The following is an 88905-nucleotide window of genomic DNA, read 5'->3' as shown; positions in this document are numbered from 1 at the left end:
GGTACGGGGTTGTTGTTTGAGAACTACATAGTGGACGCGAGCATCTTTTATAAGAAGCAATTTCCAAGAATATGAACCTGGATCTGTCGCTGTTGCCTTTTGGGGTGATGGTGGTGGTTTCTGTGGTTCTCTCGAAAATTACTCCTTGATCTTTTGTGGTCAAGTTTTTAAGAGCACACGGTGGATGCCTTGGCATTAGGAGCCGAAGAAGGACGTAGGAATCTGCGATAAGCCTGGGGGAGTCGATAACCGGACTGTGATCCCAGGGTGTCCGAATGGGGAAACCCCGCCAGGGGCGCGAGCTGCCTGGTGACCCGCATCTGAACACATAGGGTGCGTGGAGGGAACGCGGGGAAGTGAAACATCTCAGTACCCGCAGGAAGAGAAAACAATAGTGATTCCGTCAGTAGTGGCGAGCGAACGCGGATCAGGCTAAACCGTTCCATGTGTGATAGCCGGCGGGCGTTGCATGGTCGGGGTTGTGGGACTTCCCACTCCAGCTCTGCCGGGCTGGGAAGGTGAGAGTGCAGGCATAGGTGAACGGTCTTGAAAGGCCGGCCGTAGAGGGTGTGAGCCCCGTAACCGAAATGTTGTGCACCGCCTGGTGAAGTATCCCAAGTAGCACGGGGCCCGAGAAATCCCGTGCGAATCTGTCAGGACCACCTGATAAGCCTAAATACTCCCTAATGACCGATAGCGGACCAGTACCGTGAGGGAAAGGTGAAAAGTACCCCGGGAGGGGAGTGAAACAGTACCTGAAACCGTGTGCTTACAATCCGTCGGAGCCTCCGCGAGCGATCGTGTTGGGGTGACGGCGTGCCTTTTGAAGAATGAGCCTGCGAGTTAGTGTTACGTCGCGAGGTTAACCCGTGTGGGGAAGCCGTAGCGAAAGCGAGTCTGAATAGGGCGTTGCAGTGGCGTGATCTAGACCCGAAGCGAAGTGATCTACCCATGGCCAGGTTGAAGCGACGGTAAGACGTCGTGGAGGACCGAACCCACTTCAGTTGAAAATGGAGGGGATGAGCTGTGGGTAGGGGTGAAAGGCCAATCAAACTTCGTGATAGCTGGTTCTCCCCGAAATGCATTTAGGTGCAGCGTTGCGTGTTTCTTACCGGAGGTAGAGCTACTGGATGGCTAATGGGCCCTACAAGGTTACTGACGTCAGCCAAACTCCGAATGCCGGTAAGTGAGAGCGCAGCAGTGAGACTGTGGGGGATAAGCTTCATAGTCGAGAGGGAAACAGCCCAGACCACCAACTAAGGCCCCTAAGCGTGTGCTAAGTGGGAAAGGATGTGGAGTTGCGAAGACAACCAGGAGGTTGGCTTAGAAGCAGCCATCCTTAAAAGAGTGCGTAATAGCTCACTGGTCAAGTGATTCCGCGCCGACAATGTAGCGGGGCTCAAGTACACCGCCGAAGTTGTGGATTTCAGACATTAGCCAAGCCCTTGTGGTTCAGGCGTCTGGAGTGGTAGGGGAGCGTCGTGTGGGCAGTGAAGTCGCGGTGGAAACCAGCGGTGGAGCCTACACGAGTGAGAATGCAGGCATGAGTAGCGAAAGACGGGTGAGAAACCCGTCCGCCGGATGATCAAGGGTTCCAGGGTCAAGCTAATCTGCCCTGGGTAAGTCGGGACCTAAGGCGAGGCCGACAGGCGTAGTCGATGGACAACGGGTTGATATTCCCGTACCGGCGAAAAACCGCCCATGCTGAACAGGGGATACTAACCGCCCGAAACCTGCCTGACCGCCCTTGTGGTGGAAGGGTTTTGGTGGAGCGCGGGACCTGATCCTGGGAGGCAAGCGTATTAACAGGTGTGACGCAGGAAGGTAGCCGAGCCGGGCGATGGTTGTCCCGGTCTAAGGATGTAGGGCGAACGGTAGGCAAATCCGCCGTTCATGATGCCTGAGATCTGACGGGACCCCCGYAGGGGGGGATTCGGTGATCCTATGCTGCCGAGAAAAGCATCGACGCGAGGTTTTAGCCGCCCGTACCCCAAACCGACACAGGTGATCAGGTAGAGAATACTAAGGCGATCGAGAGAATTATGGTTAAGGAACTCGGCAAAATGCCCCCGTAACTTCGGGAGAAGGGGGGCCCCAACCTTGAACACCACTTGCTGGTGGGAGGGGATCGGGGCCGCAGAGACCAGGGGGAAGCGACTGTTTACTAAAAACACAGGTCCGTGCGAAGTCGCAAGACGATGTATACGGACTGACTCCTGCCCGGTGCTGGAAGGTTAAGAGGACCGGTTAGCCGCAAGGCGAAGCTGAGAATTTAAGCCCCAGTAAACGGCGGTGGTAACTATAACCATCCTAAGGTAGCGAAATTCCTTGTCGGGTAAGTTCCGACCTGCACGAATGGAGTAACGACTTCCCCGCTGTCTCAACCATAAACTCGGCGAAATTGCAGTACGAGTAAAGATGCTCGTTACGCGCAGCAGGACGGAAAGACCCCGAGACCTTTACTATAGTTTGGTATTGGTGTTCGGAGTGGCTTGTGTAGGATAGGTGGGAGACGTTGAAGCCCGGACGCCAGTTCGGGTGGAGTCATCGTTGAAATACCACTCTGGTCACTTTGGACATCTAACTTCGGCCCGTAATCCGGGTCAGGGACAGTGCCTGATGGGTAGTTTAACTGGGGCGGTTGCCTCCTAAAAAGTAACGGAGGCGCCCAAAGGTTCCCTCAGCCTGGTTGGCAATCAGGTGTCGAGTGTAAGTGCACAAGGGAGCTTGACTGTGAGAGAGACATCTCGAGCAGGGACGAAAGTCGGGACTAGTGATCCGGCGGTACATTGTGGAATGGCCGTCGCTCAACGGATAAAAGGTACCTCGGGGATAACAGGCTGATCTTGCCCAAGAGTCCATATCGACGGCATGGTTTGGCACCTCGATGTCGGCTCGTCGCATCCTGGGGCTGGAGTAGGTCCCAAGGGTTGGGCTGTTCGCCCATTAAAGCGGTACGCGAGCTGGGTTTAGAACGTCGTGAGACAGTTCGGTCCCTATCCGCTGCGCGCGCAGGAAATTTGAGAAGGGCTGTCCTTAGTACGAGAGGACCGGGACGGACGAACCTCTGGTGTGTCAGTTGTACTGCCAAGTGCACCGCTGATTAGCTACGTTCGGATGGGATAACCGCTGAAAGCATCTAAGCGGGAAGCTCGCTTCGAGATGAGATTTCCATACACCTTGCGTGTGAGAGGCCCCCAGCCAGACCACTGGGTTGATAGGCCGGATGTGGAAGCGAGGACTAACGACTCGTGAAGCTGACCGGTACTAATAGGCCGATAACTTACACCACACACCCTTCCCGTGAACGGATTCAAAAGACGTTCACACCAKGGGAAGGGTACAAAGAAACAAGACTGCTTGCGTCCACTATGTGGTTCCCAACCAACAAACCCGTTGCTTGAGGAACAAAACCACAACAAAATAACAACACCACAGATGTTGTAACCACAGATTTCCCCACCCCCGCCCCGCGGGTGCGTGGCGGAGCAAGGGTTACGGCGGTCATAGCGTGGGGGAAACGCCCGGTCCCATCCCGAACCCGGAAGCTAAGACCCACAGCGCCGATGGTACTGCACCCGGGAGGGTGTGGGAGAGTAGGTCACCGCCGGAACACCATTAACGGTCGAGGACCCCCACCAMCMGGKGGGGGTCCTCCCGCATTTAACCGGCCTCTCCGAACCGAGCCGGGCCGGGGTCCCCGACCCGGAGCGGAACCCGGACCGGACAAGACCAGGGCCAGCGTGCCCAGCCGAACCCGGGTCACGGCCTGCCAGAACACAGGTCCCAGGGCCCGCCACGAGCGCCCCACGTCCCCCGGGCAGCCGGCAGGGCATCCAAGACGGGTGCCGGCGTCGCCCCCGCTAAGGCCCCCCTCACGGCCCGCCAGGACCATGGGACCGGTGCCCAGCGGGCAGCGCCCGGGCTGGCTTCCTGGCGGCGGAAAGTCCGCCGGCGGGGACGGCGGCGGATCTGGGTGAAACGGCGCCGACGAGGGGGCTTCCGCTCTCGGCGCAATTTGACGGCGATCGGCGCCCGATTCCAGTGATTTTCCCCAAAAAAGGCCGAAAACACGCGGAATTTGCCACCTCTGAGGCGCCAAGCTGGTAAGTTTTCGAACAGTGGTTTGTACGCATGCCGTGTGCAGGCTCCAAAAATCGTGACCGTCCAGGAGGACATAAATGGCTAAGAACCGTAGTGAACTTGTTGCAGAGGTAGCAGGCAAGGCCGGCACCAGCCAGGCAGCAGTCAACTCCGTGCTCGACGCACTGTTCGAGGTCTTCGAGACCTCTGTCGCCGCGGGCGAGAAGATCACCATCCCGGGCTGGCTCGCCGTAGAGCGCACCGACCGTGCAGCTCGCACCGGCCGCAACCCGCAGACCGGCGAGACCATCCAGATTGCCGCTGGCCACAGCGTCAAGCTGACCGCCGGCTCCAAGCTGAAGGCTGCAGTCGCCAAGAAGAAGTAGTCTTCTTCGCAGGCTTGAAAGGAGCGGCAACCCTCGGGTTGCCGCTCCTTTTGCGTCATCGGCCAGTCCCCGGCCAGCCGCCGGCCGGTCCCTAACCGGTCCCTGACCGGTCTTAGGCCGGCCGGGCTGCCTTCCCGACCAATCCGCAGCCCTTTGAAGGCCGCGCCGGCTGGACGGATCCCCGGAGGCCCAGCCGCCGGGGCCGATTCGCTGAGCAAGGCGGCGTAGCGGACAATGGAGGTGTGCCTTCCGCAGTAAATCCCACGCCCACAACCGCAGCGCCCGTTCCCCCCGGGGACGCACGCGGCCCTGGCTCCGGTCCCCCCGGGATTGCCCGGCCTTGGCTGATCGCAGGCCTTGGCGCGTTGTTTATTGGCCTGGTAGCGGCACTGATCTTCTCCGGCGCAGCAGCCGCCCGCGAGGTCTCAGATCCAGGTGCGCTGGTGCGCTGGGGGCTTCCGGTGAGCAAAGCGATCCACAACGTCGCTGTCGCCACCGTGATCGGCGGCCTTATCTTCGCCGTCGGCATCCTGCCGCGAAACAGGAACAGCTCCCGGTCCAAGGAGCAGGACGCCCCGGAACATCCGGCCTTCACCCGGGCGCTGGCCGTGGCAGCGGCCGCCGGCGCCGTCTGGACGCTGTCCGCGATCACCGTGCTGGTCCTGGGCTACGCGGACATCGCGGGGCAGGGCATCTCCGGGGACCCGGAATTCACCCGCTCCCTCGTGTACTTCATGACGGACATCGAAACCGGACGCGCGTGGCTGGCTGTCGTCATCATCGCCGCCGTCGTTACCACCGCCCTGTTCGGAGTGCGCTCCCGCGGCGGCCTGGCACTGACGCTGGTCCTTTCGCTGATCGGGCTGGTTCCCGCTGCCCTGATCGGACACTCCTCCAGCTCCAGCGACCACGAGGGCGCCATCAACTCGCTCGGCCTGCACCTGGTCGGCGTATCGGCCTGGGTGGGCGGCATCATCATGCTCGCAGTCCTCTCCGGCGTCCTGGAAGGCACAGGCGCCGGCGGCCGCACCTCCGGGGCAGCCTCGGGGACAGCAGACATCACCGAGCCGACCCTGCGCCGGTTCTCATCCCTGGCCGGCTTTGCCTTCGCCCTGGTCTTCGCCTCCGGCGTGATCAACGCCAGCATCCGCCTCACCACTTGGGCAGACCTCTTCGGCTCGGCCTACGGGCAACTGATCCTGGCCAAGACGGCAGCGGTCCTGGTGCTGGGCGGCATCGGGCTCATGCACCGCCGCTGGGTCATCCCGCAGCTCGGCAACCGCGCCATGGGCAGGTCCGCGCGCCGGGTGTTGTGGCAGTTGGTGATTGTGGAGTTGATCATCATGGGGGCGACGTCCGGGATCGCCGTCGCGCTGGGGCGTTCCGCCCCGCCGCAGCCCACCACTTTCGCACCCGACGCTTCGCCGGCCTTCATCCTCTCGGGCTACGAGCTGCCGCCGGAACTGACCCCGGAAAGATGGCTCACGGAGTGGCGGCTCGACTGGCTCTGGATCGCCGTCGCCGTGTTTGGCCTGGTGTCCTACCTCCTCGGCGTGCGAAAAGTGATGAAGCGGGGCGACTCGTGGCCCTGGTTCCGGACGGTCAACTGGGTGCTCGGACTCGTGGTCCTCACCTACGTGACCTCGGGGCCGCCGTCGGTCTATGGCAGGGTGCTGTTTTCGGCGCACATGATGGACCACATGGCCCTGACCATGGTGGCCCCCATCTTCCTGGTCCTCGGCGCCCCCGTGACGCTGGCACTGCGGGCGCTCACCCCCCGGCGCGACAGCTCCCGCGGACCGCGCGAGTGGCTGATGATCTTCATCCACTCCAAGTTCTCGCAACTGGTGACACACCCGCTGTTCGCGGCCGCCAACTTCGCTGGCTCGATCGTGCTTTTCTACTACTCGGACGCGTTCGGCTACGCGATGCGGGACCACGTGGGCCACGAACTCATGAACCTGCACTTCGCCCTCACCGGCTACATCTTCGTGCTCACCATGATCGGTACCGATCCGTTGCCGCGCCGCGCACCGTACCCCATGCGGCTGCTGCTCCTGTTGGCCACTATGGGCTTCCACGCGTTCTTCGGCGTCGCCATCATGGGCGGCACCGGGCTGCTGGCCGCCGACTACTTCGGCAACCTCGGGCGGACCTGGGGCCCCCCGGCCCTGCTGGACCAACAGATGGGCGGTGCCGTGGCGTGGGGGATCGGCGAAGTGCCGACCCTGCTGGTAGCGATCGGTGTCGCCGTGATGTGGTCCCGCTCCGACGCGCGCGAGTCCAAACGCACCGACCGGGCGGCGGACAGGAATAACGACGCCGATCTCACCGCTTACAACGATATGTTTGCCAAGCTGGCCGAGCGCGACGCCAGGCTTGCCGAACGCAATTCAAAGCTGGAAGGACGCTCATGACCGAAACCGTACGCACCCACCTCCGGGTCCGGGCCTCCGAACTGGTGGGCCGCAAGTGGCTGAACACCGGTGGCAAGTCCCTGGACCTTGAATCCCTGCGCGGCAAGATCGTGCTGCTGGACTTCTGGACGTTCTGCTGCATCAACTGCCTGCACGTCCTGGACGAACTCCGCCCGCTCGAGCAGCAGTACTCGGATGTCCTCGTGACGGTCGGCGTGCATTCGCCCAAGTTCGAGCACGAGGCCGATCCCGTGGCGCTGGCGGCCGCCGTCGAACGCTACGAGATCCGCCACCCTGTCCTCGACGACCCCGAGCTGGACACCTGGAAGGCCTATACGGCCCGGGCCTGGCCGACCCTGGTGGTCATCGATCCCGAGGGCTACATCGTCGCGCACCTCTCCGGCGAGGGCCACGCGGACGGCCTCGCCGTCCTGATCCCCGAGCTGATCGCCGAACACGAGGCCCGGGGCACCCTGCACCGGGGCGACGGCCCCTACGTGGCGCCGGAACCGACGTCGGGAACGCTGCGCTTCCCGGGCAAGGCCCTGTTCCTGCCCGCCGGTCGCGGGGTCGGAGGCGCCGGCGACGGCTCGTGGCTGGTGACCGACACCGGCCATCACCGGCTCGTGGAACTCTCTACCGACTTTCAGACCGTGCTGGCCACTTACGGCTCGGGCGAAAAGGGCCACGCCGACGGCAACGCCGCCACCGCCCGGTTCAACGAACCGCAGGGCCTGGTGCTGCTGCCCGAGGATGTCGCCGCGGCCGCCGGTTACGACGTCGTCATTGCCGACTCCGTGAATCACCGGCTCCGCGGGCTGTCCCTCGCGGACGGCACCGTCCGGACGCTGGCCGGCAACGGCGTACAGCGGCTGCTGGAAACCGGCCCGGCCCGCGTGGACGAGGAAGGCGCCGCCTACGGAACCCGGCTCGAGGCGGACCCGCTCGCGGTGTCCCTGAGCTCGCCGTGGGACGTCGTCTGGTCCGCCAAGCTCAACGCCGTGGTGGTCGCGATGGCGGGAGTGCACCAGATCTTCAGCTTCGACCCGACTTCCGGCGCCGTAAAGATCATCGCCGGCAACGGCCTCGAAGGGCTCCTGGACGGCCCGGCCGCTGAAGCCTGGTTCGCCCAGTCCTCCGGCCTTGCCGAAGACGCGGACGGCAACATCTGGGTGGCTGACTCCGAGACCTCCGCCCTGCGCAAACTCGTGATTGATGACGCGGGCACCATCACCGTCGAATCGGCGGTGGGCAAGGGCCTGTTCGACTTCGGCTTCCGCGATGGACCCGCCGCGGAGGCGCGGCTGCAGCACCCGCTCGGCGTCACGGTGCTCCCTGACGGTTCGGTGGCCATCGCGGACACGTACAACGGCGCAGTCCGCCGCTACGACCCCGGAACGGGCACGGTCTCCACACTGGCCCGCGGACTGTCCGAGCCCTCGGACGTGATTGTGGACCACACCCAGGTCGCCGGATCCGAGCCGTTGCTGGTGGTGGTCGAGGCCAACAAGCACCAGCTCGTGTACGTGCCCATCCCGAAGGAAGCCCAGCAGGTGGACGAGGGTGCGGCGCAGACCCACCGTCCCAAGAGCCCTGTGGCGCCTGGGCCGCTCGAACTGGCGGTCCGCTTCACGGCGCCCACCGGTCAGAAGCTGGACGACCGCTGGGGCGATCCCACCCAGTTGAAGATCTCGTCCACACCCCCCGAACTGCTGGTCTCCGGCGGGGGGACGTCCGTGGGGCTCCTGCGCACCCTGGAGCTTTCCTCCGACGTCCCCGAGGGCGTCCTGCACATCACCGCCCGCGCGGCGGCCTGTGACGGGTCCGAAGACGCCGACGGCGAGATCCCGGACCATGCGGCCTGCCACCTCTACCAGCAGGACTGGGGAATCCCCGTGCTCCTGCAGGCCGACGGAGACACCGAGCTGGTCCTGGACCTGCGCGGAATGGACTGAGCCGCTGCGCCAAGGCTGACCTAAGGCTGCTGTCCGTGACCCTGAATCACGGACAGCAGCCTTTTGGCTTTCTTCGGGCCCGCCGCCGCGGAGTCCCGGAGGGTACTAGTAGTCCAGCTGCGGCGTGAGTTTGACGGTGTCGCCGTCGATGTCCAGACGGGTCGTGAAGCTGAAATCGTGGACGGAGTCGATGTCGGACACGGCGCCCGAGAACAGATCCTGTTGGCGGGCCTTGATCCGGGCCTTGCCGTCGAGGGGAGCCACCACCCAGCGGCCGCCGAACGGCTCGATGCTGACGCTCGGGTAGTCCGTGATGCTCCAGTCGATGGTTCCGTCCATCACGCGGTTGTTGGTGGCGTGGTAGAACGGGCAGTTGGGCTGCAGCTTCTGCTGCTTGTCGGCCTCGTCCGCGCAGGAGTCCAGGAACTCCTTGACCTTGCCGCTCACGGCCTCCTTCAGGGCGCCCGTGGCCTCGGTCAGCAGGTTCAGCGATGCCGGAGGCGCGTCCGCGGCCGACACGGTGGCGCGGGTGGCCGGGGCGGAGAAGTACTGGCCGTTCAGGGTCGCCTCATACTCGCCCGGGTAGAAGACAGCGAAGGAGTTGCGGCCGTTGGGCATGTTCACCGGCACCCCGTTGAGGGTGGCCTCGCTGGAGTTGACCACGGTGACGTCCAGGACGGGCAGCTCAGAGGGGACGAAAGACCATTTGTGGAAGAACAGCCACTCGGTGCCGGAGCGCTCCAACAGGAACTCGGTCCGCAGTTTGTTGCCGTCAACGGTGTACTCCATGGGCACCATGACCTGATTGGCACCGCGCTCTTCCGCGGCGCCAAGCTTGACGTCGGAGATGCGTGCCGCCGCGGTTTGCAGGGCCGTGCCGTCGAGCATCGCCGGGTTGCTTTGTGGCACGGAGGCGCGCAACAGGCCCAGCGCCTTTTCGCCATCGCCCTTTTGCAGGGCACTCAAATATTCACGGACTGGCTGCTGGGGCCCGGCAATGGAGTCGTTCACCAGATTGATCGACACGATGGCGCCGGCGACGGCAAGCATCAGTCCCAGCAGCCACACTGCTGCGATTTTGACCAACGCCTGACTCATCTGCACCATTCTTACGTTACCTGTACCCCACAGGAATCCCGGTGTCACAGTCCGCACCTGTGACGCGGAGCATGGCTGAAGGCCGCCCGACCCGCGGGCCGGGAACGTGCGGTTGGGTGCCGCCGCGGTGATCCCTAGCGGCGGCGGCGTTTGGAGGAAGTGCCGAAGACGCCGCGGAGCAGTTCCCTGCCAAGCTGGGTCCCCAGCGAGCGGGCCATGCTCTGGAGGCCACCGCCCAGGGCCCCGGCGAGTTCGCCGCCGATGCCCCCGCCGCCGCCGGCCGGCGGCTGCGCCGGCCGGGGGGCACGCCGCTCGGCCACGTTGTCATCGTCGGGCATCCGGGGCGCCGGCGCGGGGCGGCTGCTGGGGCGGCCAAGGATTTCCTCCTCGATCCGCCGGGCTTCGGCGTCGATGGCGCGGGGGTCCAAACCGCCGCCCTGGGCGGATTCCTGGCTGCCGCCGTCCCGGGCGCCGCCGTGGTGCGCGGTCCCGGCCGCCGGCCCGGTGGGGGCAGCGCCCGTGCGGTCACCGCCTTCGGCGGCGATCTTCTCGTACGCCGAGATGTTGTCGACGGCGGTGCCGTACTTGGGCAGCAGGGCGGAGGCGGCGACGGTGCTGGAGATCAGCTCGTCTGTGCTGGGACCCATCACGGACTCCGGGGCACGGAGCCGGGTCAGCGCCACCGGGGTCGGCGCGCCCTTCTCATTCAGGACTGTGATGACGGCCTCGCCGATGCCGGCGGTAGTGAGGGTCTCCTCGAGGTCATAGTCGCTGGTCGGGAAGGTGGAGACGGTGGCCCTGAGGGCCTTGGCGTCCTCCGGGGTATAGGCGCGGAGGGCGTGCTGCACGCGGTTTGCCAGCTGGCCGAGGACGTCGGCGGGGACGTCCTTGGGGGTCTGCGTCACGAAGAAGATTCCGACACCTTTGGACCTGATGAGCCGGACGGTGGTGGTGATCGCGTCAAGGAAGGCTTTCGAGGCGCCGTTGAACAGCAAGTGGGCCTCGTCGAGGAAGAACACGAGCTTGGGCTTGTCGAGGTCCCCGGACTCGGGCAGGTCCTCGAAGAGGTCGGCCAACAGCCACATGAGGAACGTCGAGAAGAGCATGGGCTTGGTCTGCAGCGTCGGAAGCTCCAGGCAGCTCACCACACCGCGGCCGTCCGGCGCGGTACGCAGCAGTTCGGCGGTGTCGAACTCGGGTTCGCCGAAGAACTTCTCCATACCCTGCGCCTCGAGCGTGATCAGTTCGCGCAGGATCACGCCGGCGGTTGCCTTGGAGAGGCCGCCGAGTTCCTCAAGTTCGTCCTTGCCCTCGGCCGAGGTCAGGAATTGGATCACGGCCCGGAGGTCCTTGAGGTCGATCAGCTCCAGGTCTTTCTTGTCCGCGAAATGGAAGACCAGCTGCAGGCTGGATTCCTGGGTTTCGTTCAGGTCCATGATGCGGGAGAGCAGGATGGGGCCGAAGGAGGTGATGGTGGCGCGGACCGGTATGCCCTTGCCGTCACCGCCTAGGGCCAGGAACTCCACCGGAAAAGTCTTGCCGGACCAGGCCTGGCCGATGCTCTCCGTGCGGGCCAGGAGTTTTTCGGTGCCCGTGCCGGCGGTGGCCAGGCCCGAGAGGTCGCCCTTGATGTCGGCCAGGAACACGGGCACACCGGCGGTGGAAAGCTGTTCGGCCATCATGTGCAGCGTGACGGTCTTGCCCGTGCCTGTCGCCCCGGCCACGAGGCCGTGCCGGTTCATCATCGCGAGCGGCAGCCGGACGGAGGCTTCCTTGTGGAGTTCGCCGTCGACGATCGCCGCGCCGAGCTCGATCGTCGGGCCGTCCAGGGTGTAGCCCTGGACGATCGTGGCGACTTTGTCTGCAGTGGATTTGATGGCCATGCGGTTAGCTTAGCCGGGTCCGGGGTTCCCGGACCCGGCTAAGGGTGGCTTATTCGGCGAGGGCCTTGAGGACCTCCTTGGCCACGTCCTCGCTGGACTGCGGGTTCTGCCCGGTGATGAGGTTTCCGTCCCGCACAACATGAGACGTCCAAGCCGCGCCGTTCTCCACTACCGCGCCCTTCTCCTTCAGGACGTCCTCCACGAACCACGGTGTATTGGGTCCCGTGCCGCCACCCAGCTCCTCCTCATTGGTGAAGACGGTGAGGCGGCGTCCGGCGAAGGTGAACGCGCCGTCGTCGTCAGTGGCGCTCAACAGTCCGGCCGGGCCGTGGCAGAAGGGGGCAATGATCTTGCCGGCCGTGTTGACGGCCGTCAGCAGACGGCCAAGATCGGCGTCCTGGTACAGGTCGGCCATCGGCCCGTGGCCGCCCGGCATCACGACGGCGTCGTAGGCGGAGGCGTCGACGTCGGCCAGCACCAGCGGGTTGGACAGTTCGGTGTCGAGGGAATCGATGTAGCGGCGGAAGCTATCCGCATGGTCCTGCCCACCGGCGGACTCGGCCGCGAGGCTCACCTCATCCACCGTCGGCTTCTTGCCGCCCGGAGTGGCGATGTGCACGGTGTGGCCCGCGTCGAGAAGGGTCCGGTGGGAGACAACGAGCTCCTCGGCCCAGTAGCCGGTGGGGTGGTCGCTGCCGTCGCGCATTGTCAGGGAATCTGCTGCCGAGACAACCATCAGAATACTTTTAGCCATGGTGTTGCTCCTGTTCTGCCGGCAAGGGCCGGCGGACGGTGGATAAGGTGAAATATGGTAGGCGGCGCGGTTCAGCGGGTCGCTTCGAGTTCCGCATAGGTGGCGTCGTCGAGGACGACGGCGGCGGCGGCCAGGTTCTCTTCAAGGTGCTTGACGGAGCCGGTGCCGGGGATCGGCATCATGACGGGGGACCGGCGCAGAAGCCAGGCCAGCGCCACCTGGGAAGTCGTGGCGCCCAGCCGCTTCGCCGCCTCGTCGAGCGGTCCGCCCGGCCGGGCCAGCTCGCCAGCGGACATCGGCGCCCACGGAATGAAGCCGATGCCGTTCTCCTCGGCGTACTCGAGGACGTCCTCGGAGCTGCGGTCGGTGAGGTTGTAGCGGTTCTGCACCGTAGAGACCGTGAAGTACCTCCCGGCTTCCTCCAGTTCCTCCACGCTGACCTGGGAGAGGCCGAGGGCCTTGACCTTGCCTTCCTTTTGCAGATCGCGCAGCACGGCGAACTGCTCCTCGCGGTCCACCTTGGGGTCGATCCGGTGCAGCTGCAGGAGGTCGAGGGAGTCGACCTTGAGCTTGCGCAGGCTCAGTTCCGTCTGCTGGCGCAGGTATTCGGGCCGGCCGACCGGAACCCAGGCGTTGGGTCCAGTGCGGGTGAACCCCACCTTCGTGGCGATCCTGACGCCGTCCCGGTAGGGGTGCAAGGCCTCGGCAATGATTTCCTCGCTGATGTTGGGGCCGTACGAGTCGGCAGTGTCAATGAAGTCGACGCCAAGCTCCACGGCGCGGCGTACCACGGCGACCGCGGCGGCGCGGTCTGCCGGCTCGCCCCAGACGCCGTCGCCGACGATCCGCATGGCGCCAAAGCCCAGCCGGCGGACGGTTGCCAGGTCCTTCAGGGCGATCGTGGCGGATGTTTCCGGGTGCTGTGCTTTGTCATGGCTCATAGGGAAGAGAACATCCTCAGCCTGCTGACTATTCCAAGGTTTCCTAACGGGGCGTCCCCGCCCGGCGATGCGGGGGCGTCTGCAGGGGTGCGTTCCGGGCAGTCCGGCGGCAAAGCCTGCGCCGTGACGGAATTACGCCACCGATTAGCGTTTCTGCGATTTTGCCTTAGACTGTGGCATGCCCAACTCGCTCCCGCGCATCGTGCTGGCCTTTGTCGTGACCCTCGGCCTTGTCCTGCTGGGCGGAAGCCCCGCTTCGGCTGCTACGGCCAGTACCTCGGGAACCGGAATCGATGTTTCCTGGCCGCAATGCGGGAAGGCCCTCCCAAAGCAGCCGGCCTTCGCGATCGTCGGCGTCAACCATGGCCTGGCCAACAACACGAACCCGTGCCTGGCAAGCCAGCTGGCCTGGGCCAAGACCGCAAAGTCCCCGGCAGCGACGGCGCAGCCGGGGGTGGCGCTGTACGTCAACACGGCCAACCCCGCCCGGCAGGGGTCCTGGTGGCCCACGTTGAACACCTACAACGGGGTGAAGGTCACAAACCCCTACGGCAACTGCGCCTTGGGGTCGCTCAAAGCCTGCTCCTTTATGTATGGGTGGGCCAAGGCGTCCGACGACGCCAAGCGCCGCGGGGTCAGCAACCCGCAGTCCTACCTCTGGTGGCTGGATGTGGAAACGGAAAACACCTGGCAGGAAGACAAAGCCGCCAACGTCGCCGTCCTGGAAGGCATGGCCGCCTACTTCAAGAAGATCGGCGCCCGCGTGGGCCTCTACTCCACCCCCTACCAGTGGGGGGAGATCGCCGGCAGCGTGAAGTTCACCAGCCCGCTGGCAGGACTGCCGAGCTGGCTCGCCGGAGCGGGATCGGCGGCCGGGGCCAAGGCGAACTGCGCCCGCCCCGGACTCACCCCGAACAGCCGCGTCTCGATGACGCAGTACATCTCCGGGGGCCTTGACTACAACTACTCGTGCCCCTGAGCCGCCTGCAGAAATATCCCGGGGGCCGCCGTCGTTGACCCCAGTGTGCCCGCGCCGGAAACCCGGTGCCACCCAGGACCGCAGTCCAAACTCCGGCCCGCACACTGCTCCGCTACGAAAGGCCGGCTTTTCCGTGACTGTTCCGCTTTCCATTCTTGATCTCGCTACCATCGGCCCGGGCCAGACGGCGGCGGAAAGCTTCGCCGGCAGCGTGGCCATGGCGCAGCTCGCCGAGGACCGGGGTTACCGGCGGATCTGGTACGCCGAGCACCACAACATGTCCGCGATCGCCTCGTCCGCCACGAGTGTGTTGATCGCCCACGTCGCGGCCCACACCTCCAGCATCCGGCTCGGCGCCGGCGGCGTGATGCTGCCCAACCACTCGCCGTTGACCATCGCGGAACAGTTCGGCACGCTTGAGACCCTGCACCCGGGCCGGATCGACCTCGGCCTGGGCCGGGCGCCGGGCAGCGACCAGAACACCATGCGCGCCCTGCGCCGCGATCCGATGTCGGCAGACAACTTCCCGCAAGACGTCCTGGAGCTCCAGGGCTACCTGAGCGGCCCCACCCGCATCCAGGGCGTCGAGGCCACCCCGGGCAAGGGCACCAACGTGCCGCTGTACATCCTGGGTTCCTCCCTGTTCGGCGCCAGGCTGGCCGCCCAGCTGGGCCTGCCCTATGCGTTCGCCTCGCACTTCGCGCCCAACGCACTGCAGGATGCGGTGGCGGTCTACCGCCGCGAATTCCGGCCCTCCGCGCAGCTCGAAGCGCCGCACGTGATCGCCGGAGTCAATGTCATTGCCGCCGATTCCGCCGCTGAGGCGCAGGCGATGTTCCAGGCCACCAAGCGGGCCAGGGTCTCCTTGTTCTTCGGCAATGGCCGTGTGTTCAGCGACGACGAGGCGGACATGATCCTGGACTCGCCCCAGGGCCAGCAGATGGCGCAGATGATGAAGTACTCCGCGGTGGGCACCCCCGAGGCCGTCCTTGCGTACCTCGAGGAGTTCACGGTGCACGCCGACGCCGACGAACTGATCGTGGCGCACCAGAGCACCGGGACCGAACCCCGGCTCCGTTCCGTGGAACTTCTGGCCGACGCCGCCCGCCTCGTGCGGGCATAACGATCTGGAGGCCTTCTGGGCTAGAGTTCCCGGCGGGCGCCCTCGGACGCGGTGACGGTGAAGATGTGCGGGGCGGCGTATCCGGCCCGGGCGAAGTCGCGGGTAACTCCCGCGGCCACCGTAGCGGCGCCGTCGTTGCGGACCAGAGCAATGGCTGCGCCACCGAAACCGCCGCCGGTCATGCGCGCGCCGATGGCGCCCAATCCCTGCGCGCTGGCCACGGCGAGGTCGAGCTCAGGCGTGGAAATCTCGAAGTCGTCGCGCATGGACTCGTGCGATTCGTTGAGGAAAGGCCCGATCGCGGCGGGGCCGGAGGTCCGCAGTGCCGTCACGGTGTCGAGCACCCGCTGGTTTTCCGTGATGATGTGGCGGACCCGGCGGTAGGTCTGGCCGTCGAGCTGTGCCGCGGCGCGGGGAAGATCGGCCGGGCCCAGCGCCCGCAGGCTGCCGACGCCCAGGCGGCGGGCACCGTCCTCACAGGAACGGCGGCGGCTGGCGTAGCCGCCGTCGGCATGGGAATGGCTGGTGCGGGTGTCGACCACGAGCAGCCCCACCCCGGCACCGGCGAAGCCGAGGGCAACCGCCTCGGTCGACAGGTTCTGGCAGTCGAGCAGGATGCCATGATCGGGCTCACCCAGGAGCGAGGCCGACTGGTCCATGATGCCGGTGGGCGCGCCGACCACCCGGTTCTCGGCCAGCTGGCCGATCCGTGCCAGTTCGGGCCTGCCCAGCCCCAAGCCCCAGAGATCGTTCAGGGCCAGGGCCACCGCGCATTCGACTGCGGCGGAGGAGGACAGCCCGGCGCCGGCCGGGACATCGGAGGTCAGCGCCAGGTCCAGGCCGGACATCCGGGACGGGACGCCGGAACCGGACGGGACGCCGGAACCGGCTGCGGAACCGGACGGGACGCCGGAACCGGCGCCGCCGGATGCCGCCCGGGACATCGCCCACGCCACGCCGAGGGGGTACGCGGCCCAGCCGGTGAGGCTATCCGGGTCCAGGCGGTCGAGGCTTACCTCTATGACGCCGGGGAAAGAGCTGCTGGTGACCCGGAGCAGACGGTCTGCGCGGACGCGGGCCGCCACCGTGGTGCGCTTGTCGATCGCGATCGGAAACGCGAAGCCTTCGTTGTAATCCGTGTGCTCACCGATCAGGTTGACCCGCCCGGGCGCCGACCACAAGCCGTCCGGCGCGCCCCCAAACGCACTGGAAAAGTACCCACTTTCCCGTTCAAGGACCTCGTTCATGGCTGGGCTGCCTCCTGTTCTGTTGCCGGGAGTTCTGTGCGGAATGGCTCGATCCCTGCTGTACGCGGTGGCGGCGAAGCTTCCTCCATGGCGTCGCGGAGCCGGGCGGCGGCCGTTTCCGGCGGGATGTCCGCGATGAATGCCCCCATCGCGGCTTCCGACCCTGCCAGGTACTTGAGCTTGTCCTCCTCCCGGCGGGGCGAGGTCAGTTGCAGCATGAGCCGGATGTCGTCCCGGTGGGCGTGGACGGGAGCCTGGTGCCACGCCGAAATGTACGGCGTGGGGCTGTCGTAGAGGGCATCGACGCCACGCAGGAGCTGGCGGTACAGCAGGGAGAACTCATCGCGTTCCTCGTCGGTCGTGGCGGCGAGATCCGGGACATGCCGGTGCGGGAGGATATGCACTTCCAGCGGCCAGCGCGCGGCAAACGGGACAAACGCCGTCCAGTGCTCGCCCTGGAGCAGCACCCGCTCGGATTTCTGCTCGAAGCTGAGGATGTCCTCGAACAGCGAGCCGCCGTAACTTTCGATCGTGCGGACCAACTGGGCCGTGCGCGGCGTGATGTACGGGTAGGCGTAGATCTGTCCGTGCGGGTGGTGCAGCGTCACGCCGATCGCTTCGCCGCGGTTCTCGAACGGAAAGACCTGTTCGACGCCGGGCAGCGCGGACAGCGCGGCCGTCCGGTCCGCCCAGGCTTCCACCACTGTGCGCATCCGGGACAGGGGCAGGCCCGCCAGGGAGCCGGTGTGTTCCGGGGAGAAGCACACCACTTCGCACCGGCCCACGGACTGCCGGCTGCGCCCCAGCCCCACCCGGGCGAGGTCATCCAGGCCTTCCGGCGCGGCGGCCCCCGCCAGGTCGGGTCCGAAGGAGGGGGACTTGTTTTCGAAGACGGCGACGTCGTAGAGGCTCGGAATCTCCGAGGGATTATCCTTCGACGCCGGGGCCAGCGGGTCCAGGTGCGAGGGCGGCAGGACCACCCGGTTCTGCCGGGCGGCCGCGATCGAGATCCACTCCCCGGTCAGGACGTCCTGGCGCATGGTGGCCGTGGGCGGCCGGACCGCCGGCGCGCGGAGATCCTTGCCCCGGTACGGGGGCAGGACGGTATCGGCATCATCGAAGTAGATGATGTCCCGGCCGTCGGAGAGCTTGTGGGACCGTTTCGTAATCTGGCCCATGCTAGGGGTTCCTCACGGGGTGTGCGCTGTTTGCGGCTGGATCGGCGGCCGGAGCGCCGGCGGTGGTACGACGGACTGCCAGGAGCAGCCCGTGTTCCGGGTTCAGGACCGGCATTGGGAGCCCGGATTCGGCCAGGAAGCGTCCCGACGCCTCGACGCCGCCTGCAAGCCACGCCGGTGGCGCCGCCTGCAGGAACGCCCGCCGGTCCTCGGCCGCCGGGTAGACCGCTTCCACCCGGTACGCGGTGTCCGGGAGCAACCCGGGCAGGCAAACCTTCCCCGGGACTTCGGCGAACGACGTCGCCACCGAGACCAGGGCGTAGAGTGCCTCGCCGCCGTCGTGGGACACGACGCCGTGCAGCCGGAGGGCCGGATCGGGCTCGTCGGCCCGCACCATGCGCCCGCTGTGCAGGAGGGGCCGGTACTGCTTGAACAGTGCGATGGCTCGGGCAAGCTCGGTACGTTCGGCATCGTCGAGGCGCCGGACATCCCATTCGAGGCCGAAGTGGCCGAACATCGCGGTGATCGCCCGGAACGAGAGATCGTGCGTTCGCGCCGTGGTGTGGCTCGTGGTGGGGCCAATGTGCGATCCGACGAGCTCCGGCGGCACCACCACGCCGGTCCAGCGCTGGATGGTCTGCCGTTCCAGGGCATCGTTGCAGTCCGAGGCCCAGATCCGGTCGGTGCGCTCCAGGATGCCGAGATCCACGCGGGCGCCGCCGGAGGAGCAACTTTCAATCTCGACGCCGGGGTGGGCCTTGCGGAGCTCGTCCAGGAGCCGGTAGACGGCCTGAGTCTGGGCGTGCACGGACGGGCGGCCGGCGTGGCCCATCTCGGCCAGGTCCCGGTTCTGGTCCCATTTGAGGTAACTGATCCGGTATTCGCTCAACAGGGCATCGAGCCTGTCGAAGATGTATTGCCAGGCCGCCGGATTGACCAGGTCAAGGACCTGCTGATGCCGCCATTGCATGGGCAGCCGGCCAGTCAGCCGGCCGGCCGGGTTGCCCCCGGCGGGCGGGTTGCCCCCGGCGGACTGGTTCCCCCCGGCGCTCTGGGGTGACGGGCCGGCGATCCAGTCCGGATGGGCGCGGGCCAGGTCCGAGTCCAGGTTGACCATTTCGGGTTCGACCCAGAGCCCGAATTCCATGCCGTGGCCGGTAACTGCGTCGATCAGCGGCGTCAGGCCCGCCGGCCACAGGTCCTCGTCGACGTACCAGTCGCCAAGGCCGGCGTGATCGTCGCGGCGGCCGCGGAACCAGCCGTCGTCGAGGACGAAGCGTTCCACGCCGAGCCCGGCGGCCGCTTCGGCGAGTTCGAGCAGGGGCTCGAGGCGGTGGTCGAAGTAGACAGCTTCCCAGACGTTGAGCACCACGGGACGGGCCTTGCCGGACCGCACGCCGGGGTGGTGAGGGCGCCCGCGGAACCAGCTGTAGAAGGCATCGCTGATGCCGTCCAGGCCCGCGGCGGAGTAGGCAGCGTACAGCCACGGGGTCTCGTAGCTGGCGTTCGCGGCCACGCTGATCTCGCCAGCGCCGAGCAGTTCCGAGGCGCCCAGGACGGTCCGGCCGTCCGCGGTGGCGTCAACGAAGCTCTCGTGGTTGCCGCTCCAGCCCAGATGCACGGCCCAGACCTGCCCGTGGCGGTTCCCGAATCCGGGGGTGCCAGCCGCGAGCAGGAGCGAGGCGTCGTGGCCGGTCCGGCCGTGCCGGCCCGAGCGGACCCATGTGCCTTGGCGCAGCGGCAGGCGCTGGGGGTGGGACTCCCGGCACCAGCGGCCGGTCAGGTCCAGGATTTCTGTGGCGGCGCGGCCCACGGGCAGCACGGCGGCGAGTTCGTCGATGCTGTACAGGCCGGCGCCGTCGTTGTCGAGCCGGTGCCGGAGCTGGAGCAGGCCGCCGTCGTTGATCCTGATCTCCGTACGGACGCTGACACCGGCCTCGGAGTCGGCCTGGGTGATGACGGCCGAGCAGTCCGCCCCGCGGGACCGCCCGCCGCTGGACAGCTCAGCACCGGACCGTTCAACACTGACAACACGCAGACGGGCCGAGAACGCCTGACCGTTCCGGTGGCCGCGGAGGCCGGGGCGCCCGCGCCAGCCGGAGGACGCCTGCGGGATCAGTCCCAGCGTGACCGGGACGTCGAGGGCCGAGTGCGGCACGGCGTGGCCCAGCAGCGAAAGATCCGGCAGGGCCGGGCCGAGGTCGGCGCCGAAGTGCAGCATGGCGGCCTCGCCCGTGCTGAAGTCGATCAGCAGGGACGTTCCGGAGCGGCGCAGGTACAACGGCTCCAGATTCTGCGGCAACAGGTCCGGGACGCCCACAGGGGAGCGGGTCTCGGCGGCAAGGGTGAGGTCCGGGTTGTTCACGGCAGCTCCAGGCGTAGTGGTTTGGGTGGACGGGGGCCGGGCGGTCAGCCTGTGGCAGCTGTGGGGCTGGCTGCGCTGATGCTCCGGGCGTCGCCGGTATGGGCCAGGCGGAGCCGGCCGACGCGCTCGCCGAGGATGCGCCGGGCCTCGCTGCCCAGAAGGTCATCGCTGATGAGTTCGTCAGCGTCCTCCAGGCCGGCGATCGTGCTGATGCCGAGGGTGCCCCACTTGGTGTGGTCCGCCAGCACCACCACCCGCCGGGCCGCGGTGACGAAGGCCCGGTCAGTTTCGGCCTCGAGCACATTGGGGGTGGTGAAGCCGGCGTCGGCGTCGACACCGTGGACGCCGAGGAACAATACGTCCAGATGCAGCTGTTTGAGCGAGGAAGTGGCCAGCGGCCCGACGAGGGCGTCCGAGGGTGTGCGCTCGCCGCCGGTCAGGATCACGGTGGACGGGGAGGCGCTCTGGTGGAAGACGTCCGCGATCCGCACCGAGTTGGTGACCACCGTGATCCGCGGGCCGGCGGACAGCAGCTGGGCCAGCGCCCATGTGGTGGTGCCGGCGCTGAGCCCGACCGCCATGCCCTCGCGCACCTGTGCGGCCGCCTCCTGCGCTATCGCCATCTTCTCGTCCTTGAACTGGGTCACCTTCAGCTCGAAGCCTGGCTCGTGGGTGCCGGCGCCGCCGGGCAACTTGGCCCCGCCGTGGATCTTCTCCACGGCGCCCGCCGCGTCGAGGGCCTCGATGTCCCGCCGCACGGTCATCAGCGAGACGCCGAGCATTGTGGCGAGGTCCGCGACACGGACGATCCGCTCACGCTGGACCTCCGCGAGGATGGCGGAATGGCGGGCTGCGGCTAGCATGTGGAGTCCTTACAGGTTTGAGTGGTTTGGCAGGCTTGAGTGGCTGGCGGAGGTGCCGACCAATCGGGCGGCAGCCGAACGGACGACGGCGACACCGCCGGCCGCGAGGCCGAGTCCGCCGTCGAGTTCGGCGCCGGTGAGCAGGTCCACGCCTTCCAGCGGCAGCCGGACGTCGTGGGCCCCGTGGTTGATGCAGAACGTCCAGTCGGTCCCGTCCTTGCTGCGCCGGACCACTTCGACGTCGGCCGGCAGATCCGGGACGAGCGGCTGCACCCTGGCATCGGCGCAGACGACGGCGAGCAGTTCGCCCAGGCCCTCCGGCGCGAGTGACGTGGCGACATAGTAGGAGCGACCGCTTCCGGCACGGTTACGGGTCACGGCGGGAGAACCGGCAGCCGGTCCCACTTCCACGGCCGCGAGGACCTCGGCGGAGGTGGCATGCCCCAATTCGTTCCAGCAGGTACCCGCCCCGAAGCTGCTGAGCCGGATGCTTTCGCCGCCGCGCAGCGGGAAAAACTCTTCCATCTTCACGCCCAGCAGTCCGCTGAACGCGCCGGGGTAGCTGCCAAGCCTGATGTGGTCATTTTCGTCCACGATACCGGAGAAATAGGTCACCACGAGGTGGCCGCCGGAGCGCACGTACGCGTCCAGATTCGCGGCCCCGGCATCGCTCACGAGGTACTGCATCGGCGCGACGACGAGCCGGTAGCCGGAAAGGTCATCGGTACTCTGGCGGAAGTCGGTGGGGATGCCGGCGCGGTAGAAGGCATCGTGCCAGCGCCGGGTTTCGGCGATGTTGGAGGCGTCCACGCTCGGGTGCGAGTCCAGTTCCGAGGCCCAGCGGGCGTCAGTGTCGTGGAGGATCGCGACGTCCACCCGGCCGGACGCGCCTGTGACCGCCGAGCCGCTGACTTCGGCCAGGCTGCGCAGCGCCTGGCCCAGCTGGACCACTTCGCGCCAAACCTTGGTGTCCGTGCCGGCGTGCGGCAGCAGCCCGGAATGGAACTTTTCGGCGCCGGCCCGCGAGGCCCGCCACTGGAAGAAGAGCGCGCCGTCGGCGCCGCGGGCAACATGCTGCAGGGAGTTGCGCAGCATCTCGCCGGGCGCTTTGGCGATGTTGCGCGGCTGCCAGTTCACGGCAGAGGTCGAATGCTCCATGAGCAGCCACGGCTTGCCCTTGGCCCAGCCGCGGGTGAGGTCGGCGGTTGCCGCCAGTTCCTGGAAGTTCCGCGGATCCTCGGCAACCAGGTAGTGGTCGTTGGAGACCACATCCATCTCCTCGGACCAGCGCCAGTAGTCCACGGGCTGGTGCAGGCCCATGTTGAAACCCATGAAGTTGGTGGTCACGGGATGTCCCGAGTGCGTGCGGATGATGGCGGCCTCGGCCTTGTAGCATTCGAGCAGCTCATCGGAGGAGTAGCGGGCGAAGTCCAGCTGCTGGGTCGGGTTCACCCAGGTCCCGGAGGTGCGCGGCGGCAGGATCTGCTCCCAGGCCGAGTAGCGCTGGGACCAGAAGGCGGTGCCCCACGCGGCATTGAGGGCCTCCAGGCTGCCGTACCGGCGTTCGAGCCAGCGCCGGAAACCCGCGGCGGCACCGTCCGAGAAATCAGGCTGGTTGTGGCAGCCGTACTCGTTGTGGACATGCCACATCACGACGGCGGGGTGGTCCTTGTACCGGGTGGCGATCTGCTCGGTCAGGGCCGCGGCGGCCCGGCGGTATTCGGCACTCGACGCCGCGAAGGCCTGCCGGGAACCGTAGCTGTGCCGCACGCCGTCGGCCGTCACAGGCAGGGACTCGGGATACTTGTGGCTGAACCAGGGCGGCGGCGACGCCGTGGCGTTCGCCAGGTCCACCCGGATGCCGTTGGCGTGCAGCAGGTCCAGGACCCGGTCCAGCCAGCCGAACTCGTAGACGCCCTCGGACGGCTCAAGCAGGGACCAGCTGAAGATGCCCACGCTGACCAGGTTGACGCCGGCCTCGCGCATCAGCCGGACGTCCTCGTCCCAGGTCTTCTCGGGCCACTGCTCCGGGTTGTAGTCTCCGCCGAATGCCAGCATCGGGGAGCCTTCGGAGCCGAGGCGGGCGGTGATGTAGTCCATGGCGTTGTTGTGGTTGGAGCTGTTGTCCACGTTTATCCTTTGCTGGAGCCGAGGGTCAGGCCCGCCACGAAGTGGCGCTGCAGGAGCAGGTAGATGATCAGGGCCGGAACGGCCGTGATCATGGCGCCGGCGGCGATCAGGTTGTAGTTGGAGAGGAACTGGCCCTGGAGGTTGTTGATCGCTGTGGTGACCGGAAGCCGGTCGCCGCTTTGGATGAAGAGCAGGGGCCAGAAGAAGTCGTTGTAAATGAAGATCACCTCGAGCGTGCCCATGGCGGCCAGGGCCGGGCGGCACAGCGGCAGGATGATGTCCCAGTACTGGCGCCAGACGCCGGCACCGTCAACCAGGGCCGCCTCGGTCAGCTCGGGGGACAGGGCCTTCATGTAGTTCGAGAGGACGAACGTCACGAAGCCGATCTGGAAGGCGGTGTCCACGGCGATCACGCTGATGTAGGTGTTGAGCAGGTTCCCGGAATCGCTGACGGCGTAGGGAAGCTCGAAGTGCTTGAACATTTCAAAGAGCGGCGCCGCGAGCACCTGCGGCGGCAGCAGGTTTCCGGCGGTGAACATGATCAGCAGGGTGATGTTGAACTTCCAGCTCACCCGGCTCACGGCGAACGCCATCATGGAGGCGAAGAAGAGGATCAGGAACACCGAGGGGACCGTGATGAGCACGGAGTTCCAGAACAGCTGGGAAAAGCCGCCCTGTGTCCAGGCCTGGGCGAAGTTGTCGAAGTTGAAGGCGCCGCCGGTGCTGAAGTAGCCGTATTTGTCAGTGTCAGCTTTGGGCCGCAGGGCAGTGAAAATGGCCCAGGCCAGGGGTACGAGCCAGATCGCGGCCATGACGATAAGGAAGACGTGGGTGCCGTAGTGCTTCTTGCCCTGCTTGTTGTTGGCCGGGCGGCCGGGGCGGGGGCCGGTCCCGCTTGGGCCGGAGCTGCGCTGCCGGGCGTCTGCCGGGCTGCCGGCCGCGGCGGCATCGGTTGGATGGGCGATGCTCATGCCTCTTTGTCCTTTCCGAATGCGCGGGAGAGATAAAACGTGATGGGGATCAGCGAAATGACGAGCAGGATGACGGCCAGCGCCGAGCCGATGCCGATCACCTGCCCTTCGCCCACCAGGTTCTGGATGACCAGGGCGCTGATCAGTTCCAGCCCGTTGGTGCCGCGGTTGATCACGTAGACGATGTCGAACGCCCGGAGGGATTCGATGACGGTGATGACGATGATGATGACGTTCACCGGGCGCATGGCCGGGAAGACCACCTGGAAGAAGGTCTGGACCGCGTTGGCGCCGTCGATCTGGGCCGCCTCGCGCAGGGTCGGATCCACGCCCTTGAGCCCGGCCAGGTACAGGATCATGACGTAGCCGGCGTGCCGCCAGGTGGCGGCGAAGAGGGCTGCCCAGATGTTGACGCTGGAATCCCCGAACCAGTCGACGGCCTGGGGCGTGCCGGCGGTGCCAAGCAGGAAGTTGAGGAGGCCGCTGTCCCGGTTGTAGAACAACTGCCAGATGATCCCGATCAGGGCCAGGGAGAGCATTACCGGGGCGAAGAAGATGCTCTGGTAGATCCGCGTGCCGCGGATGTTCTGGTCAAGGAGCACGGCCAGGAGCAGCCCCAGCGGGGTGGCGACGAGTGCCAGGAACGCCAGCCACAGCACGTTGTGCTGCATGGCCGGCCAAAACGGCGGGTAATCCTGGGCGATGAACTGGTAGTTCTCGACGCCGGCGGGCTTGATGTCGGTCAGCTCCAGCCCGTTCCAGCGGGTGAAGGACAGTCCGACCGACATGAGGGTGGGGATCCAGACCAGTACGAGCTGGATCAGCGTGGGGATGCCCACCATCAAGCCGAGCACCACTTTGTCGCGGCCGGACAGCCGCCGAACCCGCCGCGCGGGGGCTGCGGCTGCTTTGCGCCCCCGCGCCGACGGGTTGGTAGAGACACTCAGCTGACCGCGCCGTCACCCGCGCGGCCAGCACGGCGCTACTGGGCGGCGTACAGGGACTTGGCCTGGGCTTCCAGGTTCTTCACATCGAYGTTGCCGTCCTTGATGAACGACTGAAGCGCCGGGATCATCACGTTGTTGGCCATGGCGGGCAGGGCATCGCGGTCGAAGAACTGGCTGATGTTCTTGGCGCCGCTGATGGCCTCGGCCAGCTTCTTGTTCAGCGGAGTGAACTTGGAGGTATCGGCGCCCTTGGCGGTGGCGATGTTGGACGAGTCGACCGAGGCGTACACATCCTGTCCCTCCGGGGTGCCGACGTAGGCCAGGAAGTCCCGGGCGGCCTGGTTCTGGCCGCCCTTCTTGGAGAGCAGCAGGCCGTCGATGGGTGCCTCGATGGCGTCCTGGCCTTCCATCGCGACCTCGGGGAACGGGAAGAAGTCGATGTCGTCGGCGATTGCCTTGTCCGTGTATTGCTGGGTGAGGAAGGAGCCGAGCAGGTACATGCCGGATTTCTTGTCCGCGAGGGACTTCGCCGAGTCCTGCCAGGTCATGCCCAGGGCGTTCGGGTTCTGGAACGGGAGCAGGGCCCTCCAGGTGTCGAAGACGTCGCTGACCTTCTTCTGGTCCCAGCTTTCCCGGTGCGCGGTGAGGTCCATGTGGAACTGGTAGCCGTTCAGGCGCATGTTCAGGTAGTCGAACGTGCCCATGGCGGGCCAGCCGTCCTTATCCGCGAATTCAATCGGGATCAGGCCGTCGGCCTTCATCTTGGTGGCGAGGGCCTTCAGCTCATCGAACGTCGTGGGGACGGTGTACCCCTTTTCCGTCCAGAGGCTCTTGCGGTAGAAGAAGCCCCAGGGGTAGTTGTAGTTCGGGATCAGGTACATCTTGCCGTCGGCGCCGGTCGAGGCCTTTTTCAGGGCATCGGAGTAGTTTCCGCCGACCTTTTCCCAGACGTCATCGATCGGGGCGAGCAGCCCCTTGCCGGCGTAGTACTGCATGCGGTACCCGGCGAACCAGGTGAACGAATCGTCGGGGCTGCCCTGGAGGTAGGTGTTGATCTTGTTCTGGAAGTCGTTGTGCGCCACCACGTTGGTGGTGACCGCGATGCCGGACTTCTTCTGGAAAGCGTCGGTCACCGCCTTGTAGGCAGCCTTGGGGACCTCGTCGGAGGACCCGGAACCGAACGTGGCCGTCTTGGCGCCGCCGCTGGCAGGTGCGCTGCCGCCCGTGCAGGCCGAGAGCAGGGGAATGCCGGCCATCGCGACTGCTCCGGCGCCGAAGGTCTTCAGCAGCGTCCTCCGGTCCCACCCGCCTCGGCTGGAGGCCCGGAGCAGTGCGTCTTCATGCATGGTCATAATTTCTCCTTTGAAATAACGCGGGTGGAGTGAAGCAGCTCACATCATTAGCTATCATAATCGCACAATAAGGAACGTCAAGTAGCAAAAAGGAACATTTTGACGCGCATGGCCGGACTCGTCCGTTGACTTAGGGCGGGGCCGCTCTTAGCGTTAAGCCCCTCAGGGTGCCGATGTGGTCCGCCGGCTGGCGGTGGCGCCCGGAACCGCGGATACATGGCGAAAACCCAGGTGCACCCATGAAGATCAAGTCCACAGCCGCCGCCACGCTGCTCGTCCTGCTGTTCCTGGGAGGATTGCTCGGCGGCCCGTCCGCGCCGGCGTCGTCCGAGGGCGTCACGTATTACGTGAGCGCCGACGGCAGTGACGCCAACGACGGGACGTCGCCGCAATCAGCCTGGGCGACTCTCGACAAGGTCAATGCCACTGCGCTTCGGCCCGGGGATTCGGTCAGCTTTCGCCGCGGAGACATCTTCTCCGGGGGCCTTGTGGTCGGCCAGAGCGGCACCAGCCGGCTCAAGGTCACGCTGAATGCCTATGAAAGCGGCGATCCGCCCGTCGTTACGGGCGGACTGGCAGGAACGTGCGTCAGGCTCGACGGCGACTACATCGCCGTTGACGGCCTGCGGGCGGAGTCGTGTGGCTATGCGGGCTTCAGCATCTACGGCGACCACGCCTCCGTGCGGAACTCCGCCGCCAGGAACAATGCCGCGGGCATCAAAGTGAGCGAGGGCTCCGACTTCGGCACCTATGCCAACAACACGCTTGCCGACAACAACATCATGAACGTCAATACGCCGGGGGAGCTGTGCGGCACCGCCACGTCCCTGAAGTGCGATGACGACTCGGGTGCCTTTGGCTTCCTGATCAACGGCAGCGACAACGAGTTCGCCGGCAACACCGTCACCGGCTCCACCGCGGTGTCCTACGACTTTGGCCACGACGGCAGCGCGTTCGAAATCTTCAACGGCAACCGGAACAGGATCCACCACAACGTGGCCGTGGATAACAACGTCTTCTCCGAACTGGGGCGCGGGAAGGGCGGAACTGCCGACGGCAACACGTACAGCTACAACCTGGTCCGGTCCACCTGCGGCCCCAACTGCTCCCAGGCCATGGGGCTGATCGCGCGCGGCAGGACGTCCTCCTTCGGCCCGACCAACGGCACCACGTTCGAATACAACACCGTGTGGCTGGACGGCGCGGACTCCCAGGCCCTGGTCTGCCACTCGTCGTGCCCGGCCTCCACCGTCGTCAGGGGAAACATCCTGGTGGCCGCCCGCAACGCGCTGTGGATGGACGGCGCCGGCTGGACCGAGCAGGAAAACGTCCTCAACGGCCCCACGAACATCATTCCCAATGCCACCTCCACCACCGAGCCGGCCGGCTTTGTCAACGCACCCGCCGATCTCCACCTCTCCGGCGCGAGCCCGGCCATTGACCGGGCCGGGGTCAGCCCCTTCCCCCTGGATTTGGACGGGCGGCCGGCCAACCAGAAGGGCGACTGCCAGGGTGGCGGCGCGGCCGATGCGGGGACCTACGAATACAGGCCAGCCGGCTGCTGATACGCAACGGCATGGCGGCGCAGCAAGGAACCAGCACTGGTGCCATCGCGGGTCCCAGGGTATTCGGGGCGGCCCGGCGGATGTTACATAGTTGCAACTGCCGGGACACCCATGCGAAATCGTCCCGGGAGGATACTTGAAGTGCGTCCTCCCGGGGACGATTCGCATGCAGGCATTGGGGACTACTCGAAGGACCGCGCCGATGCCCACACCGTTCAACCAGGCCCTGGCCGACTCTGCGCTTCTCACCAAATCCCTCCCGCTGGGCCTGCTCCGCGCTTTCGTGCAGACCAACGCGGCCGACGACGGGCTCACGCCGCAACTGCTGGCTGAGCTCAAGATCCTGGCCCGCACTCCCGGGCTGCTCGTGGCCTGCAACTACGGCGGCACGCTGTGCGCAGCAGAAGGCATTTCCACCGAGACCCTGCCGCTGGGCAGCGCGGCGATCGCGCTGAGGGCGCTGGCAGCCCTCCCGAACACCCACGCGGCCGTCATCTCCGGGCGGTCGCTGCGGGATCTGGCCGCCGTCTCACGGCTCCCCGCGGAAGTGCACCTGGTCGGCTCGCACGGCGCGGAGTTCGACATGGGCTACGCCCACGGGCTGTCCCTCGCCACCGAATCGGTACTGCAGCAGGCCAGCCAGGCACTCGCCGAATCCGTCGGCGCCTACCGGGGCATCAGCATTGAGCGCAAGCCGGTCGCCGTGTCGGTGCATACCCGCCCTGCCGCCCCCGACGTCGTCGCACTGGCCACCACGAAGGCGGAGGAGATCGCCCGGGCGCACGCGTTGCACTTTGTTGTGGACGGCTCGGTGCTGGATCTCTCCGTGGTGGAACCGTCCAAGGCCTCCGCGCTGGAGCACCTGCGCTCCATACTCGGCGTGAGCGCCGCCCTTTACGCCGGCGACGCCTTCAGCGATGAGCTGGCCATGGCGACGCTGCGCGGGCCGGACATGGCGCTGCGCGTGGGGGAGGGGCCCACCGTGGCGGCCCATATCCTCCGGGACCCGGAGTCGTTCGCCCGCGTCCTGGCGATCCTGTTCGAACTGCGCCGGGCGTGGCTGTTCGGCGAGGACGCCGTGGGGCTGGAGCGGCACTCCATGATCGGCAACGGCTCGTCCACCGCCCTGATCACCCCGGACGCGAAGATCTGCTGGATGAGCCACCCGCTGCCGGACAGCGGGTCGCTGTTCGCCCATCTGCTCGGCGGAGATGCGGCGGGGCACTTCTCCGTGGAACCGGCGAAGTCCTCGCAGGTTCTGGGTCAGCGCTACGTGGACAGCACCATGATCGTCGAAACCCGCTGGGCCGACGTCACGGTGACGGACTACCTGGAGCCGGCCCCGGACGGCATCACCAGCCTGGTCCGGGTGCTGTCCGGCACCGGCACCGCGAGAATCGTCTTCGCTCCGCGGCCGGACTACGCGAATGCGCCGTTCAGCATGGAGGCGCGCGGAACGGAACTGCACGTCGTGGGAACCGCGGACCCCATCATACTTCGGGCGCCCGGAGTGACCTTTTCCATCACCTCGGACGGCCGGCACGGCACCGCCACCGGCGACGTCGACTTGCGGGACGGGCCGGTCGTCCTCAACCTGCGCTGCGGCGACACGGAACCGCAGTCAGCGGTGCCCGGGGACGAGACTGATGATGAGACCCGGCGTCGCGCCGCCGTCGCCCATCACTCCCGGCGCTGGGTGCACGAACTGCAACTGCCCGGCGTGAAGCCGTCGCTGGTCCGCCGGTCCGCGCTGGTGCTCCGGGCGCTGGTCCATGAACCCACCGGCGCTGTGCTGGCCGCGCCCACCACCTCACTGCCGGAGGGAATCGGCGGCACCCGCAACTGGGACTACCGGTACTGCTGGCTGCGGGACGGGTCCATGACCGTCAACGCGCTCGTGGACCTGGGCTCCACGGCCGAGGCCGAGGGATTCCTGGCGTGGCTGGGCCGGATCCTGGCCCACGCCCCGGGTCCGGAGTGGCTCCATCCGCTCTACTCCGTGACCGGGGCGCCGCTGTCCACCGAGGCCATCATCGAGAGCCTGCCCGGCTACGCGGGATCCCGCCCGGTGCGGATCGGGAACGCCGCCGACCACCAGGTGCAGCTGGACGTGTTCGGCCCGATCGCCGAGCTGATCAACGCCCTCAGCGCCCGCCAGGGCATGCTCTCCGACGGGCACTGGGACCTGCTGGTCCAGATGGCCGCAGCCGTCCTGGCCCGCTGGCACGAGGCCGACCATGGCATCTGGGAGGCCAGGCGGGCGCCGCGGCACCATGTCTACACGAAGGTGATGTGCTGGGTGGCGCTCGACCGGGCGCTGCGCACAGCCGTCCGGCATGGCCGGGAACCGCTGCCGGCCTGGGAGCCCACGGCGGCGAAGATCCGGGAGGAAGTCCTGCGCGAGGGCTGGGACGAGTCGGCGTCCTCCTACACCGTGGCGTACGACAGTCCGGACCTGGACGCAGCCGTGCTGCACATCGGTCTCTCCGGCCTGCTGGACGTCAACGACCTCCGGTTCCTGGCCACCGTCACGGCGGTGGAGCGGGAACTGCGGGTGGGGCCCACGGTTTTCCGCTACAGGTACGACGACGGCCTGCCGGGCCTGGAGGGCGGCTTCCACATCTGCACCACCTGGCTGATCGAGGCCTATGTCGCCGTCGGCCGGATCGAGGAGGCCTGGGACCTCTTTGACCAGCTGGTGAACCTGTTCGGTCCCACGGGGCTGCTGCCCGAGGAATACGACCCCGGCACGGAAACCCACCAGAAGAACTGACCCCCCGGCCCGCGGGCCGGCCCCCCGCCGCTACTCGCAGCCGACGCCGTCCCCGTCCCGGTCCAGTATGCGGCTGTACCCCGGCTGGCCGACGCGGATGGGCGCCGCGCCGGCCGCACGGACCGCGGCGCAGTTAGCGTAGGCCACCCCGGCCGCAGGTGCTGGCGCAGGAGCGCGCGCGGGAGCGGGCGCGGCTTGGGCTGGAGCGGCGGCCGGCTGGGTGGCGGGGGCCAGTGCGTCCGGGCAGTTCGTTAGGACCCGGGCCATGGCGTCGTGCTCGGCCTGGGTGACCCAGAGCCCATAGCTGGATTTCACCGAAATCTGGCGGGCGACGTAGTTGCAGCGGTAGGACTTGTTCGGCGGCAGCCAGGTGGCGGCGTCGCCGTCGCTCTTGCTCTGGTTGGCCGGGCCGCCCACCGCCAGCAGGTTTAGGGGATCGTTGGCGAAGGCCAGCCGCCGTGCCGGGCTCAGCTGCTGCGCGCCCTTCTGCCAGGCGTCACTGAGGGCCACGACGTGGTCGATCTGGACGGCGGTGCTGGTGGCATTGCCGCGCAGGAAGTGGATGGCGGCGGCCGTGTAGGGGTCGGCCAGGACGCCGGAGAGCACCACGCAGTCCCGCGTCCCGGGCCGGAGCGCGACTGAAGTGAGGTCGCGGCGGAGCACGTCATTGCGGGTATCGCAGCCGTTGTGATCAACGTCGGACCAGGCCGGGCCGAACTGGTCGCGGGAATAGCCCGTCTTGGTGGCGCGGCCCTTGACGGGCAGCGTGGCCAGCACCGAGAGGGCCTTGCCCGCCGAGGCCGGCTGCCGGGTCGCGGCGGCCGCAACATCGGCGCCGGCAACTTCGACACTGGGAACTTCGACGCCGGGAACTTCGACGCCGGGGGTGGCGTCCGGATCCAGCGGAGCGCTGTCCGTGCCGGCTGACGCAGTGGAGGGGGAGGCCGTGACGACGAGGACGCCGGTTCCGGCGGCCGGGGGAACAGCACCCGGGCCGGAGCACGCTGACGTCGCCACCAGCAGCAGGCCCGCCACCCCGCGCACGATCCAGTCGACCGCACCGATCCTCGGGCTGCGGGCATCCATTGCTTGGGCGCTGCTGGACTGGATGTCGCTGGACTGGATGCTGCCTGACCGCGTGCTGAGCAATTTTCCCCCACCTCATGCTGGCGCCCCGGGTATCCGCGGGCGCCTAAGACCGGCCCCAGCCTACCGGTTGCTCCGACGGAGTCAGCGGACCCCGGGGCGGGAGGCCGAGAAGATGGCCGGCGCTCCGCCGTCGCCGGTCGCGAGGTCGGCCAGGATCCTGCCCACGACCGGTGTGAACTTGAAGCCGTGCCCGGAGAAGCCGGCGCCGATGACAACCGGCCCGATCCGGTCCAGGACAAAGTTTTCATCCACGGTGGTCGTGTAAGTGCAGCTGATGTCGGAGAGGGAGTCGGCGTCGACCCCGGGCAGCCAGTCCCGGGCGTAGCGCTGCAGGGCCGCCCGCTGCTCCGGCTCCGGCGCGAAGCTCCGCCGGTCCGGGTCCGCCACCGGGCCCACCCCGTGCCATCCGGCCTTGATCCCCTCGCCCGGTGTTTGCATGCCGTAGACCGGCGAACGCCAGTACGCGTACGCGTCGCCGTGGCCGGGCATGTGGTTGAACCCCGGCCACTGGGCACCCTCATCGGTGATGGCGAAGTGTGCTGGTTGTTCCTGGGTGACCGTCAGCCGGGGCAGGGGCGCCACTCCGGCGAGCAGTTTCGTGGTCCAGCCGCCAGCGGTGACCACTGCCTGCCTCGCGGCGAGGACCTCGGTGCGGCCGCCGGCGTCGAGGGTGAGCCGGACGCCGTCGTCGAGGACTTTCAACTCGAGGACCTTCACATGATGGCGGATCTCGGCGCCGAGTCCGGCGGCGAGCCGCTGCAGCGCCGGCAGTGCGGCATCGGGGTTCAACTGGCCGCCATCCGCCATGTGCAGCACGCGCGTATCGAAACGGATGCCCCGCCAGCGCTCGGCGGCTTCCCCGGCGGAGAGGAACTCCGCCCGGAGCCCGGCCGCAAGCAGCGCGTTCCGGACCTCGGGCAACCGCGGATCGGGGCCGTGGTTTACGACGCCGGTGCGCGCCAGCAGGCGCTCGCCGGCGTCCGTTTCGAGCTCGCTCCACAGCCTGGCCGCCTCTGCCAGCATGGCGACGTAGTCCGGATCCGCGTAGCCGGGGTTGAAGTTCCGGGTTGTGCCGTGGGAGGCGCCGTTGCGGTGGCCGGGACCGAACTGCTCGAGCAGGGTCACCTCCCGGCCGCGCCGGGCCAGCGCCCACGCGGCGGCCGAGCCCATCGCGCCGCCGCCGATGACCACAGTGTCCAGGGTTGTTTTCAAGGGTCCTCCTCCGGGTTTGGTGCCGGTCCGCCGATACCGTTCAGCCGAGCCCGGCTGCCCGGCGAGGTCAGGCCAGCAGCAGGGCCACGCCGATCATGGCGGGCACAGCTACCACCGTAGTGATCAGCACGGTGTCCCGGGCTACCGTTACGCCGGTGCGGTAACGGCTGGCCGCGACAAACACGTTCTGGGCGGTGGGCAGGGCGGCCGTGACGACGGCGGCAAAGAGCGCCTGTTCCTGCATGCCGAGGACAAAATGGGCAAACAGGTAGGCCACCAGCGGGTGGACAACGAGCTTGAAGAAGCTCGCCAGCAGGGCGTCCAGCCGGCGTCCGGCGGCCGCCTGCAGCGGCTTGGAACCGTTCAGGCTCATGCCGAAGGCGATCAGCATAGCCGGGATCGCGGCCCCGCCGATCAAATGGATGGGCTCCAGGATCAGTGGTGGCACCGTCCAGCCGGTGGCGGCCACCAGGAGCCCGAGTCCTGTACCCACGATCATCGGGTTGCGCAGGATCATGAGCACGAAACTCAGGGGCGTGGTGCGGTGCGAGCTGGTGGTGGCGTCCAACGCCATGAGGAACAAGGGGGTGAAGAAAGCCAGCTGGAAGATCAGCAGGGGTGCCACATAGCTGGCATCGCCGAGCACGAAGACGGCGATGGGAATGCCGAGGTTGGCCGAGTTGGCCAGCGACGAGCTCATGGAGGAGATGAGGGCTTCCGGCAGGGACCGCTTGAGCGCGAAGCGCACGATGCCAAAGAACAGGACCGCTGTGGTCACCGCCCCGACTGCCGTCACGAGCAGCGGCGCGGCAAAGACGTCGTGGAGTTTCGCCTTGCTGAGGGTCTCGAACAGCAGGGCGGGGCTGGCCACAAAAAACGTCAGGGCGCTCAGCACGGGGCGGGCGTTCTCGCCCAGGATATTGCGCCGGCCCACGAACATGCCGACGAGGATGATGGCCCAGACGACAAAGAAACCCGCCAGTACCCCTAGCATGCGGTTCTCCGCAGCGGGGCTGGTGGGCGGCGGGTGAGGGTCACCCGTCCAGAGTAATCAGCTTTATTCCGCGCGCCGTCCTATTACGCCCGACGGCGCGCTGCCGCTAGTTGAGCGCGGCGTTGTTCAGCGAGTGCGGCGGACGCATGAGGCCGGGCGTCATGCCCTCCGCGGGGTCGTTGCCGATCTGGACAATCTTGTTGTCCTGGTCAACGTGGACCACCTTGGGGTTGTACGCCTTGGCCTCTTCCGTGGTCATCTGGGCGTAGGTGATGAGGATGACGATGTCGTTCTCGTGCATCAGGTGGGCGGCGGCGCCGTTGATGCCGATCACGCCGGAACCGCGTTCGCCGGCAATCGTGTAGGTCTCGAGCCGGGCGCCGTTCGTGACGTCGACAATCGCCACGAGCTCCCCGGGCAGGATGTCGGCCGCCTCCAGCAGATCCAGGTCCACGGTGACGGATCCGACATAGTGAAGGTCCGCGTGCGTGACCGTCGCGCGGTGGATCTTGGATTTGAATATTGTGCGATTCATAACGACATCAGTCTAACGCGGGGCCACCGCCCGCGCTGTGGCGCACTGCACACGCATCGGTCCGCCACGCGCTGTTCCACACATGCCGGAAGTCACGCGGGCCGGTCCACGGGGGCCGGACCGAGGACGCCCGCGGCCGCCGCCGGCACGATGGATGCCGCCGTCACCGCCAGGATTTCCCGGGCCGCCAGCAGCGCGGGCCGCCTGGCGCTTGAGCGCCGCACCGAGGTGAACACCGTACGGTGCGGATCCCCGGGCAGGTCCAGGAGTTGCGCGCTGGTGCCGCGGCCGGTCCACACGAGGTCGGGCATCAGGGCCACCGCATTTCCGGATTCGATCAGCCGGATCTGGGCCTGCAGGTCGGCGGTTTCAAAGCGGACGTCGGGCTCAAACCCGGCGCTCCGGCAGGCCTGCTCAGCCCAGTGCCGGGAGGCCGCTCCGCGGGGTTCCATCACCCAGGCCAGCCCTGCGGTATCGGCCAGCGTCCTAATGGGGTCGCGGTCGGGCGAGGGCGGCGGAACGGCGAGCCGGATGGCGTCGCGGGTCAGGGCCACGCGGTCCAGTTCGGCGTAGTGCGGGGCGGCGTGGCCCGGGTACTGCTCGGCGATCACGAGGTCGAAGTCGCGGGCCCACGTCTCGTGAAGGGCCGTCTCCGGTTCCCGCTGGGTCATTTCGACCCGGACTTCCGGGTAGCTGTCGGTCATTCTGGTCAGGGTGTCCGGCATGAGCGCCAGCGCGGCAGACTGGAACACCGCAATCCGCACGGTGCCCGTGACCGTGGTCAGCGACGCGGCCAGGTCCGCCTCCGCCTGCTCGAGGGTCTCCAGGAGCTGGGAGGTGTGGGCCACCAGGACTTCGGCCTGCGGGGTCAGCTGCACCCGGCGCCCGGTCTTGCGGAGGAGCTCCACCCCGGCCTCCTTCTCAAGGAGGGCCAGTTGCTGCGAAACTGACGACGGGCTGTACTGAAGCGCTTCGGCCACTTCGGCCAAAGTGCCCCGGATCTTCAGTTCGCGCAACAGTCGCAAACGCCGGACGTCGAGCATCGCTATTCCTTTGTGAATCCTGACGGTTATTCATTAAGAGAATTCACTTTATCTAATGCAACCGGGCTTGCATACTGTTCTCACTCGATATGCCCCATCACAGGGTGGAGTGATGGGCACCGCACCTAAGCAGGAGGCCCTCATGGCTACACGGGATTTGTCACAGTCGATCATGCGGCGCAAGCCCATCGACGACATCGAGGAAGAAAACAAACACAGCGGTCTGCACAGGAGCCTGGGGCTCTGGCAGTTGACGGCCATCGGCGTCGGCGGCATTATCGGCGTCGGCATCTTCTCCCTGGCGGGCCTTGTGGCCCACGGCAGCGAGTCCGAGCCCGGAGTCGGGCCGGCCGTGCTCATCTCCTTCCTGATCGCCGGCCTGGCGTCCGCCGCCGCGGCGCTGTCCTACGCGGAGTTCGCAGGAATGATCCCGCGTGCAGGCTCGGCCTACACCTACGGCTACGTCGCCCTCGGCGAGATCATCGGCTGGTTCATCGGGTGGGACCTGCTGCTGGAGTACATCGCCATCGTCGCCGTGGTGGCCATCGGCATCTCGGGCTACTTCGACGCGTTCCTCTCCGGTATCGGCATCCATATGCCCGCCTGGATGACCGCGACGCCGGATGAAGGCACCGGCGGCATCATCAACCTTCCCGCGATCCTCGTCTGCCTGCTCGTGACCTGGATTCTCTCCCGCGGCACCAAGACCTTCGGCCGCTTCGAACTGATCGCCGTCGGCATCAAGGTGCTGCTGATCCTGTTCATCATCGGCCTGGGCATTTTCTACGTGAACACCAACAACTACAACCCGTTCTTCCCCAGCGGTTTCGGTCCCGTGGTGGCCGGCTCCGCTACAGTGTTCTTCGCGGTATTCGGTTACGACGCCATGAGTACCGCGGCGGAGGAAGCCACCGACGGCAAGAAGCACATGCCCAAGGCGATCATCCTCTCGCTGGTCATCGCCATGCTGCTCTACGCCGCCGCCACCCTGGTGCTCACCGGTATGCAGAACTTCACGGAGATCGACCCCAAGGCCGGCTTCGCCTCCGCCTTCAACAGCGTTGGCCTTCCGGTGATCGCGACGATCATCTCCGTGTTTGCCGTCCTGTCCATCCTTACCGTGATGCTGACCTTCCTCCTCGGCGTCACCCGCGTCTGGTTCTCGATGAGCCGCGACGGCCTGCTGCCCGGCTGGTTCTCAAAGACGGACCGGAACGGCACGCCCCAGCGCGTGACCTGGATCGCCGGTGTCGGGGCCGCAATCCTGGCCGGCGTCCTCCCGATCAAGGCCGTCGCGGACCTGACCAACATCGGCATCCTGGCCGCGTTCGTCGTCGTCTGTGTGTCGGTGATCGTGTTCCGCTACAAGAAGCCGGACGCCCCGCGGACATTCCGGCTGCCGCTGATGCCCGTGGTTCCGGCGTTCGGCGTGTTTGCCTCGCTCTTCCTGATGTTCCAGCTGCACTGGGAGACCTGGCTGCGGTTCGTCGTCTGGCTCATCGTCGGCCTGATCATCTACTTCACGTACGGCCGCAGGCACTCGCTGATGAACCCGGACAGCCCGCGGCACGAGGAGATCGTGGAGATGCACCGCCCACTGACCTAACTACCCCGCCCACCCAACGCTCCCTCACTTCCCGCAGAAGATATTCGGACGCTCCCTCAGGTCCGGTGCAATATCGGCGAACCCTCTCTCACCTCTTGGGAGAGGGTTCGCCGTTTCAGCGCGGTAAGTGCGGGAGCGTCGCTTGAATAAGTGCCAGAAGTGCGGGAGGGTCGCTTGAAAAAGTGCCAGAAGTGCGGGAAGGTCCGGAGTGGTTCCCGAACGTTCGGACGGGGACCGGAAGCATCGGTTTTTCTAACCGGTATTGCTCAGAAAACTTCGCTTTATCTTATGAAAGTCCGGTCGCATACTGTTTCGTAAGAGGTCCACCTTTTGAGAAAGAACGTGTTTCAGCCATGACCAACATCTCCACGGAGCCCGGCGCCACCACCGGAAACGCCGCAGGCAACGACGCCACGCACGCCGCCGTTTCGGAAGGCTCCACGGTCCTTGAGGCCGCAGCCCTCGCCGAGGACACCATCGCGCTGGTGCGCCACTGGCTCACCGAGGCCGCAAAGGTGCCCGTCGACGCCTCGGCCGAGCAGCTCGCAGGGGTCCTGAAGGACCCCAACGGCCTGGACTTCACGGTCGGGTTCGTCGACGGCGTCGTCCGTCCCGAAGACCTGCAGGTCGCCGCCCGCAACCTCGCCGCCCTGGCGCCCAAGGTCCCGGCCTTCCTGCCCTGGTACATGCGCAGCGCGGTCCGCCTCGGCGGCGCCATGGCCCCGGTCCTGCCCCAGGTGGTCATCCCGGTTGCCCGCCGGGTGCTGCGTGAAATGGTCGGCCACCTCATTGTCGACGCCACCGACGCCAAGCTCGGCCCGGCCATCGCCAAGATCCGCAAAGACGGCATCAAGCTCAACGTCAACCTCCTCGGCGAGGCCGTGCTCGGCGAACACGAGGCCTCCCGCCGGCTCGAGGGCACGCACACCCTGCTGTCCCGGCCCGACGTCGACTACGTTTCGATCAAGGTCTCCTCCACGGTGGCCCCGCACTCCGCCTGGGCCTTCGACGAGGCCGTGGAGCATGTCGTGGAGAAGCTCACCCCGCTTTTCGCCCGCGCCGCCTCCTACGCGTCCACTGGCCAGAAGGCCAAGTTCATCAACCTGGACATGGAGGAATACAAGGACCTGGACATGACCATCGCGGTCTTCACCCGGATCCTGGACAAGCCCGAGGTCAAGAACCTGGAGGCCGGCATCGTGCTCCAGGCGTACCTCCCGGATGCCCTGTCCGCCATGATCCGCTTGCAGGACTGGGCCGCCGCCCGCCGCGCCGACGGCGGCGCCGCCATCAAGGTGCGCGTCGTCAAGGGCGCCAACCTGCCGATGGAGCAGGTCGAGGCCTCCCTGCATGACTGGCCGCTCGCCACCTGGGGCACCAAGCAGGACTCGGACACCAACTACAAGCGGGTCATCAACTACTCGCTGCACCCGGACCGGGTCCGCAACATCCGGATCGGCGTCGCCGGCCACAACCTCTTCGACATCGCTTTCGCCTGGCTCCTGGCCAAGCAGCGCGGCATCGCGGATAGCGCACAGCAGAGTATCGAATTCGAGATGCTGCTCGGCATGGCCCAGGGCCAGGCCGAAGCCGTCAGACAAGATGTCGGCTCCCTCCTGCTCTACACGCCCGTGGTCCACCCTGCCGAGTTCGACGTCGCTATCGCCTACCTGATCCGCCGCCTCGAAGAGGGCGCCAGCCAGGACAACTTCATGTCCGCCGTGTTCGAACTCAGTGAAAACGAAACGTTGTTTGAGCGCGAGAAGCAGCGCTTCCTCGCCTCGCTGGCCAAGCTCGACGACGAGGTCCCGGGTCCGAACCGGCTGCAGAACCGTGCCGTTCCGGCCGCGCCGCTGCCGCACGACTCGTTCGAGAACACTGCCGACACGGATCCGTCGCTGCCCGCGAACCGCGACTGGGGCCGCGCCATCCTGGGCCGCGTGACGACGTCGACACTGGGCAACGCCTCCGTCGAGGCCGCCACGATCAACGATGCCGCGACCCTGAATGCCGTGATCGATACCGCCGTCGAGAAGGGCAAGGCCTGGGGTGCACTCTCCGGCGCCGAGCGCGCCGAAATCCTGCACCGCGCCGGCGACGTCCTCGAGGCCCGCCGTGCGGACCTTCTTGAGGTCATGGCTTCCGAGACCGGCAAGACGATCGATCAGGGCGATCCGGAGATCAGCGAGGCGGTCGACTTCGCGCACTACTACGCCGAGTCCGGCCGCAAGCTCGACGACGTCGACGGCGCCACCTTCGTCCCGGCCAGGCTCACCGTTGTGACGCCGCCGTGGAACTTCCCGGTCGCCATCCCGGCCGGCTCCACCCTTGCGGCCCTCGCCGCCGGCTCCGCCGTCGTGGTCAAGCCCGCCAAGCAGGCCCGCCGCAGCGGGGCCGTCATGATCGAGGCCCTCTGGGAGGCCGGCGTTCCGCGCGATGTGCTCACCATGGTCCAGTTGGGCGAGCGGGAACTGGGCCAGCAGCTCATTTCCCACCCGTCTGTGGACCGCGTCATCCTGACCGGCGGCTACGAGACCGCCGAGCTGTTCCGCTCGTTCCGCAAGGACCTGCCCCTGCTGGCCGAGACCAGCGGCAAGAACGCCATCATCGTCACTCCGAGCGCGGACCTGGACCTCGCGGCCAAGGACGTCGCGTACTCCGCGTTCGGCCACGCCGGCCAGAAGTGCTCCGCCGCCTCGCTGGTGATCCTCGTCGGCTCCGTGGCGAAGTCGAAGCGCTTCCACAACCAGCTGATCGACGCCGTCACCTCGCTCAAGGTCGGCTACCCGCAGGACCCGGCGAGCCAGATGGGCCCGATCATCGAGCCCGCCAACGGCAAGCTCCTGAACGCCCTCACCACCCTCGGCGAGGGCGAGACCTGGGCCGTCGAGCCGCGGAAGCTCGATGATTCGGGCAAGCTCTGGAGCCCCGGCGTGCGCTCCGGTGTCCGCCGCGGATCCTACTTCCACCTCACCGAGTTCTTCGGCCCGGTCCTGGGCGTTATGACTGCAGAGACCCTCGAGGAGGCCATCGCGATCCAGAACCAGATCGAATACGGCCTCACCGCCGGCCTGCACTCGCTCAACAGCGAGGAACTGGGGATCTGGCTGGACACCATCCAGGCCGGCAACCTCTACGTCAACCGCGGCATCACCGGCGCGATTGTCCAGCGCCAGCCCTTCGGCGGCTGGAAGAAATCCGCCGTCGGCGCCGGCACCAAGGCCGGCGGCCCGAACTACCTCGTCGGCCTCGGCGAATGGGCCAGCAAGCCCAGCGCCGCCGCCGGCACCCCGGGCACTTCTCCCGCCCACGCCGGCGTCCGCCGGATCGAGGACGCCGCCAAGGGCTTCCTGACCGCCGACGAACTCGCGCCGCTGCAGCGCGCGCTCGCCTCCGACGCCCGCGCCTGGGCCGAAGAGTTCGGCACCGCGAAGGACGTCTCCGGCCTGAGTGCGGAACGCAACGTCTTCCGCTACCGTGCTCTGCCCGTCACGGTCCGCCTCGCGGAAGACGAGCCGCTTGCCGGCCTCGTCCGGACCGTCGCCGCCGGCGTCCTGGCCGGGTCCGTCCTGACGGTCTCCACCGCCGTCGAACTGCCCGCCCAGCTGCGCGCCGTCCTGTCCGGGCTTGGCATCGCGGCGACTGTTGAGAACGACGCCGAATGGCTCGCTTCCGCCGGCACCCTCGCCGCGGCGGGCAAGCTTTCCGGCGCCCGGATCCGGCTGATTGGCGGGGACGCCAAGGCGCTGGCCGAAGCCACGGGCGGACGCCCGGACCTGGCGGTGTATGTCCACCCCGTCACGGAAGCCGGACGCGTGGAACTGCTGCCGTTCCTGCACGAGCAGGCCATCAGCATCACGGCGCACCGCTTCGGCACGCCCAACCACATCTCCGACGCCCTGATCTAGCCCGGGGCTGCTAAAACCCCGGCTCGGGCGTGCTGGAACCCTGAAACCCAAAAAAACACCGCCGCCGTGCAGGCACCATAAGGTGCGGCACGGCGGCGGCGTTTAACGGCGAAGGCGCTAAGCGGAGTCGGGGCTAGCCGAAGTACCAGCCCGGCGGGACCCAGGAAGCGGGGACCGCGTGGGCGGAGAAATCGTCGCAGCCCGAGCAGAAGTAGGTGACCTCGCCGAGCTTGCTGACCGAGCCGTCCCTCCGGTGCGTGGCCGGGACGAAGGTCTCAAGGTAAATGAACTCGTCCGTGCCGCAGCGTTCGCAGTACGGGCTGGCCACATAATCGGACTCTGCGAGGGTAGTCGGGCGGATTCCCCGTTGGCCCGGGGTGGCCGCGTGCTGCATTCCGGCGGTCGAGTGGTGCATGGCCGCTGCGGGGCGGGCCGGCGCGGTTACCTGACGGGAGGACTTTGTCGCGTGGGCGGCGGGGGCGGGCAATCGGGGGTGATTAATGGCTGGCATCAATGGCGGCCTATCCCGAACGCTCCGACGCCAGCCACAGGGCGTCAGCGACGGACAGCGTTCGTTATTCGAATCGTTGTCGTGGGCCACTGCTTGACCTCGAACGGTGGATCTTAAGTAGTGTCAGGATAGATGAAGTACGTGCACCGTTCAATGGTCAAGTAAGTACTGCCCGGGTCCGGGTAGTCCGCCCCGTAGGTACCGTGGCAGGATCAGTGCTGGCTGCGGGACCGCCCGCGCGTCAGGCCGGTCGTTTCAGGGTCCGGCCCACGATCGCCTGCGTGAGGGCATCGATCACCTCGGTATTGGCCAGCGGATTGCGGATGAGCGTGAAATCGACGTCGCCCACCGGTGGCAGATCGAAGCGGCGGGTGATGATTTTCAGGTCCTCCGGCACCAGGGAGGAAGGCATCACGGCCACACCGATGCCGGCCCGGACGGCGGCCAGTACGCCGCTGATCTGGCGTGTGGTGCAGGTGATCCGCCAGGTGCGCCCGGTGGCCTCCAGAGCGTCGATCGCAAGCTTCCGGCTCAGGCTGGGGGAGGGGTAGGCGATCAGCGGGACAGGATCAGCCGGTTCCAGCACGGTCTGCTCCAGGCCGACCCAGGCGAAGGCGTCCTGCTGGACCACGGTCCCGTCCTTGGCCCCGGCCACCCATTTCACAAAGACCAGATCCAGTTGCCCGGCATTCAGGCGCTTGTAGAGCTGGTCGCTCTGCCCGACCGTCAGCTCGAGGTTGATCTGGGGATAGATCTGCCGGAACTCCCGGAGGATGCGTGGCAGCCCGGTGATGGCGAGATCATCGGCCGTGCCGAAGCGCAGTCGGCCGCGCATGGCGGAGCCGGAGAAATAGCGGGCGGCGGAGTCGTGCGCGGCGAGGATGCTGCGGGCGAACCCGGCCATGGCATCGCCGTTGTCGGTCAGGCGTACATCCCGGGTATCCCGGGCAACCAGCACCCGCTTGGCGGCGGTCTCCAGCTTGCGGACGTGCTGGCTGACGGTGGGTTGGGCCAGGCCGAGGCGCTCGGCGGCCTTGGTGAAACTCAAGGTTTCGGCCACGGCCAGGAACGAGCGGAGCTGGGCGGGTTCGAACATGGCGGTCTCCGGATCGGTGCCGCATACCCTGCATTGTGTTTTGTAATGCGAGTTATGCGTGGAATAGGCTTCCATAATCTCTTGGGGCCAGCCTAGCGTTAAGTCCATCCCACTCACCCGCTCTTTTGAGGACTTTTCCGTGGCACCCCCTCCGCCGCTAGAGGCGAACGCAGCTTCCCTGCCGGACACCATCACCCAACCACTCGCCGTCGTCAACGAGCCCCTGCCTTGGCGCCACACTTTCATTTCGCTCAAGGTCCGCAACTTCCGCGTCTTCGCGATCGGGCACTTCGTCGCCGTCATCGCGCTCTGGATGCAGCGGATCGCCCAGGACTGGCTGGTGCTCCAGCTCTCCGGTTCCGTCACGGCCGTCGGCATCACCGTGGCCCTGCAGTTCCTGCCGTCGCTGTTCCTCGGCCCGTGGGCCGGCATGATGGCGGACCGTTTCGCGAAGCGGAAGATCCTCATGCTGTGCCAGTCGGTGGCCGCCGCGTTGGCCGCGGTCCTTGCCGTCCTGGCGCTCAGCCACCGGATTGAGGTGGGGCACGTCTACGCGATCGCGCTGGTTCTGGGCCTTGTGACCGTGCTGGACCAGCCGGCCCGCCAGGTGTTCGTCAACGAGCTCGTGGGCCCCGGCTATCTGCGAAACGCGATCAGCGTGAACTCCACGATCTTCCAGCTCGGCGGCCTGATCGGTCCTGCGATCGCCGGGATCCTGCTGACCGCCGTGGGGGCCGGCTGGGCCTTTGCCGCCAATGCGGTGGCGTGCTGTTTCACTGTGGCCATGCTCCTGAGCCTGCGCAAGGACCAGCTGCATGTCAGCACCCCGGCCGCCAAGCGCCCGGGCATGCTGCGGGAAGGGCTGGACTATGCGCTCAGCAAGCCCACCATCTACTGGCCCTGGCTGATGGCCGGGTTCATCGCGGTGTTCGCGATGAGCCTGCCGGTGCTGCTGGCCGCGTTCGCGGACCACGTGTACGACGCCGGTGCCGGTGGCTATGGGCTGCTCAACACGCTCGTGGCCCTCGGCGCCCTGGCCGGCGCGATCACCTCGGCCCGGCGGCGCGCCCTGCGGCTGCGCTCCGTGGTGCTGGGCGCCGGGATGTACGGGCTCATGCTGTGCCTGGCTTCCCTGGGGCCGTCCATGGCGTGGTTCGGCGTGGCCATGGTGCTGGCCGGATTCTGGTGCCTGATGTTCCTGACCGCCGCGAACCAGCTGGTCCAGGTCAGCGCCAACTTGGCCATCCGCGGGCGGGTCATGAGCCTGTACATCATGGTGCTGATCGGCGGCCAGGCGATCGGCGGCCCGATGATGGGCTGGCTGGCCGAGCACGCGGACCCGCACACCGCCGTCCTCGTCTCCGGCGGCGTCCCGGTGCTGGCTGCCGCGACCGTCGCCGTCGTCCTCGCCCGGCGCGGGCAGCTCATGCTCAAAGTGGACCTGAAGGACCGGCGCCGGCTGCTGCGGATCGTCCGGACCGATTTCCGCACCGAAAAAGGACAGCCGCTACGTGGATCCACGCAGCGGCTGTCCTAATTCGTCGCGGAAAACCGGGAGGCGTGCAACAACCCCTAGAGCGACAAGGGGCGGTGCGGGAACTCGGCCTCCCGCTGCTGGAACTGCAGCACATCCGGGTTCAGGACCACGCCGTCGCGGATTTCGATCGCGCGGCGGATGGTCTCGTTTCCCGCCCAGGCCTCGGGGCCGGACACCACGGTCTCGAGGAACGGCAGCAGCGCCTCGCTGATTTCCCAGCTGGCGGAATTCCACAGATAGGACGGGCTGTGGTCCACGGCGTAGTAGTCGATGTGGTCACCCACTTTGAACATCGGCTCGGCGAAGGTGGTGGTTTTCGCCCAGCTGAAGCCCATGCCCTCGTCGCAGGAGACGTCCACGATCAGGCTGCCGGGCCGGAAGGCGGCCAGGTCCCCGGTGCGCAGGTAGGTCAGCGGCGCGTTGGGGTCCTGCAGCGTGCAGTTGACCACGATGTCGCTCGCGGCCAGGAACGGCGCCAGCGGCACGCGCCCGCGCTCGGTGATGACCTCGCTCAGGAACGGCGCCTCGCTGTCATGGTCGAACTGCGCGATGCGGACCGAGTGGATGGGAGAGCCAACAGCGGCAACACCGCGGTTGGTCAGCACCTGCACGTCATGGACACCGTGGGCATTCAGCGCCGTCACGGCGCCGCGGGCGGTGGCCCCGAAGCCGATCACGACTGCGCTCAACCGGCGGCCGTAGTCTCCGGTGGAACCGGTCAGCGCCAGGGCATGCAGCACGGAACAGTAGCCTGCGAGCTCGTTGTTCTTGTGGAAGACGTGCAGGCCGAAGCCGCCGTCGCTGGCCCAGTGGTTCATGGCCTCGAAGGCGATCAGCGTGAGTTTCTTGTCGATCGCCAGCTGGGTGATGGCCCGGTCCTGGACGCAGTGCGGCCAGCCCCAAAGGACCTGCCCGTCCCGGAGCTCGGCCAGGTCCTCGGGCTGCGGCTTGGGCAGGAGGACGACGTCGGCTTCCGCCAGCAGTTGCTGCCGCGGCGCGATGCGCCCCACGAGGGGTGCGAGCTCGGCGTCGGACCGGCCGAAGCGCTCGCCGTAGCCTTCCTCGAGGATCAACCGGTCCCGGATCTCCGGCGCGATGCGGTCCAGGTGCAGGGGGTGGATCGGGAGGCGCCGCTCGTCCGGTTTGCGTGTGCCGGCGAGGATGCCGAGCGTGAGGTAATTCGGTGAACGGGTCACTTCTTTTTGGGGCTCGCCGTCTTTGCGGCGGTCACTTTATCGAGGGAGCTGGCCGGCGCTGATGCGGCCCTCTTGTCAGCGCGCTTTTCCTTAATGGATTTGCCGGATTTTTTGGATGCTGCTTGACGGGGGGATTTGTCAGCCATGATTGCTCCTGTAGCGGAACCGAAGAGGTTCCTGACTTCCGACGATACAGGTAGCAACCTAATAGGAGCCCGGGATGCTGCGGGGGCAATTGGAGCGGCTGACGGGAATCGAACCCGCGTATCAAGCTTGGGAAGCTAGCGCTCTACCATTGAGCTACAGCCGCAGTGGGACCAGTCAGAGTGCTGGACTTCGCCCCGGGGAACAACGAGCTTTACCTTACCTCAGTCGTGGGCGTTCTCCGAACAGGTCATGCGGTCGAAGTCATGGGTCGCCCGCTCCTCTGTTTGCCACAGATGGCCGCCAAACCGCTGCGCAGAGGGGCTATCTCCGTCAAACGGCGGGCTGGACATCCTCATGTCCACATACATGTGGCTGGGCACCGACCTCGACTTTGAGGCGTCCAAGTTCTTCGTCGAGGACACCGAGCACGGTCATGTAGCAGCACACAGTCCGGGAGCCCATAACGCTTCGGTAAAGGCCCGTCCCGGAGCCGAGCGGTGCGGGCCTCGCTGTCTATCCTGAATTGGTTAGCTGCAGTTCGGGGGAGGCGGGCTACGCCCATTTGCCGTTCGCCGAGCAAGGATTTTTGTGGCATTCGCAGAGTACGACGTCGTCATCCACTGTGACGCAATGAGCGTGTACAACTTCCTCCTGGACCCGGGCCACCTGCCGCTTTGGCGTGACGGGGTCCGGAGCGTGGAACTGCTCTCCGGCGCCGCAGGCGCCAAGGGTGCCGTGTACCAGCAGACGATCGCCGGACCGGGCGGCAGGCCCGTGGCCGCGGACTTCGAAATCATCGAAGCCCGGACGGGGGCGGAGATTCAGTACCAGGTCATCGTCGGCCCGGTCCGGCCGCGCGGCGGCTACTACCTGAGCACGGAGGGTCGCAGCACCCGCGTCCGGTTCGCTTTGAACTGTGAGCCCAGGGGATTCGTGATCCGCATGACCAGCCCGTTCCGCCAGCGAATGAAGGCCGAGGTTGGCCAGCTTGAGCGGCTCAAGTCCCTCCTCGAAGATATGCCCGCTACGGAATGGACGGGCCGGTGAAGTTGCACCGCCCACTGCCGGCCTCGGCCACCTGAATTTCCACCCGGCCGACATTATGCTTCGAAGTGCTGTCGGTGAGCGTTATCCGTGCGCGCAGAATGTCGGCCGGAATTCGAGCCGTGGAATGGGTGGGTCTATCTCGAATTCGGGTAGCAAAGCAGGTAGTCAGCCCGTGGCGGCGAACAGGACGAGTGGTCTACAAACTCAAGAGGAGTAGGGCACACTCGTGTGCAGCAGAAGGCCATCGAATTTACTTGGGGAGACCACAGACAACCAAGTCGCTAGAAGGTCTCACCATGTATGACGAGAAGTTGATGGTCCTGCGCCCTTTCTTACCAACTGGCAGGCTTTCTCACGCCGAATCTGCCGGGAAGGCAGCGATTCCAAGGGATTCTGCACCTGGTCTCGGTAGAAGGCAGCGGCCATGAGTGAGCTCAAGCAGCGCCGACGCACACAAACTCCGATTCCAAAGGCGGGTCAAGCCCGCGTTCCGCTACGCACGCAACCATCCGCGAAGCCCCAACATTCGGTGTGGGACGACGCATCTCGACATAACATCGCAGCTCCAAGGAGCGCGGCCACCTTACGATGGAAGGGTTTCGTTAACCGTCTTCGAATCACGGATGCGGCGGCGATTGCCGTATCGGTGGCCTCGGCATACGTGGTCCGGTTCCGTTCCGATACCACAGCTGATCGTCAATGGGACTTTGAAACGAAATATCTCGTGGTCTCGGTATTGCTTCTCGTGGCCTGGGTCGCTGTCTTGGAGATTTACCGCACCCGCGACAGCCGGACTTTTGGTGTTGGCGCCGCCGAATACAAGCGGGTCATCCAAGCCACCCTCAAGCTGTTCGGTGCACTTGCGATAGCGATGGTTTTCATTCAGTTTGATGTGGCGCGAGGCTACTTCGCGATTGCTCTGCCACTGGGTCTGCTGCTGCTCACGGGAGACCGCTGGCTTTGGCGCAGGTGGCTGAATCAGCAGCGGTCCCGGGGTACGTACGTCTCTCGAGTCATTGTTATCGGAGAGTCAACTGACGTCGAGTACGTTATCAACCAGATCCAGAAGAACCCGACCGCGGGGTACCAAGTTTCCGGTGTCGCGCTTCCGACGCTGGAGAAGTCCATGGAACTGCGGCCTCCCTGGTACCGCATCCCCGTCCTGTCAACCCTGGCCGACGTCTCGCGGATGGTTGAAGTGGTCGGTGCGGATGCAGTCATCGTCGCGGGACCTGTCCACGGCGGTAGCACCTACATCAGGGAACTCGGATGGAAGCTTGAAGCCACGGGGACGGAACTGGTCCTGGCCTCGGGCTTGACCAACGTTGCGGGTCCGCGAATTCACTGGCGTCCGGTCGATGGGTTGCCGCTTGTGCACGTTGAGCTTCCGCAGTACGCCGGCGGAAAGCATGTTCTCAAACGTGCGGTGGACATCTCCGTAGCCTCCGTGGCGTTGCTGGTTTTGTCGCCGCTCCTGTTCGCGTTGGCTTTCATCGTCAAACGCGGCAGTGAGGGCCCCGTCCTCTTCCGCCAGGTACGGGCGGGCAGGAACGGGATTCCCTTTCACATGCTGAAGTTCCGGTCGATGGTCCAGACTGCTGAAAGCGATTTGGAGTCGCTCCGCGAGCTTAACGAGGGTTCCGGGCTGCTGTTCAAGATCCGCAACGATCCGCGGGTCACCAAGTGCGGGCGCTGGATGCGCAAGTACTCCTTGGACGAGCTGCCGCAGTTCTGGAATGTCTTGACCGGCGAAATGAGCTTGGTAGGGCCTAGGCCACCGCTGCCCGCGGAAGTTGAAGGGTACGAGAAGTTCACCAACCGTCGGCTGCTCATAAAGCCAGGAATTACGGGATTGTGGCAGATAAACGGCCGTTCCACCCTCCCGTGGGACGAGAGTATCCGCTTGGATCTTTATTACGTGGAGAACTGGTCGCTCACGGGCGACCTGATCATTATGTGGAGAACATTCAGAGCCATGCGCAGCCCAGTCGGCGCGTATTGATGCGCGTATTGATGAAGGAGACGTCCTGGTCACTCGAATTGGATACGCAGCGGGGCCTTCGATCTATTCCACGCCGGCCACCTCAATTTTCTCTGTGATTTCCTGGTCGCCGGTGCCGTTGCGGATGGAATGCTGATCGAGGCAATGGGGCCGTGCGCCGGTTCCCCTAAGTCGTCAGTCAAATAGTCTGTCGCGAAAAGGGCTAACCGTACCGGTCTGATACCGGACCCCGTTTTTCGTAGTCGCCAAGTCTGGGCCCTGGAGCCGCCGTGAACGCCGTCGGGCCGGCGTGTGGACGCGGTTCCGTGACAGTAGCTCCACACTGTGCGGTCCATCCAATGGGGAGTGCGGTATTTTTGAACCTGTGCTGATCTCTGACCGCGACATTCGAACCGAAATTGACTCCCAGCGGATTGTCCTCGAGCCCTTCGACCCCGACATGGTCCAGCCGTCCTCGGTGGACGTCAGGATCGACAAGTTCTTCCGGCTGTTCGACAACCACAAATACGCCCACATTGACCCGGCCGAGGAGCAGCCCGAGCTGACCCGACTGGTGGAAGTTGAGTCCGGCGAGCCGTTCATCCTGCACCCGGGGGAGTTCGTCCTTGGCTCCACGTACGAGACCGTGACGCTGCCGGATGACATCGCGGCCCGCCTCGAGGGCAAGTCCTCGCTCGGCCGGCTCGGCCTGCTGACGCACTCGACGGCGGGTTTCATCGATCCCGGATTCTCCGGCCACGTCACGCTGGAACTGTCCAACATGGCCACGCTGCCCATCAAGCTCTGGCCCGGCATGAAGATCGGCCAGCTGTGCTTTTTCCGGCTGTCCTCGGCCGCGGAGCACCCGTACGGTTCGGGGGAATACGGCAACCGCTACCAGGGCCAGCGCGGGCCCACGGCCAGCCGCAGCCACCTGAATTTCCACCTCACCAACATCTAGGCGGGACGGCTGCCAGGCCGGACGGCCGCGCCAGGCAGCCAAGCCAGCCTCCCGGCCAGGCAGCAAGCGCGCTGTGTCGCAGGGGCGGCAGCGTTACGCCGGGCCCGAGGTCCGGAACGCGGGCCGCCGTGCGGGACGGCGCAGGAGCCGGACCAGCGGCTCCACGAAGCGGGCGGCCAGCGGCCCCACGATCGCCATGATCAGAACGTAGGCGGTGGCGAGGGCTGCCAGATCCGCGGGCACCACGCCGGAGGCAACGGCCAGGCCGGCGATGACAATCGAGAACTCGCCGCGTGCGATCAGGGCCGCGCCCGCGCGGTAGCGGCCGGGAATGCCAATCCCGGCCCGCTTGGCCGCCCAGTACCCGGTGACCACCTTGGTGGCTGCCGTCACCAGGGCCAGCAGCAGGGCCCAGCCCAGGACCGGGGGGATGGACCGGGGGTCGGTGTTGAGGCCAAAAACCACAAAGAAGATGGCCGCGAAGAGGTCACGGAGCGGTTCCAGGACGCGGGTGGCGCTGTGGGCCGTGGCGCCGGAAATCGCGATGCCGAGCATGAAGGCGCCCACTGCCGCGGAAACCTGCATGGCGGCTGCGAGCCCCGCGACCAGAAGTGCCGCGCCCAGCAGGTTGAGCAGGAAAACCTCGGAGTTTTCGCTGTGCACGGCCTTGGACACGTGGTGTCCGTGCCGCAGGGCCACCACCAGGACCAGGCTGACGACGGCCAGGGAGATCCCCACTGTCTGCAGCCCCAGCAGGATGCTGACGCCGGCGAGCGTGGCGGTCAGGACCGGCAGGTACACGGCCATAGCGAGGTCCTCGAACACCAGGATGGACAGGACAACCGGGGTTTCCCGGTTGCCGATGCGGCCAAGATCCGTGATGACCTTGGCGGCGATCCCGGAGGATGAAATGTAGGTGACGCCGCCCATCACCATGGCCCCCACGACGCCCCATCCCAGCATCACCGCGAGCCCGGCACCGGGCAGGAAATTGAGCAGCAGGTCCAGGACGCCGGCCTGCCAGGACCGCCGCAGGCCGGTGACGAGCTCGGACGCCGTATATTCCAGCCCAAGCATAAGCAGCAGGAGAATCACGCCGATCTCCCCGGACAGGTGCGCGAACTCGTGCATGCCTTCGAGCTTGACCAGGCCCCCGGCCCCGAAGAACAGCCCGCCCACCAGATAGAGCGGGATGGGGGACATGCCGATCCGCCCGGCCAATCTGGCCAGCAGGCCGAGGCAGAAGACGACGGCCCCCAGCTCGATCAGGGTCAGCGCGAGCGGATCCATCCGGCTTATCCGTTGCGCAGGATGCCGGCCGCCGTGTCCAGGCCTTCTTGCGTACCCACCGCAACGAGGAGGTCACCGGGGTGAAGGACGACGTCGGGTCCCGGGGAGGGCAGGACCTCGCCTTCGCGCATGATGGCCACGATCGAGACCCCGCTGCGGGTCCGGATGCATGCCTTCCCCATCGGCTGGTTCTGGAAGGGTGACTCAGCGCTGATCGAAAACTGGCGCGTGACGATACCCGGGATTTCCCGGTGGGCTTCCGAGAGCTGCATGGCGATGCGCTGGCCGCCCAGGAGGTTGCCCAGGGCGGCGGCCTCATCCGCAGTCAGCGGGACAGAGGCCTGGCAGGTGTCAGGATCGTCCCAGGTCGAGACGATGAGTTCCGTCTGGCCCTCGCGGTATTCGACAACGCCGATCCGGCGTCCGGAGGCAGTCATGAAGTCCTTGCGCCGGCCGAGGCCGGGGAGGTCCGTCTCATCCACGTTCATACCCTCAGCCTAGTGCGCGAACCGGTGATTCGGCCGCCTCAGGACTCGGGGACCACCGCGATTTCGGTCTGGTCGGGGGCCTTGACCGGCAGGAGCACGAGCAGGCCCACGAGCAGCACCACCATGATGCCGAGGATGCCCCAGCGCTGGGCCTGGCCCTCCGCTACGAAGGGTGCGGCGACGGCGATGCACAGCGTGAACAGCGCGGGGGCGAGGAAGCTTACGGCCCGGCCCGTGGTGGCGTAGAGGCCGAAGAGCTCGCCGGATTCGCCGTGCGGGGCGAGCCTGGCGAGGTAGGCGCGGGAGGACGACTGGGCCGGCCCCACGAAGAGGCACAGCAGCAGGCCGAAGACCCAGAACGTGGTGGTCCCGGTCCAGGCCATGCCAAAGAACTTGTAACTGCCGGTGCCGAGGACCAGGATCGCGGTACCCGCGACCAGCAGGCCGGCGAGGGACGCGATAATCACAGTCTTCGGCCCGATCCTGTCATCCAGGAAGCCGCCGAGGATGGCGCCGGCGGCCGCCACGACATTTCCGAAGATCGCGAAGAAGATGACGTCCTTGAGCTCGAAGCCAAAGGTGCCGGCCGCGATCACCCCGCCGAAGGTGAAGACAGCTGCCAGCCCGTCCCGGAAGATGGCGCTCGCGAGGAGGAAGTAGATAGTGTGCGGGCTGGTTCGGTAGATCGCCTTGATGCGCCGGACGAGCAGGCCGTAGGAGGCGAGGAACCCCAGCCCGGCTCCCCGGTCCGAGCGCGGCAGCTCCGGGACCGCGAACAGCACGGGCAGTGCAAAGACGAGGAACCACAGGGCCGAAAACACCGCTACCAGCCGAATGTTCAGGCTGTCCGCGGTGGAGGCGCCAAACCAGTTCACGCTGGGCTGGACAAAAAGCTGGAGCACAACCAGCAGCGCCACGATGCCGCCGAGATACCCCATTCCCCAGCCGAAGCCGCTCACTTTGCCGATGTTCCGCGGGGTGGAGATCTGGGTGAGCATGGCGTTGTAGTTGACCCCGGCAAACTCGAAGAAGACGTTGCCCAGCGCTATGAGCGTGACGCCCAGGATCAGGAAGTCCGGCCGCGGGAAGACAAAGAAGCACAGTCCGGTCAGGACGACGACGGCGGCAGTGTTGACCCCCAGCCACAGCTTCCGCCGGCCGCCCGTGTCCGAGCGCTGCCCGGTGACCGGGGCCAGGAGGGCAACGGCCACGCCGGCGACGGCCAGCGCGGCGCCCAGGACTGCCGAGGCCTGGTCCTCCCCGCCGAATGCCCTGGAGGTCAGGTAGACGGTGAAAACGAATGTTGTCATGACGGCGTTGAAGGCTGACGAACCCCAGTCCCACGAGGCCCACGCGAGGATCCGGCCCCGGTGCGGGACGGGACTTCCCGATTCCAGTTCCGAGGGGCGCATGGCCTCGGGGGCGGCGGCAGTGTTCATAGCCAGAATCGTAGCCGCCCAGGGCGTCCTCCGAGGGGGAGCGGGAGGGGTTTTTGCCAGCCGGGGTTTAACCCCGGCTTCACATTTGCGTCGCATTGTTCAGCGGCCGGTGTCCCGGCCAAAAGAATTTGTACACGCTTGGTAAACTGACGGCACCGAACCTAACAAATGACCCGCCTGCTCCAACTTGCTGACAATCGACTTTCTGACGTTGCGGAGATACCAGTGATCACAGTCCTTGCCGTGCACTTTGCGGTGGCTGCTGTGGCCCCGCTGCTGTTCCGAAAGTTTGGCAGGAATTCGTTCTTCGCCCTGGCCGCGGTCCCCGCGGCCTCCTTTGTCTGGCTGCTGCTGCAGCACGACGAAGTCTATGCAGGCACAGTCTATTCAGGTTCTGACGGGGCGATTACCGAAGTCATCCCCTGGATTCCCGGACTGCAGCTCGAACTCGCGTTCCGGATGGATGCCCTGGCCTGGGTCATGTCCCTGCTGGTGCTGGGGGTGGGTGCGCTGGTGCTGGTCTATTGCGCCCGCTACTTCAAGGACAAGGACGACTACCTCGGCGGTTTCGGCGCCCAGCTCCTGGCCTTCGCCGGGGCGATGTTCGGCCTCGTTACCGCTGATGACCTTCTGCTGCTGTTCATCTTCTGGGAACTGACCACCGTGCTGTCCTACCTGCTGATCGGCTACGCCCGCACCCGGCTGTCCGCGCGGCGCTCGGCGTTGCAGGCACTCGTGGTGACCACCGCCGGCGGCCTGGCCATGCTCGTGGGGCTCATCATGCTCGGTTCGACGGCCGGAACCTACCGGATCCAGGCGATCATGGACCTGGCTCCCACCCTGGTCGCCGGCCCCGCAGGCGGGGTCGTGAACGCCGCCGTCGTCCTCATCCTGATCGGTGCGATCACCAAATCCGCCCTGGTGCCGTTCCACTTCTGGCTCCCCGGCGCAATGGCTGCCCCCACCCCCGTGAGCGCCTACCTGCATGCCGCGGCCATGGTGAAGGCCGGGATCTACCTCGTGGCCCGGCTGGCTCCGGGATTCGCGGACACCGCGGCGTGGCTGCCGATCGTGCTCGGCCTGGGCCTGGCCACCATGCTGGTGGGCGGCTACCGGGCCCTCCGGCAGACAGATATCAAGCTCATCCTCGCCTACGGCACCGTGAGCCAGCTGGGCTTCATGACCATGGTGGTGGGCCTCGGCACCCCCGACGCGGCACTCGCCGGAATAGCCCTGCTCCTGGCGCACGGGCTGTTCAAGGCCACGCTCTTCCTGGTGGTGGGCATCATCGACCACCAGTCCGGGACCCGGGACATCCGCGAGCTCTCCGGCGTCTACGGATCGGCCAGGGCACTGGCGGTCGTCGCGGCGATCGGCGCGGCCTCGATGGCGGGCGTGCCCCCGCTGGCCGGCTTCGTCGCCAAGGAATCGGTGTTCGAGGCCTTCCTCCAGTACAAGTCGGAGACCGGGACCGGACCCTGGCTCCTGGCCGGTGTGGTCCTGGGCTCCATCCTGACCTTCGCCTACAGCGCCCGGTTCATGTGGGGAGCCTTCGCCCTCAAGCCCGGCGTGGAGCCCACGGCCTTCAAGCCGGTCAAACCGGCGTTCCTCGCCGCGCCGGCGATCCTGAGCCTCCTCACAATCCTTTACGGGCTGTGGCCTGCCCCCGTTGACGCCTGGATCCAGCCCTACGCGGAGCTTTTTGTGCACGGCTCCGAGGCCCCGCCCGGGCACCTGGCGCTGTGGCACGGCATCACCCCGGCCCTGGGCCTGACCGCAGTGACGTTCGTCCTGGGCCTGGCGATGTTCTACGGCCGCAACGCCGTGGCCCGGCTGCAGGCGCTGGTGCCGGGCTGGATCGACAGCGACCGTGCCTACCAGCAGACGATCGGCGCCCTGGACGACACCGCGGTATGGATCACCGGCCGGACCCAGCGAGGTTCGCTCTTCTTCTACCTGTCCGTCATCCTGACCGTGGCGTTCGTCCTGCCGCTGACGGCGCTGCTGCTGGCCAACAAACCGCTGCCGCCCGGCCTCTATGTCATCGATCCCGGCTCGCCGCTGCAGTTGGTGGCCGGCGCCGGAATCGTGATCGGGGCGCTGGCCGCGGTGCGCGCCAACAAACGGTTCCTGGCCGTCCTGATGGTGTCCGTCACCGGCTACGGGATTGCGATGATGTTCGCCCTGCAGGGAGCCCCGGACCTCGCCCTGACGCAGATGCTGGTCGAAACCATGATCCTGGTGGCGTTCGTGCTGGCCATGCGGAGCCTTCCGCCGGGGCTGCGGGACCGCACCGGCGGCAAGTACCGGGTCATCCGCGTGGTGATCGGCCTGGCATTCGGCGTCACCATGATTTTCGTGGCCATCCACGCCCTCGGCGCCCGGGTGGCGCCGCCGGTCTCCCTGCAGTTCCCGCAACTGGCCTATGAGGGCGGCGGCGGCCTCAACGTCGTCAACGTGACCCTGGTGGACATCCGGGCCTGGGACACCTTTGGCGAGATCTCGGTCCTGGCCCTGGCCGCCACCGGCGTGGCAAGCCTCATCTTCGTCCGCGGCCGCGGCGACCGCATCCGGACATCCGCGAGCGTCGCGGAAGGGACCGTGGGCCGGCGGACCGGGGCCAGGGGAAGCACCAGGGAAGACGCCGCCCTGGCGATGAACCGGCGGTTCGCTGCCGCCACTCGCGACGCCTGGCTGGTGGCCGGCCGGACCCTGGCACCCGAACGCCGCTCGATCATTTTCGAGGTGGTCACGCGCCTCATCTTCCACTCGATGATCGTGTTCTCCATCTATCTGCTCCTCGCCGGCCACAACCTGCCCGGCGGCGGCTTCGCCGGCGGCCTCACGGCCGGCCTCGCCCTCACCATCCGCTACCTGGCCGGCGGCCGCTTCGAACTGCGCGAAGCGACACCCGTCGGCGCCGGCACCCTGCTGGGGATCGGACTGGCCACGGCGGCTGCCGCCGGAATGACGCCGCTGCTGCTGGGCGGCGAAGTGTTCCAGAGCGCCATCGTGGAGCTGTGGCTGCCCGTCTTCGGCGACATCAAGTTCGTCACCTCGACCATTTTCGACATCGGTGTCTACGTCGTGGTCGTCGGACTGGCCCTGGACGTGCTGCGCAGCCTCGGCGCGGAGATCGACGAGCACTTCGAAGAACAACCCGAGACGACCGAAGAGGGGTCCGCCGAAGACCAGGACAGCGGAGGAATCCCGGCCGGTGTCCCTTCCGGGTCCGCCGACGGGTCCGCCGACGCGGAAACCACTGCCAAGGGGAGAACATGAGCGTCAACCTGACCCTGCTGACGGTCATGGGCGCCCTGTACGCCTGTGGCATCTACCTGCTCCTCGAACGCAGCCTCACCCGGGTCCTGCTGGGCCTCATGCTGCTGGCCAACGCCACGAACCTGCTGATCCTCGCCACCGGCGGCTACGCCGGGCTGGCGCCGCTCTTCGACAAGGACACCCCGGCGGGGGACTACAACGACCCCCTGCCGCAGGCCCTGATCCTGACCTCGATCGTGATCTCCTTCGCCGTCACGGCGTTCATGCTGGGCATCATCTACCGCACCTGGGTCCTGGCCCGCCAGGATGAAATCCAGGACGACGCCGAGGACCGCCGCGTCGCGGAAACGCCAAGCTTCGATGCCGAGGATGACTCCGTGATCCCGGTCGAGACTTCGGAGTTCCCGCTGGCTACGGTCATGTCCGGTGACCGCCCCGTGCGGGCCGACAAGGCCGCTTCTGAAGAGCAGCCCGGCTCCCTCAACGTTGACCCCAGCCCGGAAGGAGGCGGAGAGTGAACATCACCAGCCTTGCCCCGCTCGCCGTCGTACTCCCCATCCTGGGCGCCGCCCTGACCTTCCTGCTCATCCATCACCCGCGGGTCCAGCGCACGGTCAGCATCGCCGTGCTGACGCTGACACTGCTGCTGGAATGCTGGCTGCTGGCCTCCGTCTGGGATGGCGGGACGGCCGCGGTGAACATCGGCGGCTGGCTGCCGCCCTGGGGCGTCGTGCTGGTGGTGGACCAGTTCTCCTCCCTCATGCTCGTGGTGTCCTCGGCCGTGAGCCTTGCGGTGCTGGTCTACGCAACGGGACAGGGCATGGCCGACGGCGACCGCGACGCGCCGGTCTCGATCTTCCACCCGACCTACCTGATCCTCGTGGCCGGGGTGTCCAACGCCTTCCTCACCGGAGACCTCTTCAACCTCTACGTCGGCTTCGAGATCCTGCTGACGGCCAGCTACGTGCTCATCACCCTCGGCGGGACAGGCCCGCGCATTCGGGCCGGCGTGACCTACGTGGTGGTCTCCGTCGTGTCCTCGGTGCTGTTCCTGATCGCGATCGCCATGATCTACGGCGCCACCGGAACCATCAACATGGCGGACCTCGCCATCAAGCTCGGCGACCTCGACCAGGGCACCCGGACGCTGCTGCACGTCATGCTGCTGGTGGCCTTCGGCATCAAGGCCGCCGTCTTCCCGCTGTCCTTCTGGCTCCCTGACTCCTACCCCACCGCCCCGGCCCCGGTCACCGCGGTGTTTGCCGGGCTGCTGACCAAGGTGGGCGTCTATGCGATGGTCCGCACGGAAACGCTGCTTTTCCCGGGGGATGCGCTCAACGCCCCGCTCATGGTCGCGGCGCTGCTGACCATGGTGGTGGGCATCCTCGGCGCCCTGGCCCAAAGTGACATCAAGAGGCTCCTGTCCTTCACCCTGGTCAGCCATATTGGCTACATGGTGTTCGGCCTGGCCATGTCCACCGTGGCCGGCCTGGGCGCCGCGGTGTTCTACGTGGCCCACCACATCACTGTCCAGACCAGCCTGTTCCTGGTGACCGGCCTGATTGAACGCCGTGGCGGCAGCTCGTCCATGGACCGCGTGGCGGGACTGGCCAAGCTCTCCCCGGTCTTGGGGGTCCTGTTCTTCATTCCCGCCATGAACCTCGCCGGAATCCCGCCGTTCTCGGGTTTCCTGGGCAAGCTGGGGCTGCTTCAGGCAGGCGTGGAACTGGGGACGCCGCTGGCCTACGCCCTGGTGATCGGCGGCGTGCTGACGAGCCTGCTGACCCTGCTGGCGATTGCGAGGGTCTGGAACCGGGCGTTCTGGCGCAAGCCCGGGGACGCCGAACACCCCGATCCGGTGCTCCTGGCAGCGCCGGCCGACTCCGCCACGGGTGACCGGGCCGGCAAGACGAATGTGACCCTGCTGCCCCGCACCATGGTGGGCTCCACCCTGGGCCTGGTGGTCTTTGGCGTGGCTCTGACGGTCTTTGCCGGGCCGCTGTTCAGGGTGGCCGACCAGTCCGCCCAGGAGATGCTGGACCGGACCTCCTACATCCAGGCCGTGCTCGGCCCGGATGCGCCCGTGCCGCCGGTGCCTCCGTCGCTCCATCCGGTGCAGGTCCGGGAGGGCGGCGGGAAATGAACCGGAAAAGGATCTCGCTGCGCCAGGAACTGCCGCTGCTGGTCTGGCTCGTCTTTGTCTGGGGCGCGCTCTGGCAGAACTTCAGCCCGGGCAATCTCCTCTTCGGCGCCCTCATCGCGGTGCTCGTGGCGCGCATTTTCTATCTGCCCCCGGTGGAACTCGGCGGCCGCTTCAACGTGCTCCGCGCCGTGCCGTTCGCCCTCATCTTCCTCGGAAAAGTCGTCGCGGCAAGCTGCCAGGTCCTGTACCTGGCCGTGGTCCGCGGCCCCAACGTGGTCAGCGCGGTCGTAGCCGTGCCGCTCCGAAGCCATTCGGACCTCCTGGTCACGGCCACCGGGCACGTGATCTCGCTGATTCCCGGGTCCCTCGTGGTGGAGGTGGACAGGTCGACGTCCACGCTCTACATCCACGGCATCAACGTCCGCAATGCCGAGGACGCGGCCAAGCTGCGCAAAGAGGTCCGGGACACCGAGGCCGGGCTGATCCGGATCATGGGGACCAAAGCCGAACTTTCCGCACTGACACAGGAGACCGCCGCATGATGCAGACCGTCCTGACGGTGACCGCCGTCGTACTGTCCCTGGCCGCCGCGGGGGCGATCGTCCGGATCGCGCGGGGGCCCTCGCTGCTGGACCGGGTTCTGGCCGCCGACGTGCTGCTGGCCATCTTCGGCGCGGCCCTGTGCATCGACATGGCCGCCAACCGGCACCTGAACAACCTGATGCTGCTCGTTGCGATTTCCCTGATCGGCTTCGTCGGTTCGGTCACCGTGGCCCGGTTCGTGGCCGACAGGCGGGAGGGCGTCCGTGAATCCTGACACAGTGATCGACGCCGTCTCCGCCGTGTTCATGGTGACCGGAGCCCTGATGTCCCTCGCGGCCGCCATCGGGCTGCTGCGCTTCCCGGACCTCATGAGCAGGATGCACGCGGCCACCAAACCGCAGGTCCTCGGCCTGTTCCTGCTGCTGGCGGCCCTCGGCCTGCAGATGCGCACCTGGTCGGTGTGGCCCGTCCTGCTGGTGGCCTGGCTCTTCCAGCTGCTCACCGTGCCCGTGTCCGCCCACATGGTGGGCCGGGCCGGCTACCGGACCAAGCACCTGCACCCGGAGCTGCTGAGCTCCGACGAGCTCGAGGCGGTAGTCCAGAAGGCCGCCCAGCATGCGGCCACGCACGGAGCGGACGACGACGACCGCTGAGCCCCCGTACGGCCCGGCGGACCCGTACGGCCCGGCGGACCCGGCCGGCACATCGACGGACGCGGCCGGGGCCTTCGACTGCCGCGGTGGGCGCCGCGGCTGGTCGGGTCAGGTCAGACGACGTCCTGGGTCTTGGCGAAGCGGGTGATCGCGCGCTGGGTGCCGCGGTTGGCGAGCACCTGGATGATGGCGCTGACCGATGCGGAGATCAGGGCGAACGTCAGGGCCGAGCGCAGGGTCGTGGGAACGTCGTCCTCCTGGCCTTTGGGCGGCTTGTTGCCCGTGGACTTTTCCCACATGGTGTCCACCAGCTTGGTGCCGGCAAAGCCGGCCAGGAGGCTGACGCCGGTGCCGAGCAGCTTGATGAGGATGTTCATTCTTCGGTCTCCTTGGGACGGGAACGGTTTTCCCCTAGCCTAGCGTTCCGGGGTGAGGACCATCCGCAGGGCCTCGACCACGAGTTCGTGATCCGCCTTCTGGGGCAGGCCGGAGACGGTGGCGACGGCGACGGCGCCCGTGCCGCGCACGTAGATGGGGAACGCCCCGCCGTGGGCGGCGAACTCCGACTGATCCCACCAGGCGTTGTCCTCAATCCTTCCGCCGGCGGCGCGGGCCCGGAGGCCCACCAGCAGGGACGGGACCTCGTACCGCATGGCGGTGCGCTTCTTGGCGTTGATCCAGCGCTCATTGTCCGGTGTGGCGCCGTCCAGCGCGGCGTGGAAGAGCACCTGCTCGCCTTTGGTGATGTCGACGGCGATGGGCAGCGAGCGTTGCCTGCCCAGCTCGACAAGGAGGAGCCCGAGGTCCAGGGCGTCATCCTTGCTGAACGACGCGAACTGGAGCGCCTCTATCTCGGCCAGCACGCGGCCGATGAGCACCGCCAGGGAACCCTGCGGCTGCGGCTCACTGGAGTCGGGATCGTATTCCCCGAAAGGATCTTGGGTGACCGGTGTGTGCGACAAAATATTCCAGCTTTCCGGTGGGTGACGAGGCCGCCCGCTGGCGGGTCCGGGGGTCCGGCACGACGACTCTACCAAGAGGGTTTTCCGGGCCGCCGGGACTTCCGCCGTCCGGTCCACGATTGTGACGGCACACCACTGAAAACCCGGCCGTCCGGGTGTAAACTGAGCCAGTCCACAAGGGCGAAAATAATTACGACAGGGGAGCGCCGCCGTCGGGCATCGCCGGAACAATCCGGGGAAACCTTTGGTGGGCGCTGAGAGTGCGGACAGCCGCAGACCCTCGAACCTGATCCGGTTAGTACCGGCGCAAGGGAGTCGAGTTCTCAGGGTGCGCGGAGGGCGGCGGAAGCCGAGACCGGCCGGCGCACCCTCCCCTCCTGTTCCTCAGGAGGACGACATGACAGATATTTCAGCACAGCATGGTTCCGCCAGCCGTTCATCCGCCCGGCGCAACTACAGCTGGCGTGTGGTGGACATTGTGGTGGCCGCGTTGATCGCCGTTGCCGGCGGCGTCATTTTCTGGGCCTGGTCCCAGGGCGCGAACCTGATCTCGACTCCGGTCAACGCGGTCTACCCGCCGTTGAGCGGACTCTACGCCGGCGGCTGGATGATCCCGGCGGTGCTGGGCATGCTCATCATCCGCAAGCCGGGCGCCGCGCTCTTCTGCGAAACCGTCGCGGCCACCGGCGAGCTCATCATGGGTTCGCAGTACGGCACCACGGTGCTGATCTCCGGCATCCTGCAGGGCCTCGGCGCCGAACTGGTCTTCGCGGCCTTCCTCTACAAGAAGTTCAACCTGCCCGTCTCCGTGCTGGCCGGCGCCGGGGCGGGCCTCTTCTGCGGCCTGAACGATTCATTCCTGCCGTGGGGCTGGAACATCGCCTACGAGGCCGGCGACAAGCTCGCCTACATCGTCTTCACGACGATCTCCGGCGCAGTGATTGCCGGCGGACTGGCCTGGCTCGCCACCCGCGGCCTGGCGAAGACTGGAGTGCTGGGCTCCTTTGCCTCCCGCAAGGCCGCCACGGAGCCCGTCTTTTCCTGAGCCCCGTCGCTGAATCCTGCAGAGAATCATGAGATCTTCACCGGGCGTCCGGCCGGCCGCCGTCACGGCCCGCGGCTGGGGCTGGCGGCATGCCGGACGGACCAGGCCCGCGGTCAGCGGCCTTGACCTGGACATCCGGCCGGGGGAGCGCGTGCTCCTGCTGGGGCCCTCCGGCGCCGGCAAGTCGACGCTGCTCCACGCCCTGGCCGGTGTGCTGGGCGACGGCGCGTCCGGCGACCCCGGCGACTCCGGCGACGCCGAGAACACAGACGAGACCGGCAGCCTCCTGATCGACGGTGCCGCGCCACGGGCGCAGCGCGGCCGCGCCGGGCTGGTGCAGCAGGACCCGGAAACGCAGGTGGTGCTCTCCCGCCTCGGTGACGACGTCGCCTTCGGGGCGGAGAACCTCGCCGTCCCGGCGGCGGAGATCTGGCCGCGCGTGCGCGAGGCCCTCGACGACGTCGGGCTGGGACAGCTGCCGCTGGACCACCCGACGGCGGCCCTCTCCGGCGGACAAAAGCAACGGCTGGCGCTCGCCGGGATCCTCGCGATGCGGCCAGGGCTGCTCCTGCTCGACGAGCCGACCGCCAACCTCGACCCCGCGGGCGTCCTGGAGGTCCGGGACGCCGTCGGCCGCTGCCTGGACAAGACGGGCGCCACGCTGGTGGTCGTGGAGCACCGGGTGGGGGTCTGGAAAGACCTGGTGGACAGGATCGTGGTGCTCCAGCCAGGGTCCGCCACGGACTCCGCGGTCTTGATTGACGGACCGCCGGACCGGGTCCTGGCCGAGGCGCGGGACATGCTCACCGGTGCGGGCGTCTGGGTGCCGGGCTACGTCCCGGCGACGCGGATGCGGACACCGGCGCGGGGCGCGGGACAGACTCTGCTCGCGGCCGACGCGCTCGCGGTGTCCCGCGAGCGGCCGCGGCGGGCCGGGCTGCGCGACGGCTTCCGCACCATCGCGCCGCGTCCGGTCCAGTCCGGGGTTTCGGTCCGGGTCCGCGCCGGCGAGGCGCTGACCATCACCGGACAGAACGGCACGGGGAAGTCCACCCTGGCGCTGACGCTGGCCGGTCTCCTGCGGCCCGTCGCGGGAACGGTCTCGGCCACGGCGGAGCTGAGCAGTCCCGCCACTGGTCACTCCAGTGGTCGCTCCAGTGGTCGCTCCAGTGGCCGCTTACGCGATGGCGCCGGACCCGATCCCTACCGGTGGAAGGCCCAGCAGCTGATCGCCAGGATCGGAACCGTCTTCCAGGAGCCCGAGCACCAGTTCGTCACCGGCAAGGTCCTCGACGAGCTCATGTTCGGCCCGCGCCACCTCGGCTACGGCGAAGACCGCGTGGACGAACTGCTGGAGCGGCTGCGGCTGACAGAGCTTGTGGACGCCAACCCCTACACGCTCTCCGGCGGCGAGAAGCGGCGCCTTTCGGTAGCCACGGTGCTGGCGGCGCACCCCCAGGTGCTGGTCCTGGACGAGCCCACCTTCGGCCAGGATGCCAATACCTGGGCCGAACTCGCCTCGTTCCTCTCCGAGCTCCTCGACGCCGGCACCGCCGTCGTGTCCGTGACGCATGACGCCGAATTCAGCGCCGTCCTCGGTGGCGCCGAACTCCGCCTCCGGCCACGGGAACCCGCAGCCGCGGACGCTCCCGGCCCGGATCTTCAGCTGCGGGAGGGAGCTTCGCCGTGAGGGACGCACTGAGCCTGCGCGGCAACCATGCGCTGCTGACCCGGGCCAACCCGCTCGCCAAGTTCACGGCGGTCACCCTGATCACCCTGGTCCTGGCGCTCTCCATTGACTGGGTGTCGGCGTCGGTGGCGCTGGCGTTCGAACTGCTGCTCCTGCCGCTGGCGGGCCTGACTGTGGCCCTGCTGTGGCAGCGCGGCTGGCCGCTGATCCTCGCGGCGGCGCTGGGCGGCTGGAGCACGGCCATCCTGGCGCCCGATTCCGGACCAGTCCTGCTCGATGCGGGGATCTGGTCCGTCAGCGCCGGTTCCCTGCAGCTGGGGATCGGCTTCATGCTCCGCGGGCTCGCGATCGCATTGCCCGCGGTGCTGCTGATGAGCTGCACCGACCCCACGGACCTGGCCGACGCCCTGGCCCAGAACGCGAAACTGCCGCACCGGTTCGTCCTGGGCACCCTGGCCGCGATGCGGCTCGTCGGAATCATGGCCGAGCAATGGCAGACCATCGGCATGGCCCGGCGGGCCCGCGGCGTGGGCTCGAGCGGCAACCCCTGTCAGCGGTTCCGCGCCACGCTGGGCCAGAGTTTCGGCCTCCTGGTGCAGGCGATCCGGAGCGCCTCGCGGCTCGCGGTGACCATGGAGGCCCGCGGGTTCGGCGGTGCCGCCCGGACCTGGGCCCGGCCCTCCACGTTCAGCGGACTCGATGCCTGGGTGCTGCTGGGCGGGCTCGGCATCGCGGCCGCCGCCGTCGCCGCGGCCCTCGGCGCGGGCACCTGGAACCTCGTCTTCCTCACGCGACAGTAGACCGGCGCCGCCGGTTATCGCATGGCGTGGGTATCCGTGTGAGATTGACGCCATTCCGGCCGGAATTGCCGTGGTTTATAAATCATGCGTGATATTTTCGGGAGCATGACTCAACCGACTGCTGAACATGTAGGCATCCTGCTCCGCGAGGCGCGCGGCGCCAAGGGCTGGACCCAGGGGCAACTCGCCGCCGAGCTGGGCACCAGCCAGAGCGCCATCGCCCGGATGGAACAGGGCAAGCAGAACCTGAGCCTGAAGATGATCCAGCGCCTGGAGGCGATCGTCGGGCACAGCATCGTCAAGGTGGGCCGGCCCCAGATGACCCACCTGCGCGTCGAGGGCGGCCGCACCCTCGCCGGCGCGGTGGACGTCAACAGCAGCAAGAATGCCGGCGTCGCGCTGTTGTGCGCCAGCCTCATCAACCGCGGGACCACCACGCTGCGCCGGCTTGCCCGGATCGAGGAAGTCAACCGGATCGTGGAGGTGCTGACCAGCATCGGCGTCGAGTGCACCTGGCTCAACGCGAACGACCTCCAGATCCGCCGCCCCGCCGTCCTGGACCTGGCCTCCATGGATGTGGAGGCGGCCCGCCGGACCCGCAGCGTCATCATGCTCCTGGGCCCGCTGCTGGACGAGGCCGACACCTACCGGCTGCCCTACGCCGGCGGCTGCGACCTCGGCACCCGCACCGTGCAGCCGCACATGCAGGCACTGCGCCAGTTCGGCCTTAGCGTGGAGGCGAAGTCCGGGTTCTACGCGGTGCAGGCGCCGCCGTCGGACGGTCACGACCGCTCCTTCGTGCTCAGCGAACGCGGCGACACCGTCACCGAGAACGCCATCATGGCCGCAGCCCACCGCCGTGGCACCACCATCATCCGCAATGCCAGCCCGAACTACATGGTGCAGGATCTGTGCTTCTACCTGCAGATGCTCGGCGTGGACATCGCCGGGGTTGGCACCACGACGCTGAAGATCACCGGCCGGCCGTCGATCGACGCTGACATCGAATACTTCCCGTCCGAGGACCCCATCGAGGCGATGAGCCTCATCACCGCCGGCATCGTGACGAACTCGGAAGTCACCATCCGCCGCGTCCCGATCGAGTTCATGGAAATCGAACTCGCCACGCTCGAGCAGATGGGCCAGCGGCTCGAGGTTTCGGGGGAGTACTTTGCCCGCAACGGCCGCACCCGCCTGGTGGATGTCACCACCAAGCCTTCGGAGCTGCGGGCGCCGGAGGACAAGATCCACCCCATGCCCTTCCCCGGGCTGAACATCGACAACCTGCCCTTCTTCGCGGTGATCGCCGCCAACGCCCACGGCCAGACCATGATCCATGACTGGGTCTACGAGAACCGGGCCATCTACCTGACCGAGCTCAACAAGCTGGGCGCCCAGGTCCAGCTGCTCGATCCGCACCGCATTTACGTCAACGGGCCCAGCAAGTGGCGGGCGGCCGAGGTGGGCTGCCCGCCTGCCCTCCGCCCCGCCGCCTGCCTGCTGCTGGCCATGCTGGCGGCCCGTGGCGTCTCGGAGCTGCGGAACATCTATGTCATTGAACGCGGCTATGAGGACCTGGCCGAGCGGCTGAACACCATCGGGGCGAAGATCGAGTATTTCCAAGACTGAGCCCCGCGTTGGTGTGGGGCGTTTCGGCGGATCCTGACGCACAATAGATTCATGCGCACCTTCGGCGTGGAGGAAGAACTGCTGATAGTGGACCCCGAATCGGGGATGCTGCTTGCCCTCGCTGAGCTCATGCTGCCGAGTCTGGTGCCGCCGCAGCAGGAAGCCGCCAGGGTTCTCCCGGCACAGAAACCGGTCCACGAAGGCGCCGACTTCAGCTACGAGCTCAAGCTCGAACAGATCGAGACCCAGACGCATCCGTGCCTGGAATACACGGAACTGCTCCGGCAGCTCAGGCGTGGCCGGTCCCTTGCGGACCAGGCCGCCCGGGCGCACGGCGGGCGCGTCGCGGCCCTGGCCACGTCGCCCCAAGGCTCAGCCACCCACCTGACGCCGAATCCGCGCTATATGACCATGCAGCAGCGCTTCGGGCTCACCGTCCGGAACCAGCTGACCTGCGGCCTCCACGTCCACACCTTTGTGGAGTCCCCGGAGGAGGGCGTGGCGGTAATGGACCGGATCCGCGACAAGCTGGCCGTGCTGATAGCACTCAGCGCGAATTCCCCCTACTGGAACGGGGCTGAGACCGGATTCGAAAGCTACCGCACCCAGGCCTGGAACCGCTGGCCGGGCTCGGGTCCCACGATGATCTTCGGCAGCCTGCCCGTCTACCGCCGCGTGGTCACCCGGCTGGTCGAAAGCGGCGTCCTGATGGACGAGGGGATGGTCTATTTCGACGCACGGCTGGCCCGTCAGCATCCCACCGTGGAGATCCGGGTCGCGGATGTCTGCTTGCGGGCCGAAGATGCTGCCCTGATTGCCGTGCTGGTGCGCGCCCTCGTGGAGTCCGCCGCGCGGGAATGGAACGAAGGCGTCGATCCCGCCCCGGTGCCCACGCTGCTGCTGCGGATGGCCGCCTGGCAAGCCAGCAATTGCGGACTGCGCGGAGAGCTCCTGGACTTCGGAACCTTCACCCCGGCCCCGGCCGCGGACGTGGTCAGGGCGCTCGTGGACTTCGTGGCCCCGGTGCTTGAGGAACAGGGCGAGCTGGAGCTGGCGCGCGAGGGCGTTGAGCGGATTCTGGCAGAGGGCACCGGTTCGCAGCTGCAGCGCGGCCCGTTCCGGGCCGGCGGCCTGCCCGCCGTCGTCGAGCGGGCCATCGAACTGACCACCCAGGGGCCCGTCACCGAGGGGCCGGCAGACAATCGTTCGGCCCTGGGCCGGTTGCGCCCGGCCTGACCGGGAGCCCGAGGCAGTGCAGGGCAGGGGCGGAAGCCCCTAGACCTGCTTGAGCGCCTGGCCGAGGTCTCGGATCAGGTCCTCGACGTCCTCCAGCCCCACCGAAAGCCGAACCACGCCGTCGCTGAGCCCGATCGCCGCGCGGCCTTCCGGGCCCATCGCGCGGTGCGTGGTGGTGGCCGGGTGCGTGATGAGCGTCTTGGCATCGCCCAGGTTGTTGGAGATGTCGATGATCCGCAGTGCGTCCAGGAGTGCGAACGCGGCCTGCTTCGCCGTGCGGCCGGGGGAGGGCTGCAGTTCCAGGGTGAGCACGGTCCCGCCGGCCTTCATCTGCTGCACTGCGAGCGGGTACTGCGGGTGGGACGGCAGCAGCGGGTACTTTACCCAGCCGACCGCAGGCTGTCCCTCGAGCCATTCGGCCAGCCGCAGCGCGGAGGCCGAGGAATGGTTGACGCGCAGGGCCATGGTCTCCAAGCCCTTGGTGAGCACCCAGGCGTTGAACGCCGAAAGCGCCGGACCGGTGTGCCGCATGAGCTGCTTGACGGGCCCGTCGATGAATTCCTTGGTGCCCAGGATGGCCCCGCCCAGGACGCGGCCCTGGCCGTCGATGTGCTTGGTGCCGGAGTAGACCACCACGTCCGCGCCGAGGTCGCCGCAGCGCTGGAGCAGCGGGGTGGCGAAGACGTTGTCTACCACCACCGTGGCGCCGGCCGCGTGCGCCAGTTTGCTCACGGCGGCGATGTCCACGATTTCCTGCATCGGGTTCGACGGCGACTCGAAGAACACCGCCGTGGTCGGCTCGGACAGCGCGGATTGCCACTGCTCCAGGTCCGGGCCGTCCACGAAGACCGTCTCGACTCCCCAGCGCGGCAGGATTTCGTTAAGGATCACGAAGCACGAGCCGAACAGCGAGCGGGCCGCGACCACCCGGTCGCCGGCCGCCAGCAGCGCGCCCAGGGCGGTGAAGACGGCGGACATGCCGGACGCGGTCGCGAAACACGCCTCCGTTCCCTCGAGCAGCCGGAGCCGCTCCTGGAAGGTGGCGACGGAGGGGTTGCCGTAGCGGGAGTAGACGAAGCGCTCGTCCTCCCCGGTGAAGGCGCGCTCGGCGGCGGCCGCGGACTCGTAGACGAATCCTGAGTTGAGGAAGATCGGCTCGGTGGTTTCCTGGAAGCCGGTGCGGTCAAGGCCGCCACGGACAGCCTGGGTGTCGGCCGCCCAGCCGGCGGCGTCGGGATTGAAAGTCACTTAGATCTTTCCGAGGTTGGTGGGCAGGCCGCGGTTCTTCCAGCCATTGACGGTGCGTCCGCCAAAGCGGTCGGTCTCGCCTTCGAAGCCCTCAAGGACGTTGTACGAGGTGTAGCCGGCGGCCGTCGCGGCCGTCGCGGCGGCGATCGACCGGGCACCGGAACGGCAAAGGAACACCAGTTCGACGGCGGTGTCCGCCGGCGCCCGCTGCCTTAGCTGTTCCACGAAGTGCGGGTTCGGCATGCCGCCGGCGAGGTTCCACTGGATGAAGAGCGGATCGCTGCGGCTCTCGCCCGCGGCCGCGGTGTCCGGGATGCCGATGTGGGCCCATTCGCCCTCGGTCCGGACATCCACCAGGATGGCTCCGGCCTCCAGCTTGGCCCACGCCTCCTGCGGGCTGAGGTCTCCGGCGTAGCTCATGCGTGGCCCGCGAAGGCCCCGTCGGCGCCAAATTCGTCGGCGTCGAGCTCATCAACCGCATTGGCCACGGCGGCGTCCGCACTGGCAATCGCGGCCGGCAGGACCAGCGCCTGCGCCACGATCACGGTGCTTCCGTTGAAGCTGGCGGCGGGGCTTCCATGCAGCACGTAGCCCTCGGCCAGGGCGGCTGACACCCGCTCGCAAAAGGCGCGGTCATCCGCGCCGGTGAACAGCCGGTAGGCCAGCCTCTCCTCGCCGGGTGCTGAACCGGGTGTGGCTGTTGTGGGTATTGACGTCTCGGGCACGACGGATCTCCTCTTTCACGCTTGCAGCTCGAATTCTCGAATGCCGAGTATTCACCTGAGGCACCCCGCCGCGAAAGGGAGGGTTGCCGACCGGCCAGTCAGGGCTTGGCACCGGTTCTCATTACTCCCCAAAAACGTAACACCTGCGACGCCGGCCCGCACGGCCGCCGTCGTCATGTTCCGTAACCGGACCGCGGCCCGGGCGAGTAGTGGCGGGCTCCAGTTTCGGGTACAGCCCACTCGTGTCTGCCGGGACGTGTCGCCGTCTACTGGGGGGATTAGGTCCGACGCGTCGGCCGGAGCTGCAGGTGATTCGAGCAATGTGTGAATCGAGCAGTCCCGGAATCGACTCGTCTGTCCATCAACAAGCTGTCTGGGAATCGGTGGCTGGAACGGTCGGAGCCGCAGCCGCGGTCCGGCCGGTGACGGCGGAATGGAGCAATCGTGGGCCCGCGCATACTCGTTACCGGGATTACAAGCGCCGCCGGACGGGCCGTCGCGGCCCAGCTCGAAGCCCGGGGCCTCCCGTACCTCGGCACCGACGCCCGCGCCGACACCCGCCAGGCCGGGGAGGCTCCCGCCGCCGCGGTCAGGCTCCTGCCGGCTACGAACCCGGACATGGTCCTGGACCTGCGCCGGGTGGTGGACCGCGAAGCCATCAACGTCATCATTCCGACCCTCACCGTGGAGCTCCCGCTCCTGGCCGCGGCCCGCGCCGGATTCGCCCAGGACGTGCGGATCATCGTGGCCGACCCAGCCGCGGTGGCCCTCGCCAACGACCACCTGTTCACCACCTGGGCGCTGCAAGCCGCCGGCATCCCGGTGCCCCGGTTCGCGGTTCCGGGCGACCTCGCCGCCGCGCCGGCATCCCTCGCCGGCCTCAGCGGCCCCGTGGTGGTCAAGCCGCGGGTCTTCAAAGGCTCCCATGGTGTCCACCTGCTGGCCGGAACCGACTCCGTTAGCTGGAAGAACATGCCGGCGGGGCAACTGGTCCAGGAATTTATCCCGGGCGCCGACTATGTGTGCCTGGTGTTCGGCACTCCGGCACGCAACGCGATGGCGCCGGTGGCGGTGGTCCTCGAGAAGACCAGGACTCCGTATGGACGCGCCGGCAGCGACGAGGTCAGCCGCAGGGTGCCGGCGAACCAGGCCGGGGATGTGCGCAAGCTGGGCCTGGCCGCCGTCCGCACGCTCGGGCTGGCCGGGCCGGTCCAGGTCCAGATCCGCCGCCGCACCGACGGAACGCCCGTGGTGCTGGGTGTCTGCGCGACCCTGGGGGAGAACAGCACCTGGGCCCCGGAAATGCTCGACGCCGTGCTCGCAACGTTCATGCTCCCGGCGTTCAACCCGGCCTCGTTCCGCCGGTGCCCGGCAGTGCCCGCGGACGCCCTGGGGTGAGCGTTGCTATTCGATGGTCGCGAAGAGGGCGTTGAGTTCGGCAGTGAGCTGGCGCCGGAGTTCCGGGGTGCCGATTTCCTGCCCGTCGATGTGGTTCACCGGGGCCAGGAGCCGGATGCTGGAGATCAGCCAGACCGCGTCGGCGTCCAGCAGGTCCTTCGGCTCCAGCGGGCCGTAGCCCAGCTCCCAGCCGGCGGCCTTGGCAGCGGTGAACAGGGCGCCCTGTGAAGTGCCGGGCAGGATGCCGCTGTCCAGCTGGGGCGTGATGAGCCGCCGGACGGTGCGGACTCCGCCGGCGCCGTCGTCCGAGGTTTCCAGGTGGGCCAGCAGAACGGTCGACGTCGGACCCTCCAGCACCCTGCCGTCCGCGGACGTGAAGATGACGTCGTCGGCGCCCTGCCGGTGGGCGTAGCGCAGCGCCGCCATGTTCACGGCGTAGGAAAGGGTCTTGGCGCCGAGCAGGAGCCACGGGGCGCGCTCGCCAACTTCACTGTCGTAGCCGCGGTCGAGCAGGATGACGTCGATCCCGGTCTCGCGCTGCCGTCGTCCCGCGGCGGCCGGGGCGGAGGCCTGGACCCAGCACGTGGGGGCAGCCGCGCCCTCCGGCCCGCGGGTGACAATCAGCTTCACCACCACCTCGTCCTGCTCCGCGCCGCCCGCTGCAGCCGCGGCGGGGTCCTGCCCGCGGAACTCGCGGATGGCGGTTTCCACCGCCCGCCGCCATGCATCCTCGGCGGGGATGTCCAGCTCCAGAAGCCGGGCCGAGCCCGCCAGCCGGGTCAGGTGCGCCTGGATCTTGCGGGGCCGGCCGCCGACGGCCAGGAGGGATTCGAAAACGCCGTCGCCGCGGGTGGCGCCCAGGTCCGTGGCCATCAGCTGCGGCTGCGACGCGTCGGCAACGCGGCCGCCGTCGAACGCCGGGTCGAGGAAGACCAGAACGGTCGCGGGCGCAGGAACAGGGGCAGGAGTGGTCATGGCTAAAGCTTAGTCTCGGTGGTCGCGGGATAGGATTTGGTCACTGCCCGTTCGGAACTGTTCCGCGTGGCTTGTACGTTGAGGGGTTCGCCTGTGCTGTGGCCATTTCCGCTGGCGGAGACTTTACCGTCCTGGGCGATTCTGATTTTGACGGTGATCGACTTCGCCATCCGGGTGCTGGCACTGGGCATCATCCCCGGAAACCGGCGGCCCACCACCGCGATGGCGTGGCTGCTGGGCATCTTCATCGTGCCGACCATCGGCCTGCTCCTGTTCCTGCTGTTCGGCAACTTCCGGCTCTCCCGCAAGCGCCGCGCGCAGCAGGACGCGGTCAATACCCGAGTGCGCGCCGGGACCTCGGAACTGGCGATGCTGGAAAGCCGCTACGCCGGACCCGAATGGGTGGCTTCCGCCGCGGAACTGAACAAGACGCTGGGCTCGCTGCCGATGGTGGACGGTAACCAAGTGGAGCTGCTGCCCGGCTACCCCGACTCCATCAAGGCGATGGCCGCGGCGGTCCGCGGCGCAAAGTCCTTCGTCAACGCCGAGTTCTACATCATGAGCTCGGACCACGTCACGGACGATCTGCTGACCGCGCTGGAAGAGGCCGCCGAGCGCGGCGTCGAGGTCCGTGTCCTGTTCGATCACCTTGGCACGCTTCGCATCAAGGGCTATCGCAAGCTGATCGCCCGGCTCAAGGCCAGCAAGATCCGCTGGCGGCCCATGCTGCCGCTCAACCCGCTGCAGGGGCAGTGGCGCCGACCGGACCTGCGCAACCACCGCAAGATCATGGTGATCGACGGCGAGATCGCCTTCACCGGATCGCAGAACCTGATCGAGCCCTCCTACAACAACCCCAAGCACCGCAAGATCGGCCGTGAATGGGTCGAGCTGATGGCCTGCCTGCGTGGACCGATCGTCACCACGCTCAACGTCGTCTTCGCCACGGACTGGCTCAGCGAGACCGACGAATCCATTGAGGAACAGCTCTCGCACCGGCCCGAACTGCACGCCGGCAACATCACCGCCCAGGTGGTGCCCAGCGGCCCCGGCTTCATCACCGAAAACAATCTGCGGCTCTTCAACACGCTGATTTACTCGGCTCAGCGCAAGATCTCGATCTGCAGCCCGTACTTCGTCCCGGATGACTCGCTGCTGTATGCGGTGACGACGGCGGCGCAGCGCGGCGTCGACGTCGAACTCTTCGTCTCGGAAAAGGGCGACCAGTTCCTGGTCCACCACGCCCAGCAGTCCTACTATGAGGCGCTGCTTGAAGCCGGGGTGCGGATCTACCTCTACAAGGCCCCCTTCGTGCTGCACGCCAAGCACTTCACGATCGACGACGACGTTGCCGTGCTGGGTTCCAGCAACATGGACATGCGCTCCTTCTCGCTGAACCTGGAGGTCTCCGTGATGCTCCTAGGGGAGGACATCGTGCGGCGGATCAGCGCCGTGGAGGACACCTACCGGGGCATTTCGCGCGAACTTACGCTCGAGGACTGGATGAAACGTCCGATGGGCGTCAAATACGTGGACAACGTCGCGCGGCTGACGGCCACCCTGCAGTAGCCGGGGGCGGCGGGACAGCCGACTCAGCCCGTGGGAAAGCCGGCGCCGAGCGCCGAGAGGACACCGAACGCTTTGGTCCGGATTTCCTCGTACTCCTCCTGCGGGGTCGAGTCGGCGGTGACAGCGCCGCCGACGCCGAGACTCAGTTCCGCGGCACCCTCGCCGGGGGCGCTGACCACGAGGGTCCGGATTGCGACGGCGAGATCGGCGGCCCCGTTCAGGGAGAAGTAGCCGATCGCCCCGGAGTACACGCCGCGCGGCGCGGCCTCCAGCCGGTCCAGGATGGCCATGGTGCTGACCTTCGGGGCGCCGGTCATCGAACCCGCGGGGAAACAGGCCGCGACCGCCTCGGCCCGCGGCATCCCGGGCCGCAGCCGGGCATCGATGGTGCTCACCATCTGGTGCACGGTGGCGTAGCTCTCGATCGCGCACAGCCGGCTGACGGCCACCGAACCCGGGACGGCGAAATGGCTCAAGTCGTTGCGCAACAGGTCCACGATCATGATGTTTTCCGCCCGGTCCTTGGCCGAAGATTCCAGTTCCTCGCGCAGCGCGGCATCCGTGCCTGGGTCTGTGTCCCGGCGGCGCGTGCCCTTGATCGGCTCGGCCCGCATCCTGCCGTCCGCGGCAATCTGCAGGAACCGCTCCGGCGACGTGCTCGCCACGGCGAGCCCGCCGAACCGCAGGAAGCTGGCGAACGGGGCCGGGTTCCGGCGCCGCAGGTCCAGGTAGGCCGGCCACGGATCCACGCCCTGAGGCCCCGCGGGCGAGGCAGCCGTGAGCACCGTGGTCAGGCAGACCTCGTAGGTGTTTCCTTCCGCGATCTCACGCTGGGCCTCGGTGACCTTCGCCTTGTAGCCGGCTTCCGTGTCCCGGGCGGCGAAGCGCGGGGCGGTGGTTTGCGGGGCGGTGGGTTGCGGGGCGCTGACACGCTGGGCCGGGGAGGCGTGCGCGGCCCCGGGCGCCGGCGCGGCCGCGGTGACGGCCGTGCGTGCCGCCTCAAGCCAGTCCCCGGCGTCGGGTGAGTCCAGGGTCAGCAGCCAGGCTGTGCCCTCGGCATGGTCAAGGACCACGGCACGGCCGGCGAAGATCAGGCAGGCGTCCGGGGTGGTGGCGGTGACGTCGTTCCCGCCGGTTTCGCGCTTGAGCTCGTAGCCGAGGTACCCGAGCCAGCCCAGGGTGAACTCGCACGGGTAGGCCTCAGGTGCGCGGAGCGCGCGGCTGCCCCACACGCCGTCGAGCCAGCGGAAGAACGGGCCATCGGTGGTCACGGTGGCCTGGCCCGTGCTGACGCGGGTCCGTCCGGAACTGTGCCGGACGGCCTGGCCGAAGCGGCCGCCGTCGTCCGCCAAAATGCTGAAGCGGCTCCGCTCCGCGGCCTCCGGGGCCAGTCCTGCCGGGTCCAGGGAGGAGTCGAGCCACACGGCGTTGGGTGAACCGCCAAAGAGCGCCGCAAACAGCTGCCCGGCCTCGGGCCGGGCCTCGACCCGTTCCGCCAGCAACTGCAGCCCGCGCCGGGCGGCGAGTTCGGGCAGCAGGGCGGGGGCGACGGCGGGAAGGTACTGAAGGGCTTGCAGGACGTCGTCCGGGGCGGTGCCGTCCGCCAGGTTGAGCACGTGCACATCAGCGCGGGCCGGGACGTCATCGGCCGCCAGCCACTCCGCTTCCTGCGCAGCCCACTGGTCCCAAAACGGTTCGTAGGTGTCGCCGTCCCGGGCCAGCGCCCGGGCCCGGCGGTCCGCGTCGGAGGAGTCCGCCCAGATCACGGCGTCCAGCAGGGGCACTGCGGCCGCCGCGCCGGCACCGACGCCCTCCACCAGGACGATTTCGGCCGGGCGTGTGGTGCGGGCCTCGCCGTCGTAGTGCCGTGCCCAGTCCCAGCTGACCCATTCCGCGTTCTCCCCGCGCCGCAAGGGCGAAAGCACGGTGCTGACGTAGCGTTCGATCCCCGCCGCCAGCCCGTTCCAGCCGGGATAGATGTCCTCGAGGTGGAAGAGCGAGACCTTGTGGTGCTCCCTCAACCGCGCCGCCAGTTCGATGGCCAGGGTGGTCTTGCCGGAGCCGGAGCGCCCGTCGATTGCGATGATGACGGGTGCGGGGCTCATGAAATAGAGCGTACCGGCTGCTGTGCATTGGGTTGATCACTGCCGTGATGTTGCCCGTCCTGCCGCTCAAGCTCGGTGCGTACGTGCTGCACAATCCCCGGAAGGGAGGCCCGGATGAGGTTCCAGGTGGTGTCGAAGTCGGTGTGGCCGCCGTACCACGGGTCCTCGATGCCCTGCTCCAGCGGGTCCTTGTCCGCCACGGCGGGGTCGAAGCTGCGGAGCATGCGGATCTTGGCCAGGGAGTCCCGGTCCGGTGCTGCCTGCCGGAGCCAGCCGTAGTGGTCGACGTCGAGGGCCAGGATCAGATCCCGGCTCGCGAACCATTCGGGCCGCCATTCGCGCGCCACGTGGCGGTCCGAAGCGATGTTCTGCGCCGTGAGTTTGCGCGCTGCCCGGGGATCGATGGGCCGGCCGGCCTCATACGCGGTGGTGCCGGCGGAATCGACCACGGCCCCCGTGAGGCGCTCGGCCCGGAATGCCTCCGCCAGCATAAGTTCCGCCATCGGGGACCGGCAGATGTTTCCGGTGCAGACCGCGATGATCCGGTACTGGCTCGACATTGAGGTCATAGCTAAGCATGAACGATCCCGGGCCTCTTGGCTAGCTGGCCGCCGCGAAACATTACAAAAAATGTCAACTGGCTTTTACTTGTTGTCATGCCCGGGTCCGGGTGCGGCCGGGTCCAGCCCTAGGTGCCGGACCAGCGCGTCCAGGACCGGCAGCTGGCCCTTGACCAGCCTGGACCGGGCTGCGGGCCCGGCGGTCCATTCCGCGCGGTCGATCTCGGGGAAGCTTCCGATTGTGCCGGATCCCCTCGGCCACTCCAGCTCGAAGGTGTTGCTCACGATGCGTTCGGGCTGGAAGTCCGCTTCCGCCGTGAAGACCGTGATGATCTTGCCGGAGGGCTGGCGGAAGTCGCCGAGCCGGTGGTAGTCGGCGGCGGGTGCCGGTGTGCCGATTTCCTCCGCGAACTCGCGGTGCGCGGCCGCCAGGGGGTCCTCCTCGGCGAGGTATTCCCCCTTGGGGATGGACCAGCCGCGGGCGTCCTTGCGGGCCCAGAACGGTCCGCCCATGTGGGCTATCCAGACCTCAAGCTGCGGTGTGCTGCCGGATGGCGGCGCCCCGCCGGGCGGGGATGCACTCCTTAGCCGGTACAGCAGAAGGCCGGCGCTGCGAACGGTCATGGCTCCCTCCTGCCCCAAGGGTATTCCCTCATTGCTTGAGCGGCCGCGATCAGGCCGCCGGCCCCCATAGCGCCTTGCGGAGCAATCCCTTGAGTGTCGCGATCTCCGGGGCACTGAGGCCGGCCAGGGCGTGAGATTCCGCGTCCCGCGCCGCGGCCTCGGCCCGCCGGAAGAGGGCTTCCCCCTCCGGCGTCGAGGAAACAATCTTGGCGCGCCGGTCCAGCTTCCCGGGCGCCCGGATCACCAGCCCGCGCTTCTCCAGCTCGTCGATCAGGGCCACAATCTGGCTCGGGTCCAGGCTGAGGAACTCGGCCATCTCCCGCTGGGTTGGTTCCAGCCCGCTGTTGGCCAGGGCGAGCACCGAATAGGAGCGCTCCTTGAGATCGAACGCGGCCAGGGCGCGGTTGTTCAGGACCGACCCGCCGGCATGCAGCTTGGCCAGCAGGAAGCCCGCGTCCAGGCTGATGGTTGCCGCCGTGAGCTTCTCCGCCGGCTCGGTGCCCGGCCCGTCGTCAACTTCGGTCGCCATGCCCAACTCCAATAGTCCAAAAAATAAATCGTTGACTTTTTCAACTATCCATATTTTCATGGATACAGAACAGCATCCCACGCCGCGGGGCCGGATGCACAAGGCAGCTAGCAAAGGAGCGGCAATGAGCCTGTCAGGAAAAGTAGCAATCGTCACCGGAAGCGGACGGGGCCTCGGCCTGGCCTACGCCCGGGAACTGGCCCGCCAGGGCGCCGCCGTCGTCGTCAACGATGTGGACGCCGAGGTCGCCGCCGACGCTGTCCGGACGATTCAGTCCGACGGCGGCCGCGCMGCCGCCGTCGTCGCCCCGGTGGGCAGCTCCGACGTCGCCAAGAAGCTCGTGCAGGCAGCCGTCACCGAGTTCGGCAGGCTGGACATCCTGGTCACCAACGCCGGCATCCTGCGGGACAAGAGCCTGCAGAAGATGACGGACGAGGACTTCGACGCCGTGATCAACGTCCACCTGCGCGGCACCTTCACCTGCGCCCGGGAGGCCTTCGGCTACTTCAAGGAGCACGGCATTCCCGGCCGCATCATCACCATCGGCTCCCCGACAGGCCAGCGCGGCAACTTCGGCCAGACCAACTACGCCGCCGCGAAAGCCGGAATCGTGGGCATGGTGCGCACCTGGGCGCTGGAAATGAAGAAAGCCGGCGTCACCGCCAACGCCGTCATTCCCGTGGCCGCCACCGCCATGACCAAGACCGTCCCGTACTTCCAGAAGGCCGTCGAGGCCGACGAGCGCGGCGAGACGATGCCGGCCTTCTTCCGCCACGACCTCGGGTTTGGCACGGCCGGCGACGTCGCCGGGCTGGTGGCCTTCCTGGCCTCCGACGCTGCCGCCGGCGTCACCGGCCAGGCAATCGGAGCGGGCGGTGACCGGCTGCAACTCTGGACCCACCCCGACGCCGCCGCCACCGAATACCGCGAGGGCGGCTGGGGCTACCAGGATCTCGTGGACAACTTCGGCGCGCTGTTCGGGGACAAGCTGCAAAGCGTGGGCGAGGACTTCCTGCCGCTGCCGGCGGAACTGCAGCCCGAACCGGCCGAGGTCCGCTGAGATGGCTGCCCGGCGCTACGAACCCGGCATCGACGCCGCCTCACTCGATGCGATCGACATGCACGTCCACCTCGAAGTGGACGGCCACGGCCACGAGTCCCTGCCGGCGGCCCTGACCGAGGCCTCCGCCAAGTACTTCAAGGCCGAGGACCGCAGCCCTTCGCTGGACCGGATCGCCGAGATCTACCGCGAACTGAACATGGCCGCCGTCGTCTTCACCGTCGACGCCCGGACCCAGCTCAAGCACGAGCCCAACAGCATCCCGGACCTCATTGCCGGGGCGGCGCGGAACAACGACGTCCTGATCCCCTTCGGGAGCGTGGACCCCCGCACCGGCGCCGAGGCGATCCAGGGCGCCAAGCACCAGGCAATCGACCTCGGCGCGCGCGGGTTCAAGTTCCACCCGAGCCTGCAGGGCTTCGACCCCTCCAACGAGCAGTTCTACCCGCTCTGGGAAACCCTGCAGGAACTGGGCCTGCCGGCCATCTTCCACACGGGACAGAACGGCATGGGCGCCGGGCTCCCGGGCGGATACGGCATCAAACTGGCCTACTCCAACCCGCTCCTGCTCGACGCCGTGGCCGCGGACTTCCCGGAGCTGCAAATCATCATGGCCCACCCCTCGGTGCCGTGGCAGGACGAGGCCAACTCGATCGCCACGCACAAGGCCAACGTGTTCATCGACCTCTCCGGCTGGTCCCCGAAGTACTTCCCGGAGTCCCTGGTCCGGATGGCCAACTCGGTCCTGCAGGACAAGGTCCTGTTCGGCACCGACTTCCCGCTCATCACCCCGCAGAAATGGCTGGGCGCCTTCGCGGACCTGCCGCTGAAGGACGAGGTCCGGCCCAAGATCCTCAAGCACAACGCCGTCCGCCTGCTCGGGCTCGGTGGCTGAGGTGCCCGTCGAAACCGCGCCCCAGACAACAGCCCAGGAGCGCCTCTACAGCGTCTGCGACTACTACGACGCCGAGTCCCTCCTCACCGGCGGGGAGCGGAAAGTGCTGGGGCGGCTGCGGGAGTTCCTGGACACCCAGGCCCGCCCGCTCCTGGCCGACTACTGGGAGCGCGGCGAGTTCCCGGACCAGCTCACCCGGCCGCTGATCGATCTGGACCTCATGGAACCGGCGGAACTGACCGGCGTCCCGGGTGCGGGTCAGACACCGGCCCGGGGCATCTACCAGGGCTTCCGGATCTTCGAACTCGCCCGCACGGACGCCTCACTGGCCACCTGGTACACGGCCCAGGCCGGGCTGTTCCGGACCGCCATCCGGGTCGGCGCCTCCGCGGAACAGCAGGCCGACTGGATGCCCAGGGTCATCGACTTCTCGCTCAAGGGCGTCTTCTCGCTGACCGAGCCGGAATCCGGCTCCGACATCGCCGGCGGACTCGCGACGACGGCCCGCAGGGAAAAGGGGCGTGAGGCTGGCCCGGACGGCGAAAACTGGGTCCTGGACGGCGCCAAGCGCTGGATCGGCGGCGCGGCAACGGCCGACGTCCTGGCCGTCTTCGCCCGCGACGTCGCCGACGGCCAGGTCAAGGCTTTCCTCGTGGACCGCGAGGCGGACGGCGTGACCCTGGAGAAGATCCACGGCAAGACCGCGCTGCGGATGATGCAGAACGCCCACATCACCCTCGACGGCGTCCGCGTCCCCGAGGCCAGGCGGCTCCACAACGTGAACTCGTTCCGGGACGTGGCGGCGATGCTGCGGGCCATGCGCTCGGACGTCGCGTGGATCGCAGCCGGCATCGCGGCCGGAGCTTTCGAAGCCGCCCTGCGCTACGTCTCCGGGCGCCGGCAGTTCGGCCGCCCGCTCGCGTCCTTCCAGCTCGTCCAGGAAAAGCTCGCCCGGATGCTCGGCAACGTCACCTCGGCGCTGTCCCTGGTGGTCCGGCTGACTGAACAGCAGGAGAAAGGCATCTACCGGGACCAGGACTCGGCCCTGGCCAAGATGCAGACCTCCCTGCTGATGCGCGAGACCGTGGCGCTGGCCCGCGAAGTGGTGGGCGGCAACGGCATCACGCTCGCGGCCGACGTCGCACGGTTCCATGCCGATGCCGAAGCCGTCTACTCCTACGAGGGGACCCACGAGATCAACGCCCTGATCGTCGGCCGGGCCCTCACCGGCCACAGCGCCTTCACCCACTGACGCTCTATACCCGCTGACGCTCTTTACCCGCTGACGGCGTTCCGCGTACAACCAAACCCAACCGCTCCAGGAGCCAAAGATGCCCAACCTCGTCGTCGACTTCGACAAACTCCTCACCCTCGCCGGCACCGACCTCGGCGCCACCGACTACCGCGAAATCACCCAGGAACAGATCAACAAGTTCGCCGACGCCACGGGCGACGACCAGTGGATCCACGTGGACCCGGAACGCGCCAAGGACGGCCCCTTCGGCGCCCCGATCGCCCACGGCTTCCTCACGCTCTCGCTCATCATCCCGTTCTGGGGCGAGCTGTTCGACGTCGACGGCGTCACCACCAAGATCAACTACGGCCTCGACAAGGTCCGCTTCACCTCCCCCGTCAAGGTGGGTTCACGCATCCGCATGCGGGCCAGCATCGCGGAAGTCACCGAGGTCAAGGGGGGCGCCCAGATCAAGGTCGCCAACACGATCGAGATCGAAGGCCAGGAACGCCCGGCCGTCGTGGCCGAGTTCCTCGCCCGCTTCTACAAATAATCCGCCACACCCCTTCACCATCCCCCTCTGCCATAAGGAACAACGATGTCCCAAATTTCGCAGTTGCAGGCCATGGACGCGGGTACGCGTCGCCGTGAAGCACGGACCGTCATCGCCTCCAGCTATCTCGGCAGCACCATCGAGTACTACGACTTCCTGCTCTACGCCACGGCCGCCGCGGTGGTCTTTCCCAAGGTGTTCTTCTCCGGCGCGGACGAATGGGTGGGGGTGGTGGCCGCGTACGGGACGTTCGCCGCCGGCTACGTGGCGCGGCCCCTCGGCGGCATCATCTTCGGCCACTTCGGCGACCGGCTGGGACGCAAGAACATGCTGATTGTCTCGATGCTGGTCATGGGCATCGCCTCCACCCTGATCGGACTGGTGCCCGGGGCCGCGGTGGCCGGAGCCTGGGGTGCCGTGATGCTCGTGTTCCTTCGGGTCTGCCAGGGCATTGCCGTCGGAGGGGAGTGGGGCGGCGCCGCCCTCATGGCGCTGGAACACTCGGAATCGGGCAAACGCGGCTTCGCGGCCTCGTTCGTCAACGCCGGCGCCCCCACCGGCGCGGTGCTGGGCACCCTGGTCATGGGCGCGTTCGCGGCCCTGCCCAACGAGCAGTTCCTGGCCTGGGGCTGGCGCGTGCCCTTCCTGCTGTCCTTCGTCCTGCTGGGCATCGGCATGTTCGTCCGGCTCAAGGTCTCCGAAAGCCCCATCTTCAAGGCGGCACTGGAACAAGAGAAAGCCGAACGGGAACAAGCCGAACGGGACAACACCCAGCCGACGGTGCCGGGCAGCGCGTCGGCGCGCCGGGAGATTCCGCTCCTGCAGGTCCTGCGCCGGCCCAAGACCCTGATCTTCACCATGCTGGCCGGCGCGGCCGGGTTTGCCCTCCAGGTGGTGCTGGCCACGTTCTCCGTGACCTACGCCGTGTCCAAGGGCGCGGACCGGCAGGGCGTGCTCTACGCCTTCGCGGCCGCCTCCTTCGTGTCCATCGCCTTCGTGATCATGGGCGGCCGGCTCTCCGACAAGCTGGGCCGGCGGCCCGTCATGGTCGGCGGCCTGGTGCTCTTCATCCTTTACCTCACACCGATGTTCCAGCTCCTGTCCTCCAACAACATTGGGCTGATCTTCGTGGCCTTCGCCGTGGGCCTCATGATCCATTCCACCCTGTTCGGCCCGCTCGCAGCGTTCGTGTCCGAGCAGTTCGGCACCACCTCGCGCTACACCGGCGCCTCGCTGGGCTACCAGCTCGCCACGCTCCTCGGCGCGGGATTCACGCCGGGCATCGTGGCGCAGATCTTCAAGGACTCCGGACAGGACACCGCCGCCGTGGTCTGGTACCTGGCCATCATGTCGGTCGTGTCGATCGTCTTCATCCTGCTGACTCGAGAGCCCAAGAACAACGATCTGCAGGCTGTCCGGTCCTAACCCGGCCCGCTGGCGCTACCGTCTAACTAGAAAGGATTTTCCGTGGAGAATTTTGGCATCGGCTCGTGGCTGCAACGGCGCCGCCCGAAGTCGGGCACCAAGACCGCAATCATCGCCGGGGAACGCAGTCTCAGCTACATCGAGCTCGCGGACCGTTCCGCCCGGCTCGCGAACGCCTTCCGGGACCGCGGCGTAGTCAAGGGCGACAGGGTGGCCTACCTGGGCGAAAACGATCCCTCCTTGCTGGAGACCCTCTTTGCCGCCGGCCTGGCCGGGGCGGTCTTCGTCCCGCTGAACACCCGGCTTGCCCCGCCCGAGATCCAGTTCCAGCTCCGGGACAGCGGCGCTGTCCTGCTGGTCCACTCGGCGGCGCTCGCGGTGCTTGCGGAACGCGGCTCGGCGGAGACCGCTGTGGGTTCGCGGATCGTCGTCGACGAGTCGACGGTGCCAGCCAAAACAGTTCCCGATTCAACGCTGCCCGATTCGACGGTTCCCGACGGCGGTGCTGGCCGGGGAACCGCCGTGGAGGCGTATGAGGCCGTCATTGAGTCCGGTGCGGCGCTGGCGCCGGACGAGCCCGTGGGCCTGGACGACGCCGCCATGATCCTCTACACCTCCGGAACCACCGGAAACCCCAAAGGCGCGCTCCTGACCCACGGCAACATCACGTGGAACTGCGTCAACGTTCTGGTCGATTTCGACTTTGCCTCCACCGACGTGGCCCTCATGATCTCCCCGATGTTCCACGTCGCCTCCCTGGACATGGGCGTCCTGCCCACGCTCCTCAAAGGCGGCACCGTGATATTGGAGGCCAAGTTCGATCCCCGCCGGACGCTCGAGCTGGTCCAGCAGCACCACGCAACCACCATCAGCGGGGTGCCCACGACGTACCAGATGCTGTGCGAGCACCCGGACTGGGACGCCACGGACCTCAGCTCGTTGAACAAACTGACCTGCGGCGGGTCCGCGGTGCCGATGCGGGTCCTGGAAGCCTACGAGCGGAGGGGGTTGCGCTTCTCCAACGGCTACGGCATGACCGAGACGGCCCCGGGCGCCACCACGCTGCCGGCGGCGAGGTCCCGGGACAAGGCCGGGTCCTCCGGACTGCCGCATTTCTTCACCGATGTCCGGGTGGCCGATCCCCTCGACCCGGCGTCCGGGCCCGCTGCGCCCGGAACGGTGGGGGAGATCCAGATCAAGGGTCCCAACGTCATCCACCAGTACTGGAACCGGCCCGAGGCCTCGTCGGACTCCTACACAGGGGACGGCTGGTTCAAGTCCGGCGACATGGGCTACAAGGATCCGGACGGTTTCGTGTTCATCTCCGACCGGCTCAAGGACATGATCATTTCCGGCGGTGAGAACATATATCCCGCCGAGGTGGAGCAGGCGATCGCCGAGCTCGACGCCGTCGGAAGCGTCGCGGTGATCGGGGTGCCGGACGAGAAATGGGGCGAGGTGCCGCGGGCCGTGGTGCTGCTGCGGGAGGGCGCCCGGCTCACGGAAGAGCAGCTGCGCTCCCACCTGGAGGGCCGGCTGGCGAGGTACAAGATCCCCAAGTCCGTCGTCTTCGTGGACGAGATGCCCCGGACGGCGAGCGGCAAGATCCGGAAAGCGGACCTTCGGAAACTGGCGCCCGGCCACGTCTGACAGGGGAGCGGGGACGGCGGCCGCCCCCGGGGGCTAGTGGATTGCGGCCAGCAGGACGCCGACGCCGACGAAGAGCCCGCCGAAGGTCCGGTTCAGGACCTTCTGTCCGCGGGCGTCGCGGGTGAAGCGGTGGAAGGACCGGGCAGCAGCCGCGAAGAAAAACCACATGACCAGGACGTCGATCACAATCACGGTGGCGGCCAGGACCACGTACTGCGGCAGCAGCGGCTGCTCCGGCCGGATGAACTGCGGCATGAAGGCCAGGAAGAAGACCACGGCTTTGGGGTTGAGCAGATTGACCCAGAGGCCACGGCGGAACATGGACAGGCCCGGCTCGTTGTGCAGGGCCGCGGCCTTCTCCTGATCCAGGTCCGGCTTGTGCAGGAACTGCCGGATGCCCAGGTAGACCAGGTAGGCGGCGCCGGCGTAGCGGATCACGTTGAAGGCAACCGGTGAGCTCGCCACGAGCACCCCGACGCCGAGGGCCACGATCAGGATGTGCACCACGAGGGCGGCCTGCTGGCCCAGGATGCCCCAAAGGGACCGACGGAATCCCGAGTTCAGGGAGTTGCTCATGGTGTTGATGGCGCCCGCGCCGGGAGTGAAGCTGATCAGGACGCCGGCGCCGGCCAGGGCCAGCCAAAGGGAGGGTTGCACCAGGTAAGTTTACGGTCCCGGCCGTGGCGGGTCCGATTGATGACGGGAGTCAGTCGCGGCGGAGGCCGTAGCTGAGAATCATGTTGCCTTTGCTGGTCTGCTGGGACGACTGCAGCTCCAGCCGGGTGAGGGCATCGCCGTCGTTGAACAGCCGCCGCCCGCTGCCGGCGATCACGGGATGGACGATCAGCATCAAGGTGTCGAGCAGCCCGGCGAACAGTAACTGGTGGACCAGCGAAATGCTGCTGAAGATCCCGATTTCGCCGCCGTCGCTGTTCTTCAGGGCCGCGACGAAGTCTTCCAGCGGCCCCTCGATCAGGCGTGAATTTTGCCATTCCAGCCCGCCTGTCAGGGTCCGGGACGCGACAAATTTCGGCAGCGGATTGATGAATCCGGCAAAGTCCGCGTCGCTTTCGGCGTTGGGCCAGTATTCTGCCCATTGCTGATAGCCCACGCGGCCGAGGAGCGCAGTGTCGATCCGGCCCATCATCTCGCCCATCCCGGCACCGAGCTCTTGGTCGAAGCTGTCGAATTGCCACTTGAACGGGTCTTCAACCACGCCGTCCACAGAGCAGAAAAGGCCGGCCGTCAATTTGCGCATGGGTTTCTCCTTGCCGTGGGTCTCCAGTGCAGATATCTAATGCACCCTATCCGCAGACCCGGAAGCAGGGAATGGCTGCAGGCAACTCGACGGCGAACGCCCCGGAGGCCAGCCGAGCCGCCAGCATCGCGGGCCTTGGGCGTGCAAGGAGCGCGCCCAAGACCCGCCAAGGGTTAGCCGTTGGACGTGTAGCCATCCGTGGCGGTGTCCCCGGGGCCGCCATGGCCGCCGCCGGGGCCGCCATGGCCGCCGCCGGGTCCGCCCTGGCCTTCCTGGGTTGCGGTCACCGTGAAGTTCGCAATCCAGCAGGACGGTGGCGCGCGTGAAACTCCTTTGCTGGGGCCCGGGCTTCCGGGCCGGCCGAGGATTCGGCCTGTAGCCAGCCTCAGGCGCGGAGTTATGGCTGCACTTTCGGCGGGCTGTGCCGGTGCTGTGACCGCTGGCCGCCGCTCACGCCCGGGCGATGACCTCGCCGTTGGGAATCAGGAACCAGCCGTCGTCGGTGGAGCCCCACCGATGCCAGCCCGCGGAAATACGGGCCAGGTCCGCCTCACTGGCCAGGCCGTACTCAAGCGCCTGGTCGGCAAAGGACGAATGCAGCACCCGCTCGCCCCACACCCGGGCCTGCCAGCGCCGCTCATGCCCGGTGGCGTAGAGCCAGTTGCTGCTGGACGGCGCCACATCCGTGAAGCCGGCGGCCTGCGCCCAGGACACGAGCCGGCGGCCGGCGTCGGGCTCGGCACCATTGCGTCTTGCGATCCGCTGGTAGAGCTCCATCCAGTCGTCGAGCTCGGGGATGGCCGGGTACCAGCTCATGCCGTGGAAGTCGGCATCGCGCACCGCCACTATCCCGCCGGCCTTGGCCGCCCGCCGCATCTCCCGCAGCGCCGCGACCGGGTCCGTGAGGTGCTGGAGGACCTGATGGGCGTGGACGACGTCGAAAGATTCGTCCGGGAAGTCGAGGTCGTAGATGTTGCCCGCGGCAAAGCCGACGTTGTCCACGCCCCGCTCGACGGCGAGGGCCGCGGCCTGGGCGATGATGTCGGGGGAGCGGTCCAGGCCCGTGACCATGCCCGGCGCCACCAGCTCCGCGAAGTCGCAGGTGATGCTGCCCGGGCCGCAGCCGACGTCGAGGACGGAGGTCCCGGGCATCAGATGCGGGAGCACGAACGCTGCCGAGTTCTCCGCCGTGCGGGAGGCATGGGCACGGACCACCGACTCGTGGTGGCCGTGCGTGTAAACATCGTCAGGCTGCTGCGCACTCATAATGGAACGCTACCCTCCCGCGCCCGGAAAAGGATGGATCCCCAACTGCGGGTCAGCAGGCGCGCGCCCGCAGGCAGTTTTTTGCGGGTGGCCGTCAGTTTTGCCGCTTCCGGCGCAGGCGATTCTACGGATGAATGGAGGAGTGAAGATCAGCAACAGCAACAGCAACAGCAACAGCAACAGCAACAGCGGCAGTGCCAGCGGCGCCGGCAGCGGACTGGGCCTGTTCCGGGCCACCGGAATCTATGTCGGCGCGATCCTGGGCTCGGGTGTCCTGGTGCTTCCCGCCATCGCAGCCAAGGAGGCCGGCCCGGCGTCGCTCCTGGCCTGGGCCGTCCTGCTGGTGTTCTGCGTTCCCGTTGCCTTCAGCTTCGCCGAAATGAGCCGCCAGCAGCCCGACGCCGGAGGGATCGCCCACTTCGTCAAGCGTGCCTTTGGTCGCCGCGCCTCGGTGGTGGCCGGGTACCTCTTCTACTTTTCGATCCCCTTCGGCGCCCCGGCAACGGCCGTGATCGGCGGCAACTACATCGCCCACGCCGTCGGCGGCGGCCCGGACACCGCAGTCCTCGCGGCGGCGGTGATCCTGCTGGCCGCCTTCGCGAGCAACGCCGTCGGCATCAGGGTTTCCAGCCGCATGCAACTGGCGCTCATGGTGCTGCTGGTGGCACTGCTCGCGCTCGCCGTCGTGCTCGCGGCACCACACGCCAAAGCGGAAAATTTCCAGCCCTTCGCCCCGCACGGCTACTGGGCGGTCGGCGGTGCCGCGAGCCTGCTGTTCTTCTGCTTCGCCGGCTGGGAAGCCGTCTCGCACCTGGCCGGAGAGTTCCGGAACCCCGGGCGCGATCTCCGGCGGGCCACGTGGCTCACGCTGATTGTGGTGGGCGCGGTCTACATTGGCGTTGTCGCCGCCTCGGTGGCCGTCCTCGGCCCGGAACTGCCCGCTACTGCGGTGCCCGTCGCGGCGTTGCTGGAGAAAGGGCTGGGCTCATTGGCGGCCCCGCTCACCGCGGTTGCGGCGGCGGTTTTGACGTTCGGCCCCATCAACACCTTCGTGGCCGGGGCCAGCCGGCTCGGGGCTGCCCTGGCGTCCGACGGCGTGCTGCCGCCCGCCCTTTCACGCGGTGCCGGGCGGGGACAGGTACCCGCCGCAAGCCTGGCAACTCTGGCCGTCGTGACCTTGCTGTCCTTCGCTGCCGCCGTCGCCGGACTCACCGACATGCAGTTCCAGATCGGCGCGGCCTCGGCGTGTTTCACGGCCGTCACCGCGTTTGGGCTGGCGGCCGGCATCCGGCTGCTGCAGCCGCGGACCGTTGCCTGGTACGGCGTGATCGTGGCGGCCGGGGTCATGGTGGCCGTCCTGATCTTCAGCGGCTGGGCGCTGGGGGTTCCGCTGGCACTGGCAGCGGCCGCCGTCGGCGTCGGCAGGCGCTTTGGCGGGACCCCAGAACAGGAAACGCTGCCGGAAACGGCGCCTTCTGCACTGGCGGAGGCGCTCCCCGGTCGCCGGCCGCAAACCGCCGCCCATCCGTGACGTCCGGGCCGCGATTCAGCCGGGGCGCTGCCCCGGCGCTTGCTCCGGCCCGGGGCCGCGGGCCGCTTCCTCGCCCGCCCGGACAGTGGCATCGATCATGGAGTTCATGAACCGGGTGACGATCTCCAGTTCCTCCGGCGTGAAGTTCGCCATGGCTGCACCCATATGGCGGGCCAGCGGCAGGAACATTGCGCCGCCGTCCCGGTAGGCCTTGGGCGTCATGCGCAGCTGCACCTGGCGGCGGTCAGCGCCCTCGCGCTCACGGACCACGTGGCCGGAACTGTGGAGCCGGTCGATCAGTGCGGTGGTGGCCGGGGAGCTGAGGTTCAGCTCTTTCCTCAGCACCCCTGGAGTGACAATCTGGTCCCGCGCCGCGTGCCGCATGATGACGGCGAGGGCGTTGAGGTCCGTGCGGTGCATGTCATTGCGGCCGCCGGCGGAGTCCACATAGCGGTTGGCTTCGAGGGTGAATTCCTGCAGGAGCCGGACGAGGGGCGGCGGACCGGCGGCTTCGGGCGGGACTGTGTTCCTGGGCGAGGCCGCGTCTTCGGATAGGCCTGCGTTTTCGGATAGGCCCGGGGATTCGGCTGACACGGCGGACCTCCTTCGTCCCTTGATCCTGCCCCCGCGGTCTGACCGCGGCAGGTCGGCGCTGTCGACGGCGCCTTCGGGAGTCTACTGCAGGGTCTGCGCAGCGGCCTGACGCCGGCTGTCTCTATTCTCCTCCGGTGCCCCGGCCAATGGGTTATCTCTATGATGGAGATAGTCTACTATGGAGTTGATCTCTGCTCCCACTCCGAGGCGCACCCTGGAAGGAAACATGAAAACGACTTCGTCCGCGGCGACCCGTGTCCCGTTCTGGCTGCGCTGGCTGGTCCCCGCAGTGCTCGTCCTGGCCTGGCTGGCCATCGCCGGCGTCGGCGGCCCTACATTCGGCCGCCTGAGCGAGGTGTCATCCAATGACCAGGCATCGTTCCTTCCCGCCGGAGCCGAGGCCACCGAGGCCGCGGACTGGCAGGCCAAGTTCAGGGACTCCAAGGAGATCCCGGCAGTGATCGTGGTTGAGAGTGACTCCGCTTTCACTCCGGCCCAGCTCCGCGAGACCGCGGCCCTCAAAGGCAAGCTGGAGGCCCTGCAGGCCGGGAGTACGGTGATCGGTCCCATCCC

At 67.4% G+C, this 88905-nt stretch carries 72 protein-coding genes, 1 tRNA gene, 2 rRNA genes, 1 pseudogene and 2 riboswitches (1 of these 78 only partly in view); of the genes and pseudogenes, 37 read left to right on the top strand and 39 right to left on the bottom strand.

Annotated elements, in window-relative coordinates; translation table 11 throughout:
- The first annotated feature begins 157 nt into the window (after positions 1–157).
- The 5 genes from AC1DZV_RS14990 to AC1DZV_RS14970 all read left to right on the top strand — a co-directional run bounded on the left by AC1DZV_RS14990 (position 158) and on the right by AC1DZV_RS14970 (position 8841).
- Positions 158–3292, top strand: a 23S ribosomal RNA gene (locus AC1DZV_RS14990).
- A gap of 204 nt (positions 3293–3496) precedes the next feature.
- Positions 3497–3613 (top strand): 5S ribosomal RNA (rrf, locus tag AC1DZV_RS14985).
- A 568-nt stretch (positions 3614–4181) separates the two neighbouring features.
- Positions 4182–4469, top strand: coding sequence for an HU family DNA-binding protein (locus tag AC1DZV_RS14980; protein ID WP_011776355.1), 288 nt, complete (start codon positions 4182–4184; stop codon positions 4467–4469).
- A 242-nt stretch (positions 4470–4711) separates the two neighbouring features.
- Positions 4712–6886 carry a bifunctional copper resistance protein CopD/cytochrome c oxidase assembly protein gene (locus AC1DZV_RS14975; RefSeq protein ID WP_476954016.1) on the top strand — a complete coding sequence of 725 codons (2175 nt, stop codon included), beginning with the start codon at positions 4712–4714 and terminating at the stop codon, positions 6884–6886.
- Complete coding sequence (locus AC1DZV_RS14970) at positions 6883–8841, top strand: NHL domain-containing thioredoxin family protein (RefSeq protein ID WP_476954015.1); 1959 nt, start codon at positions 6883–6885, stop codon at positions 8839–8841. The genes AC1DZV_RS14975 and AC1DZV_RS14970 overlap by 4 nt, the downstream gene beginning before the upstream one ends.
- Before the next feature lie 105 nt (positions 8842–8946).
- On the opposite strand, the gene AC1DZV_RS14965 is transcribed toward AC1DZV_RS14970, so the two are convergent.
- The 4 genes from AC1DZV_RS14965 to AC1DZV_RS14950 form a co-directional block, all read right to left on the bottom strand.
- A complete protein-coding gene (locus AC1DZV_RS14965) occupies positions 8947–9939 on the bottom strand; it encodes a hypothetical protein (protein WP_476951923.1) in 993 nt (330 codons plus the stop codon).
- 134 nt (positions 9940–10073) lie between these two features.
- Positions 10074–11822 carry a helicase HerA-like domain-containing protein gene (locus AC1DZV_RS14960; RefSeq protein ID WP_476954014.1) on the bottom strand — a complete coding sequence of 583 codons (1749 nt, stop codon included), beginning with the start codon at positions 11820–11822 and terminating at the stop codon, positions 10074–10076.
- Between the two features lie 49 nt (positions 11823–11871).
- Positions 11872–12576: a type 1 glutamine amidotransferase domain-containing protein gene (locus AC1DZV_RS14955; protein ID WP_476954013.1), complete on the bottom strand. Its 705-nt coding sequence runs from the start codon at positions 12574–12576 to the stop codon at positions 11872–11874.
- 71 nt (positions 12577–12647) lie between these two features.
- Positions 12648–13517, bottom strand: a complete 870-nt coding sequence (locus AC1DZV_RS14950; RefSeq protein WP_476951926.1) for an aldo/keto reductase — start codon at positions 13515–13517, stop codon at positions 12648–12650.
- A 178-nt stretch (positions 13518–13695) separates the two neighbouring features.
- Here AC1DZV_RS14950 and AC1DZV_RS14945 point away from each other — a divergent pair, with 178 nt between their 5' ends.
- Both AC1DZV_RS14945 and AC1DZV_RS14940 read left to right on the top strand, forming a co-directional pair.
- On the top strand, positions 13696–14496 hold the full coding sequence (locus AC1DZV_RS14945; RefSeq protein ID WP_476954012.1) for a glycoside hydrolase family 25 domain-containing protein: 801 nt from the start codon (positions 13696–13698) through the stop codon (positions 14494–14496).
- A 133-nt stretch (positions 14497–14629) separates the two neighbouring features.
- On the top strand, positions 14630–15619 hold the full coding sequence (locus AC1DZV_RS14940; protein WP_476954011.1) for an LLM class flavin-dependent oxidoreductase: 990 nt from the start codon (positions 14630–14632) through the stop codon (positions 15617–15619).
- Between the two features lie 20 nt (positions 15620–15639).
- Here the strand turns inward: AC1DZV_RS14940 and galK are convergent, their stop codons facing one another.
- The 8 genes from galK to AC1DZV_RS14900 all read right to left on the bottom strand — a co-directional run bounded on the left by galK (position 15640) and on the right by AC1DZV_RS14900 (position 26672).
- The gene (gene galK, locus AC1DZV_RS14935) at positions 15640–16866 is read right to left on the bottom strand and encodes a galactokinase (RefSeq protein ID WP_476954010.1); all 1227 of its coding nucleotides are present in this window, start codon (positions 16864–16866) and stop codon (positions 15640–15642) included.
- Positions 16863–18044, bottom strand: a complete 1182-nt coding sequence (gene galT / locus AC1DZV_RS14930; RefSeq protein WP_476951930.1) for a galactose-1-phosphate uridylyltransferase — start codon at positions 18042–18044, stop codon at positions 16863–16865. Before galT ends, galK begins: the two co-directional genes overlap by 4 nt.
- A gap of 1 nt (position 18045) precedes the next feature.
- Positions 18046–20334: an alpha-galactosidase gene (locus AC1DZV_RS14925; RefSeq protein WP_476954019.1), complete on the bottom strand. Its 2289-nt coding sequence runs from the start codon at positions 20332–20334 to the stop codon at positions 18046–18048.
- A gap of 119 nt (positions 20335–20453) precedes the next feature.
- Positions 20454–21272, bottom strand: a complete 819-nt coding sequence (locus AC1DZV_RS14920) for a DeoR/GlpR family DNA-binding transcription regulator (protein ID WP_476951931.1) — start codon at positions 21270–21272, stop codon at positions 20454–20456.
- A gap of 9 nt (positions 21273–21281) precedes the next feature.
- Positions 21282–23402, bottom strand: a complete 2121-nt coding sequence (locus tag AC1DZV_RS14915; RefSeq protein ID WP_476951932.1) for a beta-galactosidase — start codon at positions 23400–23402, stop codon at positions 21282–21284.
- 2 nt (positions 23403–23404) lie between these two features.
- Positions 23405–24373, bottom strand: coding sequence for a carbohydrate ABC transporter permease (locus AC1DZV_RS14910; RefSeq protein WP_476951933.1), 969 nt, complete (start codon positions 24371–24373; stop codon positions 23405–23407).
- Positions 24370–25215 (bottom strand): carbohydrate ABC transporter permease, encoded by an 846-nt coding sequence (locus AC1DZV_RS14905; RefSeq protein ID WP_476947906.1) that lies wholly within the window; start codon positions 25213–25215, stop codon positions 24370–24372. Before AC1DZV_RS14905 ends, AC1DZV_RS14910 begins: the two co-directional genes overlap by 4 nt.
- 140 nt (positions 25216–25355) lie before the next feature.
- Positions 25356–26672 carry an ABC transporter substrate-binding protein gene (locus AC1DZV_RS14900; RefSeq protein ID WP_476954009.1) on the bottom strand — a complete coding sequence of 439 codons (1317 nt, stop codon included), beginning with the start codon at positions 26670–26672 and terminating at the stop codon, positions 25356–25358.
- A gap of 239 nt (positions 26673–26911) precedes the next feature.
- Between AC1DZV_RS14900 and AC1DZV_RS14895 the strand changes: the two genes are divergently transcribed.
- Both AC1DZV_RS14895 and AC1DZV_RS14890 read left to right on the top strand, forming a co-directional pair.
- Complete coding sequence (locus tag AC1DZV_RS14895; protein WP_476954008.1) at positions 26912–28237, top strand: right-handed parallel beta-helix repeat-containing protein; 1326 nt, start codon at positions 26912–26914, stop codon at positions 28235–28237.
- 202 nt (positions 28238–28439) lie between these two features.
- Positions 28440–31010: a trehalase-like domain-containing protein gene (locus AC1DZV_RS14890; RefSeq protein ID WP_476954007.1), complete on the top strand. Its 2571-nt coding sequence runs from the start codon at positions 28440–28442 to the stop codon at positions 31008–31010.
- 30 nt (positions 31011–31040) lie between these two features.
- On the opposite strand, the gene AC1DZV_RS14885 is transcribed toward AC1DZV_RS14890, so the two are convergent.
- The 5 genes from AC1DZV_RS14885 to AC1DZV_RS14865 form a co-directional block, all read right to left on the bottom strand.
- On the bottom strand, positions 31041–32159 hold the full coding sequence (locus tag AC1DZV_RS14885; protein WP_476954006.1) for a GmrSD restriction endonuclease domain-containing protein: 1119 nt from the start codon (positions 32157–32159) through the stop codon (positions 31041–31043).
- An 81-nt stretch (positions 32160–32240) separates the two neighbouring features.
- Complete coding sequence (locus tag AC1DZV_RS14880) at positions 32241–33371, bottom strand: FAD-dependent oxidoreductase (protein ID WP_476951939.1); 1131 nt, start codon at positions 33369–33371, stop codon at positions 32241–32243.
- A 67-nt stretch (positions 33372–33438) separates the two neighbouring features.
- Positions 33439–34365, bottom strand: a complete 927-nt coding sequence (locus AC1DZV_RS14875) for an AEC family transporter (protein ID WP_018774009.1) — start codon at positions 34363–34365, stop codon at positions 33439–33441.
- Between the two features lie 106 nt (positions 34366–34471).
- The gene (gene panD, locus AC1DZV_RS14870; protein ID WP_028275366.1) at positions 34472–34900 is read right to left on the bottom strand and encodes an aspartate 1-decarboxylase; all 429 of its coding nucleotides are present in this window, start codon (positions 34898–34900) and stop codon (positions 34472–34474) included.
- A gap of 92 nt (positions 34901–34992) precedes the next feature.
- Positions 34993–35943 (bottom strand): LysR family transcriptional regulator, encoded by a 951-nt coding sequence (locus tag AC1DZV_RS14865; RefSeq protein ID WP_476951940.1) that lies wholly within the window; start codon positions 35941–35943, stop codon positions 34993–34995.
- Between the two features lie 142 nt (positions 35944–36085).
- Here AC1DZV_RS14865 and AC1DZV_RS14860 point away from each other — a divergent pair, with 142 nt between their 5' ends.
- Positions 36086–37549, top strand: coding sequence for an amino acid permease (locus tag AC1DZV_RS14860; protein ID WP_476954005.1), 1464 nt, complete (start codon positions 36086–36088; stop codon positions 37547–37549).
- Positions 37550–37902: 353 nt separating this feature from the next.
- The gene (locus AC1DZV_RS14855; protein WP_476954004.1) at positions 37903–41457 is read left to right on the top strand and encodes a bifunctional proline dehydrogenase/L-glutamate gamma-semialdehyde dehydrogenase; all 3555 of its coding nucleotides are present in this window, start codon (positions 37903–37905) and stop codon (positions 41455–41457) included.
- Between the two features lie 133 nt (positions 41458–41590).
- On the opposite strand, the gene AC1DZV_RS14850 is transcribed toward AC1DZV_RS14855, so the two are convergent.
- Complete coding sequence (locus AC1DZV_RS14850; protein ID WP_476951943.1) at positions 41591–41968, bottom strand: hypothetical protein; 378 nt, start codon at positions 41966–41968, stop codon at positions 41591–41593.
- Between the two features lie 241 nt (positions 41969–42209).
- Entirely contained in the window at positions 42210–43064 is an 855-nt protein-coding gene (locus AC1DZV_RS14845; protein ID WP_476951944.1) for a LysR substrate-binding domain-containing protein, read from the bottom strand.
- A 139-nt stretch (positions 43065–43203) separates the two neighbouring features.
- Here AC1DZV_RS14845 and AC1DZV_RS14840 point away from each other — a divergent pair, with 139 nt between their 5' ends.
- Entirely contained in the window at positions 43204–44601 is a 1398-nt protein-coding gene (locus AC1DZV_RS14840) for an MFS transporter (RefSeq protein ID WP_476951945.1), read from the top strand.
- 35 nt (positions 44602–44636) lie between these two features.
- On the opposite strand, the gene AC1DZV_RS14835 is transcribed toward AC1DZV_RS14840, so the two are convergent.
- The 3 genes from AC1DZV_RS14835 to AC1DZV_RS14825 form a co-directional block, all read right to left on the bottom strand.
- On the bottom strand, positions 44637–45797 hold the full coding sequence (locus AC1DZV_RS14835) for a N(5)-(carboxyethyl)ornithine synthase (RefSeq protein WP_476954003.1): 1161 nt from the start codon (positions 45795–45797) through the stop codon (positions 44637–44639).
- Positions 45794–45943: a hypothetical protein gene (locus tag AC1DZV_RS14830; protein WP_018774018.1), complete on the bottom strand. Its 150-nt coding sequence runs from the start codon at positions 45941–45943 to the stop codon at positions 45794–45796. Before AC1DZV_RS14830 ends, AC1DZV_RS14835 begins: the two co-directional genes overlap by 4 nt.
- 90 nt (positions 45944–46033) lie before the next feature.
- Positions 46034–46107, bottom strand: a tRNA-Gly gene (locus AC1DZV_RS14825).
- Between the two features lie 425 nt (positions 46108–46532).
- On the opposite strand from AC1DZV_RS14825, the gene AC1DZV_RS14820 reads away from it, so the two are divergent.
- From AC1DZV_RS14820 to dcd, 4 genes and pseudogenes are all read left to right on the top strand, one after another.
- Complete coding sequence (locus AC1DZV_RS14820; protein WP_476951947.1) at positions 46533–46991, top strand: SRPBCC family protein; 459 nt, start codon at positions 46533–46535, stop codon at positions 46989–46991.
- Between the two features lie 424 nt (positions 46992–47415).
- Positions 47416–48993, top strand: a complete 1578-nt coding sequence (locus tag AC1DZV_RS14815; RefSeq protein ID WP_476954002.1) for a sugar transferase — start codon at positions 47416–47418, stop codon at positions 48991–48993.
- A gap of 25 nt (positions 48994–49018) precedes the next feature.
- Positions 49019–49137: pseudogene (locus AC1DZV_RS14810) on the top strand (adenylyltransferase/cytidyltransferase family protein); the annotation flags it as partial.
- Positions 49138–49357: 220 nt separating this feature from the next.
- Complete coding sequence (gene dcd, locus AC1DZV_RS14805; protein WP_026538211.1) at positions 49358–49933, top strand: dCTP deaminase; 576 nt, start codon at positions 49358–49360, stop codon at positions 49931–49933.
- A 93-nt stretch (positions 49934–50026) separates the two neighbouring features.
- Here dcd and AC1DZV_RS14800 read toward each other — a convergent pair whose 3' ends face one another.
- Genes AC1DZV_RS14800 through AC1DZV_RS14790 form a run of 3 tightly spaced genes read right to left on the bottom strand, consistent with a single transcriptional unit; the run spans position 50027 to position 53150 of the window.
- The gene (locus tag AC1DZV_RS14800) at positions 50027–51223 is read right to left on the bottom strand and encodes a cation:proton antiporter (protein WP_028275381.1); all 1197 of its coding nucleotides are present in this window, start codon (positions 51221–51223) and stop codon (positions 50027–50029) included.
- A 5-nt stretch (positions 51224–51228) separates the two neighbouring features.
- Positions 51229–51711, bottom strand: coding sequence for a cation:proton antiporter regulatory subunit (locus AC1DZV_RS14795; protein WP_018774037.1), 483 nt, complete (start codon positions 51709–51711; stop codon positions 51229–51231).
- Positions 51712–51749: 38 nt separating this feature from the next.
- Entirely contained in the window at positions 51750–53150 is a 1401-nt protein-coding gene (locus AC1DZV_RS14790) for an MFS transporter (RefSeq protein WP_476951949.1), read from the bottom strand.
- A gap of 225 nt (positions 53151–53375) precedes the next feature.
- Here AC1DZV_RS14790 and AC1DZV_RS14785 point away from each other — a divergent pair, with 225 nt between their 5' ends.
- From AC1DZV_RS14785 to mnhG, 6 genes are read left to right on the top strand one after another with little or no spacing between them, the layout of a single operon-like run.
- Entirely contained in the window at positions 53376–56432 is a 3057-nt protein-coding gene (locus AC1DZV_RS14785) for a Na+/H+ antiporter subunit A (RefSeq protein WP_476951950.1), read from the top strand.
- On the top strand, positions 56429–56950 hold the full coding sequence (locus AC1DZV_RS14780; protein WP_230009245.1) for a Na(+)/H(+) antiporter subunit C: 522 nt from the start codon (positions 56429–56431) through the stop codon (positions 56948–56950). The genes AC1DZV_RS14785 and AC1DZV_RS14780 overlap by 4 nt, the downstream gene beginning before the upstream one ends.
- Entirely contained in the window at positions 56947–58575 is a 1629-nt protein-coding gene (locus AC1DZV_RS14775) for a Na+/H+ antiporter subunit D (protein ID WP_476951951.1), read from the top strand. The genes AC1DZV_RS14780 and AC1DZV_RS14775 overlap by 4 nt, the downstream gene beginning before the upstream one ends.
- Positions 58572–59117: a Na+/H+ antiporter subunit E gene (locus tag AC1DZV_RS14770; RefSeq protein ID WP_476951952.1), complete on the top strand. Its 546-nt coding sequence runs from the start codon at positions 58572–58574 to the stop codon at positions 59115–59117. The genes AC1DZV_RS14775 and AC1DZV_RS14770 overlap by 4 nt, the downstream gene beginning before the upstream one ends.
- On the top strand, positions 59114–59392 hold the full coding sequence (locus AC1DZV_RS14765; protein WP_018774043.1) for an MrpF/PhaF family protein: 279 nt from the start codon (positions 59114–59116) through the stop codon (positions 59390–59392). Before AC1DZV_RS14770 ends, AC1DZV_RS14765 begins: the two co-directional genes overlap by 4 nt.
- A gap of 31 nt (positions 59393–59423) precedes the next feature.
- A complete protein-coding gene (gene mnhG, locus AC1DZV_RS14760; protein ID WP_476951988.1) occupies positions 59424–59771 on the top strand; it encodes a monovalent cation/H(+) antiporter subunit G in 348 nt (115 codons plus the stop codon).
- A 113-nt stretch (positions 59772–59884) separates the two neighbouring features.
- On the opposite strand, the gene AC1DZV_RS14755 is transcribed toward mnhG, so the two are convergent.
- Together AC1DZV_RS14755 and AC1DZV_RS14750 are read right to left on the bottom strand one after the other, a co-directional pair.
- Positions 59885–60148, bottom strand: coding sequence for a DUF4235 domain-containing protein (locus AC1DZV_RS14755; protein WP_223915203.1), 264 nt, complete (start codon positions 60146–60148; stop codon positions 59885–59887).
- 39 nt (positions 60149–60187) lie between these two features.
- Positions 60188–60733, bottom strand: coding sequence for a heme-degrading domain-containing protein (locus tag AC1DZV_RS14750; protein ID WP_476951953.1), 546 nt, complete (start codon positions 60731–60733; stop codon positions 60188–60190).
- A gap of 187 nt (positions 60734–60920) precedes the next feature.
- Positions 60921–61064, top strand: a riboswitch (TPP riboswitch).
- A gap of 66 nt (positions 61065–61130) precedes the next feature.
- Between AC1DZV_RS14750 and AC1DZV_RS14745 the strand changes: the two genes are divergently transcribed.
- From AC1DZV_RS14745 to AC1DZV_RS14725, 5 genes are all read left to right on the top strand, one after another.
- Entirely contained in the window at positions 61131–61778 is a 648-nt protein-coding gene (locus AC1DZV_RS14745; protein ID WP_028275391.1) for an ECF transporter S component, read from the top strand.
- Between the two features lie 28 nt (positions 61779–61806).
- A complete protein-coding gene (locus AC1DZV_RS14740) occupies positions 61807–63468 on the top strand; it encodes an ABC transporter ATP-binding protein (protein WP_476954001.1) in 1662 nt (553 codons plus the stop codon).
- Positions 63465–64268 carry an energy-coupling factor transporter transmembrane component T family protein gene (locus AC1DZV_RS14735; protein ID WP_476951955.1) on the top strand — a complete coding sequence of 268 codons (804 nt, stop codon included), beginning with the start codon at positions 63465–63467 and terminating at the stop codon, positions 64266–64268. Before AC1DZV_RS14740 ends, AC1DZV_RS14735 begins: the two co-directional genes overlap by 4 nt.
- 105 nt (positions 64269–64373) lie before the next feature.
- Entirely contained in the window at positions 64374–65897 is a 1524-nt protein-coding gene (locus tag AC1DZV_RS14730; RefSeq protein WP_028275394.1) for a UDP-N-acetylglucosamine 1-carboxyvinyltransferase, read from the top strand.
- Positions 65898–65948: 51 nt separating this feature from the next.
- Complete coding sequence (locus AC1DZV_RS14725) at positions 65949–67133, top strand: glutamate--cysteine ligase 2 (protein WP_476951956.1); 1185 nt, start codon at positions 65949–65951, stop codon at positions 67131–67133.
- A 39-nt stretch (positions 67134–67172) separates the two neighbouring features.
- Here the strand turns inward: AC1DZV_RS14725 and AC1DZV_RS14720 are convergent, their stop codons facing one another.
- Genes AC1DZV_RS14720 through AC1DZV_RS14710 form a run of 3 tightly spaced genes read right to left on the bottom strand, consistent with a single transcriptional unit; the run spans position 67173 to position 69106 of the window.
- Positions 67173–68381: an O-succinylhomoserine sulfhydrylase gene (locus AC1DZV_RS14720; RefSeq protein ID WP_459385794.1), complete on the bottom strand. Its 1209-nt coding sequence runs from the start codon at positions 68379–68381 to the stop codon at positions 67173–67175.
- The gene (locus tag AC1DZV_RS14715; RefSeq protein ID WP_476954000.1) at positions 68382–68801 is read right to left on the bottom strand and encodes a rhodanese-like domain-containing protein; all 420 of its coding nucleotides are present in this window, start codon (positions 68799–68801) and stop codon (positions 68382–68384) included.
- Entirely contained in the window at positions 68798–69106 is a 309-nt protein-coding gene (locus tag AC1DZV_RS14710) for a DUF1737 domain-containing protein (protein WP_476951959.1), read from the bottom strand. The genes AC1DZV_RS14715 and AC1DZV_RS14710 overlap by 4 nt, the downstream gene beginning before the upstream one ends.
- A gap of 12 nt (positions 69107–69118) precedes the next feature.
- Positions 69119–69232, bottom strand: a riboswitch (SAM riboswitch).
- Positions 69233–69550: 318 nt separating this feature from the next.
- On the opposite strand from AC1DZV_RS14710, the gene AC1DZV_RS14705 reads away from it, so the two are divergent.
- Positions 69551–70504: an ATP-grasp domain-containing protein gene (locus tag AC1DZV_RS14705; protein WP_476951960.1), complete on the top strand. Its 954-nt coding sequence runs from the start codon at positions 69551–69553 to the stop codon at positions 70502–70504.
- Between the two features lie 6 nt (positions 70505–70510).
- Here the strand turns inward: AC1DZV_RS14705 and AC1DZV_RS14700 are convergent, their stop codons facing one another.
- Positions 70511–71479 (bottom strand): aminodeoxychorismate lyase, encoded by a 969-nt coding sequence (locus AC1DZV_RS14700; RefSeq protein WP_476951961.1) that lies wholly within the window; start codon positions 71477–71479, stop codon positions 70511–70513.
- Between the two features lie 93 nt (positions 71480–71572).
- On the opposite strand from AC1DZV_RS14700, the gene cls reads away from it, so the two are divergent.
- Positions 71573–73048 carry a cardiolipin synthase gene (gene cls, locus AC1DZV_RS14695; protein WP_476951962.1) on the top strand — a complete coding sequence of 492 codons (1476 nt, stop codon included), beginning with the start codon at positions 71573–71575 and terminating at the stop codon, positions 73046–73048.
- A 23-nt stretch (positions 73049–73071) separates the two neighbouring features.
- Here the strand turns inward: cls and pabB are convergent, their stop codons facing one another.
- From pabB to AC1DZV_RS14675, 4 genes are all read right to left on the bottom strand, one after another.
- A complete protein-coding gene (gene pabB / locus AC1DZV_RS14690; RefSeq protein ID WP_476951963.1) occupies positions 73072–75153 on the bottom strand; it encodes an aminodeoxychorismate synthase component I in 2082 nt (693 codons plus the stop codon).
- A complete protein-coding gene (locus AC1DZV_RS14685; protein WP_476951964.1) occupies positions 75150–75722 on the bottom strand; it encodes a low molecular weight protein-tyrosine-phosphatase in 573 nt (190 codons plus the stop codon). Before AC1DZV_RS14685 ends, pabB begins: the two co-directional genes overlap by 4 nt.
- 75 nt (positions 75723–75797) lie before the next feature.
- Positions 75798–76337, bottom strand: coding sequence for an NUDIX hydrolase (locus tag AC1DZV_RS14680; protein ID WP_476953999.1), 540 nt, complete (start codon positions 76335–76337; stop codon positions 75798–75800).
- A 49-nt stretch (positions 76338–76386) separates the two neighbouring features.
- Complete coding sequence (locus AC1DZV_RS14675; protein WP_476951966.1) at positions 76387–76866, bottom strand: MarR family winged helix-turn-helix transcriptional regulator; 480 nt, start codon at positions 76864–76866, stop codon at positions 76387–76389.
- Positions 76867–76990: 124 nt separating this feature from the next.
- Between AC1DZV_RS14675 and AC1DZV_RS14670 the strand changes: the two genes are divergently transcribed.
- The 6 genes from AC1DZV_RS14670 to AC1DZV_RS14645 all read left to right on the top strand — a co-directional run bounded on the left by AC1DZV_RS14670 (position 76991) and on the right by AC1DZV_RS14645 (position 83683).
- Positions 76991–77926: an SDR family NAD(P)-dependent oxidoreductase gene (locus AC1DZV_RS14670; protein ID WP_476951967.1), complete on the top strand. Its 936-nt coding sequence runs from the start codon at positions 76991–76993 to the stop codon at positions 77924–77926.
- 1 nt (position 77927) lies between these two features.
- Positions 77928–78821: an amidohydrolase family protein gene (locus AC1DZV_RS14665; protein ID WP_476951968.1), complete on the top strand. Its 894-nt coding sequence runs from the start codon at positions 77928–77930 to the stop codon at positions 78819–78821.
- Positions 78814–80073 carry an acyl-CoA dehydrogenase family protein gene (locus AC1DZV_RS14660; RefSeq protein WP_476951969.1) on the top strand — a complete coding sequence of 420 codons (1260 nt, stop codon included), beginning with the start codon at positions 78814–78816 and terminating at the stop codon, positions 80071–80073. Before AC1DZV_RS14665 ends, AC1DZV_RS14660 begins: the two co-directional genes overlap by 8 nt.
- A gap of 79 nt (positions 80074–80152) precedes the next feature.
- A complete protein-coding gene (locus tag AC1DZV_RS14655) occupies positions 80153–80608 on the top strand; it encodes a MaoC family dehydratase (RefSeq protein ID WP_476951970.1) in 456 nt (151 codons plus the stop codon).
- A 45-nt stretch (positions 80609–80653) separates the two neighbouring features.
- Positions 80654–82033: an MFS transporter gene (locus tag AC1DZV_RS14650; RefSeq protein ID WP_476951971.1), complete on the top strand. Its 1380-nt coding sequence runs from the start codon at positions 80654–80656 to the stop codon at positions 82031–82033.
- Between the two features lie 42 nt (positions 82034–82075).
- A complete protein-coding gene (locus AC1DZV_RS14645) occupies positions 82076–83683 on the top strand; it encodes an acyl-CoA synthetase (protein ID WP_476953998.1) in 1608 nt (535 codons plus the stop codon).
- A 33-nt stretch (positions 83684–83716) separates the two neighbouring features.
- Here the strand turns inward: AC1DZV_RS14645 and AC1DZV_RS14640 are convergent, their stop codons facing one another.
- From AC1DZV_RS14640 to AC1DZV_RS14630, 3 genes are all read right to left on the bottom strand, one after another.
- The gene (locus AC1DZV_RS14640) at positions 83717–84340 is read right to left on the bottom strand and encodes a LysE family transporter (RefSeq protein WP_476951973.1); all 624 of its coding nucleotides are present in this window, start codon (positions 84338–84340) and stop codon (positions 83717–83719) included.
- 49 nt (positions 84341–84389) lie between these two features.
- A complete protein-coding gene (locus AC1DZV_RS14635; RefSeq protein ID WP_476951974.1) occupies positions 84390–84941 on the bottom strand; it encodes a dihydrofolate reductase family protein in 552 nt (183 codons plus the stop codon).
- Between the two features lie 450 nt (positions 84942–85391).
- Positions 85392–86207, bottom strand: a complete 816-nt coding sequence (locus AC1DZV_RS14630; RefSeq protein WP_028275419.1) for a methyltransferase domain-containing protein — start codon at positions 86205–86207, stop codon at positions 85392–85394.
- A gap of 142 nt (positions 86208–86349) precedes the next feature.
- On the opposite strand from AC1DZV_RS14630, the gene AC1DZV_RS14625 reads away from it, so the two are divergent.
- The gene (locus AC1DZV_RS14625; RefSeq protein ID WP_476953997.1) at positions 86350–87738 is read left to right on the top strand and encodes an APC family permease; all 1389 of its coding nucleotides are present in this window, start codon (positions 86350–86352) and stop codon (positions 87736–87738) included.
- A 15-nt stretch (positions 87739–87753) separates the two neighbouring features.
- Here AC1DZV_RS14625 and AC1DZV_RS14620 read toward each other — a convergent pair whose 3' ends face one another.
- Positions 87754–88332 (bottom strand): MarR family winged helix-turn-helix transcriptional regulator, encoded by a 579-nt coding sequence (locus tag AC1DZV_RS14620; protein WP_459385777.1) that lies wholly within the window; start codon positions 88330–88332, stop codon positions 87754–87756.
- A gap of 226 nt (positions 88333–88558) precedes the next feature.
- Between AC1DZV_RS14620 and AC1DZV_RS14615 the strand changes: the two genes are divergently transcribed.
- A protein-coding gene (locus AC1DZV_RS14615) for an MMPL family transporter (protein ID WP_476953996.1) crosses the window boundary here: on the top strand, positions 88559–88905 show its start. The gene runs 1888 nt beyond the window's last position; 347 of the gene's 2235 nt are visible here — the first part of the coding sequence; the start codon lies at positions 88559–88561; its stop codon lies beyond the right edge, outside the window.

The sequence above is a fragment of the Arthrobacter sp. P1_D12 genome, from assembly GCF_056406175.1.
This window is presented reverse-complemented; position numbering and strand designations above follow the sequence as displayed.

Coding starts and splice junctions, on each gene's coding strand:
- AC1DZV_RS14675 (WP_476951966.1), bottom strand. CDS start 76,866: ATGGCGACCGAAGTTGACGACGGGCCGGGCACCGAGCCGGCGGAGAAG.
- AC1DZV_RS14725 (WP_476951956.1), top strand. CDS start 65,949: ATGCGCACCTTCGGCGTGGAGGAAGAACTGCTGATAGTGGACCCCGAA.
- AC1DZV_RS14665 (WP_476951968.1), top strand. CDS start 77,928: ATGGCTGCCCGGCGCTACGAACCCGGCATCGACGCCGCCTCACTCGAT.
- AC1DZV_RS14865 (WP_476951940.1), bottom strand. CDS start 35,943: ATGCTCGACGTCCGGCGTTTGCGACTGTTGCGCGAACTGAAGATCCGG.
- AC1DZV_RS14830 (WP_018774018.1), bottom strand. CDS start 45,943: ATGGCTGACAAATCCCCCCGTCAAGCAGCATCCAAAAAATCCGGCAAA.
- pabB (WP_476951963.1), bottom strand. CDS start 75,153: ATGAGCCCCGCACCCGTCATCATCGCAATCGACGGGCGCTCCGGCTCC.
- AC1DZV_RS14855 (WP_476954004.1), top strand. CDS start 37,903: ATGACCAACATCTCCACGGAGCCCGGCGCCACCACCGGAAACGCCGCA.
- AC1DZV_RS14960 (WP_476954014.1), bottom strand. CDS start 11,822: ATGGCCATCAAATCCACTGCAGACAAAGTCGCCACGATCGTCCAGGGC.
- AC1DZV_RS14955 (WP_476954013.1), bottom strand. CDS start 12,576: ATGGCTAAAAGTATTCTGATGGTTGTCTCGGCAGCAGATTCCCTGACA.
- AC1DZV_RS14945 (WP_476954012.1), top strand. CDS start 13,696: ATGCCCAACTCGCTCCCGCGCATCGTGCTGGCCTTTGTCGTGACCCTC.
- AC1DZV_RS14850 (WP_476951943.1), bottom strand. CDS start 41,968: ATGCCAGCCATTAATCACCCCCGATTGCCCGCCCCCGCCGCCCACGCG.
- AC1DZV_RS14635 (WP_476951974.1), bottom strand. CDS start 84,941: ATGCGCAAATTGACGGCCGGCCTTTTCTGCTCTGTGGACGGCGTGGTT.
- AC1DZV_RS14795 (WP_018774037.1), bottom strand. CDS start 51,711: ATGAACGTGGATGAGACGGACCTCCCCGGCCTCGGCCGGCGCAAGGAC.
- AC1DZV_RS14910 (WP_476951933.1), bottom strand. CDS start 24,373: ATGAGCATCGCCCATCCAACCGATGCCGCCGCGGCCGGCAGCCCGGCA.
- galT (WP_476951930.1), bottom strand. CDS start 18,044: ATGGGCCAGATTACGAAACGGTCCCACAAGCTCTCCGACGGCCGGGAC.
- AC1DZV_RS14650 (WP_476951971.1), top strand. CDS start 80,654: ATGTCCCAAATTTCGCAGTTGCAGGCCATGGACGCGGGTACGCGTCGC.
- AC1DZV_RS14685 (WP_476951964.1), bottom strand. CDS start 75,722: ATGACCTCAATGTCGAGCCAGTACCGGATCATCGCGGTCTGCACCGGA.
- AC1DZV_RS14980 (WP_011776355.1), top strand. CDS start 4,182: ATGGCTAAGAACCGTAGTGAACTTGTTGCAGAGGTAGCAGGCAAGGCC.
- AC1DZV_RS14655 (WP_476951970.1), top strand. CDS start 80,153: ATGCCCAACCTCGTCGTCGACTTCGACAAACTCCTCACCCTCGCCGGC.
- AC1DZV_RS14875 (WP_018774009.1), bottom strand. CDS start 34,365: ATGCTAGGGGTACTGGCGGGTTTCTTTGTCGTCTGGGCCATCATCCTC.
- AC1DZV_RS14680 (WP_476953999.1), bottom strand. CDS start 76,337: ATGACCGTTCGCAGCGCCGGCCTTCTGCTGTACCGGCTAAGGAGTGCA.
- AC1DZV_RS14920 (WP_476951931.1), bottom strand. CDS start 21,272: ATGCTAGCCGCAGCCCGCCATTCCGCCATCCTCGCGGAGGTCCAGCGT.
- AC1DZV_RS14890 (WP_476954007.1), top strand. CDS start 28,440: ATGCCCACACCGTTCAACCAGGCCCTGGCCGACTCTGCGCTTCTCACC.
- AC1DZV_RS14790 (WP_476951949.1), bottom strand. CDS start 53,150: ATGAACACTGCCGCCGCCCCCGAGGCCATGCGCCCCTCGGAACTGGAA.
- AC1DZV_RS14630 (WP_028275419.1), bottom strand. CDS start 86,207: ATGAGTGCGCAGCAGCCTGACGATGTTTACACGCACGGCCACCACGAG.
- mnhG (WP_476951988.1), top strand. CDS start 59,424: ATGGTGACCGGAGCCCTGATGTCCCTCGCGGCCGCCATCGGGCTGCTG.
- AC1DZV_RS14765 (WP_018774043.1), top strand. CDS start 59,114: ATGATGCAGACCGTCCTGACGGTGACCGCCGTCGTACTGTCCCTGGCC.
- panD (WP_028275366.1), bottom strand. CDS start 34,900: ATGAATCGCACAATATTCAAATCCAAGATCCACCGCGCGACGGTCACG.
- AC1DZV_RS14800 (WP_028275381.1), bottom strand. CDS start 51,223: ATGGATCCGCTCGCGCTGACCCTGATCGAGCTGGGGGCCGTCGTCTTC.
- AC1DZV_RS14905 (WP_476947906.1), bottom strand. CDS start 25,215: ATGGTGGGCATCCCCACGCTGATCCAGCTCGTACTGGTCTGGATCCCC.
- AC1DZV_RS14845 (WP_476951944.1), bottom strand. CDS start 43,064: ATGTTCGAACCCGCCCAGCTCCGCTCGTTCCTGGCCGTGGCCGAAACC.
- AC1DZV_RS14780 (WP_230009245.1), top strand. CDS start 56,429: ATGAGCGTCAACCTGACCCTGCTGACGGTCATGGGCGCCCTGTACGCC.
- galK (WP_476954010.1), bottom strand. CDS start 16,866: ATGAACGAGGTCCTTGAACGGGAAAGTGGGTACTTTTCCAGTGCGTTT.
- AC1DZV_RS14950 (WP_476951926.1), bottom strand. CDS start 13,517: ATGAGCCATGACAAAGCACAGCACCCGGAAACATCCGCCACGATCGCC.
- AC1DZV_RS14815 (WP_476954002.1), top strand. CDS start 47,416: ATGAGTGAGCTCAAGCAGCGCCGACGCACACAAACTCCGATTCCAAAG.
- AC1DZV_RS14965 (WP_476951923.1), bottom strand. CDS start 9,939: ATGAGTCAGGCGTTGGTCAAAATCGCAGCAGTGTGGCTGCTGGGACTG.
- AC1DZV_RS14745 (WP_028275391.1), top strand. CDS start 61,131: ATGACAGATATTTCAGCACAGCATGGTTCCGCCAGCCGTTCATCCGCC.
- AC1DZV_RS14700 (WP_476951961.1), bottom strand. CDS start 71,479: ATGACCACTCCTGCCCCTGTTCCTGCGCCCGCGACCGTTCTGGTCTTC.
- AC1DZV_RS14755 (WP_223915203.1), bottom strand. CDS start 60,148: ATGAACATCCTCATCAAGCTGCTCGGCACCGGCGTCAGCCTCCTGGCC.
- AC1DZV_RS14730 (WP_028275394.1), top strand. CDS start 64,374: ATGACTCAACCGACTGCTGAACATGTAGGCATCCTGCTCCGCGAGGCG.
- AC1DZV_RS14740 (WP_476954001.1), top strand. CDS start 61,807: ATGAGATCTTCACCGGGCGTCCGGCCGGCCGCCGTCACGGCCCGCGGC.
- AC1DZV_RS14715 (WP_476954000.1), bottom strand. CDS start 68,801: ATGAGCTACGCCGGAGACCTCAGCCCGCAGGAGGCGTGGGCCAAGCTG.
- AC1DZV_RS14770 (WP_476951952.1), top strand. CDS start 58,572: ATGAACCGGAAAAGGATCTCGCTGCGCCAGGAACTGCCGCTGCTGGTC.
- AC1DZV_RS14860 (WP_476954005.1), top strand. CDS start 36,086: ATGGCTACACGGGATTTGTCACAGTCGATCATGCGGCGCAAGCCCATC.
- AC1DZV_RS14970 (WP_476954015.1), top strand. CDS start 6,883: ATGACCGAAACCGTACGCACCCACCTCCGGGTCCGGGCCTCCGAACTG.
- AC1DZV_RS14895 (WP_476954008.1), top strand. CDS start 26,912: ATGAAGATCAAGTCCACAGCCGCCGCCACGCTGCTCGTCCTGCTGTTC.